This window comes from Phyllobacterium sp. NPDC097923, assembly GCF_044760925.1.
Taxonomy (GTDB): domain Bacteria; phylum Pseudomonadota; class Alphaproteobacteria; order Rhizobiales; family Rhizobiaceae; genus Phyllobacterium; species Phyllobacterium calauticae.
Genome location: NZ_JBIWBL010000006.1, coordinates 114,953 through 212,995, shown reverse-complemented (window position 1 = coordinate 212,995; position 98,043 = coordinate 114,953). Strand labels below are relative to the sequence as shown.

Here is a 98,043-nt window from a genome sequence, read left to right as displayed (position 1 = left end):
TTGGGGCCGCTGACGACGGAGCCGATGCGGCGCGTAAAATTGGGATCGTTGGCACCCGCAAGATTGCGGGATACCAACGCTGTCTGTTTCGACGTTGTCGTCAGAGCACTCTGAGCGGTAAGGAGCGCCAAGCTTAGTGACATGCCTTAGGTCCAATCAACATTTGCGATGCTACCTCTTCAGATTGACCAGCACGTCCATCAAATCCGCACCGGTCTGGAAGACCTTGGAATTGGCCGTGTAGCTTCTCTGCGCCTCAATCATCTCAGTCAGTTCCTGCGCGATATCCGCGTTGGATTCTTCCAGCGCGCCGGATGTCAGTGTTCCGAAGCTGCCCTTGCCGGGCCGGCCGAACTGCACATCGCCGGAATTGGCGCTGGTCGCAAACACATTGCCGGACAGAACAAGCAGATTGTCGGGGCTGGGAACGTCAGCCAGCGCGATCTGGTAGATGGCGCGCTGCGCGCCGTTCTTATAGCGGGCAACGACGGTGCCGTCCGCCGCGATATCGACATTCTCGATCGGGCTCGGCGTGCTGCCGTCGATCTTCGCCTCGATCGGCGTATAATCGCCTGCCAGCTGTTTGGTGGCCGACATGTCGATCTCGAGCATCTGACCATTGGGGATCTGCACCGAAAGGGATTTGTCGGCCGACGTCATCTTGCCGGTTGCGCCATCGAAATTGAAGGTTTCGCTGGCCAGGGGCGCTTTTGAATAGGGGAAGCCGCCGCTGGCCGCCGCATCGGCCTTGTTGTAAACCGTGGCCTCCCACGTGGCATTCTTGGTGACCGGATCTTCACCCGTCTTGGTGAAGTAAACATCGAGAACCACCAGATTGCCGAGATTGTCAAAACTCTGAAGCGATGTCTTGGCGGTGTATTTTGCCGTCCCGGCGGCATTGGCGGCCGCATTGGACGGAAGGTCGGCGGCAGCGACAACGGCGGAACCCGCCGGCAGGTTGGCCGTGAACGTCCCCTTGCGGCTTGGATCGGCGACAAGATCGTTCTGCTTGACGTTGATCTTCTCAAGCCCCTGGTAGCCGTTGATGACCGAATTGGTCTGGCCGTTCACGATCGGATTGCCCATGAGATAGTAGCCGGCCGCATTGACCAGATTGCCCTGCGCATCCGGCACGAACGAACCGGCGCGTGTCAGGTATGGCGTGCCGCTGCTGTCATTGACCACGAAGAATCCGTTGCCCTTGAGCGCAAGGTCCGTCGACGAGGTGGTGAAGCGGAGCGAACCATCGTCGGAAATATGGTGACGCACAACCGTTTCGACGCCGCCGGAATTGTAGGAGCCGCCCGAGCTTGGCAGAACCAGCGAGGCAAACTGGGTGCTGGCGCGCTTGTAACCGGTGGTGCTGGAATTGGCGATGTTGTCGGACACGGTCGACAGGCGATTTGCCTGGGCGTTCATGCCCGATACACCCGTCCGCATCATTCCATAGAGGCTCATTTCCGTCTCCTTGCGCGATGATTCCGTTGAGAATCGTAACCTGACGATGCTTGCGTGAACCTGACGCCTTGAATGTTTCGAGAACTTGCTGAACGCCCCGCCGGCGGCGGAGCGGTGGAGGCTCAATCGAGATTGATGCAGTAACCGAGGAACCGCTTGGAATCGATCGGATCGTGGCCGAGCTGCTCGCGCAGTTTCTTGCGCAGCTTGCTGATGTGGCTCTCGACCACGCTTTCCTCGACCTCACTGTCGAAAATGCCGTAGATCGCGCTGAATATCTGCGCCTTGTTCAGGCGCCGTCCGCGGTTGGCGATCAGATATTCCAGGATACGGCGCTCACGCCGCGGCAGCGAAAACTCGACCCCGTTGACCTGCGGATCACGGCCGTCGGAGAAGACGCGGATCGGACCGACCTGCGTGCCCGTATCGCCGTTGCCATAGCGCCGGCGGATCGCGTTGATGCGGGCGAGAATTTCCCGCACATGCATCGGCTTGCGGACCACATCGTCAACACCGGCCTGGAAGAGTTCAAGCGTGTGTTCGAGCGACTGCGTTTCGTTGACCGCAATGACCGGCGCCGAGCAGCGTTCACGAATCTTGTGGGGAAACTGGCTGCGGTTCGCACATTCCCCTATCAGAAACGCCTCAACCGCCATAATGTCGCTCTGCTGGACGGTCGAAACCCAGTCACCGAAATCATCGGGAGCGAACCCTGTTGTTGTAATGCCCTCGCGGGCGAACCACGCCGAATACCCACTCGTCACCAGACTTCGTTCGTCGACGACTACAATCACGGCCCCACCTTCCGAATCAGTATAAACCCCACACAACACACACCTAGCGGGGTCGATGACTCGCCGACAATCCCCAACTAATTGACCGCAATTAATTGGGAGTCTGAAATGGGGAGTCCGAGGGGAAAACGGGAGGGAAACGCGATGCGACTCGCATGGCTGAATGTCTACCGGTCATACCTTAACGAAAGATGACCACGTCAACAAATTCACGTTTTATTACCGATCATTAACGCCCTCACTTATCGCAGAACATTCGCGCCTTTTGCGTCCAGTTTCCGAAGCCCGAAGCCACCATGTTTTCCATGACCCGGCACACATACTGCTTCTGTGCCGGATTGTTGTTGGGACCCGCATGGTAGCGCGCCACGGCCATGGTCCAGTTGCCTTCGCGTGCCCGGAGCTGTTTGAGAAAGCGCGCGGCGTAATCGACATTGGTTGCCGGGTCCAGCATTGCCCCCACGGAGGGAAAGGCGCTGGCATGGAAATAGTGATTGATCTGCATGCAACCGAGGTCGATGAGCTTGGCTCCCTGGCCATGCGCTTCGTTGAATTTCATCACGGCCGCCGCGGCTGACGGCATGAAAACCGCTTTGCCTTCGATGTTCATGGCGTAGGGCTGCAGCGAGTCCTTGCGCCCGGTTTCGGTCAGCCCAACCGCGTAGAGAATGCCGATCGGGATGTCGTACTTGCTCGACGCCCGGTGCATTTCGCGCTCACAGAGATTGTCGGCACGCGCAGCGTGCGCGGTCAGCAGACTGCTACACGACCAGACCGCGAGACACAGTGCGATCAGCCATGGCTTTGGCAGTCTTGTCATCGCTTTCATCGGGTCTGCTGTCTCCAAAATGCTGCTGCCCGGACGAGCGGTCGCCCTGCGTTCCCTGCGAGCCGGTGTTGGCCTGTCCCCGGCCCCCGGCCGGCTGGTCCTGGCCGGTCATGGCCTGCTGGCCGGGTTGCGTGCTTGCCACGGCTCCACTGCGATCGATCACGGAAATGGTGACGGCGGATGCGTCATCGGCAACACCGGCACGCTGCAGGGCCTTGCCAAGGGCTTCGTGGTCGCGCGCGAGGTGCTCGGCTGCCGCCCTGCTTTCCGCCATGAGCTGGATATGCATGCCTTCGCCGGTCAGACGCAGGCGAGCCGTGACCGTACCGAGTTCGACCGGCTGCAACTGGATCACCAGCGTTCGTGCCGCACTGGTGCTGTGATCCGAGATGATCTGGACATCCGCGATAGCGGGGCGGCTCTGCGGCGCTGCTGGCGCCGCCTCGGCAAGCGTTGCCAGGGTAACGCGCGGATCGGCGGCGGGGGCCGGCTGGGCAACCGGAGCCGGGGCGTTGACGGCGGGCGGCGGGACCTGTTCGGGAGCCTGCTTTGCACTGACGCGGGCCTTGGGCGCATCGGCCACCGCTGCTTCGGCAGGCTGCGGCTGCGGGCCATCGGCCTTGTCCGGCTGAGCCTTGGTATCAGGATTGGCAGCGGTCTTTACAGCCGGCTTGTCAGCGCCGTCCGCAACGGATTTCCTGTCGGCCAGAGACGCAGGCGCAGGCGGTTCGTCCTGACCATTTTCGCCGGTATCGAGCGCCGTTTCCCCGTCGGTCAGGGCATGGGCGTCCAGTGCCCGCAGCGGCTTGTTCTCACGTCCCGGCTGACCGCCAGCGGCCGATGCCTGCCGGTCAAGCAGCTGTTCCAGCGCGAGGATGGACTGGCCGAACATCGCCTGCACGGACGGGCCCGTGCTTGCCGGCTCATCGTCCGCTTCAACCTCCGGCTCGTCATCCATCGCGGCGACGTCATCCGGCGCGATCCCGTCGCCCGCCTCTGACGGCAGGCGGAGCGGCTTCGCCTCCAGCATGGACTTGAAGTCAACCGCGTCGTCCTTGCCCTTGGCCGCTTTCCTGTCGGGCAGGCGGTTTCCCTTGCCTGTCTCCCCGACAATGGCGTCCTTGAGTGATCTGAGCGGCATATCCGGTCCGATGGTCATTTCCTGGCCTTCCCTAGAAGTGCATCGATTGCGTCAAGCTTCTTGCGTGTTTCATCGATTATCGGATCAACCGCGATGGCCGGTTTGGGTGCACCGGTCTTTGCCTTGGCGTCCGTTGGTGCGGCGCCGGCTCTCACAACGGATCGCTGCGGTGTTTCCGCAACATCCGCGGATGGCTGCTCAAGGATTTTGCCCCCCATCGCCGCCGCTGCTTCCAGCAGTTTGACATCGCGTTCATGCAGGCGGTCGCGCGGCAATTCCGAGAGCATTTTCATCGCATCGTCGGTCTTCTCCGTACCGACATTGCTGATCCCGAGATAGAGCCGTGCCTGCGTGTCATCCGCCTTGAGCGACTGGGCCAGCGCTTCAGCTTTTTCCGACATGAAGCGGGCGCGCTGCATGTCGCCGCCGACGATCGCACCGCGGGCTATGCGCAGGTAAAAGGGCATGCGGGCACCGGTCCAGGCCAGCGACGCCATTTCCTCGATCTCGTCATTGCTGATCTTGGCCTTGAGGACCATGACCGCATCGACCAGCTGGCGAAAGAAGTCCTCCGAATAGGGTGAAAGGGCAAAGCGCTGCAGATAATTGCGGGCCAGCAGCCTGACCTTGTCCTTGTCGCCCAGATTGGCAGCCATCATCAGGCCGCGCCGCAGGGCAGCCTCTTCCAGCAGGGTTCCCGGCGCCGTCAAACGGATGTAATCCAGGCGCTTCAGCGCTGTCGGGACATCGATGGCGGCGAGCTGTGCTGCGGTCACCAGCGAGATGGAAGCGATCAGTTCGCTCGGCACATCCGGCGGCAGCTCCTCGCTGAAGTTTTCAACAATGCCAAGCGGGTTGCCATCAGCATAGGCCAGCGAACCGGCGACCAGCTTGGGACTGATGCCCTCCAGTTTCGTCGTGGTGAGGATGGTGCGAACGACCTGCGGATTGCCGCCATTCAGGAGATAGATGACAATAGCATAGGCGTTGGCCGGCTTTTGCCAGACATCCGGATTGGCCGCCTGGAGCTGCGTTGCAATATGGCCCAGCACCCGGTTGAGCATGGGCAGGGCTTCCGGCTTGCCGGAGGCCACCTGATCCTGCAGCATGCGCATGGAGCGCACCAGCAGATAGGGTTCCGGCGACAGCATGTCGGCCCGGGCCATGCCAAGAGGCAGGCTCACAAAACCGATCAGCAGCCATCGCAGACGGGAGCCCCACATCATCTCTTGGCCGTTTTCAAAAAGATGTCGATACGCCGGTTCTGAGCCGCGTAGGGATCGGCCGGCACCTTGGGATCGCGGTCGGCATAGCCTTCCACGCGCAGGATGCGCTTGGCATCGAGGCCGCCGCGCGTCAGCATGTAATAGGCCATGTGCGCGCGCGCCGACGACAACCGCCAGTTGTCATAAGTATCGCTCTTGAAGGGGCGCGCGTCGGTGTGGCCGCTGATGATGACGTCGCCCTTGCGCGTCGCGATGATCTTGGCGATCTGCTCGAGAACCTGCACCACCCGCTTGTCCGGCTTTGCCGATCCGATGGCGAACATGCCGTAGTCGACCTTGTCGGTCAGCTGGATCAAGACACCCTCGTCGGTGGGCACCACGGTGATGTCAGGCGCCTTTTCATCGGCGGCAGTGCCGGTCTTCTTGGAAATTTCCGAGGCAAGCTCGCGCGCCGAAGCAAGCTGCGCCGAATCCGGCTGCTTGTCGCCCTTTGCCGGATCAACGGTTACGCTGGCGTCGGCGGGCTTGGCCGCGGTCTTTTCCAGCTTCTGCTGGTTCGCCTGCTGCGCGGCATTGGCCGTATCCATCGGCTTTGCATCGGCCGTCTGCGCCTGCGCACCGGCCTTGTCTTCCACGCCCGCAGCCCGCTTTTCCAGCTGCTCCTGCGAGGGCGGCGGCACGGCGGGACTGTCGGTCAGCGGAAAGAGATCATCCTCCACATGGGTCGACCAATAATTGGGATTGAAGGGATCGCGATAGGCGTCACCGCCCTGCGCGCCCGTGGATGGGCCGGCATTGTTGGACCCGCCGTCACCCTTGGCTGACCGGTTCTGCAACACACCGGAATCCGTGGCGATTTCCGCAAGCACCGCATAGGGGTCCTTGAACATCTGCCGCTCTTCCGTCTCCGGCTTGGCCTGCAGTTCCTTTTCGTTGCGCGCGCTCTTGGTTTCCGCATCGGTCGAATTGGGGCGTTCGAAGCGAACCTTGCCTTCCTGATTGTCCGTGGCTTCAATGCCCTTTGGCCGCGCCTGCCGGTCCATCAGCTTGACCGGATTGAAATAGCTGGCAACGGCCGCCTTGGTTTCCTCATTGGCGGCATTGATGAGCCACATGACCAGGAAGAAGGCCATCATCGCGGTCATGAAATCCGCATAGGCGATTTTCCAGACGCCGCCATGGTGGCCGTCTTCGCCGTCATTGCGGCCACGCCGGACAATGACGATTTCGCGGCGGGTTTCCGGGTCGATATTCATCGGGTCGTATCCTTCACCGCATCAATCAGGTGACCAAGCCGCGTTTCGACAACCACGTCGTCGAGTTTCATCGACAGTTCCGGTTGATCGGACCGGGTGAACGTGAAGCGCATGAGATCAATCCCCGGGCGATTGCGCAAAGCCTCGATAAGGTGCGGCGGCCCGGAAATGTCGATCATCACGCCCTCCAGGCCCTGTGTCAGCCGTTCGATTTCCCCGACAAAGCCGGTAACAGCGCGCTCACGCAGATTCTTTTCAACCAAAGGGGAAAGAACGGTTGCAAGACTGCTCGACAGTCCCGCCGATATGACCGCCAGGCCCGCTTCCACCTGTTCGTACAGGCGGGTTCCGATCCGATCCATGAAATCCGCTTCCGCCGCCGCCAGCTGTTCCTGAAAATCCCGCTCCAGCCGCAGTTTTTCCGCATCGAAGAGCACGGAAGCCTCCGCCTGCCCCTCGCCGCGGCCGAGCTCGAAGGTTTCCTTGATCTTCAGCTCGATATCGATGAGATCGACAACATCTTCGGGAACCGCATCGTCCGCCAATGTTTCAACGCGCTCACGCGTCGCGGCGGCAAAAACCGTCACCCGGTCATCGGGCACATGTTTCGGCGTGAAGTCGGTGAGCATGTTGGCAATCGATCGGGCCATATCAAGCTGCCTCGTGAACCCATTGCTTCAGGATCGCCGCCACGCGCTCTTCATCCATATCGATCATCTGTTCCAGCCGGTTCTGTGCGGGAACGCGCATGCGCCGCCGCAGCTCGCTCAGGTCGTCATAGGGCAGGCTCTGGTCGGCATTGGCGGCCAGCGCCGGCTGCGGCCGCGACGCGGCAGTGAAATCGGGAACGGCCACGTCCGTACCGGCCGCCAGTTGCAGCGCATCCTGCGGCTTGGTGATTTCGCGCATCAGCGGGCGAACGCCGAACCACAGGATCAGACCCACGGCAACGATCAGTGCAGCGGCGTTGACGAAGCTGCCCGCCTGCCGCGATATCGTCTCCGACAGCGGCGTGGCGGTCGGCTGCAGCTGATCGTCGGTTGCTTCCATGAAGTTCAGCGCGGTCACGTTGATGACGTCCCCACGCTTCTGGTCGAGGCCGGCCGCGGTTGCCACCAGTTGGGTGATCTTGGCGATCTGCTGTTCGACGAATTTGTCCGGAACCGGCGTGACGCCTGCGGTTGCCAGCAACCGCGCCTGGTCGATGACGACGGCGATGGACAGGCGCTTGATCTGATAGCTGTCGCTGACCGTCGAGATCGTCTTGGAATTGACCTCGTAATTGGTCAGCTCTTCGCGCTTGTCGGTCTTTTCGGTCGAGCTGTCGCCGTTTTTGCTCTGGATTTCTTCCTGCGGGATGTTCTGTTCCACACCGGTCGCGTTGTCGCTCTTCGAGTTCTTCGAATCGCCGCTTTCGCGCACGACACGCACGGACCGCTCAACCTTTGATTCCGGATCGAACACGGTTTCGTTGGTCTGGCGCTTGTCCGTGTCGAGCGCCACCTGGACGCTTGTCTGGAAATGGCCGATGCCGAGATAGGGTGCCAGCGCCTTGCGGATGTTGTCATCGACCGAGGCCGAAACATTCTGTTCCAGCGTCGCCGACATGACGGCACCGGCATTCGAGCCATCATCCTTGGATGCCAGGAGCCGCCCGTTCGTATCGAGCACGGTGACTTCGGAGGCAGTCAGCTGCGGCACGGCGGCTGCGACAAGCTGGCGGATCGACTGCGCCGACTCCATCGAAAACCCGCCCTCGGTGCGGATCACCACGGAAGCGGAGGGTGCCTGATCGCCGCGGCGGAAACTGCCCTTTTCCGGCAGAACGATATGCACGCGGGCGGCCTTGATGCCGCGGATCGCCTGGATTGTCCGGGAAATTTCGCCTTCGAGCGCACGCACCCGGGTGATTTCCTGCATGAACGAGGTAAGGCCCAGCGAGCCCATATTGTCGAAGAGCTCGTAACCGGCGTTGTTGCTGGTCGGCAGTCCCTTCTCGGCCAGATACATGCGGGCCTGGTCCGCCTTGCCGAACGGGACGAGCACGGACGTGCCGTCGGCCTTCACGTCGAACGGAATGCCGGCCTCGCCGAGAGCCATGCCCATGCGGTTGACGTCGTCGCGACTGAGGCCGACATACAGCGTCTCATATTGCGGGCGGTTGAGATAAATGCTGGAGACAAGAATGGTGGCGAACAGGGTGACGCCGACGAGGGCGAGCCCGATGAGCCGCCGCGCGCCAAGCTTTTTCATGGCACCCAGAAACTGCTCCAGAGACTGTCTGATATTCTTTTCCATCAATGCCCACCACGCTTGCGTCGTCCGACCATAGAGGCCGAAGCTTGCGCGAAGTTAGAGCGTGCTGCGAAGTGGAAAAGAAAAAGGCCACGCACGAGGCGTGGCCCAATTCAGTACCGATCCCGAGGGATCGTCATCCTTAGCGGAACAGCTGCTGGATGGTCTGGTTGCTTGCATTGGCAATCGACAGCGCCTGAACGCCGAGCTGCTGCTGAACCTGCAGAGCCGACAGACGAGCCGATTCCTTGTTCATGTCAGCGTCGACCAGCGTGCCGATACCACGATCAACGGCATCCGAAAGCGCGCTGATGAACGACTTCTGGCTGTCGATACGGGTCTTGGCAGCACCGAGCTGCGAAGCACCGGAAGCCAGGCCCTTGGCAGCAGCTTCGATACCGGTCAGCATGCCGTCAATCGCCGTGTTGTCGACGGTAGCAGCGGAAACGTCGATCGTCAGGATCGAGGTCTGCGTTGTGACAGGTGTGGCTGCTGCGTTGGTAACAGCAAACTGCTTGTCGAGAATGCCGGTCTTCGTTGCAGCGGTGCCGCCCGTGTCGATAAGACGGGTATTGGCAAGCGCAACGTCGATCGAGCCGGTCGTTACGACGCCGGTCGAGCTGCGGCTGTAGGAAGCGATCGTGCTGAAGTTTGCCGTTGCAGGAGCAGCGTCGACAGCCTGGTCAGTGGTGAGCAGGTTGGAACCGGCGTAGGAAGCGCCTGCGTTTTCCTTCAGGGCGCCGATAGCCGAGTTGATCAGCAGCTGGTTCTTGGCGCGGTCTTCAGCGCTGGCATTCTTGGAAGCCAGAACCAGGTTCTTGATGGTGTTTACCGAATCAATGGCCTTGTTCATTGCGGAATAGGCAGTATCGATCTTGGAGCTGCCGAGACCGAGAGCGTCCTGGATAACCGAGTTGGCACCATTGTCCGAACGCATTGTCGTGGCGATCGACCAGTAAGCGGCGTTGTCGGAAGCTTCGGAGATCTTCAGGCCCGTTGCAATGCGGTTCTGAGTGGTGGCAAGGTTTTTGCCGGTTGCAGTAAGTGTCTGAAGCGCGGTCATTGCTGACGCGTTGGTAAGAATGCTGGCCATGGAAAAAGCCCCTATAAAAGATACATGTGATGGGGACATGTCGGATCAGAACCGACCTAACAGAGCGGCATGATGCCTGTAACCGAAGCGGTCACCTGTTATGACGAGCAGGAGTACGCCAGAATTGTTACGGTTTCAATAACGGCCAGGATTAATTTTCATCATGGTTACGAAAACGATCGTATCAAACTGCCGACCAGAATATTCCAGCCGTCGATCAGCACGAAGAACAGGATCTTGAACGGCAGCGACAGCACGGTCGGCGGCAGCATCATCATGCCCATGGACATGGTGAGCGTCGCGACGATCAGGTCGATGACCAGGAATGGCAGGACAATGAGAAAGCCGATCTCGAAACCGCGGCGCAGCTCGGAAATCATGAAGGCGGGCACGAGGATACGCATATCAATGGCCTCGTTGGCCTTGGTGCGGAAGGATTCGTCCGCCAGATCCTCGAACAGCCGCAAATCCTTGTCGCGCACCTGCCGCAGCATGAATTCACGGAACGGCGACATGATCTCGCGGATCGCCACATCCTGGGTGATCTGGTTGTTCACCAGCGGCTGCACGCCATTCTGCCACGCCCGGTCGAACACCGGCGCCATGACATAAAAGGTCATGAACAGTGCAAGGCTGATCATCACGAGATTGGCCGGCGTTGTCTGCAGGCCGAGGCCCGAGCGCAGCATGGAGAAGGCAATGGCGAAGCGGGTAAAACTCGTCGCCATGATCAGGATGCCCGGCGCGATGGAAAGCACCGTCAGCACCGCCAGCATCTGGATGATCTGGCCACTGGTCGACGCGCTGCCCTGCGGGATCAGCCCGTCCAGGAGCGAGGGCGTCTGGGCCATGGCGGTTCCGCCGAGTACAAGCAGCAGCAGGGGTGTCAGAAGACGCCGTTTCATTCCATCACCAATGCCCAGATGTACACTTTCTCGATCTTGCCCTCGGAGCGCATCCGCGCCCTCTCCTGCAGATCCATGCGCAGATATTCCAGCCCCGCCGCCCCGCGCAGCTGCATGAGATTGACGGTGCGCAGGAAGGCCATGAAGTCACCGGCAACAGTTGCCGCCATTTCATCGGATATTTTCTCGCCGGGCTTGGCCACGATGCCCGCTTCCAGCCTGATCCAGACATCCTGCGGGATTTTCACGTTGGTCAGGATCGGTTTGAGCGCCACGACATTGCCGGATGGCAGGTCGGTACCGGCGGGACGCGTCTTCTCGCCCGCCCCGGCGGCCTGACCGGCAGGCACGCTCAGGCCGAGCTGTGTTCCAAGAAACCAGCCGCCCGCCGCAGCGACGAGCGTGAGGACCGCCACCGCGGCAATGACCGCCACGCTGGATGGTGCTTTCGGGGCGGGTGTCGTGTCTTCGGCGAGCGTGCTCATATCGGTCAGATCGGCGATACTTGATCGAGGATCTGCTGACCCCATGCGGGCTGCTGCGTTTCGCTCTGGCGCCCGCGGCCGCCATAGGAAATGCGCGCCTCGGCGATCTTCTCGTAGGAAATGACATTGTCGCCGGAAATGTCACGCGGCCGTACGACGCCGGCGACATTCAGCACGCGCAGTTCATAGTTGACGCGCACTTCCTGCGAGCCGCGGATGACCAGATTGCCGTTGGGCAGAATATTGGTGACGATGGCCGCAACCCTCAGCACGATCTTTTCCGATCGCTCGATCTTGCCCTCGCCCTTGGTGCGGCTATCGGATTTCAGATCGAGATTGCCGCCGATATTGCCGGCGGAGAAGCCGCTGCCGCTGATATCCGCCTTGCCGCCGACATCGGATGAGGCGACGCGCGAACGGCTGTTCTTGTTGTCGAACGTCGCCTTTTCGTCGATCAGAATGTTGACGGTCAAAACGTCGCCCGGATTGGTGGCGCGCGGATCGCGGAAGAACCCGGCGGCGCGGTCCTGCCAGAGCGAATAGCGTTTCGGCTGCGGCTGGGATGGATAATAGGACGGATCCGAGACGCTGAAGCTTTGCCCGACACCCGCGCCCACCGGCGACATCTGTGGTGTGCGGTTCAGATCACGAAAATTGTCGGCGCATCCCGAAAGGGCAACGGCACTGGCGATGGCAAGCAGGGATGCCGCTTTCTTCATTGCGCGGTTCTTTCTTTGTTGGTGACCACACGGGATCCGACAATCACACGGGCTAGACGCGAGGATTTTTCCGCGGGCATTTCATTCAGGATAACGCTGGAGACGCGGGGATTAAGCTTCAGCAGCAGCGCGGCTGCCGGCTCGTCGCCCATCAGCGCCATCTGGGCCGCAGCCGCATCCGGCCGCATCTTGGAAATGATGCCCACCAGCGAATCCTCGGCCTTGTCGATGAACTCGTCACGCCGTTTCAGCCAGACCTCATATTCCTTGCGCTTGGCCTCCAGCTCCTGGATGCGGCTGTCGATATCCGCCCGCAGCTGCTCCAGTTCGCGCGTCTGCATGGCATAGCGCGCATCGGCCGCCTTGTCGGTGATGTTGGTGCAATAGCGGCCGATTTCCTGCCCGGTTTCATCCTTGGGGGCCGCATCCTGCGCCATGGTGGCCGATGGCAGCAGGGACATTGCCAGCAAGAATGCAGCAGCCTTCGAGGATGCCGTGATTTTCCGTCGCGCGTTCATGGCAACACTCATTGGACCACCAGCTCCGCATGCAATGCGCCGGCCGTCTTGATGCCCTGAAGGATAGCGATGATGCCTTGCGGCTTCACGCCGATCTGATTGAGACCCTTCACCAGGCTTTCAAGATCGGTTCCGCCAAGAACACCGATTTTGGAGGTCTGCCGAACCTGGATGTTGGTGTTCGGTTCGACCGCCGTCACGCCGTCACTGAACGGTTCCGGCTGAATGATCGTCGGCGTCTCGGTGACCTTGACGGAAAGCGTGCCATGGCTGATGGCGACCCGCGATATCCGCACCTTCTCGCCGATGACCACGGTCCCGGTGCGCTCGTCGACGACGACGCGCGCCACCTCGTCGGTCGGCACCGGCAGACCTTCGATCTCCGCGAGGAAGCGGGCCGCCGTGATATCCTTGGGCTTGCGCAGACGGATCGACTTGGCGTCGCGCTCCTTGGCAACAGGCTGATTGTACCGCCGTTTGGCAAAGGCATTGATCGTATCGGTGATACGCACGACCGTGGTGAAATCCGGCTGCCGCAGCTCGACGAGAAGTTCGCCGTCCTGGCCGAAATTTCCGGAAACCTCCCTTTCAACCAGGGCGCCGTTGGGAATACGTCCGCTGGTCGGCGTGCCCTGCGTAACGGTGGCGGCGTTACCGGATGCCGTGAAGCCGGACACGATCAGGTTGCCTTGAGCCGCCGCATAGACCTGGCCATCGGCAGCGGCGAGCGGCGTCATGACCAGCGTGCCGCCGGACAGCGACGTGGCGTCACCCAGCGAGGAAACGGTAATGTCGATCCGCGAGCCGCGCCCGGCAAAGGGTGGCAGATTGGCGGTGACGATGACGGCCGCAATATTCTTGGAACGCGACGCACCGGCCGGCGGGCTGATGCCGAGATTATCGAGCATGGCGCGCATGGATTGCTCGGTGAACGGCGCATTGCGCAGGCTGTCGCCGGTTGAGTTCAATCCGACGACGAGACCATAGCCGACGAGCTGGTTTTCGCGCACGCCCTGAATGGCGGCGATATCCTTGAGCCGTGCGATGACACCGCCGTCGCCGAACTGGGAAGCCGGCCCGCCCCAGCGCCCGTCATCGACGTCCTTCTGCCAGGCAGCCTGGGCCTGTGCCGGCGTCTTGTAGCCCCTTTCCTTGGGCGAAGACTCGCCCGCATGCAGTGCGGTCGATGCAAGGACGGCCAACAGGACAATCGCGAAACGCCGCATCATTGCATGCCTACCTGTATGCGCCCATCGGCGAGGATGGTGCCCGTTACGGTGATGCCGCTGTCGATATTGCGCACCTTGATGAAATCACCGACGCGGCCCGGCTCCAGCGGCGTGCCCCGCGCCGTGATGACGAGCGCACCGGTATCATAGACCAGCACCGCCGGAACCCCGCGCTGCACCATGTCGGGCTCATTGACCGAAGACAGGAGGATAGGCTGCCCCGGCAGCAGTGTCCGGCGCGATATCTTGCCGACGAGTTGGTCCGGTGACAGCACATATTGCGCGGCGGCGGAGGCACGGATCGTAAAATACTTTTCCGTCAATCCCGCATTGCCGATGGTCTGGCCGGGATAGATGATCTGGGAGGGCACCAGGAATGCGATGCGCTCGGCGCGGGCGGCGACGGAAAAGACCAGCGCGCACAGGCTGAATGCCAGCACGCGAAGAGCCCAGTTCCCGATGATCTTTGCCGCCGTCATGATCGTCCTCAGCGCAGGTTCTTCGACACGACCGATGCCATTTCATCGGCTGCCTGGATGACTTTCGAATTCATTTCATAGGCCCGCTGGGCCGTGATCAGATCGGTGATTTCCTTGACGGGGTCGACGTTGGAATTTTCCAGATAGGCCTGCTTCAGCGTGCCGAAACCGGGATCACCGGGAACGCCGACAACCGGAGCACCCGACGCATCGGTCTGCTTGTAGAGGTTGTCGCCAAGCGGCTCGAGACCGGCTTCATTGGCAAAATTGGCAATGGTCAGCTGGCCGAGATTGGTCATCGGAATCTGGTCGGATTGCTTGGCAAAAACCTGGCCGGAATCGGTGATTTTCACTTCAATGGTGTTGGGCGGAACAACAATGTTGGGCTCGACCAGATCGCCGTTGAGCGTCACGAGCTGCCCCGTCGCATTGGTGTTGAATGCCCCGGCGCGGGTATAGAGCGTTTCGCCGGCGGTGTTCTGAATCTGGAACCAGCCGCGGCCCTTGAGCGCCACGTCGAAGGGATTGCCCGTCTGATTGAGCCCGCCCTGAATATGCAGGTTGCGGACGGCCGAGGTCTGCACGCCGAGACCGACCATCGCGCCCTCGGGAATGATGCTCTGGTTTGCCATGTTGGGCACACCGGCGCTGCGCTCGGTCTGATACAGCAAGTCCGAGAACTCGGCCTTTGCGCGCTTGAACCCGGTCGTGTTGATATTGGCGATGTTGTTGGCAATCACTTCCAGATTGAGCTGCTGGGCATTCATGCCGGTCGCAGCAATGGTGAGCGCTTTCATTCTGATTCCTTAAATCGGCATACGGCTGATTTCGAGATAGGCCTGGACGATCTTGTCGCGAATGGCGATGGCCGTCTGGAGCGATTTTTCCGCATCCATGACCGCGTTGACGACATCACGCGTCGGCACGTCACCGGTCATGCTCTTGAGCGAAACCGCCTCGGCATTCTGGAGTTTGCCGGTGAGCTGCGACAGAACATTGTCAAAGGAAGGCTGACCGGTTGCGGCTGTCGCCGGCGAAGCGGCACCGGGCATGGATGTCTGATTGACGGTTTCCGACAGGTTGGAAAGAGCGTTGCGGGTGGATACACTGAGAAGCTGGTCTATCATCAGGAGTTCCTTAAGAGATCGACGGTCATGGCAATCAGTTCACGTGCTTGCTTGACCACCTGGAGATTGGCTTCGTAGGAGCGGTTGGCTTCGCGCATGTCCGCCATTTCGACGACCATGTTCACGTTTGGATATTTGACCATGCCCTTGGTGTTGGCGGCCGGGTGGCTTGGATCATATTCTTCGGTAAAGGCGGAAACGTCATGCCCGACTTCCGCGATGCGCACGGTCTCGACGCCGCTGCTGCGGTCGAGCTCTGTGGCAAAGGAGACGGTCTTGCGGCGGTATGGATCGCTGCCCGCCGTCTTGCCAGTCGACTGGGCGTTGGCCAGGTTCTCGGAGACGATGCGCAGACGGGTCGATTGGGCATTGAGGCCGGAAGCGGCAACCTTGAGCGCGGCCTGGAGCGGATCTGACATCTGTTTCAGCCCTTTACTGCGGAGAGCATCATGCGGTGAAACGCCTTCACGATGCTGGTGTTGAGCGCGAACTGGCGATTGATCTCGCCGGACTTGACCATTTCCCCTTCGAGGCTGACCGTGTTCTTCGAATGGTTCTGTTCCGTCACTTCATTCTTGCGCAGCGCGGTCGCGGCGATGCCGGATGCATTGATTTCAAGGTGCTTCGCATTTGTCGCCGCCATGGTCAGCTGCGTCTGCTGCAACACGTCCTTGAACGGCTCCACGTCCCGCGCCTTGAAACCCGGCGTATTGGCATTGGCGACATTGCCGGAAACCGCGGCCTGCCTGACGGACAGCCACTCGGCCTGACGTGATGCCAATTCGAACAGATGAATCCCCTGCATGTGCCTGCCTCGCGTCCCGGACCAATCAATTGAGGTCACTCTATGCGGTCAATCTTGCGTGAGACTTGCGGCGGCGACAGCCACGGAACTTATGCATGGACAAAGAGGCATTTGATCAATTGGTTCGGCTGATCACTTCGCCGTCGGATGTCTTGATCTGCCACGAACCGTTGCCATTGCCGCGCTCGATCGCAACCAGGGTGCTTCCGTCCGGCAAGGGCGATCCCTTCTCGACAAACCAGTAGCCGGTATTGTCTTCGATCATCACCAGACCGCCGACCACTTCGCGCACCAGGAACACCGGCTTGTCGGGAAACGGCTGTTTGCTGGCGGCATTGATCCCGGCCAGGCGATCGCCGGTGAGCGCCGACGTGGTTGCCGTGGTCATGAGGTCCACTTCGCCGGTTTTCGTTTTCGACAGTGACACTTCGGTGCCGTTGTTCTTGCGCACGACCTTCTGGTTTGTCCGGTCCAGGGGGTCGCGAACGGTTTTGCCTGTGGCTTCCGGCTTGGGCCGCGCTTCCCAGATGTCGTAATACATCACGAAGGGCAGGATGGCGCAGATGGTTGCAAGGACAAATCCAGCACCCTTGATATAGCCGTCAAAGCGCTTGTCGCGCTGGCGGGGTGCGGGAATTTCCGTTGCGGGATCGCTTTCAGGCGCCAGGCCCGTGGTCTTCTGTTTTGTCATGCCCCCTCCTTTGGCCGAAGCGCCGCTGCCAGATCGCTGTAGGGATCCAGCGAAAGCGGCGTGGCCGGTGTCTGCTGCATAGCGTCGTAAATGCGTGGAACCAGATGCACGGCCTGATCGAGCAGGGGATCACCCCCCTCCTGATAAGCGCCGATCATCCGCAGGTCGCGGGTCTCTTCGAACCGCGAAATGAGGCCGCGCATGCTGGTGGCGAGCTTCGCCTGTTCCGGCGACCAGTTGTGCTGCGCCAGGCGCGAAATGGAACCGAGAATATCCATGGCCGGGAAACGGCCCTGCGCGGCGATGGCGCGGTCGAGCACGATGTGCCCGTCCAGCGTGCCGCGGATCGCATCGGACACCGGATCATTGTGATCGTCGCCATCGACCAGAACGGCATAGATGCCGGTAATCGTACCGCTGTCCGACAATCCGGGGCCGGCGCGCTCAAGCAGGCGCGGCAACTGGCTGAACACGCTCGGCGGATAGCCGCGCGAAACCGGCGGTTCACCCGCGGCAATGGCGATTTCGCGCGCCGCATGGGCAAAACGCGTCACGGAATCCACGATCAGCAGAACATTGTCGCCCAGATCGCGAAAATATTCGGCGATGGCCGTTGCCGTATTGGGGGCAAGCCGGCGCATCATCGGACTTTCGTCGCCGGTCGAAACAACGGTGACGGTCTTGCCAAGCTTGCCGGCCATGGTGTCTTCGAGCATGTCGCGCACTTCGCGGCCGCGTTCGCCCGTCAGCGCCAGGACAACCGTGTCGAAATCCGTTGCCTTGGTCATCATGGCCAGCAGCGTGGATTTGCCGACGCCGGACCCGGCAAAGACACCCATGCGCTGACCGAAACACATCGGCGCAAAGACGTCGACGACATTGACACCGGTGCGCAGGCCGATTTCAACGCGGCTGCGGTTCATGGCGAGCGGAGCCGGACAATCCACGGGCTGCGGATTATTGCCTGCGGTGAGCAAACCCTTGCCGTCGAGCGGAAGACCGAGGGCGTTGATGACGCGCCCTTTCCAGTCCGGCGCCGGGGCAATGCGAAACGGCCCCTCGGGGAAGACGGGCGTTCCGAGCGACGGCACGATCCGGTCATCGAACGGCTTGACCAGGACGCGCGACTGCTCGATCCGCACGACTTCGGCCGGGTGCAGCCGGTTGCCGCTGCGGATGGTCACCATGTCGCCGAGCTGCGCCTGTTCCGAAATGCCGCGCACGCCGATGGCAGAGCGTGACACCTCGTTCACATAGCCGCCGACAGCCACGGGAGCCGGAGCCGTCACGGCCTGCGAGACAAGCCGGGCCAGCGCCTCGAGACTGCCCGTCCCGGTGCTCATCGTCGGCAGGGCTGCTTCAAGATCCTGCATGCTTATCCCGCCGGTTCAAGGAGACGGTGCATCAGGTCTTCGATCCAAGCGTCTTGATGGCTTCGGAGAAGGTGCCTTCATTGCCGCGCAGCAAGGCATCGACCCGTTCGAAAGCCCGGGTAACGCTCATGAGCCGGGTCATTTCGCCGATCGCATCAACATTTGATCCCTCGATGGCGCCCTGAACAACGCCCGCATGCGGATTGTCGATGGTCGGCTGTGCGGTAATGCTCGGAATAACAGCCGAATTGTCGAAATAGGTCAGCTTGGCATTGGGGCTGATCGTGAACAGGCCAATGGAGCCCAGCTGGCGCTTGTTCTGATAGACCGCCCCATCGGCGGAAATCTGCGGCGGACCGCCATTGGGGTCAATGACCAGGGGCTGGCCGCCCGCATCCAGGATGGGGTAACCCTTGACCGAGCGCAGCTCGCCGGTCGTTGTCATCTGCATGCGGCCGTCGCGGGTGAAAACCTGCCCGGCCGGTGTCTGCAGCGAAAACCATACGTCACCCTTTGCGGCGACATCCAGGGGATTGCCGGTCTGGGTGATCGGGCCCGCATCCGTCTTGATATAGCTCTGACCGGCCGAAACGAAGCTCGAGTCCTCGGCGGCCTTCGACACCATGGTTTCGAATTTCATGCCCGTGGCACGAAAACCCGGCGTCGACATGTTCGCCACATTATGCGCCAGGGCATCCAGGCGGCGCTCCAGCGATATCTGCGAGGACAGGCCGACATAGATCGAGTTTTCCATCAGCGGCCACCCAGCTTGAACGACTGCAAGATCGTCAGGATGTTTTGCGAAATGCCAATGGTGGTGTCCCCGCCGAAAAGCAGCGAGGGAATGGTGGAGGCAGTCGAAGGATTGTTCATTTCATACATAGCCGTAAACCGGGTGAGGAATTTCTCAAGCTTCGCCGGGTCCTTGAGAGATGCGAGATCGAGCTTGTCGGTGACCATCTTGGCCTGCCGGTCGATGTCCATGTTGGACGCCTGCGTCGGGATGGAAAAGGTTGTCTGGAAGACCTTGAGCAGTGCCTTGTCGCCGAGGATTTCATAGGCATTGGTGATTGTGGGCGCCTTGCGGGCAAAATACAGGGCAAGCCGCACGCCTTCATTGTCCTGCCCGGCTTCCTTCTCTAGCGTCTGGCGGGCATATTTGTCCGTCACCGGCTTGAGCACGGCGGGCTGGCTGGTCGCCTTGTCACCCAGTTTGGCAAAATCGAACGTCGTGGCAAACTCCAGGTAGCGCTTGTCCGTCAGTTTGTTGGCAAAGCTGTCCTTGCCGGTACCTTCGGTGAGAACTTTGCGGATAAAGGCCTTGGCGAAAGCCATGTCCTCAAGCCCGATAGCCTTCAGGGCGTATTTATACAGCCGGTCATCCTTCATGAAATCGTCAATGGTTTTCACCTTGCCGATATTCTTCAGGTAGTAGTCCGTGTCGCGCTGCACGACCGGTTCGGCCGCCACCCTCGTCAGCGAACGCGTCAGGTTCGACGAGATCAATTTATAACTGGTCATCGTATTGATCATGGCAACGGCACTCCCACGGCTTTCGCCTATCTGTGCCAAAGCAAGCTTGCCTGAAGCTGTCCGCGCAATTTCACCCCGACCACAAACCTGCGCCTCCATGCAAGGTTCACGCAAGCCGGACTTGCTACTCCTCGGCCGCTGGCAATATTTGCAGGAGAGCGCTTTGGGAATCCTTGTTGGACTTGTGGTAACGATGGGATGTCTCCTTGGCGGCTTCATTGCCATGGGCGGGCATGTGAGTGTTCTCATGCAGCCGTGGGAATTCGTCATCATCGGCGGCTCCGCGCTCGGCACATTCCTGGTCGCCAATCCGTTTTCGGCGGTCAAGGATACCGGACGCGCCTGCATGGAGGCCTTCTCCAACAAGGTTCCCAAGCAGCGCGACTACCTCGATGTGCTCGGCGTCCTCTACGCATTGATGCGGGAACTGCGCGCCAAGTCGCGCAACGAGGTGGAAGTCCACATCGACAATCCCAATGAATCACTGATTTTCCAGGCATTTCCGAGCGTTCTGAAGAACCATGATCTGACACAGTTCATCTGCGACTACTGCCGCCTGATCATCATCGGCAATGCGCGCTCGCACGAAATCGAGGCGCTGATGGATGAGGAAATCCACACGATCTCCCGCGACAAGCTCAAGCCCTACCATGCCATGGTGGCCATTTCGGAAGGTTTGCCGGCACTCGGCATCGTTGCTGCAGTGCTGGGCGTGATCAAGGCCATGGGCGCCCTCAATGAATCGCCGGAAGTGCTGGGCCATCTGATCGGCGCGGCGCTGGTCGGCACCTTCGCCGGTATCTTTCTTTCCTATGGTGTGGTCGGCCCGATTGCCACCAAGATCAAGACGACGCGCGAGAAGCAGAACCGGCTTTACATGATCGTCAAGCAGACACTGCTCGCCTACATGAACGGCGCCCTGCCGCAGATCGCGCTCGAATATGGACGCAAGACGATTTCGGCCTATGATCGTCCGTCCATCGATGTGGTCGAGCAGGAAACCATCTCCACCGTTCCGATGCAGCAAGCGGCGTAGGCTGAGCAATGGATGTCGAGACAGAACAGAAAAGACCGGACGTGCTTGCGGAAAGCATCCTGCGCGCCGCCGGCATGTCGGTGGACGATCTCAAATCCCTCGAGGCAGTATTTCGCGACCTTGCAACGACGTTTGCCGGCAAAATAACCAGCCAGTCCGACGTCGCCATTGCGGCCGAATTCGTGCGCATGGAATCGATCGAGAAGGATGCCATTGCCAGCACCCTGATGCGCTCGGGACTGATCGGAACCGTGCAGGTCGTCAAATGGGCATCGCGCCTGCTGCTGGCTGCGGACCGAGCCTTTGTCGATTGCGGGGTCGATGCCCTGTTCGGGTCCGGCGCCAGCCAGGACCACCAGCCGCATCGTCCGATGACCTCGGTCGACCTTGGCATCGCCCGCCAGATTTTCACCGACGTCACCGCATCGCTGGATCACATGTTCTCGGGCGGCAGCGACACGCTGTTCCAGATCGCCGAACTGACGGAAGCCGCGCATTTCTCGATTGCCTCGGTGACCGATACGCGCATGATATGCTGCACGATGCTGCTCAAGGTTGGCGGACACAGCGGCCAGATCATCATCATGATGCCGCGTTCGAGCTTCCGTCCCATGCAGGACGCCATCGCGCGGATGCTGCAGCAGCCGGCACACCACTCCGATCCGACCTGGGCAAAGAAGCTGCGTCTTGAGGTGAGCCGGGCCCATATCGACATTGAGGCCTTCATCCAGCAGGGCTCGATGACGCTCGAACAGATCACCCTTTTGAAACCCGGCCAGATCCTGCAGCTGCCCAAGGATGCGATCAATCAGGTACGCCTGCGCAGCGGCAAACAGGCACTTTACAAATGCCGTCTGGGCAAGACCGGCACGGCATTCACCGTGCGCATCACCGATCCGATCAATGAAGAAGAGGACCTGCTCGATGAGCTTGCTGCTGGCTAATCTCATTTCCGCCGCCCTGATCGCAACCGGGCTTGCGGTCTTCCTCGTTGCCCTGCGCAAGGCCAACCGGCTGACAGCCATGAGCCGCGCCATGGCGCAACAGGTGGCCGGTTCGGCCCGGAGCCTCGAGCAGGCGCTGCTCTTCCTGCAGAACGAGCGTGAAACCTGCCACGACGAAAGCGTGCGTCTGGAGGCCAAGCTCAAGGATTCCGATCGCGCCCGTTCAGAAATGACGCGCACCATCCGTATGGTTGAACGCGCGAAGAACGAGTTCAAGGACAATGTGCGCCCCTTCCCGGCCGTCGATGCCGCCCAGCGCGCTGCCGCAGCCGCCTTTGCGCAGCAGCCGGTTCCGGCAGCCCAGACCGAGATCCGCCAGGGCACGCCTATCCACAACCAGCCCGCGGCTCCGGCGAAAGTCCTGCCGGTGTTCGTCAATCGCATCGTCCGCAGTGCTGACGTGGCGAATGCCGTCCTTTAACCCAGTGTAAACGGGATTTCCCATCATGGCCATTTCCGACAAGAATTCCATCGAAGACGAGCTCAACGAGGCAATCGAAGATCTCAAGCGTGATGAACCGCAACCAAGCCGCAAACCTGCGGGATCGAAGCCGAACATCGATCTCATCATGGGCATTCCCGTCGACGTCCAGGTTGTTCTCGGCAGCACGTCGATGCCGGTGGCCAATCTGATGAAGCTCGGCCGCGGCGCTGTCGTGACCCTCGACAAGCAGATCGGCGATCCCGTCGATATCGTCGTCAACGGGCGGGTAATCGCACGCGGTGAAGTCATCGTCCTTGAGGACGACTCCTCGCGCTTCGGCGTCAGCCTCACCGAAGTCATCGGCAGCGGCAGCTAAGTCATCCGCCGCCGCGCCGCCTTCCCCCCTACAAGCACGAGAAGCCAGACCGCATGAGCGATCAAGACACACCTCAGGGCGAAAGCACCATCCAGGACCTGAGCGGCCCGGAAAAGGTGGCCGCATTGCTTGTGGCGATCGGGCGGCCATCCGCCTCGCGGCTTCTCAAGCATTTCAATGCGGACGATCTGCGCTCGCTTGCCGGCCATGCCCGCAAGCTCGAGCCGATCACCCCCGGTGACTTCGAAGAGCTGGTCAAGGAATTCGAGAACGCCTTTGCCGATGGCGCGCCGGTTTCGGAAGCCGGCATGCGCTTTGAAGGGCTGCTGCGCGAAACGCTGTCGGCGGAAGAGGCCAGCGCGGTCATCGAGAATCGCCGCCCCGAACTGCTGACGCAGGAATCCGTGTGGGATATCCTGCCGCGCGTGCCGCTCGACGTCCTGCAAGCCTACCTGTCAACGCAGCATCCCCAGGTGACGGCCTATGTGATTTCGCGCCTGCCCTCCGATATCGCGGCCCGGCTGCTGATCGGCTTTGCGCCGCAGGAACGTGGTGCCATCATTCAGCGCACGCTGCATATCCGCAAGGTAGGTCCATCGACGATCGCGATGCTGGAAAGCATCCTGCAGCGCGAGGTCACCGGAAAAGACAATTCGGGCTCCGAGAAGAGCCATCACGGCACCGTTGCCAACATCATCAACCAGCTGGAAAAATCGGAGATCGACGAGCTTCTGGCGAGCCTCACCGATCTGGGCGCGGAAGACCTTGCCAAGATCAAGGCCAAGCTCTTCACCTTCGAGGACATCGTGCGCATATCGCAGCGCGCGCGCCTCATCCTCTTCGATGAAATCCAGACGGATGTGGTCACATCAGCATTGCATGGCTGCGAGCCGCGCCTGCAGGAACTCATCCTCCAGTCCCTGTCGACACGCGGACGGCGCATGGTTGAAACCGAATTGTCCAGCCAGACCAACATCAATGCCAACACGGTCACGGAAGCGCGCCGCGCCATTGCCCGCACCGCCATTGCCCTGGCCGAACGCGGCGAGCTCAAGCTCGAACCGCAAGAATCCGAAACATGATCGGCAGGGCCTGCTAGAGCATGTCGGACGGGCCCGACAAAGAGAGCAAAACCGAGGAAGCAACTGAGAAGAAAATCAGTGATGCGATGGAGAAAGGCAATCTGCCTGTCTCGCGCGAAGCGCCGATCCTCGCCTCCATCGCCGCCTTTCTCGTCATCATGGTTTTCGTCGCCGTGCCGAGCGGCTCGAAACTGGTGGCGTTCCTCTCGGCCCTGCTCGACAAGCCCGAGGAATGGCGGCTCAACAGCGCGCAGGATGCCCGGCAATTGTTCGGCATCGTCGGCCTGGCCGTGGGTGCGGCCTTGCTTCCCGTCTTCATCATCATTCCCACCGCCGGCATCCTCGCATCCGTGCTGCAGAATGCCCCGCGCATGGTCTTTGACCGTATCCAGCCGCAGTTTTCGCGCGTATCCATTGCCAAGGGCTGGACACGCATCTTCGGCGCGTCGGGCCGCATAGAATTCCTCAAGTCGGTCTTCAAGTTCGCGGCGGCCAGCATCATCGTTTTCATGATGTTCTTCCGCAGCAGCCATTTCTTCGTCGACACGATCATCACCGAACCCAGCCAGCTGCCCGAGCTCATCCGCAGCAACATCACCCGGCTTCTGGCATCCGTGACGATTGCGGTGACCGCGCTCGCAGCCTTCGACCTTGCCTGGGCCCGTATTCACTGGCGCAGCGAACTGCGCATGACCAAGCAGGAAATCAAGGACGAGCACAAGCAGGCGGAGGGCGATCCGCTGCTGAAGGCCCGGTTGCGCTCGCTCGGCCGCGACCGGGCGCGCCAGCGCATGATTGCCTCGGTTCCGACGGCCACGCTGATCGTCGCAAATCCGACACACTTCTCCGTTGCTCTACGCTACAGCCCGGCGAAAGATCCGGCCCCTATCGTGGTTGCCAAGGGGCAGGATCTGATCGCTCTCAAAATCAGGGAGATCGCCGCGGCCAATGACATACCGGTTTTCGAGAATGTGCAACTGGCGCGCGCGTTGTACAAGCAAGTGCAAGTGAACAATGCCATTGCACCAGAATTCTATAAAGCCGTGGCAGAACTGATCCAATTCGTTAATGTACGACGTAAATAATAAAACCGTTTCCAATCGGGTAAACAGCAGATGAAAAGAACGCAATATTCGGTTGCCCGGGTTGATATCATTTCAAACCACCTGACAGAGGTCATCCATGATCTTCGTCTTGTGGATGTTGCCGACTATATTGCCTTCATACGCTGTGAACTATTCGGCAACATCGCCGATATCGTCAATTCAGCGACGGAACTGACATTCTATCCCGATACGTTGACGTTCGGTCTTGGCGGTGAATATGCGCTGGACTGGAACACCGCGCCGAAAGTGATGCTTGATCTCGAGTTCAGCAATATGGGGGTCAATGCCTATTTCCGGCTGACGCTGTCTTCCGAAAGCACCGAGATCGATCTGCACCATCTGCGATTTGCCGAAACGGGGCATAGTCCCGCGCAAAATACCGCATTGCTGGCCCAGGCCTTCGAGAATGCACGCCTGCCGCAATTGTCGGCATCGGCAAAGGCGCAATAACCGCCGTCCTACAGATAGGCCTTGGCAACGGTGGGTATGTCGATCACGCCTAGAGCAAGCGCCGTCGCCACGGTCGATGTTCTGTTGGAACAGCCCAGCTTGTTCTTGGCGTTCTGCAGATAGGTGACCACCGTCCAGCGCGCGATATTGAGAATCTCGCCGATCTCGCCATCCGTCTTGCCATTGGCTGCCCAGAACAGACAGTCGATCTCGCGCTTGGTCAAAAGATTGGAGATGATCGCGGCAAGGGCCGGATTGCGGGTGCCGTGCAGGGCGTTGTGGATACGCGCCGAAGCTGCCGATAACTGTTTGCGCCTGCGCTCGACAAAGGCACCCTGTTCAGCCTTTTCGACGTCGAAGGTGAAGAGCGTGATCCCGCGGAAGCCGAAGGCATTCGTCGCGCAAATCGCAAGATACAGGTTGCCAAGCCCGCGCCGTTCCGCGTCCATCAGATAGCGTTTAACGGCTGGCGAGGGGACGGCATCGGCAGTCAGGTTGCAGATCGTGCCGGGCGCGTCGGCACGCGGCTGGAACAGCGTCATCCCCTGCATCACCGGATCGATCTTGAGATAGTCCTTGGCAAAATACCGCAACATCCAGCTGACCGGATAGGTCATCAGAAGCGGGACATTTTCATCGACCACTTCGCTGCCAGGCCGCGGTTCCGGGTGCCCGACATGGGCAATATGGCGGCAGCCGGTCTGCTGTTTGACCTCGAGCAGCATTGCAAGCGTGTCCGAAGCCACCACGTCCTTGAACAGGCCCTTTTGAAAATCGGGAAAATGAGCCAGTTCAAGCAGCATTGGATACAAGTCATTCCTCTTGGCCCGCAAAGTGCCGGCTTCCGCAACGGTATTCTTCTGGATTTCAGATGGCTTTTCATCGCATGGGATTAAAAGCCCCTTCATGCTCGCACGAGACAGGCAGGCAGACAAGTCGATGAACAATTGTATTTGCAGTTTTTCACATAATTGCTGCAAAAGGCAATTTATGGTTGAACCCTGCCTGCCAAGCTTTGATGATCGGTATCAAGCCTGACAAACCAGAACATGCGTGTCTCCTTTGACGCACATTTTCCAATGTTTTCGGTCATTTTACCGCAAAATTCGGGCATAGGCGCCCGACTGTTGCGATTGCGCTATGTGTATCCACAACCGCTGCGCGCATGGTCGGCGCGCTTGCCTTTGGCCGGGAGGCGGCCCTGCACCAGTTGCCGGCAAGGCCCGTTATTCCCGCTTCATCGCCGTACATTCATCCTGCCCGTCGCCTGTTCCCGCACAATGTGCTAATTGCCTTGCATGGGCGCCATTGCAAACGACGACTTCTTCGACTCGCTTCCCGTCTTCACTGACTTCGAAGGCGTAGCGGATGCGGACAATTATCGGCCGCTCCCCAACGACTGGATACTGGCAGTGGCCGATATTGTCGGCTCGACCGGGGCGATCGAAGCCGGGCGTTACAAGGCCGTGAACATGGCAGGCGCAAGCGTCATCTCCGCCCTGCTCAATGCTCTGGGCAGGCACAATTATCCCTTCGTCTTCGGCGGCGATGGCGCGCTTGTCGCCATTCCGGCCTCCGCGGCCGTGCAGGCGCGTGAAGCGCTTGCCTCGGTTCAGGCGTGGGTGCGTGAGGACCTGCAACTGACCCTGCGTGCCGCCCTCGTGCCGATGAGCGAGATCAAGGCGCAAGGCCTTGACGTGCGCGTTGCCCGGTTCAGCGCCAGTCCCGAAGTCTTCTACGCGATGTTTACGGGCGGCGGCAGCAGCTGGGCCGAAGCGCAGATGAAAGCCGGCAAATATGCCATCGCCGCCGGTCCATCCGGATCGCGCCCGGATCTGACCGGGCTTTCCTGCCGGTGGAATCCGATAGTGGCACGCAATGGCGAAATCCTGTCGATCATCGCCATTCCCGGCGACGCCGGCGCGACGGCGGCGTTCCAGCAGCTTGTTGCCGACATCGTTGCGATTGCCGCCGAACAGAACCGCGGCGCGCATCCCTTGCCGGCAGATGGACCGCCCATTGCATTCAATACCAGCGGTGTGGAGACGGAAGCACGCGCCACAGCCCCCAGGGGGCAACGCCTTCTTCGCAAATTCGCGATACTCGGCCAGATCGCCCTGACCGTTACGATGGACAGGCTTGGCCTGCATTGGGGGAAATTTGATCCGAAACAATACAAGCGCGACGTGGCGCGGAACTCGGATTTTCGCAAATTCGACGATGGCCTGAAAATGACGATTGATATCGATCCGGCCCGGTTGCAGCGCATTGAGGCGCTGCTGGAAAAGGCATCGAAGACGGGCATCGCCCGCTTCGGCCTGCACCGGCAGGATTCTGCCCTGATGACCTGTCTTGTCCCGACCCCCCTATCGCGCAATCACATGCACTTCATCGACGGGGCATCGGGCGGCTATGCCATGGCGGCCAGCAATCTCAAGGCCAAGCTGTCCTGATCCTAGGATTTCACAATATGCCCGGCGGCAAGCCCGCGCCTGGTGAAAATGTTGCGCGTATCGACGATCAGCGGCGACCATTCGGCCAGCGCCGCATAATCCACGTCGTCATGGTCGGTCGAAACCAGAACGGCATCGTAGGATTTCACCGTTTTCTCATCCAGAGGCACGGACGCGAGGCCTTTCAGCGCCATATATTCGCGGGTTGACGGTATCTCGCCGACAAACGGGTCGTGGTAGTCCGCATGGCCGCCGCGCTCCTCGATGATTTCAATGAGGCGGAGCGACGGGCTTTCACGGATATCAGGCACATTCTTCTTGTAGGCAAGCCCGAGAACCAGCACGCGTGAGCGGCTGAGCGCCTTGCCCGCCCTGATATCCAGTGCTTCGGCCAGTTTGCCGACCACATAACGCGGCATGGCGGAGTTGATCTCGCCTGCCAGCTCGATGAAACGGGTCGGCAGCTCGTACTCGCGCGATTTCCAGGTGAGATAGAACGGATCGATCGGGATGCAGTGCCCCCCGAGGCCGGGGCCGGGATAAAACGGCATGTAGCCGAAGGGCTTTGTCTTGGCCGCCTCGATGACCTCCCAGATATCGATGCCCATGGCGGCGTAGACTGTTTTCAACTCGTTGACGAGCGCGATGTTCACGGCCCGGAAGATGTTCTCGGTCAGCTTGACCGCCTCGGCCGTGGCGTTGGACGAGACGGGAACAACCGTCTTGACCGCCGCACCGTAGAAAGCCTGCATCAGCCGGCTGGCTTCCTCGCCATCGCCCGCAACGATTTTCGGTATGGTCGAGGTCTGGAAATCGCGATTGCCGGGATCTTCCCGCTCCGGGGAAAAGCCGAGGAAGAAGTCCTTGCCGGATCTGAGACCGGTCTTTTCCAGAATGGTTTTGACCACATCATCGGTTGTTCCGGGATAGGTCGTCGATTCAAGCACGACAAGCTGGCCGGGCCGGAGCGCCGCGGCAATCGAGCGACAGGTTGCTTCGACGAAGGACAGGTCGGGATCGCGATGTTTCGTCAACGGTGTCGGTACGCAGATGACGATCACGTCGCACTGGGCGAGCCGGGCAAAATCGCTTGTCGACCGGAACCGGTTCTGCGCCGTTTGCGCACCGAGCGCCGCGTCCGTTACCGCCTCGATATAGGAATGGCCGGCGTCGAGGGCGACAATCTTCTTCGGATCGATATCAAAGCCGGTCACCGAAAACCCGCTCTGGGCAAGGGTGATGGCGAGCGGCAGCCCGACATAGCCAAGCCCGATCACCCCAGCCTGGGCGGTGCGCGCGTCGATTTTGGCGGAAAGGTCAGAGAAGGGGGAGGAGGAAACGGCCAAGGCGATCTCTTCTTTGCGAAGCACGCCGCGTGAGCGGATGCGGTTGAGGGCGCAGCGGCGGCCCGGAATTCGTCCGGTTTAGATGGCTGCTCCGGCCACCGCTGTCAAGCAAGGCCGGTTGCGTGCGGCCTGTCACAAACAGTTGATGCGACGGCAAGCCCGGTCTGGCGCGCTGCTGACAGGAGGTTGTCAGGAGTGCGCGCCGATCCGGTGAATTAACCCCGGCGCCTCTATTGTTTCAGATCGGTGACATGACCATTTCAGTGCCAGCACGCAATCAGGATCGATAGAGAACCGCCAGCCAGCCATCCATTTGAACAGAACCGGGCAGTGCAATTGTTGCCGGCGACCCCGCCGCCAGCGTTGACACCATTGTCCGGTTCGCTCATCTTGTCTCCGTATCTGCTTGTTTTGGGTATGATTTTTCATGTGCCCGGCCGATCACGGAACAGCGCATCGAAGCTGGACGCGGTTCGCAAGGACAAGGACGAGTGATGAGCACGCAAACGGATGTTTCCACCATACTTCTCGACAAGGTCGCAGACTGGCTCACACGTTCTTCTCTCGCCGGCGAGAATCTTGAGACAATCATACGCGGTTTTTGCGAACGCATTGCCGCGGCCGGGCTGCCGATTGCCCGCGTCCACCTGACCTTCTCCATGCTGCACCCGCTCTACGACGCGCTCGGCTTCACCTGGCAGCGCTCCAGCGGCCTCGTGGTGGAAGGCTATCGCCACAATGCAGGCGAAAAACCCGAACGTTTCCTGCTCAGCCCCTATTATTATCTGCTGTGCAACAACCTTGAACATGTGCGCCGGCGCATCGATGCGGACGGGCCGCATGAATTCCCCATCTTTGACGAACTGAAGAAGCAGGGCGTGACGGATTATCTGGCCTTCGTGCAGCCCTTCAGCGGTGAGTCGACCCAGGGCATGATGGGCTCCTGGTCAACGGACAGCAGCGCGGGTTTCAGCGAAAGCATGATCGGTGCACTGCTGAAGCTGCAGAACCATCTGGCCGTTGCCGCCAAAATGGCGGTTCTCGGCAAGCTCGCCGACAACATGCTGACCACCTATCTCGGCGGCAATGCGGGCAAGCGCGTTCTCAACGGCCAGATTCGCCGGGGTGACGGCGAAACGATCCGCGCCGCCCTGGTGATGGGCGACATGCGCCAGTCGACCATGCTGGCCGAACGGGAAGGCCGCCAGGCCTATATCGACACGCTCAATCATTTCTTCGATGCGATCGCCGCGCCATTCAACCGCGGCGGCGGCGAAATCCTTAGTTTCATGGGGGACGGTTTTCTTGCGGTCTACCCCTGCGGCCGGCACAAGGACGCTTCAAAGGTTGCCTGTCAGGCCGCACTTTCGGCTGTCTTCAAGGCACAGGCCCGCGTGGCGGAGCTCAATCGCGAGCGGCGCAAGGATGGTCTCAGTGACATCCGCTACGGCATCGGCCTGCATGTGGGCAATGTCATGTTCGGCAATGTCGGCCTGAAGGACCGCCTGACCTTTTCCGCCTTCGGTTCTGCCGTCAATGAGGTGCAGCGGCTGCAGGGCCTGACCAAGAAGTATTCGCGCGAAATCGTCGCCAGCCAGGCGTTCGCCAACTATTGCGGCGGCGACTGGACAACCCTCGGCGAAGAAAAATTGCGCGGCGTCGGGCAAAAGGTCACTGTTCTCCTGCCCAAACAATCGGCTACTGTCGCAGCGGAAGATGCCTTTGATGAAGTGGCCTATGACGGCCTGTCGGAAGCGGAACAGGTCATGCTGCTGCACCGCGATGCGAAAACACAGGATCAGAGGCCCCTTCTGGAGAAGTTCATGCAATGAAACGAAAGACCGTTCTGATGGCTGCTCTGGCTGCAAGTTTGACTCTCTCATCCCAAGCCGGCGCAGAGCCAAGGAGCGACGTGCTCATCGACCGTTTTGATGGTCAGGACTTTTCGCCGGCCGGAGGCCTCTACTACCGCAAGAATTTCGAGCAGAGCGCCGGAACGGTTGAATTTCAATCCGAGGTCACGCGCAACGGCGGCGGCGCCCTCAAGCTGAGCGTCAAGCCGCTGTGTCCGGGCACGAAGCACAATTGCAGTGAACGGGCGGAAATCTGGGAAAAGACCGACAAGCGCGTGCCCTACAACCAGGGGGTCTGGTACGGGTTTTCCGTCAAATTTGCCGATCCCATTCCCAGCGACGATCACCGCTATCTGATTGCCCAGTGGAAACGCGAGATCGGGCCGAAAGCGGTCGGCGATTTCAGCCCCTTTCTGGCGCTGCGACTCAACCAGGGAAAGCTGTTCGCCACCATCGAGACCAATTACATCGCGCCGGCCAAAAAGAATGGGGTCGCGGCGGATCCGGCGTGCGCCGGCGGACAGACACCGGTGTGGCTGCGCCCTGAAACCAACCAGATGCGCGCGCTCGTGGCGACCGATTCGAACTGGTCAGTCGAGAACGGCAAGCAATTCTCCACCTGCACCAGCGCCATGACGGTGACGGATCGCGGCAACAAGCTGCCGACGCCGGATTCGGGCTGGATCGACTTTGCGATCTACACGAAGCCCGGACCTGACGGCTCGGGCCATGTCGAGATTTTTGCCAACAACAAATGGATCGTGACGGTCAAGGGCCATATCGGCCATGCCGACAAGGGACTGGGCAAGAATCAATATTTCAAATTTGGCCCGTACCGTGCAGCCGACGACAAGGAATGGACACTCTATTACGACGATTTCCGCCGTTCGCCGCGCTGTGAAGATGTCATGGAAGCGCAGTTCTGCCCGGTGCTTTAGAAGCTTTCCCATTTAAAAATAACCGTTAAAAGCCAGAGTGATGTCATCGGCGTGTGACCTAGGTCGTACACTCATAAATCTGATTGAAATGGTATGTGGCCATTTGTTCGGATACGAGGAGCAAAGACGAGGGAAATGTGGTTCATTTTTAAGGCTTTGCGACGACGTAGCCGGGCAAATGGACCATATCCTTCGGACGCCGAAACGGCTGCAAGCTGCAGTGTCGAGCCGCTCGGCCGGGGGGAAGACCCCGCCCTTCACGTCTCTCCTCGCATCTTCTTGCCGTTTCAGGCGCCATTTCGATCAGATTTATGAGTGCACGACCTAGCTAGACTCACTGTATATCGTGCGATAGTCTTGATCGTAATGGCGATAATAAAAACGCTCTGGGGGAATGAAAAACTGGCATGACGTCGGGGTCTGATCTGTTGCGTATCGAGAATCTCGGCATTTCGTTTTCGATGCTGGGCGGGCGTATGCATGTCGTCAAGGGTGCGAATCTGCGTATCCTTCCGGGAAAAGTAACGGCATTGGTGGGTGAATCCGGATCGGGAAAATCCGTCATCAGCCAGTCCGTCATGGGCATTCTGCCCAATACGGCCGCTGTGACCGGCAAAATCCTGTTTACGGACCCGATCGACGGCAAAACCACCGATATTCTGCAATTGGAGCGGGACGGACCCGAAATAAGAGCCCTGCGCGGCAGCCGCATGGCCAAGATATTTCAGGAACCCATGACATCGCTCTCGCCGCTGCATACCGTCGGCAACCAGATCAGCGAAGTCCTGGCCATCCACACCAAGGCGACCAAATCCGAACGCCGTTCGCAGACCGAGGAAATGCTGGGGCTGGTCGGGTTCTCCAATCCCAAGCGCACCTATGACATGTACCCGTTTGAATTGTCGGGCGGCATGCGGCAGCGGGCGATGATTGCCATGGCGCTGATCTGCCGCCCTGCCCTGCTCATTGCGGACGAACCGACAACGGCGCTTGACGTCACCATCCAGGCGCAGATCCTGGAACTGCTGCGCAATCTCCAGCACAAGCTCAATATGGCCATGCTGCTGATCACCCATGACCTCGGTGTCGTGGCCAACATGGCCGACGAGGTGGTGGTGATCTACCATGGCGAAATCATGGAAGCCGGGCCGGTCGATGCCATTTTCCGCAACCCGCAGCATCGTTACCTGAAGGGGCTGATGGCTGCCATACCGCATTTCGACATGAAACCCGGGGAACGCCTGAAGGCATTGCGCGAAGTACCGGTCAATTCCGGCGCGTTGTGGGGAAAGAGAAAGCACGAGGAAACGGCTCCTGACGTGCTTGTATCCGTGCGAAACCTCACCAAGAGCTACGGCATCCGCAAATCCGGTCTTTTCGGCAAGCAGGACAAGACCCGCATACGCGCCGTCGACGGTGTCAGCTTCGATATCCGGCGTGGTGAATGTCTTGGCCTCGTCGGCGAGAGCGGCAGCGGCAAGACCACCGTCAGCAAAATCCTGATGCGGGCGGTGACCCCGGATGGCGGCTCGGTGACCTTCGATGACGGCCGGGGCAAAATCGACGTGCTTGCTGCGCAGGGCGCCAGGCTTCTGGAATTGCGCACCAAAATCCAGATGGTGTTCCAGGATCCGGTTTCATCGCTGTCGCCGCGCATGACCGTACAGAACATCCTCAGCGAGCCCCTGGAAATTCACGGGCGCGGGGATCGGGCCTATCGTCTGGAAACGGTGCGCGCGCTGATGCAGGCGATCGGTCTTGACCAGCGGTATCTCAACCGTTACCCGCACAGCTTCTCCGGCGGCCAGCGCCAGCGCATCGGCATTGCACGGGCACTGGCGCTCGGACCGCAATTGCTGATCTGCGATGAGCCGGTTTCGGCGCTCGACGTTTCGGTTCAGGCGCAGATCCTCAACCTCCTGAAGGACCTGCAGAAGGAGCTGGGCCTGACCTACCTGTTCATTTCCCATAATCTTGCGGTGGTTGATTACATGGCCGATCGTATCGCCGTGATGTGTGCCGGGCGCATTGTCGAGATTGCGCCCCGCGAAATTATCCTGCGCGATCCCGTCCATCCCTACACGAAAGCGCTTCTGGCCGCCGTCCCGTTTCCGGACCTCGACCGGCCGCTGGATTTCAAGACGCTCAAGGCCAGCGGTGCCTCGGATGAACGTGCCTGGGGACCAAAATTCTCCAGCGGCGACAGCGATGATCCGCTCTCGCCCGCCGATCTCGGCAATGGTCACGTGGTGCTCGCGCGGCGCAATGTCGATACACGGGAACTACGCTCGTGGTGACGCGGCGGACAGTCCTGGGCGCCCTTGCCGCCACCGTGGTTCCGGTCTCGGTCAAAGCGGCCGATCACGAACGCGAACCGGAGTTTCTCGAGGACCGGCTGCGTGCCACCAGCCTGCCGCCGCTTGCCCAGCGCATTCCCAAACGGCCGCGGATTATCAACCTGAAGGAAATGGGCCGCGTCCCCGGACAGTACGGCGGAACGCTGCGCACCATCATCGGCAGCCAGAAAGATATCCGGTTCATGACCATCTACGGCTATGCCCGTCTCGTGGGATATGACGAACATCTCGTTCTGCGGCCCGATGTGCTCGAATCGTTCGAATCGGAAAACGACACCGTTTTCACCTTCAGACTGCGCGAGGGGCACAAATGGTCCGACGGTTCGCCGCTGACAACCGATGATTTCAGTTACTGGTGGAACGATGTTCTTCTGAATTCGGACCTGACGCCCGCCGGCGGCGCGCTGGAACTGCGCATCGACGGAAAGTTGCCTAAGTTCGAGGTCCTCGATCCGCTGACCGTGCGCTATTCCTGGGAGTCACCGAACCCTGATTTCCTGCCCAGCCTGGCGGCCCCGCAAGCCCTGGTCGTGGTTGGCCCCTCTGTTTACCTCAAACAGTTCCACAAGGATTATCAGGACAAGTTCCGCCTGGCTGCTCTGATGAAGGAAAACCGGGTCAAGAAGTGGGCCGACCTCCACATCAAGATGGCGCGCCAGTACCGCCCGGAAAACCCCGAACTGCCGGTGCTCGACCCCTGGCGGAACACGACATCCCCGCCCGCCGAGCAGTTCGTGTTCGAGCGCAATCCCTTCTTCCATCGCGTCGACGAGAATGGGCGGCAGCTGCCCTACATCGACCGTTTCATCCTGAACATCAGCTCATCACAGATCATCCCGGCCAAGGCCGGTGCCGGTGAAAGCGAGTTGCAGGCAACCGGTGTCGATTTTGCCGACTACACCTTCCTCAAGGACGCCGAAAAGCGCTATCCGGTGAAGGTCGACCTGTGGAAACTGACCCGGGGCTCGCGCGTTGCCATCCTGCCCAACCTCAATTGCGCGGACGATGGCTGGCGATTGCTTTTGCGCGATGTGCGCTTCCGGCGTGCGCTTTCGCTGGCCATCGACAGACATGAAATCAATATGGCAGTGTTTTACGGCTTGGGCACGCCAAGCGCCAACACTGTGCTGCCGGAAAGCCCACTCTACCGACCCGATTATGCCAAGGCGTGGATTGCATACGATCCGGACAAGGCCAATGCGCTGCTGGATGAAGTGGGCATGGACAAACGCAACGACGACGGCATCCGCCTGCTCCCCGATGGCCGCCCTGCGGAAATCACCATCGAAACCCCAGGCGAAAGCACGCTGGATTCCGATGTGCTCGAACTGATCATCGACCATTGGCGCAAGGTTGGCCTGGCGCTGTTCACACGAACCTCCCAGCGCGATATTTTCCGCAGCCGCGCCAAGGCGGGCCGGATCATGATGTCCATCTGGTTTGGCATCGAGAATGGTGTGGCAACACCCGACATGAACCCCGGACAGCTGGCCCCGACAACCGACGATCAATGGCAATGGCCGCTTTGGGGCTTGCATTATCTGTCGCTCGGTCAAAGCGGCCAGGCGCCCGACCTGCCGGCAGCACTCGAACTCGTTGCCTTGCAAAACCAATGGCGTAAATCGGCACATTCGGCCGAGCGCACGGAAATATGGCACAAGATGCTGTCCATTTACACCGATCAGGTGTTTACGATCGGCCTGGTCAACAGCACGTTGCAGCCCATCATGCGTTCGTCCCATTTGCAGAATGTTCCTGAGAACGGACTATACGGGTTTGACCCGACCTGTTACCTCGGAATCTACATGCCCGATACTTTCTGGATGAGCGGGGGGAAGTAGAGTGCTGCGATACATCCTATGGCGCATTGCCGCGATGGTGCCCACGCTGCTGATTATTTCGGCGCTGGTTTTCGTCATCATCGATTTGCCGCCCGGCAACTTCTTTGAAAGCCAGATCGCCGAAATGCAGGCCCAGGGCGAAACCGTCAACCTGCAGGATCTGGAACAGCTTCGCCACCAATATGGCTTCGACCAGCCGCCGGTTCTGCGCTATTTCCACTGGCTGGGCGGCATGCTGCAGGGAGATTTCGGCTATTCCTTCGAATATCAGTTGCCCGTCACCTCCGTGGTCGGCGACCGGTTGTGGCTGACCGTCCTCGTCTCCTTCGTCACAATCCTGGTAACCTGGCTGCTTGCCTTCCCCATCGGCATGTATTCGGCGACGCATCAGTACAGCTGGAGCGATTACGGGCTGACGCTTTTCGGCTTGCTCGGCATCGCCATTCCCAACTTCATGCTGGCTCTGATCCTGATGTATTTCGCCAATATCTGGTTTGGCACATCGATCGGCCATCTCATGGATCAGAAATATCTCAGCGAGCCCATGAGCTGGGAAAAGGCGCGATCAATCCTCGCTCACCTGTGGATTCCCGTCATTATCGTTGGAACGGCCGGGACGGCCGGCATGATCAGACGCCTGCGCGCCAATCTGCTCGACGAGTTGCAGAAGCAATATGTGATGACGGCGCGGGCCAAGGGGCTGCATCCCTTCCGCACCCTGGTCAAATATCCCTTGCGCATGGCGCTGAATTTCTTCGTGGCCGATATCGGCTCGATCCTGCCGCATATCATTTCCGGTGCGGAAATTACCGCCATTGTCCTGTCGCTCGAAACGACCGGGCCCATGCTGATCAAGGCATTGCAGAGCCAGGACATGTATCTTGCCGGTTCGTTCCTCATGTTCCTGGCGTTTCTCACGGTGATCGGCGTGCTCATCTCCGACATTGCCCTGGCCTTTCTTGATCCACGCATCCGGTTGCAGGGCAGGAGCACGAAGTGACAGCACAACTCCCGCTCCCCGGCGCGCCCCTGCAGCACTACGTCTCAAGCGCACCATTCGATCCGATGTCGATCGAGACAATGACCGAGGCTCAGGCCAAGGTTCATCTCGCATCGCAATTGCGGCTGATGTGGTGGAAATTCAGACGCCACCGCCTTGCACTGGCGTCCGGCATTTTCCTGATCGCACTGTACGGCATGATCATCATTGCCGAGTTTCTGGCGCCCTATAACCTGCACACGCGCAATGTTGATTTCATCCATGCCCCGCCGCAGCGGGTGCGTCTGTTCCACGACGGAAAGCTGATCGGACCATACGTCTATGGCCGCGAAATGACCCTGAACATGGAATCGCTGAAACGCGTATACTCGGACAACAAGAGCGATGTGCAACCGCTGCGCTTCTTCTGCCGCGGTGACGATTACCGCTTCTGGGGCCAGATTGCGACCAATGTCCATCTGGTCTGCCCGGCCAAGGGCGGACAGCTGTTCCTTCTGGGAACCGATCGGCTGGGCCGCGATGTGCTTTCCCGAATTATCTACGGCGCGCGCATTTCCCTGACCATCGGTCTTATCGGTATCACCATCAGCTTCGTCCTCGGCATCATCATCGGCGGGCTCGCGGGATACCATGGCGGCTGGTTCGACCTGCTCGTTCAGCGCGTCATCGAGGTATTGCAATCATTGCCTAGTCTGCCTCTATGGATGGCGCTTGCCGCCATCATGCCGGTGACATGGAGCCCGATCATCATCTACTTCGGTATCACGCTCATTCTTGGTCTGCTGGACTGGACGGGCCTTGCCCGTGCGGTGCGCTCCAAAATTCTGGCGTTGCGCGAGGAGGATTATGTTCTGGCGGCCCAGTTGATGGGAGCAAAAAGCGGACGTATCATCGGGCGTCACCTAGTTCCGGGATTCATGTCACACCTGATTGCAACGGCAACCATATCCATCCCGGGCATGATTCTGGGCGAGACGGCGCTGAGTTTTCTCGGTCTCGGCCTTCGTCCGCCCATCACCAGCTGGGGTATTCTCCTGACCGAAGCCCGCAGCGTCAGTGTCATCGCTTTTTATCCCTGGCTACTTTTCCCAATGATTCCGGTCATTCTTGTTATTTTGGCATTCAATTTTCTGGGAGATGGGTTGCGCGACGCCGCAGACCCCTACAGATAAGTGGAAAGTTGACATACCAATGGATTTGCATTCTCCCAGCCGTCCCGAATGTGCTGTGCAGCTCAACCTGCCAAAGCTATTCGTCTCAAAGAGGTTTTGACCATGATGCGGCGTTTTGAAGATGCTCGGATCCTCATGTACAGCCATGATACGTTTGGCCTCGGCCATCTCAGGCGCTGCAGGACCATCGCCCACTCGCTTGTCGAGGACTATCGCGGGCTCAATATACTCATCATTTCCGGCGCGACCATCGCCGGGGCATTCGATTATCGCGCCCGCGTTGACTTCGTGAAGGTTCCAAGCGTGATCAAGCTGCGCAACGGCGAATACACGTCGCTTGCCCGGCACATCGATCTGCATGAAACGTTGAAAATGCGCCAGTCGATCATCCGGCACACCGCTGAAACGTTTCAGCCGGATATTTTCATCGTCGACAAGGAACCCATGGGCTTGAAAGGCGAGGTCGAGGAAACCCTGGCCTATCTCAAGTCGCGCGGCACGACACTCGTGCTGGGCCTGCGTGAAGTCATGGACGCACCGCATCTGCTCGAGGCCGAATGGAAAAAAGCCAATGTGATGCAGAAGATCGACCAGTATTACGACAATGTGTGGGTCTATGGCCCGCCGGATTTCTACGATCCGCTGGTTGATCTCGACGTGCCGGCCGGTGTGCGCAACAAGATGGAGTTTGTCGGCTTCCTGCAGCGCAGCCTGTCCCACGACAAGGCCTCGGTGCATGTGCCGGAGGGCGATTACATCCTGGTGACGACCGGCGGCGGCGGCGATGGCGCCGACCTCGTCCACAATGTCATCCATGCCTACCAGCAGGACCCGACACTGACGCACAAGGCCTTTATCGTGCTTGGGCCCTACATGCCCGCCAAGCAACGGGCCAAGCTGGTGAAAAAAGGCGGCAAGATCCCCTATATCGAGGTCATCGAGTTCGACAACCGCATGGAAGAGCTGATTGCCGGTGCGAAGGCGGTCGTGGCCATGGGCGGCTACAACACCTATTGCGAGATTCTGTCGTTCGACAAGCCGGCACTGATTGTCCCGCGCATCCAACCGCGCGAGGAACAGCTGATCCGGGCCCAGCGCGCCTCGGAACTCGGCCTTGTCGACATGCTTCTGCCGGAAGAAGCCGAAAACCCTCAGCTGCTCGCCGAAGCGCTCAAGCGTCTGCCCGACCGGGCACCGCCGTCGAAAAGCGGCAAGGGCGAAGGCATGCGCTTGGAAGGACTTGTCCATATCTCGACGATTGTTGGCGATTGGCTGGACGAGCGTCAGCAAGAACAACCTTTGGCCGTTGCCGAGTAAAGAGCCGATTTTGCCCATACGCCGTAAAACACTGGTGGTGCTGAAGGGTTATCCGCGCCTGTCGGAAACCTTTATCGCCCAGGAATTGCTCGGGCTGGAGCGCGCCGGTTTCGACCTCACGCTCATTTCGATGCGCAAGCCGACGGACAAGAAGCGTCATCCCATCCATGACGAGATCAGGGCGCGGGTCGTCTATCTGCCGGAATATCTGCACGAGGAGCCTCTGCGGGTGCTGCGGGCACTGTTTGCCGGCTGGTCGAAGCCGGGCTTCAAACCGCTGCTGCGGCGCTTCTGGACCGATCTGCGCCGCGATGTCACCCGCAACCGGTTCCGCCGCCTGGGCCAGGCGCTTGTGCTTGCCCATGAATGGCCCGATGCGGGCGAATGGCTGCATGCGCACTTCATCCACACGCCTGCTTCGGTGACCGCCTATGCCAGCATCATGACCGGCGTGCCGTGGACCTGCTCAGCCCACGCCAAGGACATCTGGACTTCGCCGGACTGGGAACTGACGGAAAAGCTGGCGGAGGCCCGCTGGAGCGTCACCTGCACCCGCAGCGGCTATGAACACATGCGTGGGCTGACCGATCGCCGGGAACAGGTGCACCTGAGCTATCACGGTCTCGATCTGGCGCGGTTCGGCCATTTCACCGGCGCGCGATCGGGCCGCAACGGTTCGAACCCGGCAGACCCGGTGCAGATCCTGAGCGTCGGACGCGCGGTGGAAAAGAAGGGCTATGACGTCCTCATGCGCGCGCTGGCGGCCTTGCCCCGCGATCTCAACTGGACGTTCGTGCATATCGGGGGCGGCGACCAGCTGACCAGGCTCAAACCGCTGGCGCAGAAACTTGGCATTGCCGATCGCATCACCTGGAAAGGCGCGCTCGCACAGGAAGAGGTGCTGGAGCATTATCGCCGCGCCGATATTTTCGCTCTGGCCTGCCGGATTGCGGCGGACGGTGACCGCGACGGCCTGCCCAATGTTCTCGTGGAAGCCTCAAGCCAGAATCTTGTCTGTATCTCCACCAATATTTCCGGCGTTCCGGAACTGCTGACTGACGGGGAAAACGGTTTTGTCGTGCCGCCGGAAGATCCGGAATCCCTGGCCCGGGCGCTGGAGGAAGCAATCCGCGCGCCGGACCTGCGCCATCGTCTCGGCCGGGCGGCCGAAACGCGCGTGCGCGAACACTTCGACCATAATTCGAGTATCCGGCAATTGACCAACCTGTTTGAAACCGAATGGCAAAGGACGGAATGACCGCTCCCCGTGTGCTCTTCTATGTTCAGCATCTTCTCGGCATCGGCCACCTTGCGCGTGTCAGCCGCATTGCCGCAGCGCTGGCCCGCAATGCATTCGATGTGATGGTCGTCACCGGCGGATTGCCTGTTCCGGGATTTCCGGGCCCCGACGTCAAATCCGTGGCCCTACCCGCCGTTGTCGCCAGCAATGCCGGTTTTTCCGGCTTGGCCGACGAGCACGGCAACCCGGTTGACGAGGACTTTCTCCACCGCCGCCGGGATCTGCTGCTCGAGACATTTCATGCCGTCCGGCCTGATATTGTCATCATCGAGGCCTTTCCCTTTGGCCGCAGGCAAATGCGCTTCGAACTGCTGCCGCTGCTCGACGCCATATTAGCCACCTCCCCCCGGCCCAAACTCCTGACCTCCGTGCGGGACATATTGCAGGAACGGTCCAAACCCGGACGGGATGAGGAAACCGTTGCGCTGATCAAGGCGCATTTCGATCATGTGCTCGTCCATGGCGACCCGGATTTCGTCACCCTGCCCGAGACATTTCCGCTGGCCGCCGAGATTGCCGGCAAGATCATCTATACCGGCCTCGTGGCTGCGCCCGTTGCCGCGCTCCCGGCGGAAAGCTTCGACATCGTCGTTTCCGCCGGCGGCGGCGCCGTCGGCCTTGATCTGATCCGCGCGGCCCTCGAAGCGGCGAGGACCTCGAACCATCGCGGCCGCTGGTGCCTGATAACCGGGCCCAATCTGCCGGAAGCCGATTTCGCGGCACTTTCACACGCCGTGCCCGACAATGTCAGCGTGGTGCGTTTCCGCAAGGACTTCCCTTCCCTGCTGCGCGGCGCAGCGCTTTCCATATCGCAAGCCGGGTACAATACAGTCTGCGACGTGCTGCGCGCGCAATGCCGTTCGATCCTCGTACCATTCACCGCGGGCGGCGAAACCGAACAGACAGTGCGGGCAAACCGCCTCGCGGCGCTTGGGCTGGCCGTGGCCCTGCCTGAAAACGGCTTGACCGGGCGCCTGCTCGGCGAGACCATCGAGGCATCGCTCGCACAGCCCAGACCGGGCAGCCATCGTCTCGATCTGAACGGAGCGGCACACACTGCAAAGCTGCTGCGGGACATGCTGTAGCGCAGTCAGGCTCCCGGCAACAGTAGCGTTTGATACATCCGAAATCCGAGCGGAGAATTTCTGGTTCATTACCACTTGTTATCCCGCCTGCGATACAGTCACCCAAATATAGTGCGGATGAGATCACGTGAATGCCAGTAATACGATCCTTTAAATGGCGGATTGTGCCGCAAATTACTCTAGCCATCGCTCTCATTGTGCTGGGAAGCCTCGCCGGATCATGGATCGGCAGGCTTGTCATTATCCGCAGCGACCGCGGGCACATGCTGTCCCTGTCGAACCAGCTGCTGAAACGCGCCGACTTCGTTTTCGCCGAGGCGAATACGATCCTGTCCATGGCAAATGAAACCGGTTTTCCATTCTGTTCGAACGATGAGATCAACCACCTGCGCGATGCGCTTTTCGATACGAAGTATCTGAAGGACATCGGACGCGTGCGGGATGGCGCGTTTCATTGTTCCGCCGTCTTCGGGTCAGCCAAGCCCACCCCGCTCGCCAAGCCGGATCTGGCAACGAATGACGGCACGCTTGTCTACGCCAATACGCCCCTGGCCATTTCCAACACCACGGCGCCCATCATCGGCAGGGGGAATGCGAATGTGGTGCTCGACCCCACCGCATTCGACGCCATGACCGATCCGAACTATAGTTTCGGCATCCTGTTCAAGCCGCCCGGCGCGCAAAACCCCGTCGCGATGTTCGGCGGGCTGAATGCGGGAAAGCGGCGTGAAAAACTGCCGGAGGGTGCCGGGCGGGATGGCGATATCGTCTTTCGCAATCTCTGCGGCGAACGGGCATGCGTTTCCCTGCAGGCCCATGTCAAAGACCTGGAGGAGGACGCGTTCCCCATCGAGGCCAGCATCACCGGGCTTGGCGGCACCCTGGGCGGCGCGCTCGCCCTGATCATCCTCCTTCTGCAGCGCAAGCGCCTTTCGCTCGGCGCCAGACTGGCCCAGGCCCTCGACAAGCGGCGTCTTACCGTCGTGTACCAGCCCATTGTCGATATCGGGACGAACACGCCGCGCAGTGCCGAGGCACTGGTGCGCTGGACGGATGGCAAGGACACCATCTCGCCGGACATCTTCATACCGGTAGCCGAAGACGAAGGGCTGATCAAACGCATCACGCTTTATGTCCTCGAACGCGTTCTGGCTGATATGAATACCTTCCTGCAAGCGGACCGGACCTTCCGCATCAACGTCAACATATCCGCTGCCGACCTTGTCGATCCGGCATTTGCTTCGGCGCTGGAACAGCGCCTGCGGCAGGCCAATGTCGGAAGCGAACAGCTCGGCCTTGAAATTACCGAGCGATCAACGGCCAATGCCGCCGCTGCGGTCGACGCCATCCGGACACTGCGCGCGCGCGGCCACCGAATCTACATCGATGATTTCGGCACCGGCTATTCCAGCCTCGCCTATCTCGGCAACCTCAATGTCGATGGCATCAAGATCGATAAATCATTCACCCAGACGATCGGAACCGGCTCGGTGACGGTCTCGATTGTCCCACAGATCATCGACATGGCCCGTGTCCTCAACCTCGGAATCGTTGTCGAAGGCATCGAGACAGCCACGCAGCGGGACTACTTCGCCGGACTGCAAACGCCGATCGACGGTCAGGGATGGTTTTACAGCAAGCCGGTCAGTGCCGCCGCGCTGCAGGAACTGGTGCAGGAAAAGTTCTAGGGCCGCGGAGCCCAGAACGGCGCGGTGTCCTTGAACGCGCGCCATCTGCCGATCAGCTGTTCGCCGCCCGCCGCCTGGCGGTGCCCCTGCCAGCCGATGATGGCCCCGACGGCCCGGTTTGCCTCCGCGCCGAGGGAATCATGGTCGAGCGTATCCATGAGTTCATGCGCGCTCTTGATGTCGTTCGCCTCGCCCAGAAGGTCCTGCAGCCGCGACAGACGCTTCAGGTATTTTGCGGTCACCGGCCGGCTGGAATAGAGCGGCAGAAAAAACTCCGCGGCATAGCGCAAGCGCTTCAGGCCAAGGCGCAGCCGATGGCGCGCATCGGCGTGAAGATGGCGAAAGCCGTGCCCCCGTCTGCGGACCTGCCGTTCTATCCGGTCCAGCACCCGCGCCGCAAACTGCCCCAGCGGCTCGGTCAGGATGCGCAAATCCTCGCTGGCAATATCGTTGCGCCAGCTCCTCTGTTCGATCACCAGCCCCAGGGACAACAGGAACCGGTTGGTCCTGGGATCGCCGATGATATGCCGGACGGTCTGGTAGGCCTGATCGTGGGAGGACATGCATGCCGCACGGAAGGCGGATATATTGATGTGCGGCAGGTTGGCTTCCTCAATCTCCGCCAGGGTCGAATGCAGGAAAACGTCCCAGTTTCGGGCGGGACCCAGCGCCTGCCCGAACAGTTTTGCCTCGGTGCTGAGGTTCTCCAGCGACGGCGCCTGCAACTCACGGCAGAGAAAATGCAGCGCCACGCGCAATCGCCGGAGCGCGACGCGCAACTGGTGGACGCCTTCCGGCTCCTGCCCGGTTTGACTGGCGCTAAGATTGGCCACGATCTGCTGCTGGCAATTGGTCAGAAGCTTGGCAATCGCCTCATCGACCGTATCAGACCTGACGAAGCCGGACGGTGCCGCCTTGACCGCCGATGGTTCATCGCCAAGCGCCAGCGCATACCCCCGCGCCGATTTGCTCTGCGTTTCCAGGCAAAGCGGCGCAACGTCCATCAGATTGAGACCGAACTGATAGAGCGCCGCGACTTTCCCCTGCTTCAGCTCAAGTTCGACTTCCGACAGCGGCACGCGCGACGCGCCGAATTCAATGACGCCGTCATCGAGCGCAAGTTCGATCCGGGCATCCTGATGGTCGAGCATCAGCAGATGCCGCCGGACCCTGGTCGCAAAAACCGGTGCCAGCTCATCCGCCGTCATTCCGTCCAAAGGCGCGCCGATGTCGGCAAGCGGCAGCAGAGCAAGGTCGGGCGCCATGCCGCTCACCACCGTCTCCCACTCATTGCGTTGCAGAGAACCGTGATCTGCTGCCCGCTTGACCGTCTGCACATGTTGACGGCCCTCACGCCGGACACGCAGCGACAATCCCGCCGCAAACAGCCGGTGATCTGAGGTGTCGTAATAGGTGGCATCAAGCCGCCGGATCAAGCCCTTGTTGCGGGCGGCCTGCTGAACCGCTGCGGAGGCGCGAATTTCATCGAGCATGCCCACGGGTGCCCGCAGCTTCAGCTCAATCTCGACAGGGGCACGCGGCGGAACGGCAGCAGTCCCGACGCCCGCACCGTCCTCTGTTGCGTGAACCGAAACTCCAGCCATTCCCCGCTCCCGTCGATCATCCCGTTGCACGGACTATACTATCGCGTGTGCGCCGTCTTGGTAGCGCAAATATTGTTGAGCCGGGTTGCCCGGCTGATGACCAGCGGGACCCAAGGCCATAGCCGCTGTCATGCGCGTATTACATTCCGGTTCTAGACCCTACCGGAAAGGTCTCCTTGCGCGATTCCGGGGGGCGGTCTCTTCCCAAGATCGACCCCGAGACCACCCGCCACACTGTCTTGTCAAAGGATTTTTCCATGCGCCATCTGCCGTCAATCCTGTTGCGGTTGCTTGCAACCTCCATGGCCATACTTCCGGCCGCAGCCTTTGCCGATAATTCGGTTGCGATCAGCGGTGCAACGCTCGTCAACAAGGGGCTGGTCGGCGTTGGACGAATTCCGGCCAATCAGCGCGACAAATTCGGCGAAACCTTCGGTTCCGGCTCGGGCATGGCAATGAACCCGGCCGACTGGAGCCGCGATGGCAACAGCTACAAGGGCACGATGCTGCTCCTGCCCGACCGCGGTTACAATGTGGCGGGTACAACCGACTATCGCCCCCGCCTCAACATGCTGTCGATCCGGTTCACGCCGGTGGCGCCCGGCGCAACACCGTCCGCCGACAAGCAGCAGAGCGGCGTCGAGGCTGCACTCACCGACACGTTGCTGCTGGTGGATGATAAGGGCGCCGATACAACCGGCCTCGACCCGCAGTCCGATGTTCGCGCCGCTGCCGGGGATTTTCCCATGCTGCCGCAGGCCGTCAATGGCAAGATATCCCTGGACAATGAGGCAATCGTCCGCCTCGCCGACGGCACGATGTTCATCAGCGACGAGTATGGACCGAATATTTACCGCTTTTCCGCCGAAGGCCGCATGATGTCGGCAACCCAGCCTCCGGCAGCGCTGGTTCCCATGCGCCATGGCAAGGCGAATTTCTCCTCCAACAATCCGGGGCCCGGCGCTCAGGCGCCCGATCCGAAGGATCCCGATACCGGCCGCCAGAACAATCAGGGCCTGGAAGGCATGGCACTGACGCCCGACGGCAAGTTCCTGATCGCCGTTCTCCAGTCGGCCGCCCGGCAGGATGGCGGCGATTCCAGTTCGACCCGCCAGAACACCCGCGCCCTCATCTATGACGCGGCCGATCCGGCCCATCTGAAGCTGGTGCATGAATATGTCGTGCCGCTTCCCGTCTTCACCAATGCCAAGGGCAAGAAGGCCGTGGCAGCGCAGAGCGAAATCGTGGCTTTGTCGGACAAGGCATTCCTGATGCTGGCGCGCGACAGCGGCAATGGTTATGGCCTTGACGGCGACACGTCGCTCTACCGCAACATCACCGTCGTCGACACCTCGGCGGCCACCGATATCGCCGGAAGCGCCTTCGATGCCGACAAGGCCGTTGCACCCAATGGCATCGTCGACCCTTCCATTACGCCGGCAACATTGACCCCCTTCATTGATATCAACGACAACGCGAACCTGTCGCGCTTCGGCCTGCATAACGGTGCGCCCAATGACCGCAACAACCTGTCGGAAAAATGGGAAGCCATGTCACTTGTCAGCGTCCTCGATCCCAAGCTGCCGAACGACTATTTCCTGTTCGTCGGCAACGACAATGACTTCCTGACCCAGGACGGCTTTCAGGTCGGCGCGAGCTACAAGGCCGAGGGCGGTGCCGATGTCGACACAATGTTCCAGGTGTTTCAGGTCACCATTCCCGGACTGCATAAGTAATCCGTTCGACATATCATCGGAGAGGATTGCCCTCTCCGATGATACCAGCCTCCATGCATTCCCGTTCATGTTATATGATCGGGTGAGCTAAGTGCCATGGAGCAAAACAGATGCTGCGACTTCTCCTGCTTCGCCATGCCAAATCGGACTGGCCGGATGGTGTTGACGACCACGACCGCCCGCTTGCCGAACGCGGCCGCCGGGCCAGCCCCCTGATGGCAGGATATATGACCGGAGAAGAACTCATACCGGATCTCGCCCTTATCTCCACGGCACGGCGGACACTGGAGACATGGGAACTGCTGCGTCCCATCATCGGAGACGATATACGCTGGCGGGAGGAGCCGCGGATCTATGAGGCGCCAGCACGGGTGATCCTGGATGTTGTCAGGGCGGTGGAGCCGGGGATCGGGACATTGCTGGTTGTCGGCCATAATCCGGGGTTGCACGATGCAGCCCTTCGGCTCGCCGGTAGGGGACGGGAGGCCGATCTCACCCGCCTCCGGCAGAAATACCCCACGGCGGGACTAGCCGTCATCGATTTCATCGCCGGGCGCTGGTCCGATCTTGCCGATCAATCCGGGGAACTGGAGCGTTTTGTGACACCGAGGACGGTCGGCCATGGGTGAGACCATTCGCCCAAACCCCGATTCCACGGGCGTTCATGCGCCAAAATAGCTGCACTGAGGCAGTCATTTCAACTTTCAGCTGTTGATTATGACAATCATTTTTCGAATATGTGACAGGACCATTCACTGCAAACCGCGATTGGACGTCAGGATGCGCCTTAGAGAACTTCAGGAAATCAGGTACGAAGAGGAAACCGCCAACCTCAAGCTTTCGGGTCTCAACCCGTTCAAGGAAGCCAAGAGCGTCAACATTTCCATCGACAATCCCGAAGCATTCCTCAATGCGATCAAGACGGCGCTTTCGGACCCTGACGGCAAGCCCATCAAATTCGGCAAGGGCAAATAGGCCCCCACGCGCATCACAAAACAACTTCCCCTGGCGGATGAAATCGTGGCAGGCCAGCAAGATAATGCTTGCCACGCCGCGCGTTATTCCGTTCATTCTCGGAACGAACCGGCCAAGACCCTCACGCGCTACCCACCATGTGCCCAGTGTTGAACCAAAGGAGCTCCCGTGACTGAACCGACCATCGCGCCCGCTCCGCCCGTCACTCTGGTCATCTTCGGCGCAACGGGCGATCTGACGCGGCGGCTGCTCGTTCCCACCGTCCTCAACATGACGCAGAGCGGTCTCGTGAGCGACAGCCTGCAGATCCTTGGCATCGGCATTGAACCTGGCGATGACGAAATGCTGCGCTCCAAGCTCGAAGACTTTCTCGCGACGTCCAACATCAAAGCCAACTACAGCGCCGAGACATGGCAGGGGCTGCGCTCGCGCATCTTCTATCGGCAGGGCGACTTCACGCAGGATGCCATCTATGCCGAGATTGCCGGCCAGCTCGGAGCGCAGGCCGGGCGGAACGCCGCCTATTACCTTGCGGTGCCACCGCTGTTCTTCGGCGATATCGTCGACAAGCTCGCCGACCACAACCTGCTGAAAGAAACGGATGGTGCCTTCCGCCGCCTTGTGATCGAAAAGCCGTTCGGCACCGACCTCGCCTCGGCCAAGGCGCTCAATGCCAGGATATTGAACCGCGTGCCGGAAACGCAGGTCTATCGCGTCGACCACTTCCTCGGCAAGGAAACCGTGCAGAACATCATGACGGCGCGGTTTGCCAACATGATGATCGAATCCCTGTGGAGCAACAATTTCATCGATCACGTCCAGATCACCGCTGCCGAACTCGTCGATGTCGGCACCCGCGGCAAATTCTACGACGCAACGGGCGCGCTCAGGGACATGGTGCCCAACCATCTGTTTCAGCTTCTTGCCATGGTTGCCATGGAGCCGCCGAACAGCTTTGACGCCGAGGCAATCCGCGACGAGAAGGGCAAGGTCCTGAAAGCCCTGCGGATCTACTCCGGCGAAGAAGCCGAGCAGAACTCGGCGCGCGGCACCTATACAACAGGGGTTTCCAGCGGCAAAACCATACCGAACTATACGGATATCCCGGATGTGACGCGCGACAGCGCAACGGAGACCTATGTTGCCCTGAAGCTGTTTGTCGATACATGGCGCTGGGCGGGTGTTCCCTTCTATCTGCGCACCGGCAAGGCCATGACGGCCCGCGATACCGAGATCGTCGTCACCTTCCGTCAGGTTCCCTTCGCCCAGTTCAAGGGGATGGGGCCGCAGCGCCGCCTGACACCGAACCGGCTGATCATCCAGGTGCAGCCGGACGAGGGCCTGCACATCGAAATATCGATCAAGTCGCCCGGTCTTTCCGTCGAGACCGTGCCGGTATCCCTCGATTTCAACTATGCGGATTTCTTTGATATCGGCAAATTGACCGGCTATGAATCCCTGCTTTACGATCTGTTCGTCGGCGATCAGACCCTGTTTCAGCGCGCCGACAGCATCGAAGCGGGATGGGCGGCCGTGCAGCCCTTCCTCGATCTGTGGGCGACATCGGCACAACGCCCTGAACCCTATCCGGCGGGCAGCATGGGGCCGCAATGCGCCGATGCACTGATCGAGCGCGATGGCCGAAAATGGCACCAGCCCGATGTGCAGCACCGGGTGAAAGCGACGGTTTCCTGACTTGATCTGACAAGAAAAACGAGAGGGACGGATATGACCGAGACATTCGTAATTGCACAGGGCGGCGGACCGACGGCAGTCATCAACCAGACCCTTGCGGGCGCCACGCTGGAGGTGCGCAAACGTTATCCCGGTGCCCGCGTGCTCGGTGCAAAGCATGGCGTGCGCGGTATTCGCGCCGGCAACTTCGTCGATCTCTCGGCTCTGCCGGAGCAACAACTGCGCCTGATCGCGGCAACACCGAGTGCTGCGCTGGGGAGCACGCGCGACAAACCCGATGCGGCCTATTGCGAGGCGATCCTGAAAAGCCTGCGTCAGGTCGGGGCGACCGCCTTCATCAATATCGGCGGGAACGATACCGCCGGAACCCAGCAGATCCTTGTGGACGCGGCTGGCAAGGATATTGCCTTCGTTCACGCACCCAAGACGATCGACAATGATCTGGTCGAGAGCGATCACACGCCCGGTTTCATTTCCGCTGCCGAGTTCATCGCTGGCGCTTTCCTCAGTATCGATCTCGACTTCCGTGCGCTGCCCGGCATCTATGTCGGGATCGTCATGGGCCGCCATGCGGGATTCCTGACCACCGCGGCCGCCGCATGGCAGCATGACGATGCGAGCGCGCCTCATCTTGTCTATGTGCCGGAGCGGGCTTTCTCGGCAAAACGGTTCATCGATGACGTGCGCGAAGCGCAGAGCCGTCACGGCCGCTGCATCATTGCCATGTCGGAGGGTGTGACCGGCGAGGATGGACGCACCGTGGTTGAAAACCTTGTTCCCGCCGATCGCCTTGAACGCGACGCCCATGGCAATATCCGCCTGTCCGGCGGAGAATTGGGAATGGCCATCGAACAGCTTCTCAGGGACGGCCTGCCGGGCGCCCGTGCACGGGTGGATACGTTCGGCTACCTGCCGCGCGGCAATATCGCCACAACCAATGCGACCGACGCACAAGAGGCTTTCGAGGCGGGAGTCTTCGCCGTCGAAACGGCGGCGCGCGGCGGCGGGTCGGTGGCGCTGCAATATGCCAATGGTAGCACTCGTCCGCAGATCGTTCCGCTTGCCAGCGTTGCCGGCAAAACACGCCACATCCCGGACGATTTTCTCGAGCCTGAGCGCAACCGGATTTCAGCGCCGTGCCGGGCCTACTTCGAACGGCTGCTGCCAAAGCGCTTCACGCTCGCAGAGCCGCTCGCATAGGCGGCGTCACCCGCCATTGACCAGGCGAAGCACAAGCTGCTGGATGTTGCCGCCCTCGCCCATCTCGACCCGGTCGAAATCCCGCCCCTTCTGGCGCTGGGCAAGGGAAAGCTCGGAAAGGCGCTTCGTCATCTCGACCCGGATTTTCCGGCAGCCGGGATCATCCGGCACCGACAGGCCGATGGTCGCTGCCTCGATCCCCTTGACCATGTCCTTGATCGTCTCGCCGTGCACGGCTTCATGGGTGCGCACACCGGCAATGAACGTATCCCAGTTGGCCTGTACCGCAGCCGGCAGCCGTTCGGCGGGCTTCGGTAGCGTATAGGTGATGATGAGTTTCGGCGTTGCGGCAAGCAGGGTGCAGGCATTGCCCTGCCGCTCATACTTCCTTTGCCACGTCAGTTTGAAATTGGTGTGGGCGATTGTCCGGGTGGCGCCGGCGATGATAGGCCCCCGCTCGCCAATCGACGCATAGAGCGCTGCACCGGATTTTCCGGCAATGGCGTAGGTTTCCACCTGTTCGACAGCTTTCCACGCCGCCTGTGCCGCCGCAGGCATGCCGACGAGGCAGGCGGCAACCAGGCAGTACCCCGCAATTTTTATCATGTGGCCCCTTCCCGTCACATCCGGGCGAACAGCATCAGGCTCCTGATGCTGCCGCCTTGTCCCGCACAGGAAGCTTCCAGCCGGGCCGGATGAAATGGCAGGTATATCCGTTGGGATACCGTTCCAGATAATCCTGGTGTTCCGGCTCCGCCTCCCAGAAATCACCGACCGGTGCGAGCTCGGTCACGACCTTTCCCGGCCACAGACCGGACGCATCGACATCGGCAATCGTGTCCTCGGCAATCCGCTTCTGCTCTTCATCCGCATAGAAAATCGCCGAGCGGTAACTCAATCCCAGATCATTGCCCTGGCGGTTGAGCGTCGTAGGATCGTGAATCTGGAAAAAGAACTCCAGAATGTTCCGATAGCTGATCCGCGCGGGATCGAAAATGATTTCGATGGCTTCCGCATGGGTGCCATGGTTGCGGTAGGTTGCGTTCTCGACATCACCGCCGGAATAGCCGACGCGGGTCGACAGGACGCCGTCATGACGACGGATCAGATCCTGCATGCCCCAGAAACAACCGCCGGCAAGGACTGCGCGTTCGCTTGTCATCCGATTTCCTCCACCTGGTTGAGATAGGCTCCATAGCCCTCCGCCTCCATATCGTCCCGATGGACGAACCGGAGCGAGGCCGAGTTTATGCAGTAGCGCAGCCCGCCGCGATCCTGCGGACCATCGGGGAAAACATGCCCGAGATGGCTGTCGCCATGACTGGAGCGCACTTCAATGCGCACCATGCCGTAACTGTCGTCGCGCAGCTCGTTCACATGGGCAGGCTCGATGGGCTTGGTGAAACTGGGCCAGCCGCATCCCGATTCAAACTTGTCGGATGAGGCAAACAGGGGCTCGCCGGAAACGATATCAACGTAAATGCCCGGTTCCTTGTTGTCCAGATATTCGCCCGTTCCGGGACGTTCGGTCCCGTTCTGCTGCGTGACACGAAACTGCTCCGGAGAGAGTTTCGAGATCACGTCAGAGTTCTTTTCATATTTGCGCATATGTTTCCCTTCCATCAGGGGGCAGCGTGATTGCGGCATGTCCGGCCAACCATGAGGTGTGTTGGTGCATATTTGTGTCCGCCCGCCCCGGTTATCAAGCCCGGAACGGCGCAAACATCATCCGCTGCAAGCGTTTACACCGCACCATAGCGCGCCCGGATGTGGCCGATGAAGTGGTCCGCGTTGAGCTTTTCGCCGGTGGCGCGTTCAAGCAGTTCCGGCGTCGACCAGCGCGATGCCTGAGACCAGATCCTGTCACGCCGCCAGCCGTTGATGGCCGCAAACTCTCCCCTGGCCATATCCCTGTCGGCAGCCGGGTATTCCTTTGTCAGCGCCGCCCATTGTTGCGCAGCCATCATCGCCCCGAGGGTATAGGACGGGAAATAGCCAAAGGCGCCGCTTGCCCAGTGCACATCCTGCATGGGCCCGTCGGCCGGATTATCAATCGTCGACAATCCGAGGTAGTCGCGCATCTTCGCATCCCATGCTTCGGGCAGGTCAACCGGCTGCAATCTGCCCTGGACCAGGTCCTGTTCGAGTTCGAAACGCAAGATGACATGCAGCGGATAGGTCACCTCGTCGGCATCGACCCGGATCAGACCGCGTTCGACCCGGTGAACATGCGGAATGATGTCATCCATGGACCAGGATTCACCCAGATATTTGTCGACAATCGGCAGAGCCCATTGCCAGAATGCGGGGTTGCGGCCGAGCTGCTTTTCGACAAACAGGCTCTGGCTTTCGTGCACCGCCATTCCTCGCGCTTTCCCCAGCGGCCAATGCGACCACTTTTTCGGCAGGTTCTGTTCATAAAGCGCGTGACCGGTTTCGTGCAGCACACCCATCAGCGAGGAGAGAAACTCCGTCGTCCGGTAGCGTGTCGTTATGCGCACATCGCTCGGCACGCCGCCACAGAACGGATGGTGCGATACGGAAAGGCTGCCATGGGAAAGATCGAAGCCAACTGCCGCCATCATGGCAAGACCAAGCTCACGCTGCCTGTCGACCGGATAAACACCGGACAAGGGTTTCAGCGGGCGTTTTGCCAGCCGTTCCGCCTGCACGGCCAGCGCCTCCGGCACGAAGTCCTTGAGGAAGGTTTTCAACGTGTCGAATACCGGCGCGATATCCGCCGTGCGATTGCCGGGGTCATATTGCTCGATCATCGAATCGTAAAGACCAAGGCCAAGAACCTGCGAGCGCATGGCTGCTTCTTCGCGCGCCAGTGCAATGACACCTTCGAGCGCCGGCAGGAATCCGGCCCAGTCATTCTTGGCACGCAGGTCGCGCCACAACTGCTCGCAGCGCATACGTGTGTTTGTCTGGCGCTCAACGAAATCAGCGGGCAGGCAGGTCAGATTGACATAGTGCCGCTTGAACTCCCTGACAGCCGCGACCTGCTCCTCGTCGAGGTCCTCCAGCTCCGCCGCATCGATCCAGTCGGCGATTTCGGGCGCGGACGCCTGGCGATGATACATCCCCGCCAGCGTGCCCATGGCTTCCGCCCGCTTTTCACCGCCGCCAACGGCCATATGAGTGGCCTCGTCGGCGCCGAGAATGGCGAGCGCGTGTTCCAGGGCTTCAAGCCTGTGGCCGAGTTCATCGAGTTTCTGGAAGGACATTCTGTTCCCCTTGGGCGAATCCTGATTCAAAACAGGGACCGAGAGGACTTCAATTTTCCGGCGAGTGCAAGATTGAATCACGCGCCGGGATGTCAGGAGTGTGCATCGGGGAGATTGACAACCGGCGTTTCGAGGCGTTGAAGTATGGCGTGCAAGCCGCGATTTTGAGCCCCTTGCCGCCAACCCGATCCCGATCCCGCACATATACAGCTCGCCTGAGGTCTTCCGTGACCCGTCAACCACTATCCCGGCGAGTGGAAAGCCAGAACAACACATGTCTCAATCGGTTGAACGTTCAAAACGTCCGTTGATTGTTGCCTCCATCATGCTGGCAACATTCATGGTCGCCATTGAAGCCACCATCGTTGCCACGGCAATGCCGCGCATTGTCGGGCAGCTCGGCGGTTTCACCTATTACAGCTGGGTCTTCTCGGCCTTCCTGCTGGCACAGTCGACGACAACGGTGATCTACGGCAAGCTGTCCGATATTTTCGGCCGCAAACCCATGCTCATCGGCGGCATTGTGATTTTCCTTGCCGGCTCGGCACTGGCCGGTTTTGCCTGGTCGATGATGTCATTGATCGCATTCCGCCTGCTGCAGGGGCTGGGCGCCGGAGCCATCCAGCCCGTGACGATGACCATCGTCGGCGATCTCTACAGGCTTGAGGAACGCGCCAAGGTGCAGGGCATTCTGGCCAGCGTCTGGGCAATTTCCGCCGTAACCGGCCCCCTCGCCGGCGGCCTGATCGTGGATCATTTTTCCTGGGCGTGGATCTTCTGGATCAACCTGCCGATCGGCCTGTTGACGATCATCGGCTTTACGCTGTTCCTGCATGAAAAAATCGAGCCGCGCAAAGCCCGCATCGACTATCTCGGCACCATCCTGTTTTCGATCGCCATCGTCTCGCTGATGGTCATCCTGACCGAAACGGACGCCGATCTGTCGATCCTCGCCGCGCTGGCTGCCGTGTTCATCGTGACTGCCATCCTGTTCTTCATGCAGGAGCGCCGGGCGCCGGAGCCCATCATTTCGCTTGCCCTGTGGAGCCGCCGCCTCGTCGCCACCAGCAACACAGCGACGCTTCTCGCCGGCATGGCGCTGATCGGGTTGACCACCGTCCTGCCGATCTATGTGCAGGGCGTGCTGGGGCGCTCGCCGCTGGTTGCCGGTTTCACGCTGACCATGCTCATCGTCGGCTGGCCGCTCGCCGTCATGCTATCCATCCGGCTGTTTCGCGCGTTTGGAATCCGCAGGACCCTGCGCGCCGGCAGCCTGATGTTTCCGATCGGCGCGTCGTTTCTGCTCTTCCTCACGCCTGAAAGCAGCCCCGTCCCTGCCGGCGTCGGTTCCTTCCTCATGGGTTTCGGCATGGGACTGATCAGCGTCACCAGCGTCGTTCTGGTACAGGAAAGTGTCGAATGGTCGATGCGCGGCAGTGCCACGGCATCGATCATCTTCTCGCGCAGCCTCGGCAACACCCTCGGCGCAACAACCCTCGGCGCCATACTCAATATCGGGATTGCGCATTTTGGCAGCGGCGATCTTGCCAACAAACTGCACGAGGTGATCAACCAGCCATCGGGCCTGTCCAGCCTGGCGACGAACCCTGCCATCCGCCTGGTGTTTCACTCCGCCCTGCACTGGAGTTTCTGGGGGGTGTTCACCGTTGCCATCCTCACCTTTGCCACGACCTGGCTGATCCCGGTTTCACGCGAGGCCGGCCGCAAGCCGCCGACACAAACCGAGATGCAGGAGGCACTGTCGTCCTGACGGCAATGTCAGGGTTGCCGCATCACTCCGGCAGCCCTGCCTTGCGCAGCGCATCGAGATAGCGCTGCAAATGCTCGGGGTTTCGCCAGGGGACTCCGGCACGCGTCGTGGCAATGCTGGTCCCCGGGGCGACATGGAGAAGGCGGTCAAGCGCGGCACGCGTCGCGTCTGCATTGCCCATCTCACCGAGTGCCGCCAGAAGAACCCTGTGACCGGTCGGAAAATTGGGATTGAGATGCAGCGCCTTGCGCGCCCACTCCGCCGCAGCGTCATAAAGCCCGTCGGCAAACTCGGCCATGCCAAAAAATGCGAAGGTCCAGTAATTGGCCGGGTCGCGCGGGCTGAGCCGTATGGCCATCTTCAGGGTTTCGCGTGCATTGCCGCTTTCACCGGCCAGCGCATAATATCCGCCGCCCCACATGCGTGCGAACGCCAGATTGGGATTGATATCGATGGCCGTTTCCAGGCATCGCCGGGCATCGTCGAACCGCCGCATGAACAGGGCGACCGAACCGAGGATCGTATGCGCTTCGGCATCCCGCTCATCCAGTTCAACCGCGACGCGCGCCATCTCGTGGGCTTCGTTCATGGCCTGCGGCGGATTGGGGCTCCAGGCGTACAGCACATCGATGATATCGCACATGGCATGCACCACCCGTGCCCGTGCCAGGTTCGGATCAAGGGCTATTGCCTTCAGGGCAAAATCCTTGGCTGCCGCGCTGTCTTCCCTTGTCCAGCGCCAGGCATGCCAGTTCGCTCGCATGACATAATCCCACGCGCTGAGGTTGGCGGGGTCTTTCCTGCGAGCCCGCTTCATCTCCGCGCCGATGAGTTCGGGCGTCACCACGCCGACAATGCTTGCCGTGATGTCGTCCTGGACAGCGAAGATGTCATCCATCTGCCGGTCGAACTGCTCGGCCCAGATGTGATTGCCGGTCGCCGCGTCGATCAGCTGCGCGGTGATCCGGACCCGGGGCCCGCTGCGCCGCACGCTGCCTTCCAGCACATAGCGCACACCAAGCTCCCCGGCGACCTGCTTTATGTCAACGGCACCGCCCCTGTAGGTAAAGGATGAATTGCGGGCGATGACGAAGAATGCCTGGTTGCGCGCCAGACCCGTAATGATGTCTTCGGCGATACCGTCGGCAAAATACTCCTGGTCCTTGTCGGCACTCATATCCTGGAACGGCAGGACGGCTATGGCCGGCTTGGCGACATCGTCGGCCGATGGCGCATCGGATCGGGGGCGTTTGGCACCCGCCATGATCTCCAGCACGACCCGGTAGACGCGTATGCGCTTCCTGATGTTCTTGACCTGCCGTTCGCCAAGATCTTCAAAGGTAAAGGCCACCTTGCCCGCGACCTGTTCAAACACATTCGCGGTGATCGAGATTCCACCCGGTTCAGCCAAGGCTTCCATCCTTGCGGCGATATTGACGCCGTCGCCAAAGATATCATCACCGTCAATGACGATATCGCCTATGTTGATGCCTGCACGATACTGAATGCGGTGTTCCCGCGGCATGTCCGCTTCGGCGTCCGCCACGCCGCGCTGGATCAGAACCGCACTTTCGACCGCGTCGACAACGCTGCCGAATTCGACAAGCAGCCCGTCGCCCGTCGTCTTGACGATGCGTCCATTGTGTTCCCGCAGAACCGGATCGATCAACTGCTGACGATGAACGCGCATGCGCGCTATCGTGGCGGCCTCGTCGGTTTCCATATGGCGCGAATAACTGACCATATCGATTGCCAGAATGGCAACCAGTTTGCGTGCAACGCGGTCGATAGCCAACACTGCTCCCCATCTGAATGGCTCTGCAACCGACTTTATGAGTCTATGCCAGCCAAGTCCATGTGAAACAGGTGATCAGAAATGCAATCGGCAAGCCGCCACCGCGGCGGTGGCAAGGAAAGGCAGAGCAATCTGCCTGAGCCGCAATCCCGTCGATGGCTTCGCTCTCTAGGTGGAACTACCAATTTTCAAATCGATTTAAATGGCTAGAGTATCTTTCGAGGGCTTTGGTCTTCAGATGCACTCTTTTCCAATGACCAAGATCTTTTTCAACGATCAAAGGCACCGGTCTGGCAACAGACCGGTGTTTTATTGCGTATTCCGCCGCGGCAATTCCCGGCGGAGATGGCCTCCCTTCAACCATGCCACATTGATTATATTCAGCAATTTCGAATGCATCGATCAAAGCAGATTTAAAGCGCCGATCCCACGATTTTGCCGGAATCGTGGAGCACGATTTTTACGTGCCGCTTTCAAAGCACACCATAATCCTGCTGCACGTGCGTGCTTTGCAATGAGGTGATCGAGATGCGAATAATCCGGACATGTCTTGCTGTATTTCTGGTGCTCGGCTCCCTATCCATTCCCGGCCTGGCCCAAGCCCAGGCGCCATTAGAGAAGAGAATCGCTCTCGTCATCGGCAATTCGGCCTATCAAACCGGTCCGCTGCCGACACCCGCCAACGATGCCGGCCTGATTGCACAAACATTGCAGGCCGCAGGATTTGATGTGGTCGGAGCGAGGGATCTCGATCAGGATTCGTTGCGCCATACCTTCCGGGATTTTCTCGACAAGGCAACGGCGTCGGGGCCCGACACCGTCATCTTCGTTTATCTCGCCGGGTATGGCCTGCAGTATGAAGGTGAAAACTATTTTGCCGGTGTCGATGCGAAAATGACGCGCGCAACCGATGTTCCCGTCGAAGCCATACGGGTCTCCGATTTCACCAAATCGCTCGCAGCACTGCAGAACAAGGGCACCATCATGGTGCTCGACGCGGCCCGGGCCAACCCATTCGTCCGATCGGATCAGCCGCTGGCAGGGGGACTGGCCATTGTCGATCCCGATCCCAATGTCCTGATCGGCTTCAATGCAGCGCCCGGGACCGTCGCTCCACCAGAGACCGGGCCTTACGGCGCCTATGCGCACGCCCTTGCCGAGATGATCCGTGTCGGCGGGCTGGGGCTTGATGACGTGTTTGATCGCACGCGCCTGCGGGTGAGCGATGCGACCAAGGGCGGGGAACTGCCCTGGAATGCCTCGAAATTCCGTACGCCGTTCCTTTTCTTCGACAAAGGCCCCGATGCGCCGGCACAGCAAGTCTCCGCGCTTCAGGGCGGTGCGATGCGGGCCAAGGCCATTCGCGATTTCGACGCTCGCGACGCCTATCTCGCCGCGCTCGATCGCGATACGCTGCGCGGGTACGAGGATTTTCTTGCCGCTTATCCCAGCGACCCAATGGCCAAGCGTGTGCGGGCCATTGTCGCTGCCCGGCGTGAGGCGATCACATGGCGCCAAACCTGGGTCGCCGACACGCCGGAAGCCTATTGGTCATATCTGCGCCGCTATCCGCATGGTCCGCACGGCTGGGATGCCCGCCGGAGACTTGACCATTTTGAAGCCGCGCTGGAGCCGCCCGCATCCTTCACGGTGATTGCCTACGACGTGCCGCCGCCACCTGAAACGGAAATCATCTATGTCGACCGCCCGGTCCTGTATTTCGATGATCCCGAATTCGACTTTGCGCCGCCGCCACCGCCGCCAGTGATCTTCCTGCCGCCACCACCGCCCGATTTCATCGTGCTGGCACCCCCGCCCCCACCTGTCGATCTCTATGTTCTGCCGGTGCCTGCGTTCGTACCCGTGGCCGAGTGGGTCCGCCCGGCGCGTGACATTGCACCGCCTGAAAACAATGTCATCTTCAACAATATTCATAACACGGTGATCAACAACAGCACGACGATCGTGCAGGAACCTGCGGCTGCCCCCAGCCCTGGCCTGAGCACCGGCGCGAAAGTCGCCGGTGCCGCTGTTGCGGTGGGAGCCGCGGCCGCCGCCCTGCACGTTGCCCTGCCGCCATCGGTGCAGAAGAAGGCGGCAGTCATGCCAAAGCAAAATCCCGTCGCACCCGCCAAACCCGCCGCGCCGGGCCCGGTACCCGCGGCCATCAAACCGCAGGACAGCCATTCGCTTCCCGGGACCAACGGCAGCCGCCTGCCCCTCATCAACGGCAAACCCGCGCTGCAAAACCCGGCACCGGTGCAGACACCAGCCCCGCAGGCTGTGACGAAAACACCCGGAAAAGCCAACGCCGCAGCGGTCAAGCCGCCATTGCCGGGGCACGCCCTCCCGGCTGCTCCGAGCACTGCCGCACCGCTTGCCCCCGGGAAAGCTGCGGTATCGACCGGCCAGAACAAAGCCGGGAAAAATGCCTTGCCGGCTACTGTCAACCGCCAGCCCGCTGTTGCCGCACAGGCCAGACACAAGGCTGCGCCCAATCCTCAACCCCGGACCATTCCACCGGCGGTTGCAAAACTGAATGCCAGCCCGCGTCCGCGCGATCACGCCGCTCCCCGCCCGCCGGTTCAAAGGGCCCAGCCGCAGAACCAGGCACGGGTCAATGCGCAGGTGAGCAGGCCGTCCAGTCCCGTGCCGCAAGCGCATATGCAAGCGCAGCCGCGACGACAGGTCGAGGCAAGGCCGCCAGCCGGAAGGCCCCAGCCACATGCGCCGCAAAAGCCCGGCATGAAGAAAGAGTGCGGCGGCCAGGATCAGCCCGCCTGCCCCAAATGAGCACCGGCATCTGCAACGGGAAACGCCGTTGCGATGCACCCAACCTTTATTCGGCGGAGTGAGAGCATGCACAGGGGTCGAATAGCAAGATTTACAATCTGCGGGCTGGTCCTGCTTAGCCCGCTCCACGCGGCGGCAGCACCGGCCGCTGACAACCCTGCGGCGCAGATCGTGCGCGATCTTGCGCTGGTCGATGCGATAACGTGGGGTGTCAATCCATCGACGATGGCGGCCTATCACACGCTTGGCCGGGAAAAATGGCTGCAAATGCAACTCCATCCCGCGTCCGACGCGCTACCGGCGGCGGTCCGGACACAGATCGATGCCCTGCCAGTCAGCCAGAAATCCGCCTTCGATCTTGCCACGGACTTCGACGCACAGGCGCGCGCCGCCAACCAGACGGCCGATCCCGACCAGAAAGCCATTGCGCAAAAGGCTTTTCAGGATGGCATGAGCGACATGGCCCGGCAGGCTGCAACCGCCAGCCTGTTGCGGGCGCTCTATTCACCCGATCAGCTGCGCGAACGGATGACGTGGTTCTGGTTCAATCATTTCAACGTGCATCAATACAAGGCCAATCTGCGCATCCTTCTCGGCGATTACGAGAACAAGGCCATCCGCGCGCACGCGCTCGGCCGGTTTCACGATCTGCTGGAGGCGACGCTGCGTCACCCCGCCATGATCCGCTACCTCGACAATGCCGACAACGCCGTTGGCCATATCAACGAGAATTACGCCCGGGAAATCATGGAGCTGCACACTATGGGTGTCGGCTCCGGCTATACGCAGAAGGATGTCGAGGAACTGGCGCGCATCCTCACCGGTGTTGGGATCGATCTCAAACCGGACAATCCCAAGCTGAAACCGGACCTGCAACCGCTGCTCGTGCGCGATGGTTTGTTTGAATTCAATCCGGCGCGCCATGATTTCGGCGACAAGGTTTTCCTGGGGCGGACGATCAAAGGGCGCGGCTTTGCCGAAGTTGAAGAAGCGCTCGATATTCTATGCAAACAGCCGACAACGGCCCAGCATGTATCCCGGCAGCTCGCCACCTATTTTGTCGCCGATGTCCCCCCGCCAGCCCTGGTTGACCGGATGGCGCAGACCTTCATGCGGACGGATGGCAATATCGCGAGCGTCCTCGACACGCTGTTCCATTCCCCGGAATTTACGGCCTCGCTTGGCGGGCATTTCAAGGATCCTGTCCGGTATGTTCTTTCCGCCATCCGTCTTGCCTATGACACGAAAGTCATCGTCAACAGCGCGCCCGTGCAGAACTGGCTGAACCGCCTGGCGGAAGGCCTCTATAACCACCAGACCCCCGATGGTTATTCCATGATGTCGACGGCGTGGAACGGATCGGGGGCGATGATGACGCGCTTTGAGATTGCCCACCAGATCGGATCCAATTCCGCCGGGCTTTTCAAGGCGGCAACGCCCGATGCGGTGGATCAGCCGGCATTCCCGCTCATCGAGAACGGGCTGTATTTCTCAAGCCTGCATCTGAAGCTTTCAGCGCCCACGCAGACCGCCCTGGACAAGGCGATTTCACCGCAGGACTGGAACACGCTGTTCCTGTCCTCACCCGAATTCATGCAGTAACAGCAACCCGACGAGGAGACGATCATGCATATCAATCGCCGTGATCTCATTGGTGGACTGGCAGCCCTGACCTCCATGACGGTTGCGGGGCGTGTCTGGGCAGCGCCCAAAACCGACGCACGCCTGCTCGTGGTGTTTCTGCGCGGCGCCTATGACGCTGCCAATGTGGTGATTCCGGTCAGCAGTGATTTCTACTATGCATCGCGGCCGAGCCTCGCCATCGCCCGTCCGGACGCGGCCAACGCCGCCTCGGCGCTTTCCCTCGACGTCAATTGGGGCCTGCATCCGGCCCTGAAGGAGACGATCCTCCCCTTCTATCAGAAAGGGCAGGCCGCCTTCATTCCGTTCGCCGGTACGGACGACCTCACCCGCAGCCACTTTGAAACCCAGGACACCATCGAGCTTGGACAGGACGTCAACGGCACGCGGGATTACCGGTCCGGCTTCATGGCGCGCCTCGCCGGCGCCCTGACACGCGTGCGGCCGATCTCCTTCACCGACCAGATGCCGCTCACCTTCCAGGGCGGAGAGCCGGTCCCCAATATCGCGATCAACAGCGTGGGCAAGCCGGGGATCGACAGCCGCCAGGCGAGTCTCATCAGCGCCATGTATGACGGGAAATCATTGGAGGGGTCCGTACGGGAAGGCTTTCGCGTCCGCGACGATGTCTATCACGCGATCACCGATCACATGATGGAAGCCAGCCGCGGCGCCGTCTCCGCCAAGGGGTTCGAACTGTCCGCACGCCGGATCGGCCGTCTCATGCGCGAGCAGTTCAACCTGGGTTTCGTCGATGTCGGCGGCTGGGACACCCATGTCAACCAGGGGGCGGCGAACGGCTATCTCGCCGACAGGCTGAGCGAGCTTGGCCGGGGAATTGCCGGATTTGCCGAAGAGATCGGCCCGCAATGGCAGGATACCGTCGTGGTGGTCCTCTCCGAATTCGGCCGCACGTTTCGCGAGAACGGCAATCGCGGCACGGATCACGGCCATGGCAGCGTCTACTGGGTTCTGGGCGGCGGCATCAAGGGCGGCCGCATCGCCGGTGAGCAGATCGCGGTCGACCAGGCCCATCTTTTCCAGAACCGCGACTATCCCGTTCTGACCGATTACCGCTCCCTGCTCGGCGGACTGTTCCAGCGCATGTATGGCCTGGACCAGACCGGACTGCACCGCGTCTTTGCCGCCGTGCAGCCCCGTGACCTTGCCTTGATATGAAAGTGCAGGAAACGAACCGCCGATGCTGATGTCTGCGTAGACTCAGCTTCCGGCCAGGCTTTTAACTGAGTCCCAGAATGGTTTCATCTGGTCGGACTGGGTGGAGAAATAGCCCGGAGCAATGACGAGAAACGCCCAGAGGAAACCCGACGGAATATTGGCCAACTGGAACCGGAACTCCGTCATGCCGGCCACCCCGGCGACAACCGGAATGACGGCGCGAACTGGACCAAAGAAATGGCCGAGAAAAACGCTGAAGACACCATATCGCTCGAAAAACCGCTCGGACCGCTCGACCATGGCCGGATAACGGGAAAATGGCCAGTTTCTCAAGATGGGTTCGTGAAAGTGCCGCCCCACCCAATAGGAAAGTGTATAGCCCACGCATGCGCCGATGCCGCCGGAAACAAGCAGCGGCCAGAAGGGAAGCCCGCTCGCCCCGAACAGGCCGCCGATACCCAGAAGGATGATCGTGGAGGGAACAAGCAAGGAGAGCAAGGCCAGGGATTCAACCAAGCCGAGCGCGAAGACGATGACAGGCGCCCATTTTTCGTGCTCCCGCGTAAAGGAAATCGTGGCTTCGATAATATTGGAAAGATCCATTGTGCCTGATGAGAATGAGAAATCGTGGTGGTTGCAGAATGGCCGGCAACCGAAAGGGACAGACCGGACGGGCCCGTCCCTTTCATGATGGTCTCCGGCTTTCCGGTTACTTGGAAAAGCCTTTCGTCGGATCTGCCGGGAATGCGGCATTGGCCTGTTCGCCGCGCAGCAGCTTCAGGGCTTCGATCAGTTGCAGGTCATCCTTCGGATCCGGCGGGACATAGGCAATCGAGCCCGATCCTTCCGCATCCTCCTGAACGCCCTTGATATGGCCCTTCAGGCTGGATTCGCTCATCGGTTCGGCCCGGCCCTTCAGATCGTCCGGCAGCGGCTGTTCGACCGCGATATCCGGCACGATGCCCTTGCCCTGGATCGATTTGCCGGCCGGCGTGTAATACAGCGCCGTCGTCAGCCGCAGTGCGCCATTCTCGCCCAGCGGGATGATCGTCTGCACCGAGCCCTTGCCGAAGGACCGCGTGCCCAGCACCGTCGCCCGGCGTTGATCCTGCAGCGCACCGGCAACAATCTCCGCCGCACTGGCGGAACCGCCATTGATCATGACGATCATCGGCTTGCCGTTGATCAGATCGCCCGGACGGGCATCGAAGCGGGTGATGTCCTGCGGATCGCGGGCGCGGGTCGAGACGATCTCGCCCTTGTCGAGGAAGGCATCGGAGACGGCAACCGCCTGGTCCAGCAGACCACCCGGATTGAGGCGAAGATCCAGCACGAAGCCCTTGAGCTTGTCGGCGGGAACCTTGCTCTGGATGTCCTTGATCGCCTTTTGCAGGTCTTCGTAGGTCTGTTCGGTGAAGGAAATCACCCTGACATAACCGACATCGTTCTCGACGCGGTACTTGACGGCCTTCACCTTGACCACGTCGCGCACGACGGTCAGCTTGATCGGCTTGTCGGCACCCTGGCGGATCAGCGTCAGCTCGATGGGGGTGTTGACATCGCCGCGCATCTTGTCGACCGCGTCGTTCAGCGACAGGCCGCGGACATCGGTTCCGTCGATCTGCGAGATATAATCGCCGGCAAGAACACCCGCCTTGAACGCGGGGCCATCTTCCGTTGGCGTGATCACCTTCAACAGCTGGTTTTCCATGGTGACTTCAATGCCAAGGCCGCCAAACTCACCCTTGGTCTGCACCGACATTTCCTTCGCCTGTTCGGCGTTCATATAGGACGAATGCGGGTCGAGCGACGTCAGCATGCCGTTGATGGCGCTTTCGATCAGCTTCTGGTCATCCGGCGGCGTGACATACTGATTGCGCACCCGCTCGAAGACTTCGCCGAAAAGCGACAACTGCTTGTATGTGTCCGTGCCCGCAGCTTCCGCGGCGGTTATATGCAGCCCGCCCTGCACAGCCACCATTGCCGTTGCACCCATCAGGGCTCCGGCCATGAGAAGCGTTAACCTGCGTACCATTTGCATTCCTTCCAGAAAATCTGCCTACCCCAAAACGTGGTAACAGAATAATTATATGCCAACCAAGGCAGGATTAACACGACCAGAATATGACCGACACATACTGTGATCCATAATGCTACACTGCCGCTTCCGGTAAATTACACAAGAGCCGTTCGCGTGGCTTTTTTGGCCCGGGCGCAACATATTTCGCTTGCTCCTATAGCCACTGGAGGATGCAGATTGACACCCGATTGTCAAACGGCAGCCGCGCATTGACGCCCTCGAACGACGAACGGCGTGCAAATTCCGGTTGCAGAGCGGTGCGCGATGCAGAACAGCAGCAGTGAATTGGACCATATCCTGGCAAAGCGCCGCCAACTGCGCCTGAACACAGCGCAGGAGCTCGCGCGAATCCAGAAGGCGCATCGCCAAATCCGTAACCCGCATGCCCCGTCCGGTCTTCCTCTTCAGCGGAGACTGCAGGCGTGCCTGCGCTCCACGGAGGTCAGAGCCTGCGCGCATCTGGTTGCCATATTGAACTGGTGTTCCCTGCGCCTCATCTGGTTCGCGCTGCCCCGGCTGGCCACCGGCCGCCTGGCGAAGCGGCGTGCCCGATCCCTGTGGCGGGTTATCGGGAAACTCAACCGGATTGGCATGGGAATTGTGCGCTGGCAACTGCGTCGCCACGGGTGAAACAGCCGCAGCCAATCCGGCGATCCGCGCAATTTTTTCCACGGCCCATCTTCCGTCATGACACTGTCATGATCGTCCTTCTTAAGTCCCTTGCAAATGCGTCGGCAACGATGGCAGAGTACCGCGAATAGCGTCCTTTATTCATTGCATTCAAGCCATTAGGGGCTCGGCTTATGGCGTTTCAAAAATATACACCGCCTGCCATCGGCCGCTCGATGTGGCTGAGCATGTGGGACCTGATGGCTTTGCTTTTGGTGATCGGCGCCATCGTGCTGATCGCCTACGGTGCCCGCGTGACCACGGTTCCGCTGTCGACACTTGAAGCCGCCCCGCTTTCCCTCGATCCATCCAATCTGCCGGTTTACGCGCTCCGCACCATGCTGCGCATGCTCCTGGCCATTGCCCTGTCGCTCGTCTTCACGTTCATCTATGCCGCAGCCGCCGCCAAGAGCCGCCGTGCCGAGATGGTGCTGGTTCCCATTCTCGATATTCTCCAGTCCGTGCCGATCCTCGGCTTCCTGACCTTCACCGTCACCTTCTTCCTCAACCTGTTTCCGGGCAGCGTCCTTGGCGCCGAGCTGGCATCCGTGTTTGCCATCTTCACCAGCCAGGCCTGGAACATGACGTTCAGCATGTATCAATCCATGCGCAACGAGCCGAAAGACCTGGAGGAGGCAACGCAGAGCTTCCACCTGACGGGCTGGCAGCGGTTCTGGCGGCTGGACGTTCCGTTTGCGATGCCCGGTCTTGTCTGGAACACCATGATGTCGATGTCGGGAGGCTGGTTCTTCGTCGTGGCGTCGGAGGCGATCACCGTCGGCGACACCACCGTTACCCTGCCAGGGGTTGGCTCCTACGTTGCGCTGGCCATCAAGGAGCAGAACATCATGGCAATCTTCTATGCCACGATGGCGATGCTCGCCGTCATCCTGCTCTACGATCAGTTCCTGTTCCGGCCGCTCGTGGCCTGGGCCGACAAGTTCCGTTTTGAAACAACCTCGTCGGAAACGGTTCCAAGCTCCTGGATGCTGGACCTGTTTCGCCGGGCCCGGATCACACGCCTGCTCGCCGCCCCGGTCGCCTTTCTTTCCCGTCTGGTCTGGAACCTGCGTTTGCCGGCGCTGCCGACATTCGGCTCGGGTGACGCAAAGCCCGCGACGTCACGCCTTCTCGACCGGCTCTGGCTTGCCTTCATTGTTGTTGCCGCAGGCTATGCGGCCTATATCAGCATCATCTATCTCAAGGCCAATATTGCCTGGTCCGATGTGGCGACCGCCGTCGGCAACGGGTTCATCACCCTGTTGAGGGTGACCGTTCTGATGATACTCGCGACACTTGTCTGGGTGCCTGTTGGGGTGTGGATCGGACTGCGGCCGAAACTGGCGCAGAAAGTCCAGCCGCTGGCCCAGTTTCTGGCGGCGTTTCCCGCCAACATCGCATTCCCGGCCTTTGTCGTGTTGATCGTGCATTTCGGTCTCAACGCCAATATCTGGCTCAGCCCGCTGATGATCCTAGGCACGCAGTGGTACATTCTCTTCAATGTCATTGCCGGGGCCAGCGCCTTTCCCAGCGATCTCAAGGAAGCGGCGAACAGCTTTCATCTCCGTGGCTGGCGCTGGTGGTTCAAGGTCATTCTCCCCGGCATTTTTCCCTATTACATCACCGGCGCGATCACGGCCTCCGGCGGTGCGTGGAATGCCAGCATCGTTGCCGAAGTGGCCAGCTGGGGTGACACGCAGCTGACGACACCGGGGCTTGGATCATACATCGCCAATGCCACCACGGCGGGCGATTTCCCGCGTGTCGTGCTTGGCATCGCCGTCATGTGCATCTTTGTAACGCTGTTCAATCGCCTGTTCTGGCGCCCGCTCTACGCCTTTGGCGAGCGGCGCCTTCGTCTCGGCTAGTGCCGGATTATCGGATCAAAGGAATGTTCAATGCTTGATCAAGCTGACAGAAACCTGCTCGTCGACATCCGCAATGTTTCCCGGTCCTTCAAAAAAGGCAGCGGCAACGATGTCATGGTGCTCGACGATGTCGACCTGAACATCAGGGAGGGCGAAATCGTCGGGCTGCTCGGCCGCTCCGGCTCGGGAAAATCGACGCTGCTGCGGATCATCGCCGGCCTGATCGCGCCGTCCTCAGGCGAAGCAAAGTGCCGCGGCTCCGTCATCCAGGGCCCGCCCCTCGGCATTTCCATGGTGTTCCAGTCCTTTGCGCTTTTTCCCTGGCTGACAGTCCTCCAGAACGTGGAACTTGGTCTTGAAGCGCAGGATGTCGACCGGGCGGAACGGCGCAAGCGGGCGCTTGCGGCAATCGATCTTATCGGTCTGGACGGGTTCGAAAACGCCTATCCCAAGGAACTGTCCGGCGGCATGCGCCAGCGCGTCGGTTTTGCCCGGGCACTGGTGGTGCATCCCGACCTCTTGCTGATGGACGAACCCTTCTCGGCTCTTGATGTCCTCACCGCGGAGACCCTGCGCACCGACATGATCGACCTGTGGATCGAAGGGCGCCTGCCGATCAAATCGGTGCTGATCGTCACTCACAACATCGAAGAAGCAGTGCTGATGTGTGACCGCATCCTGATTTTCTCGTCCAATCCCGGCCGGGTCGCGCAGGAACTCAGGGTCGATCTTCCGCATCCGCGCAATCGCCTCGATCCGGTCTTCCGGCAGCTGGTCGACAATATCTATGCCCGCATGACCCAGCGTACCGAACCTCGCCTGCCATCCGTGGAAGGTATTCCGGGTACGGGAATGGGCATGATTTTGAACCCGGTTTCGACCAATATCCTGGCTGGTCTGATGGAGTCTCTGGCGGGCGAACCGTATAATGGGCGCGCCGACCTGCCTGTTCTTGCCGGTACGCTGCAGATGGAGGCCGACGAGCTGTTTCATCTGGGCGAAGCCCTGCAACTCCTGCGTTTTGCCCATCTGAACGAGGGCGACCTCGTCCTGACCGACGCCGGCATGCGGTTCGCCCATCTCGATACCGATGCCCGCAAGAAGGTTTTCGCGGAACACCTCGTCACATACGTTCCGCTCATCGGCCTTATCAGACGCGTGCTCGACGAGCGGCCGACGCATACGGCTCCGGCAGCCCGTTTCCGCAACGAGCTGGAAGACTTCATGAGCGAAGACTATGCGGATGAGACATTGAAGACCGTGGTGTCCTGGGCGCGCTATGCCGAGCTGTTTGCCTATGACGAGCAGGCCGAGCTTTTCAGCCTGGAAAACCCTCAGTAAGGACTGAGCCGCGGAAGATCGGCATTTATGGGAGCTGGGGCCGATTTGGCGGCGAACCGGCCTTCGCACGCTTCAAGATCAGTATGGCAATGAACCCGCACGCCACGACGCCGAGCATAATCGCACTCGGTGCTTCAATGCCAAACAGCGACGCAATACCAAAAAGCAGCAAGAGTCCCAGCAAAGCCAGACCGGCGGTCCGCTCGGCCCGCCATTGATACCGGCAAGCGCCCCAGAGCACCACCATGCCGACGGCAAGCGCCAGCACACCGATAATCATTGAGCTCAAGACTTCTGAAAACTCTGCCACTGCCATCCTGCCGGTTGTCGATGGTGCGCTTTAAATTTCACGCGCTTCTAGTGTTTTATACTACATTACAAGTTGCGGCTTATTAAAGTCGCAGCCGCGTCAATTGCGTGGCGGACAGTACCGGGTAACCGTGACATTTGGCGCTGCTGTTTTCTGTTGTTTCAGCGGCTCCAGACGCGCTTGGCGTCTACACTTGCGGCGCATTTGCATGTAGCCTCCGCAGCGATCGAAGCAATCGATCGACATCCATCACCCAGATCGAGGGAAACACTTTATGAGTGGCGTATGCACGCAAGGGGTAGATACCGGCTTTGTGGCTTTGGGCACCGCCAAGGTCGCCGTGCTGGGCGTGGTGCAGGGCATTACGGAATTGCTGCCGATATCATCAACCGCACATATGCGGCTGGTTCCGGCACTTCTCGGCTGGCAGGATCCCGGATCGGCTTTTTCGGCGGCGATGCAGCTGGCCGCGTTGACGGCGGTCATCTGCTATTTCCGGCGCGATATCTACGCCATAACCGGCGGATCGCTCAGCGCGATCAGGACGGGAGACTGGATGTCGCCCAAGCTGCGCATGGCTATCGGCATCGGGCTCGGTACCGTGCCGATCGTCATCGCCGGCCTGCTTCTGGCGCCGGTTCTCAATGCCTGCGACAGTCCGTTGCGGACCTTGCCGGTCATCGGTTTTTCCTGCCTCATCATGGGTGTTCTGCTCGCGGTTGCCGAATGGGTATGCCAGCATAAACGTCCAGCGGACAGCATGCGGCTGCGCGATGCGCTTATCGTCGGCGTCGCGCAGGTTGGTGCCCTGATCCCCGGCGTTTCACGCTCCGGCTCGACCCTGACGGCGGCCCTGTTTCGCGATTTCACGCGGCAGGACGCCGCGCGCTTTTCCTTTCTGCTCGGCATTCCGGCTATCGCGCTGGCAGGCCTGCATGAACTTGTTGTCCTCGCCCGCGCTCATCTTCCCTTTGAGGGCTGGATGATCCTGCTCGTCGGTCTTGTCATCGGATCGCTGTCATCCTTCGCAGCCCTGTGGGGCTTGATGCGCATTCTGGAGCGTTTTTCAACGCTGCCCTTCATCTGCTACCGGATTGTGCTCGGCCTGGTGATCCTCTGGATCTCATACGCCTGACAGACCTTCGGTGAAAGACCGGGAAGACGGGCGATAAACAGGGCGCTGTCCTGTTTATCGCCCGGTGCGTCACGCTACATTGTCGTCGTCGGTATCGCTGTCCTGTGCATCGTCATAGGCGTCGTCGAGACGGTCCATTTCGGCGTAATCGTTCTGCGTGCCTGTACTCTTGTCATCGTTGTAGTAGTTGTTGATGACCGTCTCGCCGGCTTGCGGCACAGTGCCGGTTCCGCCGCCCGAGCCGCCAAACAACGAATTGCCGCCCATCATGTTCTTGATGCCTTCGAACATGAGCGCGCCGCCGGCCACACCGGCTGCCGTGGTCAATGCGCCTTGCAGAAAGCCGCCGCCTTGGGCCTGTGGTTGCGGCGGTGCTGCCCAGCGTCCGGCCTGAGGTGGCTGTCCCTGCGCTGCATATGCGTCCTGGGGTGCTGCCCCGCCGCCGCCCCACGGTCCGCTGAACCGGCCGGGAGAAGGCTGGGATGGCTGCGCGCTCTGGGAACTGCCGAAGATCGACCCCAGCAAGCCGCCCGACTGTTGTTGCGGGGGCGGCGCATTCTGCAAATCCTTCACTTGCGCTTCCAGTGCCTGGATGCGCTCGTTACATGCGTTCAGGCCATGTTCCTGGACGATGACGGCCTGAGCCAGGAGATAGGGGGCCGAGGGCTGGCTTTTGATCTGGTCCAGAATGAAGCGCTCGGCTTCGGGGTCGCGGGGCGTATCGGCCGCCTGCCTTGTACGGTCAAAGAGGCCACTGAGAAGTTTCTGTTCATCGGCATTCATTTTCACTCACCTCCTTTTAGGGGAAGCATGATCTCGATCCAGATTCATGGCATTTAGATGGCCTTAACAAAATGTAATTTTGCAGCCGTAGCGGCCTTCCCGCCAATGTTTTTAGCCGCATAAATGGCCGCGAGCGCAGGAAATGCCGAAGCGCTCCCGGTCACGCCACCTGGCGTTTTACTCCCTAGAACGAGTTTACAATCGGGCCGGTCTGCATCCGCGCGATCATCGTATGGGCGTGATAGTGCATCGCGCATTTTATCGCATAGATCTGCATCACCACCGGCGAGCGGCGGCGCTTCAACATGGCCCATATCCGCCGGCGATAGGTGCGGCGCAGTTCCTTGTCGGGGACCTGCCGCATCAGGCGCAAAAAGATGCCGACGGCTTCGAGCATCCATTCCGCATTGAGTTTTGCAAACTGCAGGGGATGGCGGCGCAAATGGCGCAGCCGCGTCTGTTCCGGTTCAATGCGTTCATCCAGATAAAGCGCATCGAGCCGGTCGAAATAGGCTTGGGGATTGTGAAGATCCTGCATGACCGCGAGATATCCGTCGCGCAGTGCCTCGCGGCTGAGGTTGAGCGGAATGACATTGGTGCCAAAGGGCTGCTGATCCTCGGGATCAAGCCGCCCCTCCTTGAGCAACCGCGTATAGAGCGGGGTCTTCGGTATGGCCGCCAGCATGCCAACCATGGCGTTGACGATCCGCGCTTCTTTGATAAAGGCGCGCTGCGCGTCGAAAATCGAGGCATCGTCGCTGTCGAAACCGAGGATCATGCCGCACCACACTTCCATGCCTGAGCGCTGGATGGTGTGCACCTTTTCCAGCATGGTGGCGCCCTTGCGCAGATTCTGTAGCTTCTTCGTCTCCCGCAGTGCTGCTTCGTTCGGGGTTTCAATGCCGATGAAGACCACGCGAATGTTGGTATCGACCATCAATTGCATCAGTTCCGGATCATCCGCCAGATCAATGGAGGCTTCGGTCACGAAGGTCATGGGATAGTTGTGCGCAACCTGCCAGGCGATGACCTCGCGCAAAACCTCCTTTATCGCCTTCTTGTTGCCGATGAGGTTGTCATCGACAATGAAGGCGGTATCCATGCCTGTTGCCAGCAATGCCTCCACTTCGGCCAGAATCTGTTGACCCGTCTTGATGCGGGGCTTGCGGCCAAAAACAACGATGATATCGCAGAATTCGCAGGTAAACGGACAGCCCCGGGAAAACTGGATGCTTCCTACCGCATAATCGTCCATTTTCAGGAGATCAAAGCGCGGCACCGGAACCGTGCTCATGTCTGTCTTGTCAGCCTGCTCATACCGGCGTGAATGACGGTGTTCAGCCCATTCGGTCAGGAATTGCGGCCAGATTTCTTCGGCTTCACCAATGAACGCCACATCAGCAAGATCGGCGAAATAGTTCTCCTGGACGGTGATCCATGGGCCTCCGACCACGACAAAACAGCCCCGTCGCTTCAATTCCGTAATGATTTCCTTCATGCGGAAGCGCTGCACGATCATACCGGTAACACCGACGATGTCGGCGCTGGCACACAGATCATAGTCGATGTCTTCGACGTTCTCATCGATGAGCGTGACCGTGTGTTCGGCAGGGGTCAGGGCTGCCAGCAAAGGCAGGCAGGCCACAGGTAGGTTGGCTTTTGCGTCGAATATGGGCAGGGCATGTTCCAGCCCCCAGTAAGAAGCTTCAAAACGCGGATTAATCAGCACGATATGGGGCATTGCAGTCACCCTTTTTGTTTGCTGTTAAAATGCTATATGTCTGTCCCGTTCCCGCTTGCGAATGGCATGCCTGTCCTCAAGGCTGATCCCTGCGACGTCATCGCCTTGAGAAAAAACCTGTTCCCGTCTGTATACTCCCCAATATTGGCCAATGATATCTCCAACTATCGGCCAAAATATGATGCGGCGAATAGTAAATTCATTGGCGGGCTCAGCTTCGGACACCGCTCCTCTGGCGCGTGAACCAGCGGATGCTGCCGGCAACCGCAAAGGCAAGCAACGGCCATGCGGCCCAGAACGTCCCGCTCCAAGTGATAAGGTTGATGCCGACGAGGACGAACCCGACCATCGCCAGCATGGCGACGAACCGGTCAAGGCGGGTGGTCCGCACCCACAGACCGAAAGCAAGAGCAGCAAAGGCCAGGAGAGGCCATGCAGCCCAGAAATAGCCACTCCATGTGAGAAAATTGATGGCGGCAATCCCGGCGGCGACGGTTGCCAGCACACCGAACCGCCCTCTCCTGAACGGCAAAGGCTCCGGGTGTGCTTGCGTTTGGGTCCGCCGTAAATGGTCATGATGCGGCGGCTGCCCGGATTGCAGGGAGGGCTTCAGCGGACCAGATCCTCTGTCTTCTCCGATACGCACGGCATAGCTGGCTATACCGCCTTCAATGTTCTTGAGCGAAAGCTCGCCGAGATAGTCAAACCCGACGGTCAGCTTGTTGCGGACCTGATCGAAAACCGTGCTTGAAATCACGATGCCGCCGGGAGGGGCAGAGGCCTGCAACCGCGCGGCGACATTCACCCCGTCGCCATAGATATCGTCGCCTTCGGCAATGACATCCCCGAGATTGATGCCGATGCGGAAAAGCATGCGGGCGTCGTTCAAACGTTTGGCGTTATAACCGGCAAGCTCGTTCTGCACATCGATTGCCGCGCGCACCGCCTCGACGACGCTGGAAAACTCGGCAATGAGCCCATCGCCCCATGTGTTGATGACCCGGCCGGCATGCGCCTCGATCAAACGTCTCATCGCATCGCGGTACTGGTTGAGCGTATCGAGCGTCCGCTCTTCGTCCACCTGCATGAGACGGGTGTAGTCCTGAACATCCGCAGAGAAAATCGTGGTGAGCTTGCGACGCGTTTCAGACATGGTCTTCATTTTCCCGGTTCCTGGCTCTGACAAGAAATCCATCCGACGTCGGCGGAGAATATCGCGTGTCGCTGAATGTGGGAAGCACCTGCCGGGGCAGGAGAACAAATATCGAGATCTGCCGTTCGGGCAGTGCCTCACAATGAGCTTGACATAGTATTTTTATTACTAGTATATATATGACTATGAAAACAATCAAACGCTCCCCGATCGCCCTCGCAATCCTCGCCATGCTGTATGAGGCACCCATGCATCCCTACCGCATGCAACAGCTCATCAAGGAACGCGGCAAGGATGAGGTCATCAATGTCACCCAGCGCGCCAGTCTCTATCAGACGGTCAACCGGCTGGAACGGGAGGGATTGATTGCTGCGCAGGGCGTCTCCCGCGACGAGAACCGGCCCGAACGCACCGTCTATGAGCTCAGCCCGGCCGGGCGTGCAATCATGCTGCAATGGATGCGGGAAATCCTTTCCACGCCATCACAGGAATTCCCGGATTTTCCCGCGGCGATCTCGTTTCTGCCGCTCCTGACGCCCGACGATGCCCGGCAGCACCTCGAACAGCGCGCCGTCGCGCTGCAGGCGGAAATCGACCGGATCGAACAGAATTTGCGCCATGCAATCGCGATGCCGGTGCCCCGTCTCTTTCTCCTGGAAATGGAATATTTAAGCGCAACCTATGGCACGCAGCTTGTTTGGGTACGCGCCATCACCGCCGACCTTCAGTCCGGCAAACTGACCTGGAGCGAAGCCTGGCTTCGCCAGATTGCAATGGAACTTTCCCAGCCCAGCGAACACACGTCTTCCTAGCGAAAGGCCAAGACCATGAAAACCAATACCTTGCAGGTGATCATCATCGGCGCGGGGACCGGAGGACTTTGCCTTGCGCATGGTCTCAAGCGGGCCGGCATCGATGTCCGGGTGTACGAACGCGACCGCACGCGACGCGATGGCCTGCATGGCTATCGCGTCGGCATCAGCCCTGCGGGAAGCCAGGCGCTCAAAAGCTGCCTGCCGCCGCCGCTCTTTGATCTCTTTGTTGCCACCTGCGCGCGGGCACCGCGCCATTTCAACATGCTGACGGAAAACATGTCCGAGCTGATATCCATGCCGGTACCAGGCAGCGATGATCCGGTCGACAGCGAAAAATCGGTCAGCCGCATGACGCTGCGCCAAGTCCTGCTCACCGGGCTCGAGGACTGTGTCGTGTTCGACAAGATACTCTCAAGCTACCGGAACAATGAAGACGGCACGGTCACCGTCGTCTTCGATGACGGTTCAACGGATACGGGCGATGTGCTGGTCGGTGCAGACGGTGCCAACTCACGCGTTCGCAAGCAACGCCTGCCCGAGGCACGCATGGAGGATACGGGCATCGTCTCCATCGGCGGCAAGGCCGCGCTCACACCCGAAACCAGAGCGCTTCTTCCCGACAAGGTTTTTCACGGCATATCGATGATCATGGCACCGAAGGGCTATGGCGCCATTCTTCACGTCATGGAGTTCAAATGGGACAATGACGGCGTGAAGCACGGGGTCGGCGGCAATGAGGCCGATCTGATTGCCGAATGGCCAGGACTGCTTTTCGACAACACCCGCGATTACATCATGTGGGGTGTCTGGGGCGCGCGCAAGAATCTGCCGGAGGATCCCGCGTCCCTTCCCGGCCCCGACCTTGCCAGGATCGCCGCGAAGATGACCCGGAACTGGCATCCCGACCTGCGCCGCCTGATCGCGCTTTCCGATCCAACCACCATCTTTCGCGTCAATATCCGCACGTCGGTTCCGGCCTCCCCATGGCAGTCGTCGAACGTGACGCTGCTCGGCGATGCCATACACACCATGACGCCCGGACGCGGCGTTGGCGCCAATACCGCCATGCGGGATGCAGCCCTGTTGTGCAAGCGGCTCACCGAGGTGCGCGACGGCGGCAAGCCGCTGGTGGAAGCCCTGCACGCCTACGAAGCCGAAATGCTGGAATACAGCGCGCGGGCAGTGCTCGAGTCACGCAAGCAGATGGACGCAAACAGCCTCAGCCACAGGCCCGTGCTCGGCCGCATCCAACTGGCGGTCATGCGCGGCGCACTGCGCATCATCAATGCCGTCCCGGCTCTCAAGCGCCGCATGACTGACTCCGAAACCCGCCTGCGCAAAATCGACAACAAGCATGAATTTGCGGCTTAGACGGGGTCGCTTGCCGGGGATGGAGGCCAGCGTTTCAGCGCATCCATTCCTGCCTGCGTCAGGGCATAGACGCCCCTGTCGACGCGCTCGAACCATCCGTAGACATTGCCGCGCAGTATCTGCGGAGCATTGGGGGCAACGTCGCGCAGATCGCGTGGCCGCAGATGGCCGCGCTGCAGCGCCTCGGCACAGGCAAGCGCCTGCTGGCGGTAGGCCGTCATGATCGGCGTGCGGGAACCGCCGCCCGATGTCGGATCGCCCTTGCGGCGCCGGTGCTCCGCGACCAGCCGAGAGCGCTTGCGCGCATTGTTTCGCGGCATCGGCGCGGCCGGGCTGACAATGATGCTGACCACACCGCCATCCGACACACCCAGCATGCCGAAACCCAGCCGGCGGCAGAGGTCGCGGAACCGGCGGTCGCTTTCGCGTCCCTTGCCCCGCGCTGAAATGCGCGCCGCAAGCCAGACTTCATCGCTGAGAGCCGCCCGGTCGACCGCCTGCAGGAGGAGTTCGAGATTGAAACTGAGCTTGAGTTCGCAGATGACCACTAAAGGCGGCTCACCATCGCTCAGCGCGACGATGTCACAACCGACGATCTCACCTTTGACGCTGTAACCAGCCTCCTCAAGAAATCCTTTGATCGGGAGATAGAGCGCTGTCTCCAAGGTGCATCCTTTGCCATACATGCCATCCCCTCGCGTTCGCAAAGCGAATGTGAGAGGCGGGTGCCGCCCTATAGCATTTGAGCGGGCAAAGCGGAAAGGGTCAGAAGACGGCAAGCTCCGTTTCCGGATCGAACAGGTGCACGTTCCCCGGCGCGATAAAGAGTTCTGTCTCGCGGCCCCGGCTCACCCCCGGCCTGCCGCTATGGGCGGCCACCACCTGCTGGGAGGCGATGGATGCCGTCACGAATGTCATGCTCCCCGTCGACTCCACCGCTTCCACGACGACCTTGATCGCCAGATCGCCGGTTTCGCGGGTGAAGGCAAGATGCTCCGGACGCAGGCCGGCCAGCAAACGCCGGCCGGGGGCCAGCGCGCGACCGAGCATGAGCGATTGAGCCTGATCCTTCTCCAGCATCAGTCTGTTGCCATCGGGCCCAACCGTGACCGGAATGAAATTCATGGCGGGCGATCCGATAAATCCGGCAACGAACCTGTTGGCGGGCCGGTCGTAAAGATCGAGCGGGCTGCCCTGCTGCTCAACCACTCCGGCGCGCATGACAACGATGTGGTCGGCCATGGTCATGGCCTCGACCTGATCATGCGTCACGTAAACCGATGTCGCCTGCAAGCGTTCATGCAGCTTGCGGATCTCGCTGCGCATATGCACCCGCAGCGCTGCATCGAGATTAGAAAGAGGTTCGTCGAAGAGAAACACCTTGGGGTTGCGCACGATGGCACGCCCCATGGCGACGCGCTGGCGCTGGCCGCCGGACAGGGCTTTCGGCAGCCGGTCAAGCAGGGCGCCAAGACCCAGCGTTTGCGCGGCGGCACGCGTGCGCTCGGCAATCTCCTGCTTCGGGCGCCGCTTCAGGCGCATCGAATAGTTCATGTTGTGCTCGACATCCATATGCGGATAGAGCGCATAGGACTGGAACACCATCGCCACGTCCCGCTCGCGCGGCGGCTTGTGCACGACACTTTCCCCGGCGATGCGCAGATCGCCGGAACTAGTCTTTTCGAGGCCAGCGAGGGTGCGCAGCAATGTCGACTTGCCGCAGCCAGACGGCCCCACCAGTGCAACGAAAGCGCCTTGTTCGATGGCGATGTTGATGTCCTTCAGCGCGTGAAACCCGCCATAATGCTTGTTCAGGTGGTCGATTTCGATCTGAAACATGGTTCACCTCATTTCAGCGCGCCGGCGGTAAGACCGCTGACGATGCGCCGTTGCAGCAGCATGAATACGAAAAGGATGGGCGTGACGTAGATGGCGGCATAGGTCATGATCCCGTTCCAGTCGCTAGCGTCGGGACCCATGAAGGTCTGCAGGCCGACCGTCGCCACCTGCAGCTCGTTCCTGGCAATCAGGGACCGGGCGTAGACATATTCACCGAAGGATTGCAGAAAGATCAGCACAGACGTGACGAGAATGCCGTTGCGCGCCAAAGGCAGCATGATGTTGAAGAATGCGCCGATGCGCGACGAACCATCGACAAGCGCAGCGTCTTCCAGCTCGCGCGGCACCTGCACGAAGGTAGCCCGGCACAGCACGATATAGAGCGGCAGCATCTTAGCCGTCTGCGCCAGAATGACCGCCACGCGCGGGCTGGCCAAAAGGCCGATCTGATTGAACATGACGAAGATCGGCGTCACCATCAGCGAGGACGGCAGCACCTGCATCATCAGGATAGCGAAGAGGGCCATGTCCATCCAGATATTGCGGACACGCGAGAGAACATATGCGCATCCCGTCCCCATGAACGTGACGAGAATGGTGACCCCAACCGCGATCAGCAGCGAATTCCAGATATAGCGCCCCATGCCCCGGCTCTGCCAAACCTCGGCAAAACTCCACTGGGGATTTATCGGCCAGAATGTTGGCGGATATTGAAAGATCTCGGAGCTGCCTTTGAAGGCGGTGAGATACATCCAGTACAACGGGAACAGGTAGATCGCCGTCATCACCAGACCGATGGCGAGGAGAATATAACGTTTCATCGGCGCTCTCCTCAGTAACTGTGTTCGTGACGCGTGGAGCGGACATAGACGGCGGCAACGACAATGACGAAAAGGATCATCATCACCGAGACCGCGCTGCCCAGCGATATTTCATAGGTCTGGAAGGACAATTGCCACGACCAGTATTGCGCGACGTTGGAACTGTCGGCCGGACCGCCCTGCGTCAGGGCCGCAATGAGATCGAACTGCTGCAGGGTGAAGATCACACCGAGCGAAATGACCGCGCCGAGCTGCGCCCGCATCAGGGGCAGCGTGATCGACCGGAAGCGTTCGAAGGGTCCCGCGCCGTCGAGTTCGGCAGCCTCGTAGACATCGCGCGGAATGGCGGCAAGGCCAACGGAGAGCAGGATCATGTTGAAGGGGATGCCGAGCCACACATTGGCAATGATCACCGCGTAAAGCGCGACATCCGGGTCGGACAGCCAGAAGACACGCTCACCGGCAACGCCAAGCGACATCAGCACATAGTTGATGACACCGAAATCCCCGGCGAACAGCCATTTCCAAATCGCCCCGACCACCAGAGCCGGCATGATCCAACCGGCCAGGAACAACCCGCGCAGATAGGTGGCTCCCGGGAAATCCTGCTGGAAAAACAGCGCAAGGCCGAAACCGATCGACAGCTGGAAGACGATCGACAGGACGACGAACTTGACGGTGTTCCACAGCACCGCCATCGCAATGGGTTGAGATATCACGTCATAATAGTTCTGCAGGCCGACAAAGGGGCGGTTGAACGAGGTGATCGTGAACATGTCCACCGTCTGCAGCGACATGATGATGTTGTAGAGAATGGGAAATGCCGAAAACGCGATCAGATAAGCCAATGCCAGACCGAGCAGCAGGATATCAAAGCCGCTCCCGTCCCTGATGGTCCTGATAATGCCCTGCATAGTGCCCTCCCGCCCCATGTGGATTGTTGGCCTGTCCCCGCATAACGAATGCGAGGACAGGATTTGATCTACTTTTTCAGAACCACGTCGATCTGCTTCTGCGCCGCTGCCAAGGCCGTTTTCGGGTCGCTCTTGCGGGTGAGCGACGACTGTATGGCCGTGTAGATGGCCTTGGAGATTTTCGGCCATTCCGGATGCGGACCGCGGTTGCGCGCATATTTCATGCTTTCCTCGAAGACAGCGTAGATGGCCGGTATTTTAGGGTTGTTGGACTGAATCCTCGCGGCGGGCAGAAAGCCGAAGCGGTTCCAGACATCCGGCATCTTGCCGTAGAGAAATTCCAGCAGGATGAAGGCTTCCTTCGGGTGCTTGCTGTTGGCGAGAATGACATTGTCGCCCTCGCCCAGGGCGGAAGCCCGGGTTGCGCCCTCATGCGGAACCGGCAGCAGCGCGGCGCGGAAATCGAACTTTGCTTCCTTGCTCATGCGCGGCAGCTCCCATGGTCCGGAGATCGCCATGGCCGCATTTCCGGCATTGAAGGTGCCGGTCGAGTCATATTGCCCGCGGATGAGCGTATCGGGCGAGGCCAGCTTCTCATCGAGCAGTTTGCTCCAGAACTGCAGCACTTTCACACCACCATCCGTATCCACCTTATTGTAGTCACCGCCCGCCATTTGCAGCCACGGCAGAAACTGGAACGTTCCCTCTTCGGTTGCCACGGCGGAAAAGGCCATTCCATAAATGTTCTTTGCCGGATCGTTCAGCGTCTTGGCAGCGGCATAAAGCTCATCCCAAGTCCTGGGCGGCTTGTCGGGATCGAGCCCCTTCGCCTTGAACATGTCTGCGTTGTAGTAGAGCGCCAGCGTGTTGGCGCCGCGCGGAACACCATAGATCTTGCCATCCCATGTCACCGAGGAAAGCGGGCCCGGAAAAATATCGACCTTCCTGATCACCTTCGATTCCGCGAGCATCGGCGAGAGATCAAGAAGTAGTCCGCGCGAGGCGAAGAGCGCCACTTCGGGATTGTCGATATAGGTGACATCGGGCGATTCACCGGTTGCGGTGGCGCGGGCAAGGTCGTTGACCATGTCGCGGAATTGCACGGTTTTGACATTCAGCTTGATGTCCGGGTGTGCCTGCTCGAACTCGTCCTTCAGAAGATAGATATACTGATCCGGCCGGTCGATGGTCCAGATATCAAGCGTCACCGGCTCGGCATGCGCAGCCGTGCCCGACAGCATCAGTGCGGCAGCGGCAATCCAATGCGAAATGCTCTTCATAGGTTTCCTCCTCGTGTTACTCGACACCGGTATTGCGCTTCTTGGCGGCGCGTCTTTCCTGGTCGGATCTGATCTCCATCATCACCGGAACTCCCGTCCGGCAGCGGGCCCGCTCGGGGAAATCAGGGATTGGCGACGAAATCACCGCCACGGCTGTGTTTCAGATAATTCAGGGAATGCACCTGCCCGGTCATTTCCAGATCATTGCGATAGACCGGATCGTGCCAGCCCTCGATATCGATTGATCCCGACCAGCCGGCGAGGCGCAGTTCCGATATGACATCGGTCCAGTTGGTATCGCCAAATCCCGGCGAGCGCATGAACACGAACTTCTCCTTGCCGAAAATCCCATGCTCGCGGATAACCTCCCAGCGGATCGTGGCATCCTTGCCGTGAACGTGGAAAATCTTGGGCGCCCATTTGCGGATCTGCGGCAAGGGATCGATGAGATAGACCATCTGGTGACAGGGCTCCCATTCGAGCCCGAGATTATCGGCCGGCACTTCGTTGAAGATCATTTCCCAGGCATCCGGCGTATGGGCGATATTCCAGTCGCCGGTTGCCCAGTTGCCGTCCATGGCACAGTTCTCAAAGGCAAGCTTGACGCCCTTGTCGGCGGCCCGCCGCGAAAGTTCACTCCAGACCTTCTTGAACTGGGGCAGACTGTCTTCAATCCGCTTGCCGCGCACGCGGCCAGTGAACCCGGCAATGGTGTTGGCGCCGAAGAGATGGGCATTGTCGATCAATGCCTCCCAGCCTTTCAGCGTCTCACGATCGATCTCCGTGTCCTCAAGCGGATTGCCGAACATGCCGAGGGTCGAGATCGTCACATCCGCGTCACCGATGGCGTCTTTCAACTGCGCCGCGAGCATCGGCAGGTCCTTGTTCATCACCTGCCAGAAGAATGGCTCGATGCTCTCGAAGCCATGCGGCAGGATGGCTTTGACATAGGCGGCGGGATCAGGCGCATTGCCTCTGATCATGGTGCCGATGCGGATCGATTGTGCCGGGTTGCTCATTCCGAATTCCTTCAGATCGTGATTTCAATACGCCGTCCGGTTTCGGCGCTTTGGATCGCACCGAACACCATCGCGAGGCTTTTGATATTTTCGGTCCCGGCCGTTTCCGGCGCGGAACCGCCCCGGCTTGCCGCGATAAAATCCTGCATGACTCCGAGGTGACCGCCGATGCGGTGGGACGCATCAAGGGGAGGTATCTCGACGGCGGTCACCCCGGAGAACAGGCCATCCTTGCCGGAGGTGACGGCTTCGGCCCGTATGTCGTCGTGCCCGTCCCAGACAATCGTTCCCTTGCTGCCGACGATGCGCCAGCTGCTTTCCCAGCTGGTCCGCAGACCGTCGGCGCACCAGCTGCCGCGATAGGTGAAGACGGCACCATTGCTGAATTCGAAGATCGCGGCGGCGGAAGAACCCTGGCTGTACCAGGAATTGCTTGGTTCCCACTCCCGGGCATAAACCGCGCTGGCAGCGTCCCCGGCGAGAAAGCGCGCCGCATCGAATGTGTGGATCGCCATGTCCAGAAACAGCACATGGCGCATCTCCTCACGAAATCCGCCGAAATGCGGGCCGAGAAAGAAATCACAATGCAGGCTGGTCACGTCGCCAATGGCTCCAGAGGCAACAAGCTGACGGATGCGGCGGATCTGGGCGAGATAACGCCTGTTCTGCACGACCGCATGAATACGTCCGGCCCCGCGTGCACGCCCGACGAGGTCCCGCGCCTCGTCCATGGTTTCAGCCATCGGCTTCTCCGACAGCACATGACAACCCGCGTCAAGCCCGGCGGCCACGGTCGCATGGCGGGCGGCCGGAACGACGACGTCGAACAGGAGATCAGGGCTGGTCTTTGCCAGAACAGCGGAAAGACTGTCTGAGGCGATTGCCGTGCCGAGACCAAATTCTGCGATGCGCGCCTCCGCGCGCTCTTTCGCCAGATCGACAACACCGACAATATCGATATCGCCAATGGTCCGGGCTGCCTCAAACCATGCTTTGCTCATGGCTCCGCAGCCGACTAAAACGGCACGTTGCATTGTCTCTCCTCCCCACGAAATTCACCAGAAACCGGCTAAATCGGTTGCAAATGCCTTCCGTAAACGTTTACGATTTCATATCGGCGAATTATTTTTGTCAATCCCCCTTTCGGTGTTTTAAGAATGAAAGGGCATCAGCGCCGAGTCGCACAGGGAGAAAAAGCGTGAGCATCCGGGACCTTGCCCGCCATCTCGATATTTCGATCGGAACAGTTTCCCGTGCCCTCAACGGGAAGGCTGACGTCAATCAAGAGACGCGCGAGCGCGTGCTTGAGGCGGCCAAGCAACTTGGCTATGTGCCGAACCAGTCCGGCCGCAGTCTCCGACAGGGCACCACCAACACGATCGGCTTCATGATTGAATCAACCATCGAGACGGTCGACACCGGCGGCAGCTTCTTCATGCCTGTCTTTGAAGGCGTCCAGTCGGTGTTCCGGCGCCATCACCTCGACCTCGTTGCACTTCTGTGCGGCACCGACGAAGAGCCTGCCGCCTATCTCAACCGCGTGGTTGCGCGTCGCTTTGTCGACGGGCTGATCATATCGGCAACCACACGTCACGATCCCCGCATTGATTTCCTGCTGGAGCGAAAAATTCCCTTCATAACGCTGGGCCGCAGCGAAACAGCGGGCAATTACCCATGGATTGACCTCGATTTCGAAGGCGTTGCAACGGCAGCGGTCAGGCGGCTTGCCGGGCTGGGTCACAGCCGCATTGCCATTGCCGTACCGGCCAGCGACATCAACCTCGGCTACATCTTTCTCGATGCCTACAAACAGGCCCTCGCCGCCAGCGGCATAGCGTTTGATCCGGACTACGTGTTCCGGTCCCATGCCAACGAGGAAGGCGGCTACCAGATTGCAAGTGCCGTCCTTGCCCAGGGGCGAATGCCGACAGCCATCATCCTCGTCAATGAAAACATGGCCCTCGGACTCTACCGGCGCTTCTACGAGTCCGATGTTCACCCGGGCCGCGACATCGCCGTCATCGGTTTCCGCGAGAGCACCCAAAGCCGGTTTCTGTCGCCCACGCTGACCTGTTTCAGGATCTCCCTGCGCGATCTTGGCATCAAGCTGGCGGAATCCCTGCTTTCAACCATGCCCGCTTATGAAGACCATTATCCGCAGGAAAGGGTGCAGCTCGTCTGGCCGCTGCAACTGATCCCTGGCGAGAGCGACAGACACCAGCCCGTCAATTGACGCCGGTGATCATCGATACGATTTCGTTCTTGTCCGTCTCGGAGGTCTTGCGGATACCGATCTGCTTTCCGCGCCGCAAAACACAGATGCGGTCGGAGAGCTTGAAGACCTGGTCCAGACTATGGCTGATGATCAGCACACCGATGTTGCGGGTTTTCAAGGATTGCACGATGGCTTCGACCTTGGCCGTTTCGGCCACGCCCAGCGCCGCTGTCGGCTCGTCCAGCAGGATCAGCTTGCTCGCCCAATGGGTTGCCCGCGCGATCGCCACCCCCTGACGCTGCCCGCCGGACAAATCCCGGATCGTGGCATGGGCCGAAGGTATCCGCACGTCCAGCTCCTGGACCAGCTTTTCAGTGTCGCTGATCATCTTGCCGCGATCGAGCAGACCGAAGCGGTTGACCGGCTCGCGGCCGAGAAACATGTTCATGTAAACGGTCTGCTGGTCGGCGAGCGCCAGATCCTGGTACACGACTTCAATGCCATGGGCGCGCGCCATGCTGGCGCTCGCCATCGTCACTGTTTCACCCTCGATGGTGATCGTGCCGGCAGATGGGGCGTATACGCCCGAGATGATCTTGATCAGCGTGGATTTACCCGCCCCGTTGTCGCCGACAAGAGCAACGATTTCACCGGGAAAGATATCCAGCGAGAAATTTTCGATGGCCGTCACGGCATCGAAATTCTTGCGGATGTCGGTCAGTTTGAGAACAGGTGAGAGGTCGGTGACAGTCATTCGATTTCTCCTATACAGGCCAGGCGGCGGTTTCACCGAAACCGTTCTCGATTGTCTCGACCTTGGGCGCACCCTTTGAAATACCGGACACGCCGACAATATAGGCGCGCGTCACGAAAGCCTGGCCACGGAAGCCAAAAACGGCCGTATCACCCGGACGCGGTGAGCCGGGAGCGGTCGCGTCGATCATGGCGTAGTAATCAATGGCCGCAGGCGGCGGCACTTCAACACTGCGCAGCGCCGCGGCACTGACCGTCGGTTCGCGGCTTACAATCGCCTTCACGTCATATTCCGGGAAGATCGGGTCGATGTAGAAACCGCCACCGAAGCAATAGGCCTTGCCACCGGCAAGATGCGATACCTCGGTCAGATACAGCACCGCGGGAAGTTCCGGCAAATCCTCCATGACGTGAAGCGCCGTGGTTCCGTGCAGACCATTGCCCGGTTCGCATTGGGTGGCGCCCGCTTCGGCCAATGCGGCCAGCAACACCGACGATGTCGTTCCCGGCGCATTCACCTCGACATTGGTCCGGCCGGCCTTCTGCAGAGCCTTGGCAGCCTTGGTGAGCGTTGCCAGATTGGGCGTAGGTTTCACCTTGCGCGCGGCATGATCGAACAGAAGTGCCGGGAATGTCGTGATACCGGCGAAGCGGCCGCCCTCCACATCGTCTAGACGGTCGGCAACCCCGGCAATATCGTCCGCATCAAATCCGCCCTCATGCCCGCGATAGAAGGTGTCGCCTTCAGCCTTGATGCGGGCAAGCAAATTCTGCGTGTAACCTGCAGCGCTCGCGCCCTTGCCGGCCTCCGCCGCCTTTTCCGTGTTGAACACCGTCCAGTAATCCGGGCGAAAACGGGCAGCTGCAGCGGCGGCTTCATGACGCGCGACCTGCTGCAAATGGCCGAGATGCCCGAGCTTCAGGCCGGCATTGTGCACGGCCCGGGCACAGGCCATATCGACGGCGACGGCGGCATCGATGCCGCCGCGCTTGATGGCCCGGCAGAATGAACTGGACCGGCCGACCTGCTTGGTCATGCCGAAGATTTTCAGGCCCTGCCTGCCCGCTTCGGACTTGAGGACACGCGCATTGGCTTCGACCGCATCGAGATCGAGCACATAGGCATTGGCCGGAATGTGGCCGGCCTGATGCAGCTGGATTGCGCTTTCCACAAAGGCTGGGTTGCGGCGGCGTAAAATATCGAGAAACATGGAAAACTCCCTCAGCGCGACTTTTCGCGTAGCGAAACCGCCACGGCAGCAAGAATGATCAGACCGCGGACGATCATCTGGTCAGAGACAGACAGGCCCATCAGGATCAGACCGTTGTTCAGCATGCCCATCATCAGCGAACCGACCAGCGCACCGATGATGGAGCCTTTGCCGCCGTTGAGCAGCGTTCCGCCGACGATGACCGCGGCAATGACCGTCATCAGATCGGTTTCACCCAGCGTGTACTTGGCGGCCTGCAGGCGGCCGGCATAGAGGAGGCCAGCCAGTGATGCCAGCACGCCGCTCATCATCAGGACCGTCAGGCGGATGCGCGGAACGCTGATACCGGATACGCTCGCAGCCCGGTTGTTGTCTCCCGTGGCAAGCACATGCGCCCCAAAGCGGGTATGACGGTAGACAATGTGGCCGATGCATATGGCTCCCACCGTCCACCACACCAGCGAGGGAATGCCGAGCAGTGTGCCGGAGCCGAAAAAGCCGGTGAAGGCGCTGTTGGTCACCGGGATCGAGCGAAGATCGGTCAGCGACCGGGCAACACCGGCAAACAGTCCCATGGTGGCAAGCGTCACCAGGAAGGACGGAAGTCTTACGTAAGCGACGAGAAAACCATTGACCAGACCGATCAGCAGACCTGCACACAGGCCGGCGGCAATACCGGCCGTCATGCCGTAGCCGTTCATGGCAACTGCGCCCGCAAGCGCGGAGACGGCGACGATGGACCCGATCGAAAGATCGATTTCCCCGGCAGAAAGGACAAACACCAAGCCGATTGCCATGATGGTCACCGGCGCTGTCTGGAGCACAATATTCGACAGGTTGCGGACCGTCAGGAAGCCGCTGTCTCTCAGCACGATCGCAAAGAACAGAAAGATGGCGAGAAACCCGAGATAGACGACATATTGCTGTAGATTCGCCTTGCCCAGAAGGGACAGCGACCGTCCGGACGGCACCAGGCTTGGGTTGGTTTTTGACATGGTATCTTCCTCAAAGGAAAGTGAAACGGGAGCGGCCGACCCCTGCCGGGACGGCCGCCCGCACAGTCATTTCAATGCTTCGACGATGCTCTCGGGGGCGTCCTTGTTGAGCGAGGTCTTCCATCCCGCAAGGACGTTCTCTTTCGTCACAGCCAATGAATCGACAACCAGAAAGGGTTCGGCGTTCTTCCCGATCAGCGACCCCGCCGCAGCGCGCGCGGCGGTGCGGCCAATATTGTAAGCTTCGTCGGCAACGAGCGCGGTGAAGCTGCCGCCCTTGACCATGTCAAGTGCTGCCGGTTCATTCAGGTCGAGGGCGACAATCCGGGTGCTGGTATTGCCGGCAGCCTTGAGCGCCGCCAGAACATTGAGCGCCGGTTCGGCCCAGGTGACATAGATGCCGTCAAGGTCGGGGTGCTTGATCAAAAGCCCTTGGGCGATTTCCTCACTGCGCGCGGGATCGGCCATGCCGGCTTCGGCAACGATCTTCATATCGGGATATTTTGTCTCGATGGTTGTCTTGAATGCCCGATCCCGCTGATTGGTCACGTAGAAATCGGCATCGTGATAGATGTAGCCGAGCTTCCCCTTCTTGCCGAGGGAGGCAGCCATGGCGTCGGCCGCCTTGCTGCCCATCTGGAACAGGTCGTCGGAGACAATGGTCACATAGTCCTTGCCATGCTCGTATCCCGCCGGCGAGTTGTCGATGAAGGCAAGCTTGACCCCGGCCTTGCGTGCGGGATCATAGACCGCTGCCGCGGTGGTCGGATCGACGGGCAGCGACACGATGATCGTCGGCTTCTTCGCCAGGACCGTTTCCACGTCGGACTGTTGGCGGGCACTGTCAAAGCTGGCATTGGTCTCCGCTACAATCGTGATGCCGAGCGCGGCGAATTCTGCTTCCGCCCCGCGATTGACCGCATTGGTGTATTCGCTCATCTCGTGCCAGACCAGCGCGGCGGTATAGTTGCCGTCCTTGATCTTCTGGACCTCGTCAGCGGTGAGGGTCACGCTGGCGGCGGGCGTCGGCTTTTCGCCATGCGGTCCGACCGTTACCCCTTCAGCCGCGAAGGCCTGTGTTGCGAAGATGCTGACAGCAAGCGCTGCCGACAATGTGAGAAATCTGGACATGACTGCCCCCTTGATTGGTTTGTCGAACGTTGAACCGTACCGCTTCGCGCTATTTCACGGCGTCGAGGATGGATTGCGGTGCATCGCGGTTGAGCGATTCCTTCCAGCCTGAAGCGATGGTCTCTCTGGTTACGGTCAATGCCGGAGCGACGATAAAGGGCGGCGTTGCCTGATTGAGCAGGGATTTCAGGCCTGTCGCCGCCATTGTGCGGCCAAGCTCGTAGGCTTTGTCGGCAACCAGCGCCGTCACATTGCCGCCCTTGGCCATATCGAGACCCACGGGCTCGGCAAGATCGAGCGTGACGATCTTCGTCTTGGTGTTTCCGGCAGCGCGTAAGGCAGCGAGCACACCGTCGGCGGGCTCCGCCCAGGTCACATAGATGCCGTCAAGATCAGGATTCTGCAGCAGCATCGCACTTGCCAGTTCCTCGGCGCGCGACGGATCCGAAATACCCTTTTGGGCAACGATCTTGATGTCCGGATAGTCTTTCTCGATTGTCGATTTGAACGCATTGTCGCGCTGGTTGGTGACATAATAGGTGGCATCGTGGAAAATCCAGCCAACTTTACCTTTGCCGCCGATGGATTTTGCCAGGGCATCGGCCGCCTGCTTGCCCATCTGGAAGAGGTCATCCGTGACAATGGCCGCATAATCGGCGCCTTGCTTGTAACCCGCCGGCACATTCGACAAGAACACAAGCTTGGTATGATCGGCAATCGCCTGCTTGAAGGCCTCGGCCGAGGTCACCGGATCAAGCGGCAGGGCCAGGACGACATCGGGCTTGGCGGCAAGCGCCGTTTCGATATCGCTGCGCTGGCGCGCGGCATCAAACCCGGCATCCGTCGTGACAACGACTTTCACACCGGCGCGGGCAAACTCATCCTTTGCGCCAGCCGAAACGGCATTCACGAAATCCGACGATGTATGCCAGAGCAGAGCCGCCTTGTAGCCCTTGTCCTTCAGCGAGGCGAGATCGGCATCAGACAGGGTAATGGCGGAGCTTGGCGTTGCCGCTTCTCCCGACGGCCCGACTGTCTGCGCAAATGACGCAGAAGCCGACAGCAAGAAACAGGTCAGAGCCGTTGCATTCAGAAATCTTTTCACAAGCATTGGAATGTTCCCTTTTTATTATTGTGGTGTCGTTGGTCATTCAATAACGCCGCAGTATTCGGCGATAAAGCTGGCAAACGCGACGATTCCGGCAAGGTATTCCTCCACGTCGACGCGTTCCTCATAGGTGTGGCAGTTGCGGATATCGCCCGGGGCGCAGTACACCGCCGGCGTTCCCAGTTGATTGACGAAGAATGGTGACTCGGACCAGAAAGGCGCGCCCTCGATCACGCCGCGCCCGTGCATTGCATCGGCAACGGCCTTTGACAGCATTGCAACCTCCGGCGCATGCCGGTCGATCTCGGCGGCGGTGCCGCCCAGCGGATGGTCGCGGCCCGCCGGATAGGAGATGTCGATCCTGATATCCGGATCGGACACCGCGCCGCGAATGACAGCTTCCATCTCCGCTGCGGCCGTATCGAGGGATTCACCCGGTAAAAGCTTGCGGATCAGCGAAAGCGTGCACTCCTCAGGCACGGCAATGAAGCCGCCGCCCTTCAACCCCGTGATCAACAGGAAGCCGCGGCCGATGAGGTCATGCTCCGCGCGCGCCGCTACCGCATCCGAATGGTTCCACAGGGCCGACATGATGGCATGGCTCGCCTTCAGCGCATCCTTTCCCAGCTCCGGCACGCCGAAATAAGCCGACTTTCCGGTTACCGTGATGTCGGCGATGAAAAAGCCGATCTGTGCCGAATAGACCGACAGCTGGGTCGGCTCGACATAGATGGTAAAATCCGGCTTCGGGATGGCGCCTGCCTCGATGCGTGCGACATAATCCTTGATGCCCGCCGAGACGCCCGTTCCCGGCTGCCCGCTCTCCTCATCCCCGACAAAGGCGAAGGCGACATCCCCGGCAAGCCGGATGCCGGCCTTGTCCAGCAGCGAGAGTGCGGCAAGCGCTGTGCATATGCCCGCTTTCAGGTCTCCGGCACCCCTGCCCCAGATTTGGCCGTCGATGACGGGAGCGGCGAACGGGTCCGCATGGGCGGTCCCCGCCCAATGTTCGGCCCAACCATCGACATGGACCGTATCCGTGTGGCCGATGAACAGGAGCCGCTTTCCACTGCCACTGCCTCGGCGCTCGCCCCAGATGTTCGGGCGCCCCGGCAGAAAATCAGCGATTTCAATGGCGGTGAGCGCACGGGCACGCATCTGCTCGTTCAGATAGGCAACAAAGTTTGCTTCATTTCCGGTGATGCTGTTGCGCCCGATTGCACCACGCAGCAGTGCCACGGCGTCATCGGCATCGAGAACCTCGCGCAACCGCGAGGCGAGATTGCTTGCATCCTTCATCATACGACCTCCCGCAATGTGACCGTGCTGGCGGGCGGAAGCGAGATACGGCTATCGGGCGCATCGGCACCGAAGAGCGTATTGTGCAGGTGCCCCAACCCTATGGCGGCCGCGCCGATAATGGCGGCACGCGACCCAAGCACACTGGCCTCGACATCGATCGGATAAGGAAAACAGCGCGGCAGCAGGTCTTTCACCCGCGACAGCATCTCCGGCCGTAGGCCGATTGAACCGCCGAGGATGACTTTTTCCGGATTGGCAATGGCGGCAATGGCGCCAATTCCGCGCGCAAGAAGGCGGGCAGTGTCATCGAGAACCCTGTTGGCATTGGCATCGCCAGCCGTCGCAGCCTCAAAAATAGCAGGTACACCCAATGATATCCCCGACAAGGCCCTGTAACGCTCGATGATGCTCATCGAGGCGACCGCCCGCTCGAAGGCGCCTGCACTCAAGGATTCCGCATCGAACGGATCGGAACCGAAGGGCAGAAAGCCGAGTTCGCCCGCCGCATGGATGTTGCCGCGCACCAGCTGCCCGCCCACCATGAGGCCGCCGCCGATACCGGTTCCCAGCGCAATATAAGCAAGATTGTCGATGCCCTGCCCCTGGCCCAACCAGTTCTCACCGATGACGGCAAGATTGACATCGTTCTCCAGCATGACATCAACGCCGAACGCGCGTTCAAATGCCGTTGCCACGTCCATGGTGTCGAAGCCGGCAATATTGGGCGCAAGCAGGATACGGCCGGTATCACTGTCCGGCGCACCCGGCGCACCGACAACGGCAAGCCTGATCTTCTCGCGCGGGATAGCCTGACGAGCGGCCGCCCGAAAACACATGTTTGCGATCTGGTCGATAACCGCCTGCCCGCCCCTCGGGTCCGTTGGCGCCGTATCCTCGGCAAAGACCTGGCAGGCCAGATCGACGATGGCCACACGCACCTTCGTGCCGCCCAGATCAACGGCGGCGATGTAGGCTGCGCTTGGAATAAGCTCATAGGTGACCGCGGTACGCCCAACGTGACCGCTGGTACGTCCGGTTTCCTGAACCCAGCCTTCCGTTTCCAGCTGGCGGACAATCTCCGAAATCGTCTGTTTCGACAGCCCTGTCTGCTTGGAGATCGAGGCCCGCGAAATCGGACTACCCTGCACGATAGCTTCTATTACGGCCCGCTGGGAGAACTTACGGGACAGGCGCACAGCTTCGTTCAACACAGCCTCACATATTTAGTTCGTTCTATCACCGAACTAATAACGTCTCGTCAAACTTGTCAAGCGTGCAACGCCAAAAATCGAACTATTGTTGTGGCGGGATGAAGAATGTCGACCGGGTGCGATTCAGGGACATGGAGCCATCGACAATGACTGTCTATGGCGCGGAGCCGGTTGCCGGGCCTTGCGGCGATATCCGGGCATCGGCGAGATCGGGTTCGACAACCAAACCCGACGGACCGTGCCGATCGGTTTTAATCAACCGACGGCTCACTATCTCGTTTCAAGCGGAGACACGACGCACACTTTCGAGCGCGTCAGGAACCGCACTTCGCGGCCATTGTCGAGCGAGAACATGCCGCCGCGGCCCGGCACGACATCGATGATCAGTTCGGTATGTTTCCACACATCATACTGGGAGGCGCTGATATAGACCGGCGCGCCGCCGATATCACCCAGACGGACGTCCTGGTCGCCGATGATGAAGTCCCCTTGCGCGTAGCACATCGGCGACGAGCCGTCGCAACAACCGCCCGACTGATGAAACATGATCGGCCCGTATTCCGCCTGCAGCGTTCGAATGAGATCGAGAGCAGCGATCGTGGCACTGACCTGATTTTGCATGATGCCTCCCCAATGGTGACACTGGCAGCGCCACGCAGACGCCGCCAGCTTTGCAACGTCAGAGTGCTCAGAAGAATCCGAGCTTCTTCGGGCTGTAGCTGACCAGCATGTTCTTGGTCTGCTGATAATGATCCAGCATCTTCAGGTGGTTTTCCCGGCCGATGCCCGACTGCTTGTATCCGCCGAATGCCGCATGCGCGGGATAGGCATGGTAGCAGTTGGTCCAGACACGCCCGGCCTGAATGGCCCGGCCGAAGCGGTAGCAGGTGTTGGCGTCCCGGCTCCATATGCCGGCACCCAGGCCGTAAAGCGTATCGTTGGCAATCGACAGCGCTTCGTCATTGTCCTTGAAGGTGGTGACCGAAACGACCGGACCAAAGATTTCCTCCTGGAAAATACGCATCCGGTTATGGCCCTTGAACACCGTCGGCTTCACATAGAAACCGCCGGCGAGATCGCCGGCCAACGCGTTGCGTTCACCACCAGTCAGCACTTCAGCGCCTTCCTGCTTGCCGATATCGATGTAGGACAGGATTTTCTCGAACTGCTCGCCGGACGCCTGCGCACCGATCATCGTCGCGGGATCAAGCGGGTCACCCTGGACGATTGCCTCGACACGCTTCAGCGCGCGTTCCATGAACTTGTCGTAGATGGATTCATGAATGAGGGCGCGGCTTGGGCAAGTGCAGACCTCGCCCTGATTGAGGGCAAACATGACGAAGCCTTCAATCGCCTTGTCGAAGAAATCGTCATCGTCGGACGTCACATCCTTGAAGAAAATGTTGGGTGACTTGCCGCCCAGCTCCAAGGTCACCGGAATGAGGTTCTGGCTGGCATACTGCATGATCAGGCGGCCGGTTGTCGTCTCGCCGGTAAAGGCAATCTTGGCAATGCGCGGACTGGATGCAAGCGGCTTGCCGGCCTCGAGGCCGAAGCCGTTGACGATGTTCAGAACGCCCGGCGGCAGGAGATCACCGATCAGTTCGGCCAGCACCAGAATGGAAGCCGGTGTCTGTTCCGCCGGCTTCAGCACCACGCAATTGCCGGCGGCCAGTGCCGGTGCGAGTTTCCAGATCGCCATCAGGAGCGGGAAATTCCACGGGATGATCTGGCCGACAACGCCCAGCGGCTCGTGGAAGTGGTAGGCGACGGTATCATGGTCAATCTCGGAAATACTGCCCTCCTGCGCCCGGATCACGCCAGCGAAGTAACGCAGGTGATCAATCGCGAGTGGCAGGTCTGCGGCAGTCGTCTCGCGGATCGGCTTGCCGTTGTCCCAGGTCTCGGCCTGCGCCAGCAGTGTCAGATTGTCCTCCATGACCTGCGCGATCTTGTTGAGGATGACGCTGCGTTCGGCAACGCTGGTACGCCCCCACGCATCCTTGGCCGCATGGGCCGCATCGAGGGCTGCCTCGACATCGCTGGCGTCGGACCGGGCGATTTCGCACAGGACCTGGCCATTCACCGGCGAAGTATTGTCGAAATACCGTCCCGACTTCGGCTCGACAAACTTGCCGCCGATGAAATTGCCGTAGCGCTTCTTGAAATTGGGTCGAATGGTGCGGTTGAATTCTACCTTGTTCATGGTGTTCCTCCCTGTTGCAGGGCCTCCGCGCCGTGAAAACTTCGGAAAGGCCATCTGCACGCTGATTGATACCGCCTCCTGCGGCCCGGAGAGGATCGCGCGCGGAGGTGCGGGTGTCATCCCGCATGAACCATGCGGGCGGGCGCATTGTCTCACTTTTGAGACAATTGCCGGCGGCAATCAGCGAATACGCTGCAGCGTCAGTGAATACCGAGTTTCTTCAACTTGCGATGCAGGGTGGCACGCCCCATACCCATCATCGTGGCGGCAACCGAGATATTGCCGTCGGCTTTGGCAAGCACGCGCTGGATGACGCTGCGCTCGGCGGCAGCAAATTCCTGCTCGACATCCATGCTTTGCCCCAGGAGACTGGCCGCCGGCAGCGGCTTGCTCAAGGACTCATCGGTGAGACCCAGAACATGCCGGACAGTGCGGGAAGCCCCGATGACAAGGTCGTCTTCATCGACGGCAATCAGCGCGCTGGCACTGCGCTCATAGCTCACATCCGGCCCGAGCTTGGCGAGCATGATCCGCGCCTTGGGGAAGGCCAGACGAAAATTTTCCGCTTCCACGCGGCGCGCAGCATCAACGACAGCCATGGCGATCAGTTTGACGAAATCTTCCGTGAGGTCGTGACGCGCGGATGACACGTCAATGGCCGCCATCAGGCGCCCGCAATGGTCGAATATGGGGGCAACGGTGCAGGACAAGGCCGTATTGCGGCTGCGGAAATGCTGATCCCGATGGATCGTTAAAGCCCGCTGTTCGGCCAAGGCGGTTCCAATGCCGTTCGTACCTTCGCGTTCCTCGCTCCACACCGCTCCGGTCCACAGACCGATCTTGCAGAAGGTCGCATCGTCCGAAACGCTGCCGCGGCGGTCAACCGGCACGCCGTCCTTATCCGCCAGCAGCACACAGCATCCGGCACCGCCAACGGCGGAGTAGAGGCGGTCCAGCGTCGCCTGCGCGGTGGTGATCAACGATCCCAGCCGTTCGCGGGCGTCCGTCAGTTCCCGTTCGCTCAAAAAATCCGGCGGTGTCCCCTCTTCCGGATTGAGCCCGTAGAGACGCATGGAACGCCCCCAGGAGGCAACGAGCGCAGATTGCGCAGCAGCGCTTCCCAGAAGGGCGGACTGGATGTGTTCGGCATGCTGACCATCGTACCGCGAAGCCATCGGTCTCCTCCCAAAGTCCAGGCGTTCTGACCCTAGGGTAAGCTAGTTTGCTTTTCGGTCAAGGGTGCGCCATGGCGGGTGAAGCAGCATGCGGCCACACGACCGCGTGCTGCTTTGTTTTCACGCTAGGACAGGTGATGCACCGTCTGAAGACCATAGACCGGTGTCGGGATACCTTCCATGCGGGCCTTCAGCTGGAGCGACAGGTACTGTGAGTAATGGCGTGACTGGTGCAGATTTCCGCCATGGAACCATAGGGCCTGCTGCTGCGTCGGCTTCCACATATTGCGCTGTTCGCCTTCCCATGGTCCCGGGTCCTTCGTGGTGTCCGAACCAAGCCCCCAGCACTTTCCGACCTTGTCGGCGACCTCGCGCGAGATCAGGTCCGCCGCCCAGCCGTTCATCGAGCCGTAACCGGTGGCATAGACAATCAGATCGGCCGGGAGTTCCCGCCCATCGTCCAGCACGATACCGCCTTCATTCAGTTCGCGGATATTGACGCCGCTGATCAGCTTGATCTTGCCGTCGGCGATGAGATCGCAAGCACCGACATCGATGTAATAGCCGGAACCGCGGCGCAGGTATTTCATGAACAGTCCGGACTCATCGTCACCGAAGTCCAGCATGAAGCCAGCCTTTTCCAGCCGCTCGTAGAAGGCCGCGTCCTTCTGACGGATCTTGTCGTAAACCGGCTTCTGGAACTCATGCATGATGCGATAGGGCAGCGAGGCAAAAATCAGATCGGCCTTGCGTGTGGTCATGCCGTTGGCGACGGCGCGCTCGGAATAGAGATCGCCCAGGCCGATTTCCATCAGGGAATCGGATTTGACGATGTGGGTCGACGAGCGCTGCAGCATGGTCACGTCAGCGCCCGCTTCCCACAGCGCTGCGCAGATATCGTGGGCGGAATTGTTGGACCCCACGACCACGACTTTCTTGCCCGCATAGGCTTCAGGGCCGGGGTGCTGGGACGAATGCTGCTGCTCGCCCTTGAATACGTCCATTCCCTTGAATTTCGGCCAGTTGGCTTTGCCGGACATGCCGGTTGCCAGGACAAGCTGTTTCGGACGCAGCGTGATCTCCTTGCCGTCGCGCTCGACGATGACGGTCCATTCACCCCGCGCGTCGTCGTATTGTGCCGATTTGCAAACCGTCGAGCTCCAGTAATTCAGCTCCATCACTTTCGTGTACATCTCGAGCCAGTCGCCGATCTTGTCCTTGGGGGCAAAAACCGGCCAGTTATCGGGGAACGGGATGTAGGGCAGATGGTCGTACCAGACTGGATCGTGCAGGCACAAAGACTTGTAGCGTTTGCGCCAGCTGTCCCCCGGACGCTCGTTCTTTTCGATGATGATGGTTGGTACACCAAGCTGCCGCAGCCGGGCCCCGAGGGCGATCCCGCCCTGTCCGCCGCCAATGATGAGGCAATAGGGCTGGACGGAGTAGCCAAGCTCAGCCGCTTCCGTCTCGCGCTTTTCCTTCCAGCTCTTGCGTCCGGGTTCGCTGCCATGCTGCGCACCCATGGGCCGCAGGAAACCCTTTGGTTCCTCATGTCCCTTCAATTCGGACATGGTGGTCAGCAGCGACCATATGCGGCCGTTCTTGAGGCGGATGTGCCCGTACCCCCGCGCCGCGCCGGTATCAAATTCGATCCAGCCCTGGGTGACACCGTCATCCTCCGTGGCTACTTCGCTCAGATCCTGCCGCAGGTCATGCGGTTTGATGCGCGCCAGCTGTTCGGTCAGCATGGCACGGATCTGATCATGGCCTTCAAGGGTCTTCAGGTTCCATGTGAACGTGACAAGATCACGCCAGTAACAGTCTTCCTGAAACAGGTTGACTGCCGCTTCAATATCGCCATTCGCGAAAGCCTTTTCGAGCTTCCCAAGTACCGTTTCAATCTTTTGGTGGGGGCTGTCGTCAAGCATGAAATCTCCTCCATTCTGCCTGCCAATTGTATGAATTCTGTAAGATCGGATGCGGGCTCCTCCAGCCCGCACGACCTATGATGTCAGATCGATCAAGATCTTCAGATGCTTTCCCGCAGGATCAAGCAGGGTATCGAAACCCTCTGTCACCGCTTCATCCAGGTTGATCCGTTTGGTAACGACCTTGTGTGCAGGCAAGAGACCTGAACTGATCAGTCTGATGACCCGCGGCCAATAATGCGTCGGGTAGGCCCACGATCCGCGGA

The 98,043-nt window shown here is 60.2% G+C and carries 90 protein-coding genes (1 of these 90 running past the window's edge); 34 read left to right on the top strand and 56 right to left on the bottom strand.

Features of this window, described 5'->3' with window-relative positions; genetic code table 11:
- Positions 1–171: 171 nt before the first annotated feature.
- The 23 genes from ACIQWS_RS22820 to ACIQWS_RS22710 form a co-directional block, all read right to left on the bottom strand.
- Entirely contained in the window at positions 172–1,458 is a 1,287-nt protein-coding gene (locus ACIQWS_RS22820; protein WP_403184563.1) for a flagellar hook protein FlgE, read from the bottom strand.
- A 122-nt stretch (positions 1,459–1,580) separates the two neighbouring features.
- Positions 1,581–2,252, bottom strand: a complete 672-nt coding sequence (gene ftcR, locus ACIQWS_RS22815) for a flagellar transcriptional regulator FtcR (protein WP_105735195.1) — start codon at positions 2,250–2,252, stop codon at positions 1,581–1,583.
- 238 nt (positions 2,253–2,490) lie between these two features.
- Positions 2,491–2,961, bottom strand: a complete 471-nt coding sequence (locus ACIQWS_RS22810) for a transglycosylase SLT domain-containing protein (protein ID WP_223615515.1) — start codon at positions 2,959–2,961, stop codon at positions 2,491–2,493.
- Positions 2,962–3,013: 52 nt separating this feature from the next.
- Positions 3,014–4,240 (bottom strand): flagellar hook-length control protein FliK, encoded by a 1,227-nt coding sequence (locus ACIQWS_RS22805; RefSeq protein WP_403184560.1) that lies wholly within the window; start codon positions 4,238–4,240, stop codon positions 3,014–3,016.
- On the bottom strand, positions 4,237–5,406 hold the full coding sequence (locus ACIQWS_RS22800; protein ID WP_403184558.1) for a chemotaxis protein MotC: 1,170 nt from the start codon (positions 5,404–5,406) through the stop codon (positions 4,237–4,239). The genes ACIQWS_RS22805 and ACIQWS_RS22800 overlap by 4 nt, the downstream gene beginning before the upstream one ends.
- A 38-nt stretch (positions 5,407–5,444) precedes the next feature.
- On the bottom strand, positions 5,445–6,704 hold the full coding sequence (locus ACIQWS_RS22795) for a MotB family protein (protein WP_346307136.1): 1,260 nt from the start codon (positions 6,702–6,704) through the stop codon (positions 5,445–5,447).
- Positions 6,701–7,354 carry a hypothetical protein gene (locus ACIQWS_RS22790; RefSeq protein ID WP_403184556.1) on the bottom strand — a complete coding sequence of 218 codons (654 nt, stop codon included), beginning with the start codon at positions 7,352–7,354 and terminating at the stop codon, positions 6,701–6,703. Before ACIQWS_RS22790 ends, ACIQWS_RS22795 begins: the two co-directional genes overlap by 4 nt.
- Before the next feature lies 1 nt (position 7,355).
- The gene (gene fliF / locus ACIQWS_RS22785) at positions 7,356–9,002 is read right to left on the bottom strand and encodes a flagellar basal-body MS-ring/collar protein FliF (RefSeq protein ID WP_403184554.1); all 1,647 of its coding nucleotides are present in this window, start codon (positions 9,000–9,002) and stop codon (positions 7,356–7,358) included.
- Positions 9,003–9,141: 139 nt separating this feature from the next.
- Complete coding sequence (locus tag ACIQWS_RS22780) at positions 9,142–10,092, bottom strand: flagellin (protein ID WP_403184552.1); 951 nt, start codon at positions 10,090–10,092, stop codon at positions 9,142–9,144.
- A 167-nt stretch (positions 10,093–10,259) separates the two neighbouring features.
- On the bottom strand, positions 10,260–10,997 hold the full coding sequence (gene fliP, locus ACIQWS_RS22775; protein WP_346307959.1) for a flagellar type III secretion system pore protein FliP: 738 nt from the start codon (positions 10,995–10,997) through the stop codon (positions 10,260–10,262).
- Positions 10,994–11,482, bottom strand: a complete 489-nt coding sequence (locus tag ACIQWS_RS22770) for a flagellar basal body-associated FliL family protein (protein ID WP_288193890.1) — start codon at positions 11,480–11,482, stop codon at positions 10,994–10,996. The genes fliP and ACIQWS_RS22770 overlap by 4 nt, the downstream gene beginning before the upstream one ends.
- 5 nt (positions 11,483–11,487) lie before the next feature.
- Positions 11,488–12,201: a flagellar basal body L-ring protein FlgH gene (flgH, locus tag ACIQWS_RS22765; RefSeq protein WP_403184549.1), complete on the bottom strand. Its 714-nt coding sequence runs from the start codon at positions 12,199–12,201 to the stop codon at positions 11,488–11,490.
- A complete protein-coding gene (locus ACIQWS_RS22760) occupies positions 12,198–12,638 on the bottom strand; it encodes a MotE family protein (protein WP_346307966.1) in 441 nt (146 codons plus the stop codon). The genes flgH and ACIQWS_RS22760 overlap by 4 nt, the downstream gene beginning before the upstream one ends.
- Positions 12,639–12,727: 89 nt before the next feature.
- Positions 12,728–13,945 (bottom strand): flagellar basal body P-ring protein FlgI, encoded by a 1,218-nt coding sequence (locus ACIQWS_RS22755; protein WP_403184584.1) that lies wholly within the window; start codon positions 13,943–13,945, stop codon positions 12,728–12,730.
- Positions 13,945–14,427, bottom strand: coding sequence for a flagellar basal body P-ring formation chaperone FlgA (gene flgA, locus ACIQWS_RS22750; RefSeq protein WP_223615474.1), 483 nt, complete (start codon positions 14,425–14,427; stop codon positions 13,945–13,947). Before flgA ends, ACIQWS_RS22755 begins: the two co-directional genes overlap by 1 nt.
- An 8-nt stretch (positions 14,428–14,435) precedes the next feature.
- Positions 14,436–15,224 (bottom strand): flagellar basal-body rod protein FlgG, encoded by a 789-nt coding sequence (gene flgG, locus ACIQWS_RS22745; RefSeq protein ID WP_346307957.1) that lies wholly within the window; start codon positions 15,222–15,224, stop codon positions 14,436–14,438.
- A gap of 9 nt (positions 15,225–15,233) precedes the next feature.
- Positions 15,234–15,554 (bottom strand): flagellar hook-basal body complex protein FliE, encoded by a 321-nt coding sequence (locus tag ACIQWS_RS22740; protein WP_346307956.1) that lies wholly within the window; start codon positions 15,552–15,554, stop codon positions 15,234–15,236.
- Positions 15,554–15,973, bottom strand: a complete 420-nt coding sequence (gene flgC, locus ACIQWS_RS22735; RefSeq protein WP_105735210.1) for a flagellar basal body rod protein FlgC — start codon at positions 15,971–15,973, stop codon at positions 15,554–15,556. The genes ACIQWS_RS22740 and flgC overlap by 1 nt, the downstream gene beginning before the upstream one ends.
- 5 nt (positions 15,974–15,978) lie before the next feature.
- Positions 15,979–16,359: a flagellar basal body rod protein FlgB gene (flgB, locus tag ACIQWS_RS22730; protein ID WP_346307955.1), complete on the bottom strand. Its 381-nt coding sequence runs from the start codon at positions 16,357–16,359 to the stop codon at positions 15,979–15,981.
- A 115-nt stretch (positions 16,360–16,474) separates the two neighbouring features.
- Positions 16,475–17,050 carry a hypothetical protein gene (locus ACIQWS_RS22725; protein ID WP_346307954.1) on the bottom strand — a complete coding sequence of 192 codons (576 nt, stop codon included), beginning with the start codon at positions 17,048–17,050 and terminating at the stop codon, positions 16,475–16,477.
- Positions 17,047–18,423 (bottom strand): flagellar protein export ATPase FliI, encoded by a 1,377-nt coding sequence (fliI, locus tag ACIQWS_RS22720; RefSeq protein WP_403184543.1) that lies wholly within the window; start codon positions 18,421–18,423, stop codon positions 17,047–17,049. Before fliI ends, ACIQWS_RS22725 begins: the two co-directional genes overlap by 4 nt.
- Positions 18,424–18,454: 31 nt before the next feature.
- Entirely contained in the window at positions 18,455–19,180 is a 726-nt protein-coding gene (flgF, locus tag ACIQWS_RS22715; RefSeq protein WP_346307963.1) for a flagellar basal-body rod protein FlgF, read from the bottom strand.
- A complete protein-coding gene (locus ACIQWS_RS22710; protein ID WP_346307953.1) occupies positions 19,177–19,956 on the bottom strand; it encodes a DUF1217 domain-containing protein in 780 nt (259 codons plus the stop codon). The genes flgF and ACIQWS_RS22710 overlap by 4 nt, the downstream gene beginning before the upstream one ends.
- A gap of 163 nt (positions 19,957–20,119) precedes the next feature.
- On the opposite strand from ACIQWS_RS22710, the gene motA reads away from it, so the two are divergent.
- The 7 genes from motA to ACIQWS_RS22675 are packed head-to-tail and all read left to right on the top strand — an operon-like array spanning position 20,120 to position 25,434.
- Complete coding sequence (gene motA / locus ACIQWS_RS22705; RefSeq protein ID WP_319025573.1) at positions 20,120–20,992, top strand: flagellar motor stator protein MotA; 873 nt, start codon at positions 20,120–20,122, stop codon at positions 20,990–20,992.
- 8 nt (positions 20,993–21,000) lie between these two features.
- On the top strand, positions 21,001–21,936 hold the full coding sequence (locus ACIQWS_RS22700) for a FliM/FliN family flagellar motor switch protein (RefSeq protein ID WP_403184539.1): 936 nt from the start codon (positions 21,001–21,003) through the stop codon (positions 21,934–21,936).
- Complete coding sequence (locus tag ACIQWS_RS22695; protein ID WP_403184537.1) at positions 21,917–22,417, top strand: BAB2_0123 family type IV secretion system effector; 501 nt, start codon at positions 21,917–21,919, stop codon at positions 22,415–22,417. Before ACIQWS_RS22700 ends, ACIQWS_RS22695 begins: the two co-directional genes overlap by 20 nt.
- Positions 22,418–22,442: 25 nt before the next feature.
- Complete coding sequence (gene fliN / locus ACIQWS_RS22690) at positions 22,443–22,796, top strand: flagellar motor switch protein FliN (RefSeq protein ID WP_105735218.1); 354 nt, start codon at positions 22,443–22,445, stop codon at positions 22,794–22,796.
- Positions 22,797–22,849: 53 nt separating this feature from the next.
- Positions 22,850–23,878, top strand: a complete 1,029-nt coding sequence (locus ACIQWS_RS22685) for a flagellar motor switch protein FliG (RefSeq protein WP_223615482.1) — start codon at positions 22,850–22,852, stop codon at positions 23,876–23,878.
- Between the two features lie 20 nt (positions 23,879–23,898).
- A complete protein-coding gene (locus ACIQWS_RS22680) occupies positions 23,899–24,963 on the top strand; it encodes an EscU/YscU/HrcU family type III secretion system export apparatus switch protein (RefSeq protein WP_403184534.1) in 1,065 nt (354 codons plus the stop codon).
- Positions 24,964–24,993: 30 nt separating this feature from the next.
- The gene (locus ACIQWS_RS22675) at positions 24,994–25,434 is read left to right on the top strand and encodes a hypothetical protein (RefSeq protein ID WP_223615484.1); all 441 of its coding nucleotides are present in this window, start codon (positions 24,994–24,996) and stop codon (positions 25,432–25,434) included.
- An 8-nt stretch (positions 25,435–25,442) separates the two neighbouring features.
- On the opposite strand, the gene ACIQWS_RS22670 is transcribed toward ACIQWS_RS22675, so the two are convergent.
- Positions 25,443–26,237, bottom strand: a complete 795-nt coding sequence (locus ACIQWS_RS22670; protein ID WP_403184531.1) for a helix-turn-helix transcriptional regulator — start codon at positions 26,235–26,237, stop codon at positions 25,443–25,445.
- 495 nt (positions 26,238–26,732) lie between these two features.
- On the opposite strand from ACIQWS_RS22670, the gene ACIQWS_RS22665 reads away from it, so the two are divergent.
- A complete protein-coding gene (locus tag ACIQWS_RS22665; RefSeq protein ID WP_403184529.1) occupies positions 26,733–27,887 on the top strand; it encodes a DUF3095 domain-containing protein in 1,155 nt (384 codons plus the stop codon).
- Positions 27,888–27,889: 2 nt separating this feature from the next.
- Here ACIQWS_RS22665 and ACIQWS_RS22660 read toward each other — a convergent pair whose 3' ends face one another.
- The gene (locus ACIQWS_RS22660; RefSeq protein ID WP_403184527.1) at positions 27,890–29,233 is read right to left on the bottom strand and encodes a nucleotide sugar dehydrogenase; all 1,344 of its coding nucleotides are present in this window, start codon (positions 29,231–29,233) and stop codon (positions 27,890–27,892) included.
- 494 nt (positions 29,234–29,727) lie between these two features.
- On the opposite strand from ACIQWS_RS22660, the gene ACIQWS_RS22655 reads away from it, so the two are divergent.
- The 10 genes from ACIQWS_RS22655 (at position 29,728) to ACIQWS_RS22610 (ending at position 43,784) form a co-directional block, all read left to right on the top strand.
- Positions 29,728–31,065, top strand: a complete 1,338-nt coding sequence (locus ACIQWS_RS22655; protein ID WP_346307945.1) for an adenylate/guanylate cyclase domain-containing protein — start codon at positions 29,728–29,730, stop codon at positions 31,063–31,065.
- Positions 31,062–32,024: a polysaccharide lyase gene (locus ACIQWS_RS22650; protein ID WP_403184524.1), complete on the top strand. Its 963-nt coding sequence runs from the start codon at positions 31,062–31,064 to the stop codon at positions 32,022–32,024. The genes ACIQWS_RS22655 and ACIQWS_RS22650 overlap by 4 nt, the downstream gene beginning before the upstream one ends.
- 407 nt (positions 32,025–32,431) lie before the next feature.
- The gene (locus ACIQWS_RS22645; protein WP_403184522.1) at positions 32,432–34,321 is read left to right on the top strand and encodes an ABC transporter ATP-binding protein; all 1,890 of its coding nucleotides are present in this window, start codon (positions 32,432–32,434) and stop codon (positions 34,319–34,321) included.
- The gene (locus ACIQWS_RS22640; protein WP_403184520.1) at positions 34,315–36,222 is read left to right on the top strand and encodes an ABC transporter substrate-binding protein; all 1,908 of its coding nucleotides are present in this window, start codon (positions 34,315–34,317) and stop codon (positions 36,220–36,222) included. Before ACIQWS_RS22645 ends, ACIQWS_RS22640 begins: the two co-directional genes overlap by 7 nt.
- 1 nt (position 36,223) lies before the next feature.
- Positions 36,224–37,222 (top strand): ABC transporter permease, encoded by a 999-nt coding sequence (locus tag ACIQWS_RS22635; RefSeq protein WP_346307943.1) that lies wholly within the window; start codon positions 36,224–36,226, stop codon positions 37,220–37,222.
- Positions 37,219–38,394, top strand: a complete 1,176-nt coding sequence (locus ACIQWS_RS22630; protein ID WP_403184517.1) for an ABC transporter permease — start codon at positions 37,219–37,221, stop codon at positions 38,392–38,394. Before ACIQWS_RS22635 ends, ACIQWS_RS22630 begins: the two co-directional genes overlap by 4 nt.
- 102 nt (positions 38,395–38,496) lie before the next feature.
- On the top strand, positions 38,497–39,711 hold the full coding sequence (locus ACIQWS_RS22625; RefSeq protein ID WP_288193851.1) for a glycosyltransferase family protein: 1,215 nt from the start codon (positions 38,497–38,499) through the stop codon (positions 39,709–39,711).
- 10 nt (positions 39,712–39,721) lie between these two features.
- Positions 39,722–40,969, top strand: coding sequence for a glycosyltransferase family 4 protein (locus ACIQWS_RS22620; RefSeq protein ID WP_403184515.1), 1,248 nt, complete (start codon positions 39,722–39,724; stop codon positions 40,967–40,969).
- The gene (locus ACIQWS_RS22615) at positions 40,966–42,096 is read left to right on the top strand and encodes a glycosyltransferase family protein (protein ID WP_403184513.1); all 1,131 of its coding nucleotides are present in this window, start codon (positions 40,966–40,968) and stop codon (positions 42,094–42,096) included. Before ACIQWS_RS22620 ends, ACIQWS_RS22615 begins: the two co-directional genes overlap by 4 nt.
- 131 nt (positions 42,097–42,227) lie before the next feature.
- Positions 42,228–43,784: an EAL domain-containing protein gene (locus ACIQWS_RS22610; RefSeq protein ID WP_403184511.1), complete on the top strand. Its 1,557-nt coding sequence runs from the start codon at positions 42,228–42,230 to the stop codon at positions 43,782–43,784.
- Here ACIQWS_RS22610 and ACIQWS_RS22605 read toward each other — a convergent pair.
- Positions 43,781–45,388 (bottom strand): CHAD domain-containing protein, encoded by a 1,608-nt coding sequence (locus ACIQWS_RS22605; RefSeq protein ID WP_346307938.1) that lies wholly within the window; start codon positions 45,386–45,388, stop codon positions 43,781–43,783. The two genes, ACIQWS_RS22610 and ACIQWS_RS22605, sit on opposite strands and share 4 nt — an antisense overlap.
- Before the next feature lie 302 nt (positions 45,389–45,690).
- Between ACIQWS_RS22605 and ACIQWS_RS22600 the strand changes: the two genes are divergently transcribed.
- From ACIQWS_RS22600 to ACIQWS_RS22580, 5 genes are all read left to right on the top strand, one after another.
- Complete coding sequence (locus ACIQWS_RS22600; RefSeq protein ID WP_403184581.1) at positions 45,691–47,124, top strand: esterase-like activity of phytase family protein; 1,434 nt, start codon at positions 45,691–45,693, stop codon at positions 47,122–47,124.
- A 110-nt stretch (positions 47,125–47,234) separates the two neighbouring features.
- Positions 47,235–47,753 (top strand): SixA phosphatase family protein, encoded by a 519-nt coding sequence (locus ACIQWS_RS22595; protein WP_403184508.1) that lies wholly within the window; start codon positions 47,235–47,237, stop codon positions 47,751–47,753.
- A 151-nt stretch (positions 47,754–47,904) separates the two neighbouring features.
- The gene (locus ACIQWS_RS22590) at positions 47,905–48,099 is read left to right on the top strand and encodes a hypothetical protein (protein ID WP_288194913.1); all 195 of its coding nucleotides are present in this window, start codon (positions 47,905–47,907) and stop codon (positions 48,097–48,099) included.
- Between the two features lie 168 nt (positions 48,100–48,267).
- Complete coding sequence (zwf, locus tag ACIQWS_RS22585) at positions 48,268–49,794, top strand: glucose-6-phosphate dehydrogenase (RefSeq protein WP_403184505.1); 1,527 nt, start codon at positions 48,268–48,270, stop codon at positions 49,792–49,794.
- Positions 49,795–49,827: 33 nt separating this feature from the next.
- Complete coding sequence (locus ACIQWS_RS22580) at positions 49,828–50,994, top strand: diphosphate--fructose-6-phosphate 1-phosphotransferase (RefSeq protein ID WP_403184503.1); 1,167 nt, start codon at positions 49,828–49,830, stop codon at positions 50,992–50,994.
- Positions 50,995–51,000: 6 nt separating this feature from the next.
- On the opposite strand, the gene ACIQWS_RS22575 is transcribed toward ACIQWS_RS22580, so the two are convergent.
- The 4 genes from ACIQWS_RS22575 to ACIQWS_RS22560 form a co-directional block, all read right to left on the bottom strand.
- Complete coding sequence (locus tag ACIQWS_RS22575; protein WP_403184500.1) at positions 51,001–51,600, bottom strand: DUF922 domain-containing Zn-dependent protease; 600 nt, start codon at positions 51,598–51,600, stop codon at positions 51,001–51,003.
- Positions 51,601–51,634: 34 nt separating this feature from the next.
- The gene (msrA, locus tag ACIQWS_RS22570; RefSeq protein WP_346307933.1) at positions 51,635–52,156 is read right to left on the bottom strand and encodes a peptide-methionine (S)-S-oxide reductase MsrA; all 522 of its coding nucleotides are present in this window, start codon (positions 52,154–52,156) and stop codon (positions 51,635–51,637) included.
- A complete protein-coding gene (msrB, locus tag ACIQWS_RS22565) occupies positions 52,153–52,602 on the bottom strand; it encodes a peptide-methionine (R)-S-oxide reductase MsrB (protein WP_288194906.1) in 450 nt (149 codons plus the stop codon). Before msrB ends, msrA begins: the two co-directional genes overlap by 4 nt.
- 134 nt (positions 52,603–52,736) lie before the next feature.
- Positions 52,737–54,224, bottom strand: a complete 1,488-nt coding sequence (locus tag ACIQWS_RS22560; protein WP_403184496.1) for a carboxypeptidase M32 — start codon at positions 54,222–54,224, stop codon at positions 52,737–52,739.
- Between the two features lie 274 nt (positions 54,225–54,498).
- Between ACIQWS_RS22560 and ACIQWS_RS22555 the strand changes: the two genes are divergently transcribed.
- The gene (locus ACIQWS_RS22555; protein ID WP_403184493.1) at positions 54,499–55,995 is read left to right on the top strand and encodes an MDR family MFS transporter; all 1,497 of its coding nucleotides are present in this window, start codon (positions 54,499–54,501) and stop codon (positions 55,993–55,995) included.
- Between the two features lie 22 nt (positions 55,996–56,017).
- Here the strand turns inward: ACIQWS_RS22555 and ACIQWS_RS22550 are convergent, their stop codons facing one another.
- A complete protein-coding gene (locus ACIQWS_RS22550) occupies positions 56,018–57,790 on the bottom strand; it encodes an adenylate/guanylate cyclase domain-containing protein (protein WP_403184491.1) in 1,773 nt (590 codons plus the stop codon).
- Between the two features lie 528 nt (positions 57,791–58,318).
- Between ACIQWS_RS22550 and ACIQWS_RS22545 the strand changes: the two genes are divergently transcribed.
- The 3 genes from ACIQWS_RS22545 to ACIQWS_RS22535 all read left to right on the top strand — a co-directional run bounded on the left by ACIQWS_RS22545 (position 58,319) and on the right by ACIQWS_RS22535 (position 63,403).
- Positions 58,319–60,583 carry a caspase family protein gene (locus ACIQWS_RS22545; RefSeq protein WP_403184489.1) on the top strand — a complete coding sequence of 755 codons (2,265 nt, stop codon included), beginning with the start codon at positions 58,319–58,321 and terminating at the stop codon, positions 60,581–60,583.
- Positions 60,584–60,649: 66 nt separating this feature from the next.
- Complete coding sequence (locus tag ACIQWS_RS22540) at positions 60,650–62,185, top strand: DUF1800 domain-containing protein (RefSeq protein WP_346307928.1); 1,536 nt, start codon at positions 60,650–60,652, stop codon at positions 62,183–62,185.
- A gap of 30 nt (positions 62,186–62,215) precedes the next feature.
- Positions 62,216–63,403, top strand: coding sequence for a DUF1501 domain-containing protein (locus ACIQWS_RS22535; RefSeq protein WP_403184579.1), 1,188 nt, complete (start codon positions 62,216–62,218; stop codon positions 63,401–63,403).
- A 42-nt stretch (positions 63,404–63,445) separates the two neighbouring features.
- On the opposite strand, the gene ACIQWS_RS22530 is transcribed toward ACIQWS_RS22535, so the two are convergent.
- Together ACIQWS_RS22530 and ACIQWS_RS22525 are read right to left on the bottom strand one after the other, a co-directional pair.
- The gene (locus ACIQWS_RS22530) at positions 63,446–64,006 is read right to left on the bottom strand and encodes a DedA family protein (protein ID WP_223615229.1); all 561 of its coding nucleotides are present in this window, start codon (positions 64,004–64,006) and stop codon (positions 63,446–63,448) included.
- A 106-nt stretch (positions 64,007–64,112) separates the two neighbouring features.
- Positions 64,113–65,438, bottom strand: coding sequence for a S41 family peptidase (locus tag ACIQWS_RS22525; RefSeq protein ID WP_403184486.1), 1,326 nt, complete (start codon positions 65,436–65,438; stop codon positions 64,113–64,115).
- A 309-nt stretch (positions 65,439–65,747) separates the two neighbouring features.
- Here ACIQWS_RS22525 and ACIQWS_RS22520 point away from each other — a divergent pair, with 309 nt between their 5' ends.
- The 3 genes from ACIQWS_RS22520 (at position 65,748) to ACIQWS_RS22510 (ending at position 69,361) form a co-directional block, all read left to right on the top strand.
- On the top strand, positions 65,748–66,113 hold the full coding sequence (locus ACIQWS_RS22520) for a hypothetical protein (protein ID WP_346306450.1): 366 nt from the start codon (positions 65,748–65,750) through the stop codon (positions 66,111–66,113).
- 173 nt (positions 66,114–66,286) lie between these two features.
- A complete protein-coding gene (locus ACIQWS_RS22515) occupies positions 66,287–68,020 on the top strand; it encodes an ABC transporter permease subunit (protein WP_346306449.1) in 1,734 nt (577 codons plus the stop codon).
- Positions 68,021–68,050: 30 nt separating this feature from the next.
- Complete coding sequence (locus ACIQWS_RS22510) at positions 68,051–69,361, top strand: AAA-associated domain-containing protein (protein ID WP_403184483.1); 1,311 nt, start codon at positions 68,051–68,053, stop codon at positions 69,359–69,361.
- 25 nt (positions 69,362–69,386) lie between these two features.
- On the opposite strand, the gene ACIQWS_RS22505 is transcribed toward ACIQWS_RS22510, so the two are convergent.
- Complete coding sequence (locus tag ACIQWS_RS22505) at positions 69,387–69,671, bottom strand: hypothetical protein (RefSeq protein WP_403184481.1); 285 nt, start codon at positions 69,669–69,671, stop codon at positions 69,387–69,389.
- A gap of 274 nt (positions 69,672–69,945) precedes the next feature.
- Between ACIQWS_RS22505 and ACIQWS_RS22500 the strand changes: the two genes are divergently transcribed.
- The gene (locus ACIQWS_RS22500; protein WP_403184479.1) at positions 69,946–70,806 is read left to right on the top strand and encodes an undecaprenyl-diphosphate phosphatase; all 861 of its coding nucleotides are present in this window, start codon (positions 69,946–69,948) and stop codon (positions 70,804–70,806) included.
- Between the two features lie 69 nt (positions 70,807–70,875).
- On the opposite strand, the gene ACIQWS_RS22495 is transcribed toward ACIQWS_RS22500, so the two are convergent.
- From ACIQWS_RS22495 to ACIQWS_RS22485, 3 genes are all read right to left on the bottom strand, one after another.
- The gene (locus ACIQWS_RS22495; protein WP_346306445.1) at positions 70,876–71,589 is read right to left on the bottom strand and encodes a DUF2076 domain-containing protein; all 714 of its coding nucleotides are present in this window, start codon (positions 71,587–71,589) and stop codon (positions 70,876–70,878) included.
- 184 nt (positions 71,590–71,773) lie between these two features.
- Positions 71,774–73,330: a DUF4070 domain-containing protein gene (locus ACIQWS_RS22490; RefSeq protein WP_403184476.1), complete on the bottom strand. Its 1,557-nt coding sequence runs from the start codon at positions 73,328–73,330 to the stop codon at positions 71,774–71,776.
- Positions 73,331–73,541: 211 nt separating this feature from the next.
- Positions 73,542–74,483, bottom strand: coding sequence for an adenylate/guanylate cyclase domain-containing protein (locus tag ACIQWS_RS22485; RefSeq protein WP_346306443.1), 942 nt, complete (start codon positions 74,481–74,483; stop codon positions 73,542–73,544).
- Positions 74,484–74,668: 185 nt separating this feature from the next.
- On the opposite strand from ACIQWS_RS22485, the gene ACIQWS_RS22480 reads away from it, so the two are divergent.
- Positions 74,669–75,295, top strand: coding sequence for a PadR family transcriptional regulator (locus tag ACIQWS_RS22480; protein WP_346306453.1), 627 nt, complete (start codon positions 74,669–74,671; stop codon positions 75,293–75,295).
- Positions 75,296–75,310: 15 nt separating this feature from the next.
- Positions 75,311–76,669: an NAD(P)/FAD-dependent oxidoreductase gene (locus ACIQWS_RS22475; protein WP_346306442.1), complete on the top strand. Its 1,359-nt coding sequence runs from the start codon at positions 75,311–75,313 to the stop codon at positions 76,667–76,669.
- Here ACIQWS_RS22475 and ACIQWS_RS22470 read toward each other — a convergent pair.
- The 7 genes from ACIQWS_RS22470 to ACIQWS_RS22440 all read right to left on the bottom strand — a co-directional run bounded on the left by ACIQWS_RS22470 (position 76,666) and on the right by ACIQWS_RS22440 (position 83,576).
- The gene (locus ACIQWS_RS22470; protein WP_346306452.1) at positions 76,666–77,334 is read right to left on the bottom strand and encodes a DUF2161 family putative PD-(D/E)XK-type phosphodiesterase; all 669 of its coding nucleotides are present in this window, start codon (positions 77,332–77,334) and stop codon (positions 76,666–76,668) included. The genes ACIQWS_RS22475 and ACIQWS_RS22470 overlap by 4 nt on opposite strands.
- A 100-nt stretch (positions 77,335–77,434) precedes the next feature.
- Positions 77,435–78,508: a sn-glycerol-3-phosphate ABC transporter ATP-binding protein UgpC gene (locus ACIQWS_RS22465; protein ID WP_346306441.1), complete on the bottom strand. Its 1,074-nt coding sequence runs from the start codon at positions 78,506–78,508 to the stop codon at positions 77,435–77,437.
- 8 nt (positions 78,509–78,516) lie between these two features.
- The gene (locus ACIQWS_RS22460; RefSeq protein WP_346306440.1) at positions 78,517–79,329 is read right to left on the bottom strand and encodes a carbohydrate ABC transporter permease; all 813 of its coding nucleotides are present in this window, start codon (positions 79,327–79,329) and stop codon (positions 78,517–78,519) included.
- A gap of 11 nt (positions 79,330–79,340) precedes the next feature.
- The gene (locus tag ACIQWS_RS22455) at positions 79,341–80,243 is read right to left on the bottom strand and encodes a carbohydrate ABC transporter permease (protein ID WP_403184471.1); all 903 of its coding nucleotides are present in this window, start codon (positions 80,241–80,243) and stop codon (positions 79,341–79,343) included.
- Positions 80,244–80,311: 68 nt separating this feature from the next.
- Positions 80,312–81,523, bottom strand: a complete 1,212-nt coding sequence (locus ACIQWS_RS22450; RefSeq protein WP_403184469.1) for an ABC transporter substrate-binding protein — start codon at positions 81,521–81,523, stop codon at positions 80,312–80,314.
- A 122-nt stretch (positions 81,524–81,645) separates the two neighbouring features.
- Entirely contained in the window at positions 81,646–82,542 is an 897-nt protein-coding gene (locus tag ACIQWS_RS22445; RefSeq protein ID WP_403184466.1) for a sugar phosphate isomerase/epimerase family protein, read from the bottom strand.
- An 11-nt stretch (positions 82,543–82,553) separates the two neighbouring features.
- On the bottom strand, positions 82,554–83,576 hold the full coding sequence (locus ACIQWS_RS22440) for a Gfo/Idh/MocA family protein (protein WP_403184464.1): 1,023 nt from the start codon (positions 83,574–83,576) through the stop codon (positions 82,554–82,556).
- Positions 83,577–83,740: 164 nt separating this feature from the next.
- Here ACIQWS_RS22440 and ACIQWS_RS22435 point away from each other — a divergent pair, with 164 nt between their 5' ends.
- On the top strand, positions 83,741–84,775 hold the full coding sequence (locus ACIQWS_RS22435) for a LacI family DNA-binding transcriptional regulator (RefSeq protein ID WP_403184462.1): 1,035 nt from the start codon (positions 83,741–83,743) through the stop codon (positions 84,773–84,775).
- Here the strand turns inward: ACIQWS_RS22435 and ACIQWS_RS22430 are convergent.
- From ACIQWS_RS22430 to ACIQWS_RS22375, 12 genes are all read right to left on the bottom strand, one after another.
- Positions 84,768–85,511, bottom strand: coding sequence for an ATP-binding cassette domain-containing protein (locus tag ACIQWS_RS22430; protein ID WP_403184459.1), 744 nt, complete (start codon positions 85,509–85,511; stop codon positions 84,768–84,770). The genes ACIQWS_RS22435 and ACIQWS_RS22430 overlap by 8 nt on opposite strands.
- 10 nt (positions 85,512–85,521) lie before the next feature.
- Positions 85,522–86,721 (bottom strand): alanine racemase, encoded by a 1,200-nt coding sequence (locus ACIQWS_RS22425; protein WP_403184457.1) that lies wholly within the window; start codon positions 86,719–86,721, stop codon positions 85,522–85,524.
- Positions 86,722–86,732: 11 nt separating this feature from the next.
- Complete coding sequence (locus ACIQWS_RS22420) at positions 86,733–87,716, bottom strand: ABC transporter permease (RefSeq protein WP_403184455.1); 984 nt, start codon at positions 87,714–87,716, stop codon at positions 86,733–86,735.
- A gap of 66 nt (positions 87,717–87,782) precedes the next feature.
- A complete protein-coding gene (locus tag ACIQWS_RS22415; protein WP_403184452.1) occupies positions 87,783–88,847 on the bottom strand; it encodes a substrate-binding domain-containing protein in 1,065 nt (354 codons plus the stop codon).
- A gap of 49 nt (positions 88,848–88,896) precedes the next feature.
- Positions 88,897–89,958, bottom strand: coding sequence for a substrate-binding domain-containing protein (locus tag ACIQWS_RS22410; RefSeq protein ID WP_403184450.1), 1,062 nt, complete (start codon positions 89,956–89,958; stop codon positions 88,897–88,899).
- A gap of 36 nt (positions 89,959–89,994) precedes the next feature.
- Positions 89,995–91,257, bottom strand: a complete 1,263-nt coding sequence (locus tag ACIQWS_RS22405; RefSeq protein WP_403184448.1) for a M20 family metallopeptidase — start codon at positions 91,255–91,257, stop codon at positions 89,995–89,997.
- Positions 91,254–92,468 (bottom strand): ROK family transcriptional regulator, encoded by a 1,215-nt coding sequence (locus ACIQWS_RS22400; protein ID WP_403184446.1) that lies wholly within the window; start codon positions 92,466–92,468, stop codon positions 91,254–91,256. Before ACIQWS_RS22400 ends, ACIQWS_RS22405 begins: the two co-directional genes overlap by 4 nt.
- Positions 92,469–92,738: 270 nt before the next feature.
- Positions 92,739–93,089 carry a DUF779 domain-containing protein gene (locus ACIQWS_RS22395; protein WP_403184444.1) on the bottom strand — a complete coding sequence of 117 codons (351 nt, stop codon included), beginning with the start codon at positions 93,087–93,089 and terminating at the stop codon, positions 92,739–92,741.
- A 67-nt stretch (positions 93,090–93,156) separates the two neighbouring features.
- Positions 93,157–94,674 (bottom strand): aldehyde dehydrogenase, encoded by a 1,518-nt coding sequence (gene adh, locus ACIQWS_RS22390; protein WP_346306428.1) that lies wholly within the window; start codon positions 94,672–94,674, stop codon positions 93,157–93,159.
- Positions 94,675–94,874: 200 nt separating this feature from the next.
- Positions 94,875–95,849: a GAF domain-containing protein gene (locus ACIQWS_RS22385; RefSeq protein ID WP_346306427.1), complete on the bottom strand. Its 975-nt coding sequence runs from the start codon at positions 95,847–95,849 to the stop codon at positions 94,875–94,877.
- Between the two features lie 125 nt (positions 95,850–95,974).
- Positions 95,975–97,777 (bottom strand): NAD(P)/FAD-dependent oxidoreductase, encoded by a 1,803-nt coding sequence (locus ACIQWS_RS22380; RefSeq protein ID WP_346306426.1) that lies wholly within the window; start codon positions 97,775–97,777, stop codon positions 95,975–95,977.
- Between the two features lie 75 nt (positions 97,778–97,852).
- Positions 97,853–98,043 carry the end of a 2,3-butanediol dehydrogenase gene (locus ACIQWS_RS22375; RefSeq protein ID WP_403184440.1) on the bottom strand. Its footprint extends 886 nt past the window's final position, so 191 of the gene's 1,077 nt are visible here — the last part of the coding sequence; its start codon lies off the right edge, out of view; its stop codon occupies positions 97,853–97,855.

Bases quoted from the DNA above. Each gene is read 5' to 3' on its own strand.
- ACIQWS_RS22820 (WP_403184563.1), bottom strand. From the start codon at position 1,458: ATGAGCCTCTATGGAATGATGCGGACGGGTGTATCGGGCATGAACGCC.
- ACIQWS_RS22810 (WP_223615515.1), bottom strand. From the start codon at position 2,961: ATGCACCGGGCGTCGAGCAAGTACGACATCCCGATCGGCATTCTCTAC.
- ACIQWS_RS22805 (WP_403184560.1), bottom strand. From the start codon at position 4,240: ATGACCATCGGACCGGATATGCCGCTCAGATCACTCAAGGACGCCATT.
- ACIQWS_RS22795 (WP_346307136.1), bottom strand. From the start codon at position 6,704: ATGAATATCGACCCGGAAACCCGCCGCGAAATCGTCATTGTCCGGCGT.
- ACIQWS_RS22790 (WP_403184556.1), bottom strand. From the start codon at position 7,354: ATGGCCCGATCGATTGCCAACATGCTCACCGACTTCACGCCGAAACAT.
- fliF (WP_403184554.1), bottom strand. From the start codon at position 9,002: ATGGAAAAGAATATCAGACAGTCTCTGGAGCAGTTTCTGGGTGCCATG.
- ACIQWS_RS22780 (WP_403184552.1), bottom strand. From the start codon at position 10,092: ATGGCCAGCATTCTTACCAACGCGTCAGCAATGACCGCGCTTCAGACA.
- fliP (WP_346307959.1), bottom strand. From the start codon at position 10,997: ATGAAACGGCGTCTTCTGACACCCCTGCTGCTGCTTGTACTCGGCGGA.
- ACIQWS_RS22770 (WP_288193890.1), bottom strand. From the start codon at position 11,482: ATGAGCACGCTCGCCGAAGACACGACACCCGCCCCGAAAGCACCATCC.
- flgH (WP_403184549.1), bottom strand. From the start codon at position 12,201: ATGAAGAAAGCGGCATCCCTGCTTGCCATCGCCAGTGCCGTTGCCCTT.
- ACIQWS_RS22760 (WP_346307966.1), bottom strand. From the start codon at position 12,638: ATGGCGCAGGATGCGGCCCCCAAGGATGAAACCGGGCAGGAAATCGGC.
- ACIQWS_RS22755 (WP_403184584.1), bottom strand. From the start codon at position 13,945: ATGCGGCGTTTCGCGATTGTCCTGTTGGCCGTCCTTGCATCGACCGCA.
- flgA (WP_223615474.1), bottom strand. From the start codon at position 14,427: ATGACGGCGGCAAAGATCATCGGGAACTGGGCTCTTCGCGTGCTGGCA.
- flgG (WP_346307957.1), bottom strand. From the start codon at position 15,224: ATGAAAGCGCTCACCATTGCTGCGACCGGCATGAATGCCCAGCAGCTC.
- ACIQWS_RS22740 (WP_346307956.1), bottom strand. From the start codon at position 15,554: ATGATAGACCAGCTTCTCAGTGTATCCACCCGCAACGCTCTTTCCAAC.
- flgC (WP_105735210.1), bottom strand. From the start codon at position 15,973: ATGTCAGATCCGCTCCAGGCCGCGCTCAAGGTTGCCGCTTCCGGCCTC.
- flgB (WP_346307955.1), bottom strand. From the start codon at position 16,359: ATGCAGGGGATTCATCTGTTCGAATTGGCATCACGTCAGGCCGAGTGG.
- ACIQWS_RS22725 (WP_346307954.1), bottom strand. From the start codon at position 17,050: ATGACAAAACAGAAGACCACGGGCCTGGCGCCTGAAAGCGATCCCGCA.
- fliI (WP_403184543.1), bottom strand. From the start codon at position 18,423: ATGCAGGATCTTGAAGCAGCCCTGCCGACGATGAGCACCGGGACGGGC.
- ACIQWS_RS22710 (WP_346307953.1), bottom strand. From the start codon at position 19,956: ATGATCAATACGATGACCAGTTATAAATTGATCTCGTCGAACCTGACG.
- ACIQWS_RS22700 (WP_403184539.1), top strand. From the start codon at position 21,001: ATGGATGTCGAGACAGAACAGAAAAGACCGGACGTGCTTGCGGAAAGC.
- ACIQWS_RS22695 (WP_403184537.1), top strand. From the start codon at position 21,917: ATGAGCTTGCTGCTGGCTAATCTCATTTCCGCCGCCCTGATCGCAACC.
- fliN (WP_105735218.1), top strand. From the start codon at position 22,443: ATGGCCATTTCCGACAAGAATTCCATCGAAGACGAGCTCAACGAGGCA.
- ACIQWS_RS22685 (WP_223615482.1), top strand. From the start codon at position 22,850: ATGAGCGATCAAGACACACCTCAGGGCGAAAGCACCATCCAGGACCTG.
- ACIQWS_RS22680 (WP_403184534.1), top strand. From the start codon at position 23,899: ATGTCGGACGGGCCCGACAAAGAGAGCAAAACCGAGGAAGCAACTGAG.
- ACIQWS_RS22675 (WP_223615484.1), top strand. From the start codon at position 24,994: ATGAAAAGAACGCAATATTCGGTTGCCCGGGTTGATATCATTTCAAAC.
- ACIQWS_RS22670 (WP_403184531.1), bottom strand. From the start codon at position 26,237: ATGCTGCTTGAACTGGCTCATTTTCCCGATTTTCAAAAGGGCCTGTTC.
- ACIQWS_RS22665 (WP_403184529.1), top strand. From the start codon at position 26,733: ATGGGCGCCATTGCAAACGACGACTTCTTCGACTCGCTTCCCGTCTTC.
- ACIQWS_RS22655 (WP_346307945.1), top strand. From the start codon at position 29,728: ATGAGCACGCAAACGGATGTTTCCACCATACTTCTCGACAAGGTCGCA.
- ACIQWS_RS22650 (WP_403184524.1), top strand. From the start codon at position 31,062: ATGAAACGAAAGACCGTTCTGATGGCTGCTCTGGCTGCAAGTTTGACT.
- ACIQWS_RS22645 (WP_403184522.1), top strand. From the start codon at position 32,432: ATGACGTCGGGGTCTGATCTGTTGCGTATCGAGAATCTCGGCATTTCG.
- ACIQWS_RS22625 (WP_288193851.1), top strand. From the start codon at position 38,497: ATGATGCGGCGTTTTGAAGATGCTCGGATCCTCATGTACAGCCATGAT.
- ACIQWS_RS22615 (WP_403184513.1), top strand. From the start codon at position 40,966: ATGACCGCTCCCCGTGTGCTCTTCTATGTTCAGCATCTTCTCGGCATC.
- ACIQWS_RS22610 (WP_403184511.1), top strand. From the start codon at position 42,228: ATGCCAGTAATACGATCCTTTAAATGGCGGATTGTGCCGCAAATTACT.
- ACIQWS_RS22605 (WP_346307938.1), bottom strand. From the start codon at position 45,388: ATGGCTGGAGTTTCGGTTCACGCAACAGAGGACGGTGCGGGCGTCGGG.
- ACIQWS_RS22600 (WP_403184581.1), top strand. From the start codon at position 45,691: ATGGCCATACTTCCGGCCGCAGCCTTTGCCGATAATTCGGTTGCGATC.
- ACIQWS_RS22595 (WP_403184508.1), top strand. From the start codon at position 47,235: ATGCTGCGACTTCTCCTGCTTCGCCATGCCAAATCGGACTGGCCGGAT.
- ACIQWS_RS22590 (WP_288194913.1), top strand. From the start codon at position 47,905: ATGCGCCTTAGAGAACTTCAGGAAATCAGGTACGAAGAGGAAACCGCC.
- ACIQWS_RS22580 (WP_403184503.1), top strand. From the start codon at position 49,828: ATGACCGAGACATTCGTAATTGCACAGGGCGGCGGACCGACGGCAGTC.
- ACIQWS_RS22575 (WP_403184500.1), bottom strand. From the start codon at position 51,600: ATGATAAAAATTGCGGGGTACTGCCTGGTTGCCGCCTGCCTCGTCGGC.
- msrA (WP_346307933.1), bottom strand. From the start codon at position 52,156: ATGACAAGCGAACGCGCAGTCCTTGCCGGCGGTTGTTTCTGGGGCATG.
- msrB (WP_288194906.1), bottom strand. From the start codon at position 52,602: ATGCGCAAATATGAAAAGAACTCTGACGTGATCTCGAAACTCTCTCCG.
- ACIQWS_RS22560 (WP_403184496.1), bottom strand. From the start codon at position 54,224: ATGTCCTTCCAGAAACTCGATGAACTCGGCCACAGGCTTGAAGCCCTG.
- ACIQWS_RS22555 (WP_403184493.1), top strand. From the start codon at position 54,499: ATGTCTCAATCGGTTGAACGTTCAAAACGTCCGTTGATTGTTGCCTCC.
- ACIQWS_RS22545 (WP_403184489.1), top strand. From the start codon at position 58,319: ATGCGAATAATCCGGACATGTCTTGCTGTATTTCTGGTGCTCGGCTCC.
- ACIQWS_RS22540 (WP_346307928.1), top strand. From the start codon at position 60,650: ATGCACAGGGGTCGAATAGCAAGATTTACAATCTGCGGGCTGGTCCTG.
- ACIQWS_RS22530 (WP_223615229.1), bottom strand. From the start codon at position 64,006: ATGGATCTTTCCAATATTATCGAAGCCACGATTTCCTTTACGCGGGAG.
- ACIQWS_RS22525 (WP_403184486.1), bottom strand. From the start codon at position 65,438: ATGGTACGCAGGTTAACGCTTCTCATGGCCGGAGCCCTGATGGGTGCA.
- ACIQWS_RS22520 (WP_346306450.1), top strand. From the start codon at position 65,748: ATGCAGAACAGCAGCAGTGAATTGGACCATATCCTGGCAAAGCGCCGC.
- ACIQWS_RS22515 (WP_346306449.1), top strand. From the start codon at position 66,287: ATGGCGTTTCAAAAATATACACCGCCTGCCATCGGCCGCTCGATGTGG.
- ACIQWS_RS22510 (WP_403184483.1), top strand. From the start codon at position 68,051: ATGCTTGATCAAGCTGACAGAAACCTGCTCGTCGACATCCGCAATGTT.
- ACIQWS_RS22500 (WP_403184479.1), top strand. From the start codon at position 69,946: ATGAGTGGCGTATGCACGCAAGGGGTAGATACCGGCTTTGTGGCTTTG.
- ACIQWS_RS22495 (WP_346306445.1), bottom strand. From the start codon at position 71,589: ATGAATGCCGATGAACAGAAACTTCTCAGTGGCCTCTTTGACCGTACA.
- ACIQWS_RS22490 (WP_403184476.1), bottom strand. From the start codon at position 73,330: ATGCCCCATATCGTGCTGATTAATCCGCGTTTTGAAGCTTCTTACTGG.
- ACIQWS_RS22485 (WP_346306443.1), bottom strand. From the start codon at position 74,483: ATGTCTGAAACGCGTCGCAAGCTCACCACGATTTTCTCTGCGGATGTT.
- ACIQWS_RS22480 (WP_346306453.1), top strand. From the start codon at position 74,669: ATGAAAACAATCAAACGCTCCCCGATCGCCCTCGCAATCCTCGCCATG.
- ACIQWS_RS22475 (WP_346306442.1), top strand. From the start codon at position 75,311: ATGAAAACCAATACCTTGCAGGTGATCATCATCGGCGCGGGGACCGGA.
- ACIQWS_RS22465 (WP_346306441.1), bottom strand. From the start codon at position 78,508: ATGTTTCAGATCGAAATCGACCACCTGAACAAGCATTATGGCGGGTTT.
- ACIQWS_RS22460 (WP_346306440.1), bottom strand. From the start codon at position 79,329: ATGAAACGTTATATTCTCCTCGCCATCGGTCTGGTGATGACGGCGATC.
- ACIQWS_RS22455 (WP_403184471.1), bottom strand. From the start codon at position 80,243: ATGCAGGGCATTATCAGGACCATCAGGGACGGGAGCGGCTTTGATATC.
- ACIQWS_RS22450 (WP_403184469.1), bottom strand. From the start codon at position 81,523: ATGAAGAGCATTTCGCATTGGATTGCCGCTGCCGCACTGATGCTGTCG.
- ACIQWS_RS22445 (WP_403184466.1), bottom strand. From the start codon at position 82,542: ATGAGCAACCCGGCACAATCGATCCGCATCGGCACCATGATCAGAGGC.
- ACIQWS_RS22440 (WP_403184464.1), bottom strand. From the start codon at position 83,576: ATGCAACGTGCCGTTTTAGTCGGCTGCGGAGCCATGAGCAAAGCATGG.
- ACIQWS_RS22430 (WP_403184459.1), bottom strand. From the start codon at position 85,511: ATGACTGTCACCGACCTCTCACCTGTTCTCAAACTGACCGACATCCGC.
- ACIQWS_RS22425 (WP_403184457.1), bottom strand. From the start codon at position 86,721: ATGTTTCTCGATATTTTACGCCGCCGCAACCCAGCCTTTGTGGAAAGC.
- ACIQWS_RS22420 (WP_403184455.1), bottom strand. From the start codon at position 87,716: ATGTCAAAAACCAACCCAAGCCTGGTGCCGTCCGGACGGTCGCTGTCC.
- ACIQWS_RS22415 (WP_403184452.1), bottom strand. From the start codon at position 88,847: ATGTCCAGATTTCTCACATTGTCGGCAGCGCTTGCTGTCAGCATCTTC.
- ACIQWS_RS22410 (WP_403184450.1), bottom strand. From the start codon at position 89,958: ATGCTTGTGAAAAGATTTCTGAATGCAACGGCTCTGACCTGTTTCTTG.
- ACIQWS_RS22405 (WP_403184448.1), bottom strand. From the start codon at position 91,257: ATGATGAAGGATGCAAGCAATCTCGCCTCGCGGTTGCGCGAGGTTCTC.
- ACIQWS_RS22395 (WP_403184444.1), bottom strand. From the start codon at position 93,089: ATGCAAAATCAGGTCAGTGCCACGATCGCTGCTCTCGATCTCATTCGA.
- adh (WP_346306428.1), bottom strand. From the start codon at position 94,674: ATGAACAAGGTAGAATTCAACCGCACCATTCGACCCAATTTCAAGAAG.
- ACIQWS_RS22385 (WP_346306427.1), bottom strand. From the start codon at position 95,849: ATGGCTTCGCGGTACGATGGTCAGCATGCCGAACACATCCAGTCCGCC.
- ACIQWS_RS22380 (WP_346306426.1), bottom strand. From the start codon at position 97,777: ATGCTTGACGACAGCCCCCACCAAAAGATTGAAACGGTACTTGGGAAG.